The following is a 112,161-nucleotide window of genomic DNA, read 5'->3' as shown; positions in this document are numbered from 1 at the left end:
CACCGGCGCGGGGGCCGCCACCTCGGCGCGCGGGGCCGAGGCCGGCGCCGACAGCGCCGCGAATTCCGCGCCGGACACGATCGACACCTGCGCCACCTCGACGGGTTCGGGCCGGGGCCCGGAGAATACTCCGCCCAGCAACACCCACAGGATCAGGAGGCCGTGCCCGATGCCTGAGATATAGAGGCCCGTTTTCATGCCAGGCTGCCTTATCCGCCCTGCCCGTCCAGGCTGGGCCCGCCGGTCTCTGTCACCAGTCCGATATTGCGGAACCCGGCCGCGTTCAGCGCCCCCATCACCTGCATCACACGCTCATAGGGGATCGCCCCGTCGGCACGCAGGTAAATCCTGTCGCTCTCGCGCTCCGCCGCGATCGCCCGCAGCTTCGGAATCAACTGATCGGCCGGGGTTTCGGTGGTCTGCAATGTGATCTTGCCATCGGTCGACAGAGTGATGGTCAGCGGCTCTTCGGGCTCGGTCGGCAGTGCCTCGGCGGCGGTTTCCGGCAGTTCGACCGGCACACCCACCGTCAACAAGGGGGCCGCGACCATGAAGATGATCAGCAGCACCAGCATCACGTCGACCATCGGCGTGACGTTGATCTCCGACATCGCCGCCGACCGGCCGCGCGACCGACGCCGCCGGTTGCCGCCCTTGCGCTGAATGACCCCCGCCCCCATCGCTCAGGCGTCCAACTGGCGCGACAGGATGGTGGAAAACTCGTCGGCAAAGGCTTCGTACCCGCCGATGATCCGGTCACTGTCCGCCGACAGCTTGTTGTAGAACACCACCGCCGGAATCGCCGCCAGCAGACCCAGCGCCGTGGCCAGCAGCGCCTCGGAAATGCCGGGCGCCACGACGGCCAGATTGGTGTTTTGCTGAATCGCGATTTCCTCGAACGCATTCATGATGCCCCAGACCGTGCCGAACAGCCCGACGAACGGCGCGGTCGACCCGATCGTGGCCAGAAACGGCAACCCGCCATTCAGCCCTTCGGCCTCTTTCGCGATCGCCACATCCATCGAGCGGTCGATGCGCGGCGCGGCACCGGGGATCAGCCCGCCATCCTGCCGGTGGCTGCGGCGCCATTCCATCATGCCGGCCGCAAAGATCCGCTGCGATGCGCCCTCGGGCTCGGGGCCGATCTTGTCGAACAGCTCGTCCAGCGGCTCGCCCGACCAGAACGCCTGATCGAATTCATCGGACTGGCCGCGCGCCTTGCGAAAGGTGATGAGTTTCTGGATGATGATCGCCCAGCTCCAGAAAGAAGCGGCGATCAGAAGGATCATGACGATCTTGACGGCGAAAGTGGCGCGCGCAAAAAGGGCAAGCATGGAGAAGTCGATCTCCTGCGCCATTGCAAGGGTTTGGGGTTCCATCTGCCTGCTCGTTGTTGGGCCGTGTTTATCCGGCTCTGATTAGCCGCGACCTTACAATGTTTTAAGGGGAATTGCCAACACAACCGTGTCATCGCGGCTTTGTGCCTAAGGCTTGATCAGCAATCGGCGAATATCTGCCGGAAGCCGCACCGGCGCGCCGCTTGCGGACAGTGCAACCAGCGTCACACGGGCGGTAAACAGCACCTCTTCGCCGCGTAAAACCCGCTGCATCAGCACCATCCGGGCCCCGCCCATCGCCTCAAGGTCGGTCTCGACCTCCAGCAGATCGTCGAACCGCGCCGGGCGCAGATAATCGGCCTCGACCCGGCGGACGGCAAAGACGATCCCGCGCTCGGCCCGCAGCGCCCCCTGATCGATCCCCAGCCCGCGCACCCATTCGCTGCGCCCGCGCTCGATAAACTTCAGATAATTGGCGTAATAAACGATCCCGGCCAGATCGGTGTCTTCGTAATAGACGCGCAGCGCGAACCGGTGGCTCATTCCATCACCCCTACTCGCGCGGCCAGCCGCAGCGCGTGGCTGGCATCCGCCGCCGCCACCGGCATCACCGGATCATACGCCGCCCGGATCACGGCGGCGATATCGGGGCGCAGAACGGTCAGCCCCTCGGGCGTGTGCGCCAGCGGGCTGCGCGCGGCAAAGGCCGTGTCGGACCACAGCACAATGATCTGCACCATCTGTCCCAGCGCCAGCGTCTCGGCTGGCAGATCGGACAGGGCCGCATCCATGCGGATGAACACGAACGCCGCCTGAATCGCCCCCGAATCGTCGAATCGAAACAGCCGGTACTGATTGGCCCCGCCCGCCTGCAGCCGCGCCACCAGCGGCCCCAGCTCGGGTATCAGCCGGTCCAGATTGGGGGTCTGCAGCAACTCGTCCCAGTCGCGCAAAAAGAACACCATCAGATTGGCGCCCAGCTCGGGGTCGGTCTCGGCCATCTTGTGACCGGCCAGCGTGACCACCGCCTCGCAGGCGCCCTTGATCACGGCCAGCGTCTCCTCCGTCACGCCGAACACAACCGGCGCGATCGGCCGGCCCCAGCGGGCGAACAGATAGGCCCCGTCACCGCGCGTGAACAGCGCCTGAACCTCGTCCGCGGTCATGTCCCATCCCTTCTTCTTGGTCCAAATACTCCCGCCGGAGGCATAGAATCCCGGGCGCGCGCCCTCAACCCTCGAAAAGGTCGCTTTGTCCCGGTGCTTTCGGCGCGGGCAGGCCAAGATGCGCCCAGGCCTTCGCCGCCAGCACCCGGCCGCGCGGGGTGCGCTGGATCAGCCCCTGCTGCAGCAGATAGGGCTCGATCACATCCTCCAGCGCATCGCGGCTTTCCGACAGCGCGGCACACAGCGTTTCCACCCCTACCGGGCCACCGGCGTAATTCTCGGCGATCAGGCTCAGATAGCGCCGGTCGGCCCCGTCCAGCCCCAGATGATCCACCCCCAGCCGGGTCAGCGCATTGTCGGCAATCGCTTCAGTGATCCGGCCGTCGCCCTCGACCACCGCGAAATCCAGCACCCGGCGCAGCAGCCGCCCCGCGATGCGCGGCGTACCGCGGGCGCGTCTGGCAATCTCGCGCGCGCCGCCGGAATCGGCGGGCACCCCCAACATGCGCGCCCCGCGGGTGACGATCTCGTGCAACTCCTCGACCGTATAGAACTGCAGCCGCGTCGGAATGCCGAACCGGTCGCGCAGTGGCGTGGTCAGCAGACCCAGCCGCGTGGTGGCGCCGACCAGGGTGAACGGCTGCAGCTCGATCCGCACGGTGCGCGCGGCGGGGCCTTCACCGATCACCAGATCCAGTTCGTAATCCTCCAGCGCGGGATACAGCACCTCTTCGACAATCGGGCTGAGCCGGTGAATCTCATCGATGAACAGCACATCGCGCGCTTCCAGATTGGTCAGGATCGCCGCCAGATCGCCGGCCTTGGCCAGAACCGGGCCGCTGGTCATGCGGAAATTCACCCCCAGCTCGCGCGCCATGATCTGCGCCAGCGTCGTCTTGCCCAGTCCCGGGGGCCCGTGAAACAGCGCGTGATCCATCGCCTCGCCCCGCATCCTGGCGCTTTCGATAAAGATCTTGAGGTTGGCGCGCGCCTCGGCCTGGCCGATGAATTCGTCCAGTGTCTGCGGCCGCAGCGCGCGGTCGGCATCCTGCGGCTGGGCGTCAGGGCGCAAGGTGGGATCGGGCTGTGCCATTCACCCCCCCGCCTGAAAATTCTTCCCGAAGAATTTTCGTTCGTAAAAATTTTCGTGAAAATTTTTCATCCCCGTCACCCTTTCGGCGCCAGCAGCTTCAGCGCGGCGCGGATCAGTCCGGCCGTATCGGCCTGCGGGTCGGCGCCCGCGGCCTCGGCCACGGCGCGGGCGGCCTCCGACGGGGCGTAGCCCAGATTCCCCAGCGCCGACAAGGCCTCGGCCTGGGCCGATGCGGCGGGCGCCGATTGCGGTGCGAACACTGGTGCGGCGGCGGCCTCGTCAATCACGGCCATATCGGCGCTGGCGGGCACCGCCCCCATCGCCGCCGTCAGCCCGGCGCCCATCGCCATCACCGTGGGCGCCTTGTCCTTCAGCTCCATCGCGACGCGCTGCGCGATCTTGGGGCCGATGCCGGGGGCGGATTTCAGCGCGGCCCAGTCACCCAGCGCAATCGCCCGGCCGACGCCATCGGGGCCAAGCGCGCCCAGAATCGCCATCGCCGCTTTCGCACCGACGCCCTGGACACTCATCAACAGACGGTGCCATTCCTTTTCAGCCAAGGTCGGAAACCCGAAAAGCTGCAACAGATCCTCGCGCACCAAAAGCTCGGTAAACAGCGCCACAGCCTCGCCCACGCCCGGCAGCCCGGCCATGGTCCGGTCCGACACATGCACCACATACCCCACGCCGCGCACGTCGATCAGCACATGATCCGCGCCGCGATACTCCAGCCGTCCCGAAATTTTGCCGATCATGACGCCCGCCTGACCGCCGCCGCCAGCCGCCCGGCGCTTTGCGCGTGATGGGCATGACACAGCGCAATGGCCAGCGCATCCGCCGCATCCGGCCCGGCGATCTGCACCCCCGGCAGTTGCAGCCGCACCATATGATCGATCTGGCGCTTGTCGGCATGGCCTACGCCAACCACGGCCTTCTTGACCGCGTTGGGGGCGTATTCGCCCACCGTCAGCCCCGCCTGCGCCGGCACCAAAAGCGCGATCGCCCGCGCCTGGCCCAGCTTCAGCGTGGCCACACCATCCTTGTTGACGAAGGTCTGCTCGACTGCGGCCATGTCCGGTGCGAAGCGCGCGACCACCTCGGTCAGTTGCGTATGCAGCGACAGCAGCCGCTGCGCCAGATCGCCCGTCGCCGTGTGGCAAATGCCGTTGGCCACATGGGAAATGCGCGATCCGGTCGCCTCGATCACACCCCAGCCCATGTTGCGAAGCCCAGGGTCCACCCCCAAAACACGCATGCTCGCCCCGTTTCTTGTGTCATTGGGGACGAAGTAGCACGAAAAGCGAACATCGGCCAGAACGAATGCAGACCCGACGCCGCCCCCGCCCGGCGCGCGCAGTGGGAAAATCTGCGGAAACAAGCGGGCAGCGCCCCATACACGGCAAGAACGACGCGGGTTTTTACATTTTGTAACAGACTGTTGACAAATCACCCGACATGCAGCGGACGCATGCGAGCCATGCAAAAGTCGCGGCTTGTCCTTGGGTCATCAGGGCCTTAGATGCCCGAGTGGGAATAGTTTTCACTTTGCCCTTATTTTAATCAAACGAGACGAGTCCAATGGCTGCGAATGACACCACACGCCCCCTCGCCGGTGGCCGCCATGCTGCAGGCCCCCTGAACCGCATCTTCGTCGGGATCATCAGTTGGAACAACGCGCGCATTACCCGCAACGCGCTGGAAAAGCTGTCCGACCATGAACTGGACGATATCGGCCTGACCCGCGGCGATATCGACAGAATTGCCTGACCCCGACCGGCCCCGCAGACAAGTAAAACCCCGCCCGGCAGATGCCAGGGCGGGGTTTTACTTGCGCATCTGCCCCGGCACCCGCAGGCCGCCTTCAGCAGATATTCGTCTTACACAGGTTTTCTCAGCAACTCGCCCAGAACGTCCGCAAGCCACACAGTGACCTGATCGGGCTGCATCACATAGGCGCCGATCATTTCGACCCGCGTCCCGTCCTGCAGCCGTGCAATCCGGTCGCGGTAATCGCCTTCACCGATCTGCATCAGCAACACCGCTTTCAACAGCAGACCTGACACCAGCAGCAATACCAGCGGGCGCATAAGGCTCACCCGCTGGGGCTTGCCCCGGTAAAACGACCGGCCAAGCGTTCCGCTCGCCTCGAACCCACCGCCGCGACGGTGAATGCGCTCAATCCGGCGCAGGCGTCCTTGAAATTCCTGATAGCCCGGGTCGGTCATACCAATAACTCCTACCGGCCCCCACAAAGGCGAATATGCGGTAGAAACAAGGCAAAATTAGGGCGATCATATCAGGTTTTGCGAAGACAAAGCGTGGTCCAGTCGCCGATTTCTTCGCGGTTGTGAACGATAAAGCCGTTTTTGCCATAGGCGGCCGCGACCTCATCGGCCTGCGGGTTCAGGATACCCGACAGAACCGCATAGCCGCCGGGCGCCACGTTGCGCCCCATATCGGGGGCCAGCGCCACCAGCGGACCCTTGAGGATATTGGCGAAGACCAGATCGAACGGTGCCGCCGCGATCAGATCGGGATGGTCGAAACCCGCCGCCTCGACGCAGCGCACGCGGCCGGTCAGCCCGTTGCAGGCCACATTCGCCGCGGCCACGTCGACCGCGACCTGATCGATGTCGCTGGCCAGCACCGGTTCGGGCCAGATTTTCGCCGCCGCCATCGCCAGCACGGCGGTGCCGCAGCCAATGTCGGCCACGTTGCGGCCGGTGAACCCAGCAGCCGCCAGCCGGTCCAGCGCCCGCAGACAGCCCAGCGTGGTGCCGTGATGCCCGGTGCCGAAAGCCATCGCCGCCTCGATCAGCAGGGCCACGGCATCCGCCGGCACCTTGTCGGCGTCATGGCTGCCATAGACGAAAAAGCGCCCGGCCTCGACCGGGGCCAGTTCGCGCCGGACCTTGGCGACCCAATCGACCTCGGGCAGTTCCGAAATGGTGAAATCGCGGGCCCCGTGCATCGCCGCCAACAGCGCCAGCCCCGCGGCATCGGGGGTTTCGGTAAAATAGCCGCCCACTTCCCACAGGCCCGAGTCATCCTCGATCTCGAACACGCCGACGCCCGAGGGCTCGGGCGTCAGACGTTCAAGCGCTTCGCCCAGCGCTTCGGCTGCGGCTTTTCCGGCAAGGGTGGTCAGGGCGGTGAATGTGGGCATCTGGGGCGGCTCCGGCTGCGATATCTGCCCCTGCGCCTAGGCGTCCGTGCGGCAATGGTCAAGCGCGTCGATGGTCTGTCGCACCAGGGCATCGACCGGCTGGGCCGCATCCAGGCGGATGACGGGGCAGGTCAGCTCCTCCAGCCACAGATCATGAAGCCGCTGGCTGCGCCCGGTGAAATGCGGATCGTCATAGCGCATCGCCCAGTCCAGAAAACTGCGGAACGCCGTCGCCCGTGTGCCGCCCGGCCCGATCGCGGCACCGTAACGCTGCCGTTCACGCGCGCGCAGCCGGGCCAGCCGGATCCCGGACGGAAGCGTCAGAAACACCACATGGGTCAGCCGCGGGATCGCCGGATCGCCCCAACCGGCGAACGAACCCGACAGCACCCAATCGGTACGCGGCAGAAACAACTCTTCCATCATCATCAGCCGCTCGGCCACCGGGCGCTTTTCCCGGAACGGCGGATCAGTCGGTCGCCAATAGAAATCGTCGGTGTCAAACGCCTGACTGGCCAGAACCGAGGCCAGCGCACGCGCAAGTGTAGAGGTGCCGGAACCGCTGGCACCCAAAACGTGGATGCGCAGCCCCTGCCCCATCTACACCCCCGTTCCGATCGGGCAGGTCACGCCGGTGCCGCCCAGCCCGCAATAGCCGCCGGGGTTCTTGGCCAGATACTGCTGGTGCTCGGCCTCGGCGTAATAAAAATCCGCCGCCGGGGCGATCTCGGTGGTGATGGGGCCCAGCCCGGCACTGTCCAGCCGCTGCTGAAACACCTGCCGACTGTCCTGTGCGGCCTGCGCCTGCGCGGCGTCGAAGGTGAAGATGGCGGACCGGTATTGCGTGCCCATGTCGTTGCCCTGCCGCATCCCCTGGGTCGGGTCGTGCCCTTCCCAGAAGACGCGCAGCAGGCCGGTATAGCCGATCACCGCCGGGTCATAGATCACGCGCACGACCTCGGTATGACCGGTGCGGCCGGTGCAGGTTTCCGCATAGGTGGGGTTGGGGGTATAGCCCCCGGCGTAGCCGACCATAGTCAGCCACACGCCATCCAACTGCCAGAACAACCGCTCGACACCCCAGAAACAGCCCATGCCGAAAATCGCCTGTTCCATGCCCTGCGGCACCGGCGCCTTCAGCGGGCGGGCACTGAGGAAATGGGTTTCGGCGGTTGCGATCGGATCGGGCCGACCCGGCAAGGCCGCAGCCGAGGGCACCATTTCAGCCTTTTTGCGCACGAATCCGAACATTTGCTCCTCCGTTTCGCGAATCCTTAACAAATATATGCTGCCTGTGCAGAAAATCTACTCTGCCGGGGCCGGAACAAAGCGCGCGAAGATCGTCTCGTTGCCCGGTTCGGGGTGGCGCGGGATCATCAGCGCCAGCATCAGCGACAGCGCCGCCATCCCCGCCGCCAGCCCGAACACCGCACCGGGTGCCGCGATCCACAGATAGCCCAGCCCGGCGGGCAGGAACACCGCCGCAATATGGTTGATGGTAAAGGCCACGGCGGCGGTGGGGGCGATGTCGCCCGGATCGGCGATTTTCTGGAAATAGGTCTTCAGCGCGAAGGCCAGCGCGAAAAACAGATGGTCGATCACATAAAGCGTGGCGGCCAGCACCACGCCCCAGCCGAAATAATAGATCCCGCCATAGGCCAGGAACACCGCGATCAGCCCGATATATTCGAAGGCCAGCGCGCGGCGTTCGCCCCATTTCGCCACCGCGCGGCCCATCAGCGGCGCGAAGATCATGTTGGCCACGAAGTTGATCAGGAACAGCGCTGTGATCTCATCCACCTCGAACCCGAACCGCTCGACCATCATGAAGGCCGCGAACACCACAAAGATCTGGCGCCGCGCGCCGGCCATGAATTGCAGCGCGTAATACAGCCAGTAGCGGCGGCGCAGGATGAATTTCTTGACCTGCGGATGGGGGGATTCGAATTGCGGATAGGCCAGCAGGCAGAACACCGCCACCGCCACGGTAAAGCCGCCCGACACCAGATAGACGAAGTTATAGGACAGATCGAACGCCTTCCAGCCCACAACCAGCAGCCCGTAAGCCACCAGCGACGCCCCCGATCCCACCGCGACCAGCCAGCCCAGCACCTGCGGCGCCCGCGCGCGTTCGATCCACTGCAATTGCAGCGACTGGTTGACGGTCTCGTAATAATGAAACCCGATCGAGCTGAGCATGGTCACGGTCAGCAGCCCGGCGAAAGACGGAAACCACGCCGTCACCGCCGTGGCCGCCCCCAGCATCAGCAGCGCCACCAGCCCCAGCACCTGCTCGCGGATGAACATGATCAGCGCGATGACACCCACGGCCAGAAAGCCGGGAATTTCGCGTACCGAGTGCAGCCAGCCGATTTCGACCCCGGTGAAACCCGCGACCTCGATCACGAAATTGTTCAGCAGCGCCGACCAGGTGGCAAAGGCCACCGGCATCGCCATCGCCGTCAGCACAAGCAGAACCACCGGCCGCCGCCAGCGGGGCAGGGTCTGGGCATCTGCAAGGGAAATCGGACGCGACATAGGTCTGCGATAATCCGATCCGCAAGGCTTGGCGAGGGCAAAAGCGCGGGCGGCCCTGATCTGGATCAAGGAAATTTCACCCCGCCTGCGGCAGATATATTCGAATTTGAACATACCTGGGTAAGGCATGATGGATATCCTGAATCTGGTGGAATGGGTCGGCGAGGCCCGCACCGCCGCCCTTTTCGGCCTGATCACTGGCATCGTCTTTGGCGTGGCGGCGCAGCGATCCTCGTTCTGCCTGCGCGCTGCGACGGTGGAATTCGCCCGTGGCCGGCTGGGGCCGCGCATGTCGGTGTGGCTGCTGACCTTTTCCACCGCCGTGGTCTGGGTGCAGGGGGCGCAGATGCTGGGGCTGATGCGGGCCGAAGACGCGCGGATGATGGCGGTGACCGGGTCATGGTCGGGTGCGGTGATCGGCGGGCTGATCTTCGGCGTGGGCATGGTTCTGGCGCGCGGCTGTTCGGGGCGGCTTTTGGTGCTGGCGGCCACGGGCAACCTGCGCGCGGTCGTGTCGGGGCTGATCTTTGCGGTGGTGGCGCAGATGAGCCTGCATGGCTGGATGTCGCCCCTGCGCAACTGGCTGGCGGGGCTTTGGGTCACGCCGGGCGGGCGCAACGTCAACCTGCTGGAAGCCAGCAGGCTGCCCGACGGCAGCGGGCTGGTGCTGGGTTTGGTGCTGGCGCTGATGGCCTTGTGGTTTTCGCACCGCAATAAGATCGGCGTGCGCACCCTGGTCTTCGCCTCGGGCGTGGGTTTTGCCGTCGCGGTCGGCTGGGTGCTGACCTTCGGGCTGGCGCAGGTCAGCTTTGATCCGGTGCAGATCGAAAGCGCCACCTTCACCGGCCCCTCGGCCAATACGCTGATGTTCTTTCTGGTCAGCAACCCGGTGCTGGAATTCGACATCGGCCTGGTGCCCGGCGTGTTCATCGGCGCCTTCCTGGCCTCTGCCCTGGCGGGCGAGCTGAGGTTTCAGGGCTTTCAGGATGCCGACAACATGAAGCGCGCGATGCTGGGGGCGGCGTTCATGGGGTTCGGCGGGATGCTGGCGGGCGGCTGTGCGATCGGCGCGGGCGTCACGGGCGGGTCGATCTTCGCGGGCACCGCGTGGCTGGCGCTGTTTTGCATGTGGGTCGGCGCGGTCCTTACCGATTTCGTGGTCGATCAGCCCGGCCTGCGCGCGGCGGCCTGACCCCGCTGACGAAACCGTGATCCGAACTGCGGGATTATGCGCGCCGGTTTTGCGTCATTCAGGACAGGTGTTGCCGCAACGGCGCGCCCGAACCGACCCAACAATTCGGAGCCTGATCATGAAACCCACCCTTCTGGCGCTTGCCGCCGCCCTGTCGCTGTCGGCCACCGCCGCCCTGTCGGCCACCGCGATCCAGACCGGCGAAAGCGCCGCCGGCCCCGTCCTGACCGATGGCAACGGCATGACGCTGTACACCTTCGACAAGGACACCCCCGCCGTGTCGAACTGCTATGATGACTGCGCCGCCCTGTGGCCCCCGCTGGAAGCCGGCGCCAAGGCCCGCCCGCAGGGCGAATTCGGCATCGTCCTGCGCAGCGACGGCGCGCGGCAATGGGCCTTCAAGGGCCAGCCGCTGTATCTGTGGGTCAAGGACGGCGCGCCGGGCGACATCACCGGCGACGGCGTCAAGGGTGTGTGGCACCTGGCCAAGCCCTGAGCCCGCCATGCCCCTTCTGGACGAGATCGAGGCCAATATCCCCGCCCTGCGCCGCTATGCGCGCGGGCTGACCGGCGACCGGGACACGGCCGACGATCTGGTCCAGGACTGTCTGGAACGGGCCGTCGCCAAGCGCCATCTGTGGCGCCGCGACGGGCCGGTCCGAGCCTGGCTGTTCCGCATCCTGCTGAACCGCCACCGCGACACGCTGCGCCGCCGCCCCCGTCAACTGGTGGCGGTGGCGGATCTGGCCACCGAACCCGCCCGCCCCGGCGGGCAGGAGGCCCACATGGCCCTGAGCGAGGTGCAGACCGCCATCGCCACCCTGCCCGTCGACCAGCGCGAAGCCCTGTTGCTGGTGGCGCTGGAGGGCATGAGTTTCGACGAGGCCGCCAGGACCCTTGGCATTCCCACCGGCACGCTGATGTCGCGGCTGGGCCGGGCCCGTGAAAAACTGCGCGTCATGACTGGGCGCGAGCGCCCCGCGCGACCGACACCCGAAAGGCGAAATCCATGACCCCGATCCCCGAAGAGCAGCTGCTGGCCTATTTCGAAGGCGCCCTGCCGCCCGACGCGGCGCGGGCGCTGGCCGCCCGGCTGCCCGGCGATCCCGAGGCGCAGGCGCTGTTGAAAACATGGGCACGTCAGAACGCCGTTCTCGGTGCGCTTTACGCCCCGGTGGCCGACGAACCCGTGCCCGACCGCCTGCTGGCCGTTACCCGGTCGCGGCCCACACGGACCGGGGGCGCGCCGCCGCTGTTGCGCATCGCCGCGATGCTGGCTTTGCTGGCGGTGGGCGGTGCGGGTGGTTGGCTGGCCGCCGATCTGCGCCCCGCCGCGCCGCGCGCACTGGCCGATGCCGCCATCGCCGCGCATGAAACCTATGTGGTCGAGGTCGCCCACCCGATCGAGGTCGGCGCCGATCAGGCCACGCATCTGACCGGCTGGGTGTCCAAGCGTCTGGGCCACAGCATCGCGCCGCCCGATTTCGCGGCCCTTGGCTTTCGCCTGATGGGCGGGCGGGTGCTGCCCGGCGATACCGGCGCGGCGGCGCTGTTCATGTATGAGGATGACCAGGGCCGCCGGGTCACGCTGTATGTCGCGCCCGAAACCGGCGGCGCGCAAACCGCATTTCAGTTCGCCGACCAGGGCGGGGTGCAAAGCTTCTACTGGATGGACGGGGCGCTGAACTATGCCGTTGTCGGCGACATCCCGCGCGACGCGCTGCGCCGGATCGCGCTGGCCGCCTATGATCAGTTGATCTGAGCCCTAATAGAAACTCTGCGGATCGATATCGATCTGCAACCGGACATTCGCGGGCAGCTTGACCTGCGCCGCCCAGGCCCGCAGCGCCGCCTGCAACGGCGCGCCCTTGTCGGCCTTGATCAGCAGGCGCACCCGATGACGCCCCCTGATCCGGGCGATCGGCGCCGGGGCCGGGCCGAACAGCTGCGCCCCGATCCGGCGCAGGGGCGCATCCATCCGCGCCAGCGCGCCGCCCAGATCGAACACCTGCTGCGCGTCCGGCCCGCTTAGAATGATTCCCGCCATCCGGCCATAAGGCGGCACGCCGGCGGCGCGTCTCTCGTCCGCTTCGGCGCGCCAGAAGCCTTCCTCGTCGCCGCTCAGGATCGCGCGGATCACCGGGTGCTCGGGCTGAAAACTCTGCAGCAGGGCGACGCCCGGCCGCTCCGCCCGCCCCGCGCGCCCGGCCACCTGCCGCATCAGCTGAAACGTGCGCTCGGCCGCGCGCAGATCGGACCCCTGCAACCCCAGGTCCGCGTCGATCACACCAACCAGCGTCAGCAACGGAAAGTTATGCCCCTTGGCCACCAGTTGGGTACCGATGATGATATCCGCCGCCCCCGCCGCGATTGCCTCGATCTGCTCCTTCAGCGCGCGGGCCGAGGCATACAGATCGGACGACAGCACCGCCACGCGGGCCTGCGGAAACAGCGCCGCTACCTCTTCGGCCAGCCGCTCGACCCCCGGCCCGACGGGCGCCAGCCGGTCCTCGGCCCCGCAGGACGGGCAGGTCTGCGGGATCGGTTTGGTTTCGCCGCATTGATGGCAGACCAGCCGCTTTTGAAACCGGTGCTCGACCATCCGCGCGTCGCAATGATCACAGCCGATCTGATGGCCGCAGGCCCGGCAGATCGTCACCGGGGCATAGCCGCGCCGGTTGATGAACAAAAGCGCCTGCTCGCCCGCCGCCAACCGGGCCTGCACCGCGCGCGCCATGGCGGGGGACACCCACCGATCCCCCGGCAGATCCTCTTCGCGCATGTCGATCGCGCGCATTTCCGGCAGTTCGGCCGCGCCGAACCGGGCGGCCAGATCCAGCCGCCGGTATTTGCCCGCCTCGGCATTGGCCCAGCTTTCAAGCGATGGCGTGGCCGAGGCCAGCACCACCTGCGCCGAACACAGCGACGCGCGCAGCACCGCCATGTCGCGGGCGTTATACAACACGCCCTCCTCCTGTTTATAGGAAGTATCATGTTCCTCATCGACCACGATCAGCCCCAGATCGCGATAGGGCAGAAACAGCGCCGACCGTGCCCCCACGACCAGTTGCGCCCCGCCCTGCCCGGCCATCTTCCAGCAGCGCCGCCGCTCGGTCATCGTCACGCCGGAATGCCACTCGGCGGGTTTGGCGCCGAACCGCGCCTCGACCCGGGTCAGAAACCCGGCGGTCAGCGCAATCTCGGGCAGCAGCACCAACGCCTGCCGCCCCTGCGCCAGACATTCGGCCACCGCTTCCAGATAGACCTCGGTCTTGCCCGATCCGGTGACGCCTTTCAGCAGCGTGGTGCCATACGCGCCCGACGCCACCGCGCCACGCAGCACCTGTGCCGCCGCCGCCTGATCGCCGGTCAGCACATGCCCTGGCAAGGCGGGGTCGAGGCGCGGATAGGGCATATCGCGCGGCGCGTCCTCTTCGATCACCACACCCTGCTTGACCAACCCCTTGACCACGGAATGCGACACGCCCGCCGTTTCGGCCAACTCGCCCAGGGTAAAGGCCAGCCCGCCATAGGCGCCCAACGCCGCCAGAACCCGGCGCCGCGCGTCGGTTTCGCGGTCCGGGCTGCCCTGGCCCAGCCGGTACACCTTGCGCATCGCCGCGGCCCCGCCCAGCCCCGGCGCACGGGTGGCCAGCCGCAGCATGGCCGGCATCGGGGTCAGGGTATAATCGGCGGCGCGGGTCAGAAAGGCGCGCATGTCGGCGCGCATCGGTGCGGCATCCAGCACCCGGATCACCGCGCGCACCTTGGCCAGATCATAGCCGCCTTCGCCCGGTCCCCAGACCACGCCCAGCACCTTGCGCGGGCCCAGCGGCACCTCGACGAAAGCGCCGGTATGGCAGCCGCCTTCGGGCGCGCGGTAATCCAGCGCGCGGTCCAGCGGCTGCGCGGTCAGCACCGCCACCAGCGCGCCTTCGTCAAAGAACTGATCCGTCATACGCCCCGCCGCCATTCAATGGGTTTCAGCCTGCCCGCCCATCCTGTATCAGAGGCGCAAATCAGGGCACAAACCCGCAGGAGGAACCCCATGAAATTCTTTGTCGATACCGCCGATGTAGATGCAATCGCCGAACTTAACGAGCTGGGCATGGTCGATGGCGTGACCACCAACCCCTCGATCATCCTGAAATCCGGCCGTGACATCCTGGAGGTCACCAAGGAAATCTGCGATCTGGTCGACGGCCCGGTTTCGGCCGAGGTGGTCGCCACCGGCGCCGACGACATGATCGCCGAGGGCCGCAAGCTGGCCCAGATCGCCGAAAACATCTGCATCAAGGTGCCGCTCACCTGGGACGGGCTGAAGGCCTGCAAGGTGCTGTCGGACGAGGGCAACAAGCTGAACGTGACGCTGTGTTTCTCGGCCAACCAGGCGCTGCTGGCGGCCAAGGCGGGCGCGACGTTCATTTCGCCGTTTATCGGGCGTCTGGATGACATCAACCTCGATGGAATGGATCTGATCGCCGACATTCGCACGATCTATGACAATTACGATTTTCAGACCCAGATTTTGGCCGCCTCGATCCGCACGGTCAACCACATGAAGGACGCAGCCCTGATCGGCGCCGATGTGGCCACCGCGCCGCCCGCCGTGATCAAGGCCATGGCCAATCACGTGCTGACCGACAAGGGGCTGGAGACGTTCCTGAAGGATTGGGCAAAAACGGGGCAGAAAATCCTCTGACTTTCGTGTAAGGTCGGCGAAAAAGACGACATGAGGCAGATATGAGCGGCACAGCCCTGACCGAAAGCGACCTGCGTGACAAGATCATCGCGGATCCCGATGTGATCCTCGACGACCGCGATCTGATGCGCGCGCTGGTGGCGGCCAACGAAAAGGGGCTGGGCAGCAATATCATCGACCTGCGCGGCATCGCGATGGAACGTCTTGAGGCGCGGCTGGAACGGCTGGAAGATACCCACCGTTCCGTCATCGCCGCCGCCTATGACAACCTCGCGGGCACCAATCGGGTGCATCGCGCGATTCTGAAACTGCTCGACCCGACCGAGTTCGAGGGGTTCCTGCGCGTCCTGGGTGATGAGGTCGCCGATATCCTGCGCATCGATTGCATCCGGCTGGTGCTGGAAACGGCCCAAAGCGACAGCGACCCGGCGGTGAAACGGCTGGGCGACGTCCTGTGCGTGGCCGAGCCGGGCTATATCGACCGCTATCTGACCATGGGACGCGACACCAGCGCGCGGACCGTGACCCTGCGCCAGATGCAGCCGCAGGATGAACGCATCTATGGCGAGGCCGCGGGCTGGGTCCATTCCGAGGCGCTGCTGAAACTCAATTTCGGCGAAGGGCGGTTGCCCGGCCTGCTGGCGATGGGCGCCGAGGATCCGCATCAGTTCTCGCCCAGTCAGGGCACCGACCTGCTTGCCTTCTTCGCCGGGGTGTTCGAACGGGCAATGCGCCGCTGGCTGTCGTGATCTGCGCGCTCTCGCCCGCCGCAGCCGATGCGCTGGACCGCTGGCTGGAGCATGAAAAGGCGCTGAACGGCGCCGCTGCCAACACACTGAAGGCCTACCGCACCGACGTGATGGGCTTTCTGTCTTTTCTGAGCCTTCATTTCGGCGAGGCCCAGGGCCTGGCGCCGCTGGCCGGTGTCGGCATCCGCGACATGCGCGCCTGGATGGCGCATGAGCGCGGGCGCGGGGTTGCGGCGCGGTCGCTGGCGCGGGCGCTGTCGGCGGTCAAAAGCTTTTATCGCTGGCTGGCCGAACGGCAGGGTTTCGACCCCACCGCCGTTCTGTCGACCCGCGCGCCGAAGTTTCAGAAGAAACTGCCGCGTCCACTGGCCGAAGATGCCGCGCGCGCGATGATCGACACGGTCGAGCTGCAATCGCTCAAGGGCTGGGTCGGGGCGCGGGACGTGGCGGTGCTGACCCTGCTTTACGGCTGCGGCCTGCGGATATCAGAGGCGCTGGGGCTGACGGGCCGCGACGCGCCGCTGCCGCAGGTCCTGCGGATCCGGGGCAAGGGCGGCAAGGAGCGGCTGGTGCCGGTGCTGCCGGTCGCGCGCGATGCGGTCGAGGACTATCGCGCGCTGTGCCCGCATGATCTGACGCCAGACGCACCGTTGTTTCGCGGCGCCCGCGGCGGCGCGCTGAACCCGCGGCTGATTTCGGGCGCGATGGCGTCGGCGCGGATGCAGCTTGGCCTGCCCGCGACCGCCACGCCGCACGCGATGCGCCACAGCTTTGCCACCCACCTGCTAAGCGCGGGCGGCGATCTGCGCGCGATCCAGGAACTTCTGGGCCACAGTTCGCTGTCGACGACGCAGACCTATACCGCCGTCGATACCGCGCATCTGATGGAAGCCTATGAAAAGGCGCATCCCAAAACATAGCGGATTTGCGACGGATCAAGGCGGATCGCCCGCCGTTGCCCCAAGACTTTCCCGGCAGAAGCTAAGCGCGGGGAAGGCCATGCCGATTTCACGACGTGCACTGATCGGTGGGGGTGTGGTGCTGGCGGCAGGCGGGATCGCCTGGCGGGACTGGCGCCGGGGCCTGCACATCTATCACGCCACCGTCGCGCATCAGCGCGCGCGCCTGCCCGCCCCTGCCGGGCCGCACGACCTGATCCGCTATGCCACGCTGGCCGCCAGCGGTCACAACGCCCAGCCCTGGCGCTTTTCCGTCAACGGGGGGGATGGCTTAGATATCCGCCCTGATTTCTCGCGCCGCACAAGCGTGGTGGACCCTGATGACCACCACCTGTACGCCAGCCTTGGCTGCGCCGTGGAAAACCTCAGCCTCGCCGCGATGGCCTGCGGGAAATCCGGCGCGCATATCTTTGAAACCGTTGCGGACGGGGGATATATCAAGGTCAGCCTGCAAAAGGATGCCGCGCGCGCCGGTGCGCTGTTCGACGCGATCCCGCATCGCCAAAGCACCCGTACCGATTTCGATGGCGCGCCGATTGAGCCCGTGCTTGTGGACCGGATGAAAGCAGCGGCCGCGCATCATGGGGTCGAAGCGATCTATCTGTCAGAGCAGGCCGCAAAGGACGACCTGCTGGCGCTGATCGTTGCCGGAAACACCACCCAGATGACCGATCCTGCCTTCATGCGCGAGCTTCGCACCTGGATCCGGTTCAGCCCCCGCAATGCGGTGCAGCGCGGCGACGGCCTGTTCGCACGCTCCACCGGCAGCCCGGCCATTCCGGAATGGTTCGGCACGATGATTTTCGATCTGGCGGTCAGGGCAAAGAGCGAGAACGCGAAATACGTGCGCCAGATCCGCAGTTCCGCCGGTCTGTTCGTGCTTGTGGCACCCACCGACACCCCCGAAGGCTGGGTGAAGGCGGGGCAGGCCTGTCAGCGCCTGGCGCTTCAGGCCACGGCGGACGGGCTGAAACACGCCTTCCTCAATCAGGCGGTAGAGGTGCCGCAGATGCGGCGCGAATTACAGGGCCTGCTGGGGTTGGGCGACCGGCGCCCCAATCTGGTGATGCGCGTCGGACGCGGGCCCAGGATGCCCGCGTCCTTGCGCCGACCGATCGCGCAGGTGATCGCATAGCGCGGCTTTGTCCGCGCTCCGCCCCCGCCGCTTCAGCCCAGCGCGTCGTTGCAGCGCCCGCAAACGTCCGCATGCTTGTGCGTTCCCACACCCGGCAGGATTTTCCAACAGCGCTGACACTTCTCGCCATCGGCCTTTTCGAACACCACGCCCATGCCCTCGACCTCGGGCATCCGGAAGGCCTCGTTCGGGCTGGGATCGCCGGTCAGAACCACATCCGAGGTGATACAGATATCGGCGAAATCCACCGATTTCAGCGCCTTGAGCACATCCGCATCCGCCACATGCACCACCGGCGCGGCCTCCAGGCTGGCGCCGATCACCTTGTCCCGGCGCTGCACCTCCAGCGCCGCCGTCACCACCCGGCGCGCCTGTCGGATACCGGCCCATTTCGCGGCCAGCGTATCGTCCTGCCAATCGGCGGGCGTGTCGGGAAGATCGATCAGATGGACCGAGCTGTCATCGCCCGGGAAGCGTTCCAGCCAGACCTCTTCCATGGTGAACACCAGCACCGGCGCCAGCCATGTGGTCAGGCGGTGAAACAGGATATCCAGAACGGTCCGCGCTGAACGGCGTTCAAGACTGTCGTCGCCATCGCAATACAGCGCGTCCTTGCGGATGTCGAAATAGAAACTCGACAGCTCGACCGTGGCGAAGTTGAACAGCGCCTGGAACACACCCTGGAAATCATAGGCGGCATAGCCCGCGCGCACGCGCTGATCCAGTTCGGCCAGCCGGTGCAGCACCCAACGCTCCAGTTCCGGCATCTGCGCCGGGTCCACCCGTTCCGCTTCGGAAAAGCCCGCCAGATTGCCCAGCAGGAAGCGCATCGTGTTGCGCAGCCGGCGATAGCTGTCGGCCACGCCTTTCAGGATTTCCGGCCCGATCCGCTGATCGGCGGTATAGTCGGTCTGCGCCACCCAAAGCCGCAGGATATCGGCACCATATTGTTTGACCACTTCCTCCGGCACGATCGTGTTGCCGATGGATTTGGACATCTTGATGCCCTTCTCATCCAGCGTGAACCCGTGGGTCAGCACCCCGCGATACGGCGCGCGGCCCTTGGTGCCGCAGGCCTGAAGCATCGAGGAATGGAACCAGCCGCGATGCTGGTCGGTACCTTCGAGATAGAGATCGGCAATACCGTCTTCCGCGCCGTCGGGCCGGTCGCGCAGCACGAACGCATGGGTCGAGCCGGAGTCGAACCACACATCCAGAATGTCGGTCACCTGCTCATAGTCATCCGGGTTCACCGCATCGCCAAGGAACCGTTCCTTCGCGCCGTCCTTGTACCAGGCATCCGCGCCCTCGGCCTCGAACGCGGCGACGATGCGGGCGTTGACCGCCGGGTCGCGCAGCAGGAAATCGGCATCGGTCGGCAATGCGCCCTTCTTGACAAAACAGGTCAGCGGCACGCCCCAGGCGCGCTGACGCGACAGCACCCAGTCGGGCCGGTTCTCGATCATCGAGTAAAGCCGGTTGCGCCCGGTCTTCGGCGTCCAGGTCACCAACTGGTCGATCGAGGTCAGCGCGCGCTGCCGGATCGTGGTGCCATAGGTATCCTGCCCGTCGTCCACCGGCCGGTCGATGGCGGCGAACCATTGCGGCGTGTTGCGATAGATGACCGGGGCCTTGGAGCGCCAGCTGTGCGGATAGCTGTGCTTGATCTTGCCGCGCGCCAGCAGCCCGCCCACCTCGGCCAGCTTGTCGATCACCGCCTTGTTGGCGTCGCCCTCCTTGCCGTTGGACTTGAGGATGCGCTTGCCGCCGAAGAACGGCAGATCGGCGCGGAAAGAACCATCGTCCATCACGTTATAGGTGATGACCTGCGGCAGCATGCCCAGATCGCGGTAAAGCTCGTATTCCTCCATCCCGTGGCTGGGCGCGCAATGAACGAATCCGGTGCCTTCTTCGTCGGTCACGAAATCCGCGGCGCGGAAATCGCGCGGCTCGTCCCACTCGCCGTTCGAGCCTTCGGCGCCCGCCAGCGGGTGTCCCAGCGACAGGCCCGCCAGTTCCCGTGCCGGCACGTCGCGGACGCGGGTCCACATCTCGTCCGACAGACGCGCGCGGGTAAAGACATCGGCGGCCAGCTTGTCGGCCAGGATGAACCTGTCTCCCGGCTTGGCCCAGCATTCCTCGGGCGTGTCGGTAACCTCGTAAAGCCCGTAGGCATAGTCCGCGCCATAGACGACCGCCTTGTTGGACGGGATCGTCCAGGGCGTGGTGGTCCAGATCACGACGCTGGCGCCCACGAGGTCAGAGGTGTCGGCGACCGTAGCGGTGTTGGACGGGCCAGAGGCCACGCGGAACTTCACCCAAATCGTGAAGCTTTCCTTGTCGTGATATTCGACCTCCGCCTCGGCCAGCGCGGTCTCCTCGATGGGCGACCACATCACCGGCTTTGACCCCTGATACAGCGTCCCGTTCATCAGGAATTTCATGAACTCCTCGGCGATCACCGCCTCGGCGTGGAAATTCATGGTCAGATAGGGATCGGCCCAGTTGCCCGTTACACCCAGACGCTTGAACTCCTCGCGCTGGATATCCACCCAGCCCTCGGCGAACTTCCGGCATTCCTGACGGAAGTCGACCACCGGAACCGCATCCTTGTTGCGGCCCTTCTTGCGGTACTGTTCCTCGATCTTCCATTCGATCGGCAGCCCGTGGCAATCCCAGCCCGGCACATAGCGCACATCGCGACCCATCATCTGCTGGGACCGCACCACCATATCCTTGAGGATCTTGTTCAGCGCGTGGCCGATATGCAGGTGGCCGTTCGCATAGGGCGGGCCGTCATGCAGGATGAATGGCGTGCGGCCCTGCTTTTCGCGCAGGCGGTCGTAAACCCCGATCTCGGCCCAGCGGGCCAGCCATTCCGGCTCGCGCTTGGGCAGGCCCGCGCGCATCGGGAATTCGGTTTCGGGCAGGTTCAGCGTGTCTTTATAGTCAGGCGTGTCGGCACACATCGGTCGTGGTCCTTCAGGGAGTGTTCGAATGCAGGATTGGGGCGGCGCGAGGGCTCAAACGCCTTGTCCCGGCGGCTCATGTATCAGAGCGCCGGGCCGGTAATTCGAATGATGATGGTCAGCCAATGCATCATGGGCAGGCTTATAGGCCGCCCGGGATGGCCCGTAAAGGGAGCGCGCGACCGGATCAGCCGTCGCTGCCGAACAGCCCGGTCAGCGCCCGCTTCACCAGCGCCGTGACCGAAGGGCGCCTTGCCTGCACGAAGGGCAGCGGGCGGCACACCTCGATCGCGGCAACGCCAACGCGGGCGGTCAGCGCGCCGTTCACCACGCCCTCGCCGAACCGGCGCGAGATTTTGGACAGAACCCCACCGCCCGCAACGCTGCCCAGCATGTCGTCGCCCATCGCCACCGCCCCGGTGGCCACCAGATGGGTCATCACCGCCCGCAACAGCCGCCAACTGCCCAGCGTGCCCGCGCGGCCGCCGTAAATCTCGGCGATGCGCCGGATCATCCGTATATTCGCGGTCAGCGCCGCGAACAGATCGGCCAGCGCCAGCGGCACCAGCGCCGTCACCAGCGCCACCTGCCGCGCGGCGGCCTCGACCTCGCGCGTGGCGGCGATGTCCAGCGGCGCCAGCAGCTCGGCCTCGGCCAGGGCCAGCAGCCCGTCAGCATCGAACAGATCGCCCTTGCGCTCGTCCAGCCGCTGACGACCCCAGGCCAGATCGTCACGCCCGTCGTAAAGCGCCTCCAGCCGCGCGGTCACCTTCTGCGCGGCGGCCAGATCCTCGGTTGCGATCGCCGCCAGCGCCGCCTTATGCACCCCGTCCAGACGCTGCAGCCGGGCAAAGCCCGCCAGTTCGCGCAGCGCCACCAGCAACAGCGCCAGCCCGACCGCCACGATCAGGCCCAGCGCCACCGTGCCCAGCACCGTATTGCGGGTCAGCAGCCCGGTCACGAAATCCCAGGCCGTGACCGAGGCGATGAAACCGACCAGCGCCAGCAGCGCGCTCCAGAAAAACCGGCCCAGCCGCGACGCCGGGCGCGCGGCCAGAACCGCCATGGTCTGCATCGCGCGGCCGGTGGGCACATCCGGTGCGGGTTCGGGCACCGGCGGGGCGGTGGCCGGGGTCTCGGCGCGGCGGTCCGCGCCTTCCAGATCGATCAGCACGGGGCCCTGGGTCATCGCAAGCGGTCTCCGATCAGAAATTCCATCGCCTTGTCGAGCCGGATATGCGGCGGCCCCTCGCCCGGTTTCAAGGTCAGCTTCGCGGGCGCGAAGCGCATGATCCGATAATCGGCGTCCAGCCATTTGTCCTGCCCCGCGCGGGCGGGCGACAGGATGCGCGCCGGATCCTCGGGCAGCATGCCGGGATAGAACGCCGCCTGCTTGCCGCTGTCCAGCAGGGTCCCGCGCACGCAATCCAGCATCTTGCCGTCATGTTCCAGCGTTTCCTCGACCGTGGCGCGCAGCGCGGCGATCGACATGGCCGCCGTGCGGGCACCGGCGAAATCGGCGCGGTCCTTGGCGTCGCGCACCAGCGCCCCCATGATCGCGGTCAGGCGCGGGTGCTGGCTATGGTGCAGATGGTCGGCCTTGGTGGCGGCGAACAGGATCTTTTCCACCCGCCGGCCCAGCACGAGCTGTGACAGCCAGGCATTGCGGCCGGGCCGGAACGCGCCCAGAATATCGGCCATGGCGCGGCGCAGAACCTCGACCGCCTGCGGGCCCGCATGGATCGCGCCCAGCGCGTCCACCAACACGACCTGCCGGTCGATCCGGGCGAAATGGCTGCGAAAGAAGGGTTTGACCACCTCGCGCTTATAGGCCTCGTACCGGCGCTCCATCTCGCGCCAGAGCGAGCCGCGCGCGGCGTGGTCGGGTTTGGGCAGCGGCGCGAAGGTCAGCACGGGCGAGCCCGCCAATTCGCCGGGCAGCAGGAAGCGTCCCGGCGTGCAGTCGGAAAACCCGGCCTCGCGCGCGGCAAGCAGATAGGCGGTGAAATCGGCGGCCAGCGCCTTGGCCACGGGTTCCTGCAGCTTTTCGCCGCCTGTCGTGCAGCTTAGCGCCGCGCGGAAGGTGGCCGCCGCCGGGCGCGCAGCGGCACGCTCCAGCGTCTCGGCCGACCAGGTGGCATAGTCCTTGTCCAGCAGCCCCAGATCCAGCAGCCATTCGCCGGGGTAATCGACGATATCCAGATGCACCGTGCGCGGCCCCGACACCGCCCCCAGCAACCCGCCCGGCTGCACCTTCAGCGACAGCCGCAGTTCCGACACCGCGCGGGTGCTGTCGGGCCAGTGCGGCGCATCGCCGGTCAGCGCCGCCAGATGGGTTTCATAATCGAACCGCGGCACGGTGTCGTCGGGCTGCGGTTGCAGATAGGCGGTGCGGATCGCGCCGCTGGCCGCCGCCGCAAGCTGCGGCATCCGGCCCCGGTCCATCAGATTGGCCACCAGCGAGGTGATGAACACCGTCTTGCCCGCGCGCGACAGCCCGGTCACGCCGACGCGGATCACCGGCTCGAACAGGGCGCCGGTCACGGCATGGCCCACCCCCTCGACCCTGCGCGCGACGCCGTCTGCGATATTGCCTAAGCCCACTGCCGCCTCGTTCGTTGTTCACCCCAAGATAGGCATACCCGCGCGATTTCGCCAGCGGCGATGCGATTGCCAAGCCGCGCTTTGCACGCTAACCGGGGGCCATGCCCCGCTATGCGCTGAAAATCGAATATGACGGCGCGCCCTTCGCCGGGTGGCAGCGCCAGGCCGACCTGCCCACGGTGCAGGGTGCGGTCGAGGCCGCCCTGGCAAAGCTGGAGCCGGGGCCGCATACCATCGCCGCCGCCGGGCGGACGGATGCGGGGGTACATGCGCTGGGTCAGGTGGCCCATTGCGACATGGTCAAGGACTGGGACGCCTTTCGCCTGTCAGAGGCGCTGAACTATCACCTGAAACCACAGCCGGTGGCGATCCTGACCGCCGCACGGGTCAGCGATGAGTTTCACGCCCGCTTTTCCGCGCTGGAACGGCAATACCTGTTTCGCCTGATTTCACGGCGCGCGCCGGTCACGCATGAGCGCGGCAAGGTCTGGCAGGTGCAGCATCCGCTGGCGCTGGAACCGATGCAGCAGGCCGCGCGGCATCTGCTGGGCCGGCATGATTTCACCACCTTCCGCGCCGCGCTGTGTCAGGCGGCATCCCCCGTCAAGACGCTGGACGAATTGCGGATCGAGGCGTTCGACATCCCGCATGGGCGCGAGTTCCGGTTCCACGTCCGCGCCCGCAGTTTCCTGCACAACCAGGTCCGCAGCTTCGTCGGCACGCTGGAACGGGTCGGCGCCGGCGCCTGGGCGCCCGAGGATGTGGCCCACGCGCTGGCGGCCCGCGACCGCGCCGCCTGTGGCCCGGTCTGCCCGCCGCAGGGGCTCTATCTGGCACGGGTGGGCTATCCGGCCGATCCCTTCGCCTGAGCGCTGCCGCCTGTCGCGCTCAGCGCCTGGGCCAGGGCCGCCGCCGCCGCGACCCCGTCGATCACCCGCACCGGCAGTTGCGCCCGGGCCTGCGCCAGAAGGCCGACCATACCCGCACAGCCCAGAATGACCGCGCCGATATCGTCCTCGGCCACGGCGCGGCGCATCTCGGCCAGTACGGTGTCGCAGGCCGCGTCCGGGGCCTGTTCCAGCGCCAACACGGGCACCCCGCTGGCGCGCACCCGCACCAGACTGCCACCGCAGCCATAGCTGCGCAGATTGCGTTCCAGAATCGGCACCGATATCTCCAGCGTGGTCACGACCGAAAACCGCGGGCTGGCAAGAGCCGCCAAATGGCAGGCCGCCTGCCCGACCCCGATCACCGGACAGGCGGCGCGGGCGCGGGCCTGATCCAGACCGATATCGTCAAAGCACCCGATGATGATCGCCGTGGCCCCCTGCGCCGAAGCCTGGTCAACCAGGTCCAGCAGCGGCGGCACGGCGCGCGCGCCGTCTTCGGGGCCCTGAATGGCGGGTGGCCCGGCCTGCGATGTCCATCCCTCGAACCGGGCGCGCGGCACCGCCGCACGGGCGGCGGCCAGCATCGCCCCGGTCATCGCCGCGGTGCTGTTGGGGTTGATGATGACGATGGTCATGCGGGTCAGACCATGCCCTTGCCCGCGTCCGACCCGGCCCGCGCCCGACGCTTCGTGGCGATCAGCGCGGTCAGCAGAAACACCCCGATGATCAGCAGCGAAAACACCGTGGTCAAAGTGCCAAGCGCATACAGCACCGGCGAGGTCACATTGGTGGTCATGCCGTAAATTTCCAGCGGAAGGGTGTTATAGCTGCCCGCCGTCAGCAGGGTGCGGGCGAATTCGTCGTAAGACAGGGTAAACCCGAACAGCGCCACCCCGATCAGCGATGGCGCAATGATCGGCAGCACCACATGGCGCAGGGTCTGCCAGGCTGTCGCGCCCTGATCGCGGGCGGCTTCCTCATAGCTTTTGTCGAACCGGTTGAAGACCGCGAACATGATCAACAGGCCAAAGGGCAGCGTCCAGGTCAGCTGCGCGCCGAAGCCCGAGGTGGACCAGTGCACATTCAGCCCGAGCTGCGAAAAGATCAGCCCGACACCAAGCGAGATCAGGATCGACGGGATCACCAGCGCGGTGATGATCAGATAGAACACCACGTTCGACCCCGGAAAGCGTTTGCGAAACGCCAGCCCGCCCATCACCGACACCACTACCGTGGTCACCATCACCATCAGCCCCAGCACCAGGCTGCGCGCGAACGAGCCCCAGATATCGCCCACGGCCTGCTGCTCGAACAGGTCAAAGAACCAGTGCAGGGAGGTGCCGTTCATCGGAAAGGTCAGCCCGCCCTGCGGCCCCTGAAACGACAATATGGCGATGGTCAGGGTGGGGCCGTAGAGAAACAGCAAAAACAGCGCGAAAAAGGCGGCAAGCACGTAAAAGCTGCGGGGGCGCTTTTCCATCTCAAAGCTCCTTTCGGATATCGACGAAGCGCAGCAATATGCCGATCATGATCAGCACGGTCAGCAGCAGCACCACCGCCGTGGCCGCCGCCGAGGGGTATTGCAGCAGCGCGATGTCATTGGAAATCAGCCGCCCGACATTGGCCGACTGGCTGCCCGACATGAAACGCACGGTGATGAAATCGCCCATCACCAACGTCACGACGAAGATGGTGCCGATCATGATGCCCGGCTTGGACAGCGGGATGATGACGTTCCACAGGATCTGCGCGCCGGTGGCGCCCGCGTCGCGCGCGGCCTCGATCAGGGATTTGTCGATGCGCATCATCGTGTTGAAGATCGGCACCACCATGAACAGCGTGTAAAGATGCACGAAGGCCAGGATCACCGCGAAATCGGAATAAAGCAGCCAGTCCAGCGGCGCGTCGATCACCCCGGCCGAGATCAGCGCCGAATTGGCGATGCCGTTGCGCCCCAGAAACGGGATCCACGAAATCATGCGGATGATGTTCGAGGTCCAGAACGGGATCGTGCACAGCAGGAACAGCGCGATCTGCCAGGTCTGTGTGCGAACGTGGAACGCCAGAAAATACGCCACGGTAAACCCGATCAGCAGGGTGCAGACCCAGGTTATGGCCGCGTATTTGAACGTATTCAGGAACACCTTGTAGGTGACATGCGAGCCGAAGAGGAACTCGTAATTCTCGAAATCAAATGCCGGGACGATGGAAAACTCCGTCGCCTGCCAGAAGCTGACGATCACGATCATCACGATCGGCAGGATCAGAAACAGGCCCAGAACCAGCGTGAGCGGAGAGGCCATGAGCCATCCCGAAACGGCCGGACGCGACAGAAATCTTTGCATGGGATCATCCTGGGGGGGGATCGGGGGCGCCATGCGGGCGCCCCCGGTTGTGAGATCAGGCCGCGATGAACTCGTTCCATTTGCGGACCATATACTGGTTCTCGTCCATCACCGAGTTCCAGCAGGCCACGGCGCCCATCCGGTCATAGAACGAGCCGCCGTCGCGCACCGCGCCGGCCTTTTCCATCACCTGGCCGAACGGGTTGGTGATTTCGCCCTCGGCCGGCTTGCCCTCGAACCAGAAGCCCCACTCGTCGGCGGTCATGTAGTTCTTGGAGGTTTCAGGCACGGCCGAATAATAGCCCTGACGCATCAGGAAGCCGCCGACCCAGCCGTCGAGATACCAGTTGATGTATTCATAGGCCGCTTCCAGCTCGAGCCCGGTCAGGTTCTTCGACAGGCCGATGCCGCCGCCCCAGCTGCGATAGCCTTCCTTCAGCGGCTGATAGACACACGGGATGCCCTTGGATTTCACCGCCGTGATCGCGGGCGACCACATCGACTGGATCACCACCTCGCCCGATGCCATCAGGTTCACGCTTTCGTCGAAGCTTTTCCAGAAGGCGCGAAACTGGCCGGCCTTCTTGGCCTCGGTGAAGATCGCCATGGTCTTGTCGATCTCTTCGCGGGTCATGTTGCCCTTGTCGCCATAGGCGATCTCGCCCATCGCTTCGCAGACCATCGCGGCGTCCATGATCCCGATCGAGGAGATGTCGAGGATGCTGGCCTTGCCCTTGAATTCGGGGTTCAGCAGTTCGGTCCAGGATTCAATCGGGCGGCCGATCAGATCGGGGCGGATGCCCAGCGTGTCGGCGTTGTAGATCGTCGGGATCAGCGTCATCCAGCCGCTTTCCTCCTGCACGAAATCGGTGCCGTCCGGACCCGAGGTGAAGCCCACGGTATGCGGCGCGGTGCCTTGGGCGATCACGCTGTCGGGGGTCAGCTTGCCCGACCGGAAGGTGCCCACGATCTTGTCGTAATTCTTGATCTTGCTGGTATCCATCGCCTGCAGGTTGCCGGTCGGCCAGACCTTCTTGCAGATCCAGTATTCGATATCGGCGATGTCGAAGCTTTTGGGCTGGGTCGCGGCGCGCTGGGTCACGCTGTCGGAATCGAGCGCGGTCATTTCCAGCGTGAAGCCCAGGTCTTCCTTTACCTTGTTTGCCACCTCGTTGAGGTTGGACACCCCGGTGCCGAACTGGCGCAGCGTCACATCCTTGATGTTCTGCGCCCAGATCATCGGCGCGCCCAGCGTGCTGGCGCCCACCGCGGTTGCGGCCCCTTTCAGCAGGCTGCGGCGGCTTAGTGTCCCTGTTGTCTTTGTCATTGATCTCTCCTTGTTGAACTTGGTTGCTCGATCAGGCGCTCAGACGATGAAGCTGCCCTGTGTCCCAACGCAGACCGATCCGGTCGCCCGGCTGTCTGGGGGTTTCGAAAAACGCGGCGTCGGGCATCAGGGCGACGATGTCCTGATCCCCCGGCATCCGGGCGGTCAGGCTGACATGGGTGCCCTGATATTCGATGCTCATCACATCCGCATCGACCGCGCCCGCGCCCGGCAGGGTGACCTGCACCGCATCGGCGCGGATCGCGAAGGCCCCCTCGGGCAGGGTGACCACATTGTGGCCCCCCATGAACCGCGCCACGAATTCGGTCTTCGGCGCGTTATAGACCTCGCGCGCGGGGCCGGCCTGTTCGATCACCGCGTTGTTCATCACCACGATCTCGTCGGCCAGTGCCAGCGCCTCGTCCTGGCCATGGGTGACATGCAGAAAGCTGATCCCAAGCTCGCGCTGCAGCTTTTTCAACTCGCTGCGCATCCGAATCCGCAGGAACGGATCCAGCGCCGACAGCGGTTCATCCAACAGCAGAACCTGCGGCCGGGTGATCAGCGCGCGGGCCAGCGCCACACGCTGCTGCTGACCGCCCGACAGTTGATCGGGCAGCCGGTCGCCATAGGCGGCCATATCCACCAGTTCCAGCATCTCGCCGGCGCGGGTGCGCCGCTCGGCGGCCCCGATCCCCTTCATCTTCAGGCTGAACGCCACATTGTCGGCAACGCTGAGATGCGAAAACAGCGCATAGTTCTGAAACATCATCGCGGTGCCGCGCTTGGCCGGCGGCAGATGGGAAATGTCACGCCCGCCCAGCACGATCGAGCCGTCGCTGACCGCCTCGTGCCCCGCGATCATCCGCAAGGTAGAGGATTTGCCGCACCCCGACGGCCCCAGCAGACAGGCATAGGTGCCCGGCCGGAAATGGTGGTTGATCCGATCAACCGCCACGGTCGTGCCGTAGCGCTTGGTCAGGAAAACGAGTTCAAGATCGACGGCGGACTGGCCCATGCGCACCCCATTTTGCTGCTGCAACATGGGCGCAGATGGCGCGCGTCTGGCAATCGCGGGGTCGGACCCGGGGCATCACGCACCCAGACCTGCCCGAAAAATCAGCACAACCTGCCCGCGCTGCACAAAATCGCGCACAAAGTTGTATACAATCATTCGGAAGATGGAATTCGAACCGAATCGAACTTGTCGCCGGATCGGCGCTCTGGCACCTGTTCGGAACGGAGAACACCAACGTGAACAAACCCGAGCGTGACAGTGCCAAGTCCCTTGCCCGTACTGCGGCAAGCACCACCGTGTCAGACGGGCTGTCGCTGGCGATCCATGAACACCGGCTGGCCCCCGGCACCAAGCTGGGCGAGGACGAGATCGGTGAGATTTACGGCGTCTCGCGCACCGTGGTCCGGGCCGCGCTTCAGGCGCTGGCACATGAACAACTGGTCCAGATCGAACGCCATCGCGGCGCCTTCGTCGCCAGGCCCGACCTGCGCGAAGCGCGCGAGGTGTTCGAGGCCCGCGCCCTGCTGGAACCCCGCACCGCCCGATCCGCCGCCGAACGCGCCAACCCCGATGACGTGGCCATGCTGGAACGCCATATCCGCGATGAGCACGCCGCGCTGGCGGCGGGCGACGCGGGCCGGGCGCTGCGCCTGTCGGGGCTGTTTCACATCGAAATCTCGCGCATTGCCGATCAGGACACGATCGCCCGCTTCATCGAGACGCTGATCGCGCGCTCTTCGCTGATCATCGCGCTGTACTGGCGGCGCGAAAGCGCGCTGTGCGAAAGCACCGCGCATCACGCCCTGCTGCGCGCGCTGCGGGAAAATGACGGCCCCCGCGCCGAAGACCTGATGCGCAGCCATCTTGTCGATCTGCACTCGGCGCTTGATCTGCGCGCGCGCAAGGCCGCCCCCCGGTCGCTGCGGGAGGCCCTGCTTGGCGATGATTGAGCCCATGACCCTGCGGGATCTGGAACTGGTCCTCGACTGGGCCGCCGCCGAAGGCTGGAACCCCGGGCTGGACGATGCGGCCGCGTTTCTGGCGGCCGACCCGGACGGTTTCCTATTGAAACGGGTGGACGGGCGGCCCGCCGCAGCAATCGCAGTCGTCAATCATGCGCCGGATTTCGCTTTTCTGGGCCTATACATCTGCCACCCCGATTTCCGCGGCCAGGGCCATGGCATGGATGTCTGGCGCGCCGGGCTGGCCCATGCGGGCGGGCGCACCGTGGGGCTGGACGGCGTGCCCGCGCAGCAGGAAAACTATGCGCGCTCGGGCTTTGCCGGCACCGGCCGCACGATCCGCTATCAGGGCCGACTGCCGGCCCGCACCGCGCCTGAAATCCGCCCCGCCGCCGCCCGCGACCTGCCCGCCCTTCTGGCCCTGGACGCGGCCTGGACCGGAGTCGCGCGCGCGGCCTTCCTGACCGCCTGGTTCACCCCCGCCGCCACCCGCAGGACCCTATTGATCGGGCCGCCAGGCGCACCGCTGGCCCATGGCACAATCCGGGCCTGCCGCGACGGCGCCAAGATCGGCCCGTTCGCGGCCCCGACCCGCGCCACGGCGCTGACATTACTGGAAGGACTTGCCGCCACCGGCCCCTATGACACGATCTTCATCGACATTCCGCAAGCTGCGGGCAAAATGGCACAACTGGTTGAAGGTATTGGGTTTATACCTGTCTTTGAGACGGCGCGCATGTATCTGGGGCCGCCGCCCCGCCCCGCGCCCGCGCCATTTTACGGCGTGGCCACACTGGAACTTGGCTGATCGCTTAGGCGAATGTGGTTTTTCTGCCTGCCCCGGCACCGCTTTCACCCGAAAGCCCTTGACCCGACGGTAAGAACGGGATGACATGTCGCCGTGAAAAGAAATTGCAGGGGCGCAACGGATGGTTGGCCGTCCGAAGCAATTGCCCCCATCCTCCAACCATATTAATGGAGATACTATTGGCAGCAATTACGAAAACGGATGACGCAACCTCTGGAACCAGAGCACGCCTCTCCAATATCCGAACCATTGAAAAGGAATCGGGCCCGGCCGCGGCTGAACGTGCGACAATCGAATTTCTGCGCGAAGAGCCGAAATCGCATCTGGCCTTTGTCACGCTCGCCCGGCTATTGGCCAAGCAACAGCGCTATGACGACGCGATCAGAGCCGCCGAAAAAGCCAAGGCGCTGGCCCCGCTGGAGGTCGAGCCGCTGCTCGCCCTGGGGTTCGTTCATCTGCGCAAACAGCAGCATTCCGAAGCTGCCGTTGCATTTTCCGAGGCGATCACCCTCGACCCCGGTTCGGCGCGGGCGCACCTGGGCGCCGCCGCCGTCAAGATGATGGACGAGAACTACGAAGAAGCACTGATGCTGTGCGAGAAGGTTCTCGACATCGATCCGTCGCTTGAGCGGGCGCATGAGCTGATCGCGCGCATCAATGTGCGTCAGGGCCGCAAGGATCTGGCGGTGGAAGAGTTGAAGACCCTAGTCGCCAACAACCCCGACAACAAGCGCGTGCTGAAAGCCTATGTCCGGCTGATGAAATCCGAAGGTCGGTCCGACGAAGCGCTGGCCTTCCTTGAAAGCGACGTGGAAAACGAACCCAACGACCGGCGCCGTGTCTATCGCCTATCGCGCTATGCGGTCAGCGCCGGACGCCCGGATGTGGCCGTCGAGCATTACAAGCGTCTGGCCGAAGGCGAATCCGCCAAGCCAACCGACAAGATCCGCTATATCGTCGCATTGACCGAAAACGGCGATCTGGACGCGGCGGGTGCCATGGTTGACGGGCTGGGGGATCGGCGCATTTTCGTGCCGGTGGCCGCCAAGCTGCGCGGCGACATCGCGCTGAAGGCGGGCGAGACGGACAAAGCGCTGGCCAACTACAAGCAGGCCTGCGCAAAGGCCAAGGTCAGCCCGCCCACCGCATCGGCCGAGGCCGAAGCGAAAACGCCCGAAGACAAGGCCAAGCTGTGGAAGGCGCATACGCGCAAAACCATCATCGAAGCCGTGCGCGAATATCGCGCGGATCGCACCTGACTTTGACCGCCGGCGGCGTTGCATTTGCACCCATGCGCCGCCGGCGCTGAATTTTCATTAAACGAACGGCTCTTCGCCTCATGTCAACCAATCTTGTCTACATCATCATGGATAGCTGCCGTTTCGACAGCTATCAGCGCGCCCGTACCCCCAACATGGATCGGATCGCCGAAGGCGTTCAGCGCTACAGCTACGCCTCCTGGACCGCGCCGTCGCACCACAGCATCTTCATGGGGCAGGTCGCACATGCCAGCCCGACCAAGATCCTGGCGTCGGAGGTCTACAAGCAGGAATATGCCAAGTGGGTTGACCGTCTGGACACACCGGACCTGTCGTTCAAGAATTTCGTACCGGAACTGAGCCTGGCCAAGGTGCTGCAAAAGCTGGGCTACTGGACCACCGGGCGGGTGTCGATGCCGGTGCTCAACCCGATGACCGGGCTGAACCGCTATTTCGACGATTACAAGCTGATGCCCGACCATAACGACTTCAAGGGCATCGTCGAGGATATCGAATTCACCACCAGCCAGCCCAGCTATTACTTCTGCAATCTGGGCGAGACCCACTATCCCTATATGCTCAAGGACGAAGCCCTGCCGCGGATTTCGGGCGTGCACGGTGTCGTCAAGGGCATGGACGAAGCGATCGCCCGCACCGGCGATGTGCCCGACGAAGAGCCTGAATTCTTTTCGTCCGAGGATATGGTGGCGCTGCACGAGCAGCAGGTGCGCTGCGTCGAATATGTCGACGGGGTGCTGGGCGCGCTGCTCGACAAGGCGCCGGTCAACACGCATTTCATCATCGCGTCGGACCATGGCGAATGCTTTGGCGAGGGCGACTATTTCGGCCACGGCCCGGTGATGCATGAAAAAGTGTTTGAGGTGCCGTTCCTCGAAGGTCGCAAGACCTAGGACTTACGCTCCCGGCGGGCACACCGCCACAATGGCCGGATCGCCGGTTTCGCGGCCCGGCCAAAGCCCGCACACCACGCCGTTCAGATCGGCGACAGCCGTGATGTGGAAATCTGGCCCGACCCGGTAAATCCGGGCCGTGCCGCCGTCGCGTTGCAGCGCGGTCAGGAGCCCGTCGCCATCCGGCACCATCCGGGTGAAGCTGCCCACATCGCGCGCGGCGGGGTTACCGGCCCCCGCAAGCGGTGTTTTCAGGCCCGACTCGCTTGTCCGGGTCTCGCCACAGATCATGTGATAGGTTCCATCGGCACGCAGCAGCAGCAGCTCGCCCGCGATCGGCATGTTCAGCAGCCGCCGGCGCACATCCCGGCCCGGCCCCGCCGCCAGCGCGACAAACCCGCCCCAGGGCATCAGATCAAGGATCGCCGCGTTCAGCCCATGCCGCGTCGCGCCATTGCCGATCAGCTGCGCCCAGTCGCCGCCCGGCCCTTGCCGCCAAAGCTGAAACCCGACCCGGCGATTGTCGGCCACGGCCACCAGGCCCCCCTGATCGTCCTGCGCCAGACCGCTCAGGGTTGCCGGTTCGGCCAATACCGGCGCGTCAAAGCCCGGCCCCACCTTCAGCGCATCGCCACCGACCGTCAGCGGGACGATCCGCAGCGCCGCCCCGGCATCCGCCTCAAAGAGGCCATACGCCGTGCCCGCCGCGAAGAACAGCCGCACCGGCAGCGCGCCGTCGATCCGCAGCACATCGCAAACCGGCCCCCCGTCTTGCAGGGAAATCCGCAGCAGGGCCTGACCGGGGATCAGGCACAGCAGCCCCCCGGCGCCATCCGCGACCATATCCGGCGCGGGCGCGTCCGTTGCCCCTTCGTCCTGCCACAGGATGCTCGGCGTGGCGTCGGCCTGCGCGAACAGGCGTATCTGGCCATTCGCGACGACAACGCCGACGGGAATATCTGCCGGGCGCAGCAGCCCCATGCAGGCCACCGCCCCGAATTGCGGGTCAAGCGATATGGCGATGACAGTCAAAGGCCCCTGCCCCATCACTGATACCCAAGGGAATTGGCAAGTTGCAAAAGGTAATCCTGCCGCTTGGCGTCCAGATTCCGGCCCGCCCCGGTTTCGATATAATCCTGCATACTGCCCAGGCGCGGCTTGCCGGGGCGGAATTTCGGGCTGGAAATGAATTTCGGGTCGTTGCCGAAGGCGGCGTTCGGCGGCCCGAGCGACGCATAGGGCGAATCCTCGGGGCGCAGCATGGCCGCGATCGCCTCTTCGTCGGTGCGCACACCCAGCCATTCGGCCACCTGCGACATCACCGAATGCGCATCGCTCAGCACATCCTCGCCCCGGATCCGCAGATACTGCCCCGGCGCCAGCGACGAACAGAAATCCAGAATGTTGCGCTGGGTCACCGGCCAGGCGGTCATCGCGTTATCCAGCCGGGCCTGCTTTTCGTCATCCGACAGGCGCGGGTTGTTGAGGATGAATTCATCCATCGACTTTTTCAGATTCACCGGATGCCGCGTCACATGCACATAAAGTGCGTCCGGCCAGGCGCGGCGCACCCGTTCCAGCGCCAGCGGCAGAAACGAAAGCGTGGGCGTCTTTTCCAGGCAATAGGGTGTGCCGGCCACCTCTTCCGCGCGGTCCATGATGAAATTCATCACATCGCGCGATTTCCAGTCGGCCCGATCTTCCAGCCAGTTACAGGCCGTCATCACGTTTTCGGCGGTCTGGCCGCCATACATCAATTCCGCCATGGCGCGCAGCAATCCGGGCGGGCCCAGGAATTTCTCGCGCTTGCGTTCCCATTTCATGGTCTCGCCCAGTGTTTCGCGCACCATGACATGAAGCTCGGGAAAACCGTAAATCTCGGGGTGCTGCCCGATCATCGTGGACACGAGCGAGGAGAACGACCTCGGCGGGGACAGCATCATCAGGAGCCGGGCCATCGTCTATCCCTTCTCCTTGCCGGCACTGTCCTTGGGGGGCGCGGCCTTCTTGGCGTCGTCGAAGGCGGTCAACCGCTGTTCGAGCCGCTTGAGCTGATTGCCAATACCGGCATTCACCGCCTCGACCACCGCCTTGCGCGCCTCAAGCTCGCGCTTGAGCATCAGCAGTTCTTCGAGCCCGCTGTTGTCGATGATCTCGTGGCTTTCCTCGCGCAGGATGTCCCGCAACGAACGCCACACCGCCGCCGCCCCGCGGTTGCCGGATTCGGCGGGCTTTTCCATCAGATGCGGTGCGGCCAGAAGGTCGGCCCGCAGCTTGGCGTTCACCCGGTGGATGTCGCCCTGCTTTGCTTCGGCCTCGTGCAACCGGAAATCGACATAGTCAGCCGAGAACGGGTCGCGCGAGATATATTCCTCCTCGGTCTGCGGCAGGGCGGGGTCGGGAATATCCTCGCCCAGCAGCGCATCGCGGTCCGACGCGAACGAGGTCACGGCGGTCTCGGTCAGATCGGGCATCTGCATCGTGCGGAATGCCGATGCATCCGACGACGACTCGTCATCACTGCTGCCCGTGTCGGGCATTTTACGTGGGGATTTCTTGTCCGTCATTCCGGGATAGTGCCTGCTTTGCGTCCGACCAAGAGGGTTATCAGTGCTTTACCTCGGCCGTTTCCGGCAGACTTTCAAGGCTCAAGCGCATGATAATGTCCCTGTTCGAGTCTTCATAGGCACGGCGGCCGTGCATGACCCGGGTATTGTCGACAATCGCCAGTGTGCCCGGCTTCCAGGGCACATTGACCGTCAACGTTTCGGCGATTTCATTGATCTTGTAGAGCATTTCCTTCGGCAGCTCGGTCCCGTCCTCGAACCGCAGCTGGCTGTCCTTGATCCCGGCCAGATATTCGCGCGCGGCCCAGGTCAGAATGCTGTTGATGAAGGACCGGCCCGCCTTGTGATCGACGAACGCATCCGCCACATGCACGGTCTCGATCGAGCCGTCGGGGTGGCGGGTCAAGGTCACGCCGGTTTCTTCGCACAGCTTGGCGACACGCTCGATATCGTCGGTCTTGTAGACCTTGGTCCAGGCATCGTCGGTATAGATCCGGCGATAGACCAGACGCTTGTCGAGGAACAGGTTCCTGGCGTCCTCGGGCAGCGCGTCCCACAGGGCCACACCGTCGCAGATCGTCGTTTCGCCATTTTCCGCCGCCGGGCGCATACAGCAAAAGAACAGGGTCTGCGGCCGGGGTTCGGTATAGAACATCTCGCCATGCAGCGGGATCGCCTGCTTTTCGGTATTGCCGCCGGTCACGGTCAGCACCGTGCTGCTTTTTCCCAGCGCCGAGCCGCGGTCGTTATCGGCACCGCCGACATATTCCATGAAACTGTCGAGAAAACGTTCGGTAACGGCCACGAACCCCTCGCGGGTGATATCGGCGCCCTCGATCAGCACGGCACCGTAGGTGTGATAGGCATCCAGCACCGCCTGCACATCGATCTCGGCGGGATCAGACACGGCGGATGCGTCGATAATCGCGCCGGCCTTCAGCGGGGTGACCGGCATTTCGGCAATGGTTTCGGCGGCTTGGGTGGTCATGGGAGGTCTCCTCCTTGGCGGGGTCGGGTATATCCCGGAAATGAAGAAAAAAAACCGCAACTCTGCAGTCGTCAAAAACGCATCTCCAATGCGGTCACGCTAAGTCACCCTAAGAGGCAACGCAATATCCAAGTTCCTGGGCTAGGTCCAAAACCTCGGCCTGAAAAACGTCATTATCCCCGCGCCAGGGCAACGGCGCCAACGGGTTGATCGGATCGCCCGGAACCGCCTTGCCGACAAGCGCGCCAACCGTGGCACCGATCATGTCGAAATCCACCCCCATGGGCGCCTCGAACGGGCCGGCCTGCACATAATCGGGCGCCTCGCAGGACAGCATCGCCTGGATCATCGCGTCATCGCAGGCCACGTCCAGCGCCCCAAGAAGCCCCGCCAGCGTGGCCTTGGGATCGGCGACCAGATCTTCGGCATTCAGACGGATGCAGCGCTCGGGCGGCAATTCGGCGAACAGATCCACCGCCGCCTTTTGGGTGCGATACCAGGAAAACTGCGGGTCGAAGACCGGCGGCGTCACCGACCAGTCGACCAGATGATCGCCGATCTCGAACGCATCCATGCAGGGGTGGTTCAGCCCGCGTTCCGCCCAGTAGCCCAGATTGGCGTTGATCGTCTGCCAGACCGCGGGGCTGATCGCCTTGGCCTGCGCGACCGGGTTGCGCACCAGATGGATCAGTTTGGCCGTCGGCAGCGCGTCGGCCACGCGGCGCATGACCTCGATATTCTGGGCATAGAGCGGGCTGTAATCCACCAGCCGCCTGGGTGCGACCAGCGCCATCATCTCGGCGTATATCTCGCGCGAGCTGCGGGCCGCGCGCACGCCAAGCCAGCGGCGGGCGGTCTGGACCGACTGCACCGTCTGCTCGCCCGTCAGGCACTGGCCCAGAAACCGCAACAACCCGTGATAGTTGCTGTCGCGCGGCACATGGCAATAAAGATGCTGCTGCCACGCCTGCTCGAACGCGAGCACGTTCAGGTGCGGCGCGCCGTAAAGCTGCGGATGCCCGCCCAGAAGCGTGGCAAGCAGGCTGCCCTGCGCGCCACGCGAGGCCAGAATGATGACCGGAGCCGGTTCGATTACGGTCAAGCCTTCGTCCTCATGATCCGTTGAGCCGCAGAAAGATAACGGCCGAGTCCTTTTTCGACGGGGTCGTGATCGTCTTGCCCGCGATGTTCAGCTTCTGGCGGAAGCGGATCGCCTGGGCCAGATAATTGCCGTTGCGCGAAACCGACAGAACGTCGCCGAACGCCCCCCCGCCCGGCCCGTCGGGCGACGGCGTATAGATGAACCGCAACCCGCCATTGCGGTCGAACGCCGCGACATAGCTGGTCGGGCGGCCGGTGGGCGGTTCGACAACTGTCACCTTGTCCTTGTTGCGCCGGATCGTGACCGGGCCGTCCAGCATCGCGGACACCAGAACCCCGCGCGCATCGGTCGTAAGCTCGCCCCCGACGCTGGTGCCCGGCCCGCTCATGGTGACCAGCCACAGCAGCTTGCCCTCAGGTGACAGCCTGGCCAAGTAATCGTCGCCCTTGCGGCCCAGCTGCGGGATCGTGCGGTCGATCATCACCGCCTTGCCGCTGACCACGCCCGAGGCATAGACGCTGCCATCGGACCCGACGCCGATTCCGCGCACGTTATCGGTGCCCGCGCTGCCGACCGGCACCACCCAGGCGATTTCACCATCCGGCGTCAGCCGCGCCGCGGCGCCATCCCATTCGCCCTTGCTTTCCAGCTTGTGCGACCCGAAGCGCAGCGTGCCGTGATACTGAAACCCGACATAGACATCGCCGGTGGGGCCCATGCTCATGGCACGAATGCGTTCTGTGCCCGGCCCGTCGACATGGCGCACCCACAGCACCTTACCGTCCGCCGCCATCCGGATCACGAAAGCGTCGCGCTTGCCGCCACCGTATTTATAGGTCTTGCCGTCGACCGTGAAATCCCCCTCGGTGATGCCGCTGACCGCGATGTCGCCGCCCGGCAGGACCGAAATCTCGTTGCCGCCGTCGCCGCCCCGCCCGCCAAAGGACTTGGCCCAGACAGTCTTGCCCGACGGGGAAATCTTGGTCACGAACTGGTCGGTCTTGCCCGCGCTTTTCAGCGTGACGCCGCCGAAATCGACCTGCTGGGAATACCAGCCGCTGGCATAGATATTGCCCGACGCGTCGGTCGTCAGATCGAAGGTGTTGTCATCCCCCGGCCCGCCGATCTGGCGCACCCAGCGAAACTTGCCCTCGGGCGAGATGCTGGCCATGAAAATATCGCCCGCGCCGCGGCTGCGCATCTGCGTGCCGCCCAGCGTCAGCTTGTTGCGGAACACGCCCGAAATGATCGTGTTGCCCGATGGATCGACCGAAATGCCGTCGATCTCGTCCGGCTGGGCGTCTACCTCGCCAACCGGCATGGCCCAGGCCACGACGGGCCGGCCGCCAGATGAAAATGTTTTCATTTCCGATGCCGACGACGCGCCGCCCAGCGCTATCGTCGCGACCAGAACGGAAAGTCTTGCTACGATCCGGGAGAACCCAGCCATATCTCAGTACCTCCTCGAGGGTTATGACGATATTCCCAGCTGTCCCGCCCAGTGCGGAAAGCCGATCTCGGGCCGAATTGATTGGATGACCCGACATATACACCATGAGGCGTGGAAAGAATATTCCGCACACCGTGATTGTAAGGATTTTCGAAGCCACAGCGCGTGACCGGCACCCAGTTTTCGCCGTCCCGGGTACGCCACAGGTCATAGCCGCCATAGCATTCTACAAATTCATCAACATCCATGCCCCGCAACAACCGGGCCGCCGGGGAATCGAGCGCATCAAAATTGCGATACAGCAGGAAAACCAGCCAGTCCTGCGTTCCGGCATAAAGCCACCCGTCATGGGTATTCATTTTCCAGATACTGCCGCAAAACACGTTGTTCCAGCCCGGCAGCATCCCGCTGAGCGGTTCGCGGTCACGCCGCCGTTCGCCCATGATGATGTCATTGGTGCCGTCGGGGTTGACCCGGATCAGCTCTGGCCCGGCGGGGCCGATCTTGTTTTCCCGGTCGATCCCGCCCTTCTGGATGCCCGAGCCCACGAAGATGCAGCCATTGAGCGAGGCCAGGCTGACCACGCCCTGATTCAGCCGCCCGCGACCTGCGCCATCGACCAGGATCTGTTCCCACGCATAGGGCGGGTTGCCCTCGGCCTTGGTGCGCCACAGCTGATAGCCGCAGGCCAGATTGGCGGTGCCGGCATAAAGATAGTCTTCGGTCGCGATCAGTTCGAACACGCCGATATTGGTCTTGTCGCCGAAGCCGCGCACATTCGACTGCACCCACTGGCCCGAGGCCGGATCGCGGCTTTCATAGACGCTGGCGATGCCCGAGGCGTTCTGCCGCCCCGCGGTCGAGCCGGTGGGCGAGGTGAACAGCCGCCCCTTGAACGGCACCAGCGAGCGGGTGCTTGTCGCATCGAGCCCGCCCAGACCCGGCGGGCCCACCGGCGCAAACGTAGCGCCGTCCACGCTTCGCAGAATCTGCATCCCGTCCCCGCGCGAGCGCGACCAGGTCGAAACATACAGCGCCGGTTCGGGATCGGATTCGCCCTGAAACACCGCCATCGCCCGATAGCCCAGATCGCGGCTCATCCAGGTGCCGTCGCGACCATAGACCATCGGCGCCTGATGCATCCGCCGCCACACACCGGTGGCCGGGTTCAGGCGCCAGATCTCGGCGCGGGCCTGGCGGGTTTCGAATTCGGTGGTGAACACGCGGTGGGTAACTTCGACCGGCCAGACATCAAGCTGCACGTCTTTCATGCCGCCGCGGTCACCGCCGCCCAGCAGCGCCATCGTGGCGCGCGAGGTCCCTGCGAACACATGGCCTTTGTAATAGGCCATCGAATGCGCATAGGCGTTGTCGCCGTCGCCAAAACCGTTTTCGGAAACTTTTCGGAAATGCTCACGCGACAAGCCCCGACCGGCGACCGGGTGCGATTCCCTATAAAAATCCTTAAACTCAAGCACTGATGCCAAACCTTTAGTTTCTTCGCCGAAGGGCCCTGTCTCCCCCGCAGCGTTGCTGCCTGCTCAGGTTCCGCATGCCCTTGAGCCGTAGCATAATCCCCAAACTGATCCAACCCCCGGAGGGCGGAGCTTCGCTCATGGCAGCCACGACCACAGCTCGACCTGGAAGAAGCGGACGATCACGCGCGAGAAGGCTTCCCATACCGGGCGTTCTTCGGCCGAAACCTTGGCGAACCCGGTCATGTTGGAGGATAACTTTCCCTCTACATTCGGCACTTTGACCACCACCCGGATCACCCGCCCGAAATCGCGTTCTTCGGCCTTGGGCGCGACCCGGTAGACCGTGCCGGTCAGGCTGTCATTGGTGGAGCTCCAGAGTTTGAGCAGCACCTCGGCATCAATCGCAACCTCGTCAATCTCGGTTTCCGGCACCTCGATCTCCGCCAGAACCACGCGGTTGTTTTCCAGCTGGGCGAACAGCCCGCCCTCGGGCAGGAAGGCGCCGACGGGCACCGCATCCAGCGAACTGACGATCTGGCCCTCGCTGGCGGCCCGGATATGGGTCTGTTCCAGTTGCAGTCGGCTGAAGGCGAGGTCTTCCTCGTTGCGCGCGATATTGGCGCGCGCTGCGGCGATTTCGCTTTCGCGCGCCCCCGACCGGACCAGTTCCAGCGCGGCCAGGGCTTCCTGCCGTGCGGCGACCGCGATCTGGTGTTCGCTTTCGGCCGCATCCAGCGCCTGTTTGGTGATCGTGCCGCTGGCGAACAACTGCTTTTGCCGCTCCAGTTCGCGCGCGGCGATGGCGATCCGCAGGTCGGCGGATTCGACGCTCTGTTCGGCCACCGCGATCTCTTCGGGGCGGGCGCCGGAAATCAGGGTCTCCAGCTCGGCCTGAAGCTTGGCGATCTCGGCCTCGCGCACGGCGATGTCGCGTTTTTCGTCCCAGTTCGACAGAACCGCCAGAATCTGGCCCTTTTCGACCCAGTCGCCCTCGCTGACATAAACCTCGGTGATTTCGCCGTCGGTGCGCGCCCGCACCTGCGACAGTTCCAGCGGCTGGATCGTGAATTCGCCGCCGACCTCGAACGCATACGGCATCATCGCGACATAGATCAGCCCGATCAGCAACAGCGCCCAGATGATCCGCGCGCGCCATTTGTTGCGCGGCGGTCTGGCGGCGGCGCCGATGTTCAGCACCCGGTCCAGCTCTTCGGTCGAGGAGCGGGGCCGCGCCGGGGGCGGGCTTTTCCGTTTCGGGGCTGCCGGCGTGGTCGGTTTTGGCGGCGGAAGCTGGGCCGGCGCGCGCCGTGACGCCGGAACCGGCAGCGCGGCGGGCTGTGCGGCGGCCGTGTCCTGCGGCGGCGTTTCGGGTTCGGGCGCAGATGCGGACGGGGTGGCGGGCGCGTCCGGCGCCTTGGCCTCGACCTCTTCCCACGCATCGGCGGGCGCGTCTTCCGTCGGCTTTCCCGCCGGTGCGGCGGGGGTCGGTTCGTCTAACAGATCGAAATCCGGCAAGTCACCTTCCAGCTCGGCCGAAAGGATCGCCTCCAACTCGTCCATGATCGGGTCGTCATCCAGATCCGCATCGTCCTCGGGGTCGTCCGCGAACAGATCCTCCAGATCGGGATGCACCGGGGTAGCGTGTTGCGCGCGCGACCGCGCCGGGCGGGGGGCGGTGAAAGACGGGGAAATGACCTCGGCCTGCGCCTTGGGGTCGAGGTCCTCCTCTTCCTCCAGCGCGGCCGAAAGGATCTGTTCCAACTCGTCCATGATCGGGTCGTCATCCAGATCCGCGACATCGTCGGGGTCATCCGCGAACAAATCGTCCAGATCGGGGTCGGTGCCCCCCGCCGGGCGCGCGCCATCGAAAAACGCGTCGGGGTCGTCTTCCACCTCGCCGCCGGACCAGCGCGGCTGGCCCCAGCCCGGATCGTCGCCGAACACCTCACGCAGGGCGGCCTCGTCGGTGCCGGACGGCTGCTGTGCAGGCGCGGCCGCATCATCGGGCGCCTGCTTTGCCGCCAGACCGGCCTTGGCACCACGCTTGGGTTTTTCGCTCATCTTGTTCGGGGTCCCTGGCAAATCCGTTTCCTGCACTGGATCGTCCGCTTGGTGCGCGGAATAAACACGCGGCTCGGCAATCCGGGCCGCCATGACCTTCGTCCCCCCCGGGTCCCGCGCCGCGTTGCGGGGCTGTTTCACCGCTTTGCGCACGACGGGTCTGCTACTTTTCCTCGATCTCAGACTTATCAGAAAAAGGGTCACCATAGCCAGTATAATGCAGAAAATTACCACACCCGTCCCACGCAGCTGCGCCTCAAGTGCGAAAGCGATGCCGCGCAGAACCAGATAAATCAGAAAGGCCGTGAACCCGGCCGACAGAACCGCGTATCCGACCAGCGCCCAGGCCTCGCCCCGGCTCAACCCCGCCGGAATCCGTTTGCCGGTCAGGATCATCGCCGTCAGCCGCAAGGATTGCTGGCGCAGCGTGGGCCGCTTCAGAAACGCCGCCAGCCAGCGATACCCGTCCGCCGGCCACAGCGGGTTGAGCGTGAACAGAAAAGAGCCGAATCCACCCACCGCCACCGCCAGAAACATGTCGGCCGCACCCGACCCCGAGCGGCTGAGCATCAGCCACAGCAGCAGCCCGCCCGAGAACATCGAAAGCTTGGTCAGCAGCGGCGCGCTGTAGCAGGCCCGCTGCGCTTTGAAGCTCAGTTCCCGGATCGGGCCACGCTGAATGAAGAAACGGGGAATCACCCCGAACAGCAGCCGGATTCCGAACTGCGTCGAATCAGCGCGATAGAATGCCATGGTCGTGCCCAGCATAATTTTGCTGAAAAGGTTGGCAGTCAGCATTCCTATGAGCAAATTCTGAAAAAAACCGATCGACAGGAAAACCCGGTCGATATGGTCGCTCAGGTCGTACCAGTTGAAGGCTGCGGCAAATCCGGCCAGAATCGCACTGGGCCAGATCAGCCATGTGACAAAGCGCAGGGGGCTGAACACATCAGACATCCCCCGGAAAAACCCCGCCGGATTGCACAGCGTTACGCTGAACGGCACTTTTTTCTGCCGATCAGCCGGGCGCCCCGGCCCGTTTCGCTTGTTCATATAGGCGTCAGAGTTCATGATTTATTGGCACCATATGCTTGGTATCATAGATGGTAAAAGACTCGGGATGCGGCGCTTGCCGCAACGGAACTTAACTGCTAATTTGCACAAAAAATAACAATTCATTCAGAGTATAAAACTTAAAAGGTATTTACGGACATGGGACGCAATACGACAACTGATAGTGCTATTAAAGATGCGACTGCGCGTGCAGCCGTTGTTAAAGGAGTTGAAAACGGAATGGACGCAGCAGCTGCAAAGGGCCGCAAGGCCCGTATCGCCACACGTCTCGGCGAAGCCGGTTCTTCCAAACGGCAGACACGCAAGCAGATGGTCATGAAAATTTATGGCCTGCTGACCAAGACCCCCGCCGACGATTCCGGCATGGTCGCAGACACCCCGTTCAGCCAGACCGGCGTTGCCCGGTTGATGGAAACGCTGCAAAAGCGTGCCGAAAGCCCCGAAGCGCCCGGCGCCAAGGTTGCCGCAGGGATGCTGAAGTTCCTGTCGCCCGAGGACGGCTCTGCCGAAACCGTAAGCGGCGCGAGCGTCGAAAAGCTTCAGTGGGTTGCGAAGAAAGGCAGCCGGCTTTCCAAATAAGGCCCGCAGGCGGTCGCATATCTGCCATACGATCGCCTTAGCATTGTGCAGGCTGTTCAGAATTGAATCAGAAGGCCGTGGACATCTCGTATCCCGGTGTTTCTGATACGTTTTATAAACATAAGTTGTGATGTAGCCGTGCAAATGCCGAGATTTGAAACGAACCGCGCCCACCTGGCGGATTTCCATGTATGGGCGCTTGCCCCTCGCGGGCTGAAGTCGATCAGACTTCTGCGGGCGGCCGAAAAAGCAGGTGGTCTGGGCATTCATGCCCTGGCCGCCACCACCCCCCCAGAGATAGACGAAGAACTCTGCGCCCTGCCCGCAGCCGGGCTGGCGCGGTACGGCGTCGCGCTCGACACCTCCAAGCAGATGGGCGCCATCGCAAAAACCACCCCCGACGGGCTGTGTGTGCTGATCGCGCCCCAAGTCGCGTTCCAGGGCGCGAAAACCGCGATCTCGAAGCTTCGCAAACAGGGCGTTCAGGTCTTGTGCGAGGTCATTCGCTGGTCCGACGATCTGTCGGCGCTGGAAGACCAGATCGACGGCTACATCCTCAAGGGGCATGAATGCGGCGGTCTGGTCAGCGAACAGACCACCTTCATCCTGCTTCAGCAATTCCGCAGACAGACCGGCCTGCCGCTTTATGCGCGCGGCGGTATCACCCCGGAAACCGCCGCCGCCGCCCGCGTCGCCGGGGCCGCGGGCGTGGTGCTGGACGACCAGATCCTGCTGCTGGCGGAATCCCCGCTCGACGACGAAATGCTGCGCCGCCGAATCGCCGGTTTTTCGGGCAGCGAAACATTGCAGGTCGAGGCGCCCGAGGGCGGCCGCTATCTGCGCGGGCTGGACCGGCCCGGAAAATCGCTTGCCCCCGACTATGCCGCCCGGCTGCGCGACAGCGCGGAGCCGATGGAGGACATCGCCCAGGGCTTTTCCTGGGCCCCCGGCGCGGTGCCCCCTGCCGGACAGGGCCTGACGCTGGCCGCGCCGCTGGCGCAGCGCTATCACACGCTGGGACGGCTGGTTCAGGCCATCCTGCGGGCCGTAAACGACCTGCCCGCCCGGGCCGCCGAACGGCGCGCGTTGTCCGAAGGCGCGCCGCTGGCGCAAACCCTGGGCACGACCTATCCGATCATGCAGGGCCCGATGACCCGGGTCAGCGACGTGTCGGATTTCTTCCTCAAGGTGGCCGAAGGCGGCGCCCTGCCCTTTGCCGCGCTGGCGCTGCTGCGCGGCGACACCGTCGCCAAACTGCTGGACGAGACCAGCGCGCTGCTGGGCGACCGGCCCTGGGGCGTGGGTCTGCTGGGCTTTATCGACACCAAGGTCCTGAAACCCCAGATCGACGAGGTGTTCCGGGTCCGTCCGAAATTCGCGATCATCGCGGGCGGGCGGATCAATCAGGTGCTGGATTTCGAGGCGCAGGGGATTTCCACCTTCGTCCACGCCTCGACTGCCGGGCTGATCCGGAACTATCTGGACGAAGGCGCACGGCGTTTCGTCATCGAGGGCCGCGAATGCGGCGGCCATATCGGCCCGCTGTCCAGCTTCGTGCTGTGGAGCGCGATCATCGAGGCGATGCGCGACCACCCTGTGGTCAAGAAACAGGGCAAGAAGGTGCAGGTCGTCTTTGCCGGCGGCATCCATGATGCGCTGTCGGCGGCGATGGTGGCCACGCTGGCCGAACCGCTGGCCGCGCTGGGGGTTTCGGTCGGCGTGCTGATGGGCACCGGCTATCTGTTCACCAGGGAAATCGTGGACTCAGGCGCCATCGTGCCCGACTATCAGGATGTGGCGCTGACCTGCGGCGAGACGCAGTCGCTGTGGGAAGGGCCGGGGTTTGCCAGCCGCTGCGCCATCACCCCGATCACCGGGGAATTCCGCACCAAGAAGCTGGCGATGGAGGCCGAAGGCGCCTCGGTCAGCGAAGTGCGCGAAACCCTGGAAACCTATTCGCTGGGCCGGTTGCGGATGGCGACCAAGGGCATGGCGCGCATCGGCCCCGACAAGGCGCTGACCGCAATCGACGAGGATCAGCGCCGCAGCCAGGGCATGTACATGATCGGTCAGGTCGCCGCGATGAACGACAGCGTGCGCAGCATCGCCGGTCTGCATGACCAGGTGTCCGCCGGGTCGGTCGCCTATCTGGCGGATTTTGCCCAGGCCGACACCCCGCCGGCCAGCGCGATCACCCCGGCCCCGTCGGACATCGCCATTGTCGGCATGTCCACGCTGCTGCCCGGTTCGGACAGCCTGGCCGCCTATTGGCGCCGGATCCTGTCGGGCGAAAGCGCGATCCAGACCATCCCCGAAGACCGCTGGTCGGTCACCGGCAATTTCGATGAAGACCGCGCCGCCCGTGACAAGAGCTATTCGCGCTGGGGCGGCTTTCTGGACGATGTGGCCTTCGACCCGCTGGAATACGGCATCCCGCCCAGCACGGTGCAATCGGTCGATCCGATGCAGCTTCTGGCGCTGGAACTGGTGTCGGACGCGATGTCGGACGCCGCTAACGGTGCGACCGAAGAGCAGGACAAATCCCGCACCTCGGTGATCTTCGGCTTCAGCGGCGGATTGGGCGAGATGGGCGCGAAATACGCCACCCGCGCCGATCTGCCCCGCCTGCTGGGCACCCCATCCGAAACGGTGCTGGACAAGCTGCCGGAATGGACCGAGGACAGCTTTGCCGGGCTGCTGCCCAACGTGGCGGCGGGCCGGGTCGCCAATCGCTTCAACTTCGGCGGGACCAACCATGTGGTGGATGCGGCCTGCGCCTCGTCCCTGACCGCGATCTACACCGCAGTGATGGAACTGGAAAGCGGGCGCGCGGATACGGTCGTGGCGGGCGGCATCGACTCGTTGCAATCGCCGTTCGGCTATCTGTGTTTCTCCAAGACCCAGGCGCTGTCGCCGCGCGGCATCTGCAACACGTTCGACACCGATGCCGACGGGATCGTGATTTCCGAAGGTCTGGCCGCCGTGGTGCTGAAACGGCTGGCCGATGCGGAACGCGACGGCGACCGGATCTATGCGGTGATCAAGGGCGTCGGCGCATCCAGCGACGGGCGCGCCAAGGGCCTGACTGCGCCGCTGCCCGCCGGGCAGAAACGCGCGCTGGCCCGCGCCTATGCCCAGGCCGGGTTCGACCCGGCCAAGGTCGAGTTGTTCGAGGCCCATGGCACCGGCACCGTCGCCGGCGACAAGGCCGAACTTGAAACCGTCACCGGCGCACTGGTCGCCGCCGGGGCGAAGCCGCACAGCGCCGCGGTCGGATCGGTCAAGACGCTGATCGGCCACACCAAGGCCGCCGCCGGCGTGTCGGGGCTGATCAAGGTCGCGCTTGGCCTGCACCATCGGGTGCTGCCGCCACACGCCTTCGTGAAAACGCCCAACCCGGTGTTCGAGGATGACGAGACCCCGCTTTACCTGACGCAGGCGCCGCGCCCCTGGGTCACGACACCGGACCGGCCGCGCCGCGCGGGCGTCAGCTCGTTCGGCTTCGGCGGCACCAATTTCCATGTCGCGCTGGAGGAATACCGCGCCCCGGACGCGCCCGCGCCCAAGGCCGATATCGGCGCCGATCTGGCGGTGTTCGGCTTTGCCGGGGCGACGCGCGACGATCTGCACAAGCAACTGACCAAGCTGCAGTCCGCCTGCGCCACCGTGCCCAGCCTGCGCGCACTGGCGCTGAAGGCACTGGCACGCAGCGGAACCGGCGGTCTGCGCCTGGCCTTCACCGCCGCCTCGCTGGACGAGGCCGCGCAGAAGATTGACGCCGCGCTGGCCTTCCTGGCCGATACCGCGGCGACGGCGCCCAAGGGCCTGCATTTCGCGGATGCGCCGCGGCTGTTGGCCGGCGGCAAGCTGGCCTTCCTCTTTCCCGGTCAGGGCTCGCAATATCCAGACATGCAGCGCCAGACCTCGCTGCTGGATCCGGTGATGATCGACCGGCTGGATACGGCCGAAACCGTGCTGGCGGCAACGCCCACCTTCGGCGGTGCCGGGCGCAAGCTCAGCCGCCTGATCTATCCGGGCGACGCGTTCTCGCCCGCCGACCGCAAACGCCAGATGGCCGCGCTGACCGCGACCGAGATCGCCCAGCCCGCGCTTGGCGCGGTCGAGGCCGGCATGATGTCGGTGCTGGCCGGCCTGGGCGTGCGCCCCGACATGGTCGCCGGTCACAGCTATGGTGAATTCGTGGCGCTGCATGCCGGCGGGGCCATCGGCTATGACGATCTGATCCTGCTGTCCGAGGCGCGCGGCCGCGCCATGGTGGAAAACGGCGACCCGGACAAGCCCGGCGCGATGGCCGCCGTGGCCGCCGATGCCGACGCCACCCGCGCCGCCATCGCGGGGATGGCGGGCGTGGTTGTCGCCAACCTCAACAGCCCGAAACAGACAGTCATCGCCGGGCCGAAACAGGATATCGACAAGGCGATCGAGGCGATTGCCAAATCGGGGCTCGAGGTCACGCCGGTGCCGGTGTCGCAGGCGTTCCACTCGCCCTTGATGCATGCCGCGCGCGATCAGTTCGCCGGGGTGCTGGCGTCGGTCGCCTGGGCCCAACCCACCGTTCCGGTCTACAGCAACACCACCGGCATGCGCCACGATGACAACCCGGCCAAGCTGTGCGACATGATGGCCGCGCATCTGGTCAGCAGCGTCGATTTCGTCGCGATGGCCCGCGCCATGGTCGCCGATGGCGCCAGCGTGTTCGTCGAGGTCGGGCCGAAATCGGTGCTGTCGAACCGCCTGTCCGAAATCCTCGGGCCCGGCGCGGTCAAGGCGATCGCGCTGGACCGCAGCAAGGGCGATGCCGCCGCCTTCACCGACGGGCTGGCCCAGCTTTATGCCGAAGGCTATCCGGTCGATCTGCACAGGCTGGCCGATGCCATGGCCGAAGTCACGCCGCGCCAGGCGAAATCCGATACCCGCAACCTGTGGTATCTGAACGGCGCCTATGCCCGCCGCGCAGGCGACCCCAAGCGCGATGTCAGCATACCCGCCGCGCCGGTCGCCCCGCAAATTTCCGCCGCCGACGGCGCAATTTCGCCGTCCCAACCGCAAACAACCACCGAGGTGCTGGAGTTCATGGATATCACGAATGACAACCTGAACAGGCCCGTCTACCCGGCTTCAGGACAGCCGGACATGCTGGGCAATTATCACAACATGATGCGCGAATTCCTGCGCGTGCAGGAAAGCGTCATGCTGGCCTATATGGGGCAGGCCCCGGCCCAGCCCCAGGCCTTCGACATGCCGCTGCCGAGCTATAGCGCCCCGGCACCGGCGATGACCGCCCCCATGCCGGCCCCGACGCCCATGCCGGTTCCGACACCAGCACCGGCCCCCGTCGCCGCCGCCCCTGCGCCGGTTGCCGCGGCACCCGCAGCCCCGGCACCCGCACCAACCCCCACCCCTGCGCCCGCCGCAGCGGCGGCGCCAAAAGCGATCGACCTGCTGGGCAGCTTTACCGCGATCATCGCCGACAAGACCGGCTATCCCGAGGATGCGCTCGACCCCGATCAGGAGATGGAGGCCGACCTCGGCATCGACTCGATCAAGCGCATGGAAATTCTGGGCGCGCTGCGCAAAATCCTACCCGACGACGCCTCCGAGGCGATGCGCGCCGACATGGACTCGGTCGTCGAGCTGTCCACCATCCGCGAAATCGTCGATTTCGTCTCTGCCAAGGTCGCCGGTGGCGCCCCGGCCGGGAACGGGGGGGGCATCGCGGCCGAACCGCGCCCTTTTGAACTGACCGGGGAGGCAACAAAAACCGCTGCCGTGCTTCCCCGGTATATTCAGGTCCCGTTTCAGGAACCTGTCGATCACCTGACCGAAACCTTGCCCACGGGCATGCGCGTCGCGGTGACAGAGGCAGCGGACGATTTCCACACCCCCGTTCTGGCCGCGTTGAAACAGGCCGGGGCGCAGGGGGTCGTGCTGCCGCAATCGGTGCTGCAGGACGACACGCCCGGCGCGATCGGCGCCTGGCTGGCGGAACAGGGCGGCGATGCGCCGATGGGGCTGATCTATCTCGACAGCCGCGCCGCGCTGCCCGTGCTGAACGATCTGGACTATGCCGCCTGGCAGCAGATTCACAAGACCGGCACCAAGCGGTTCTTCGCGCTGCTGCAGGCCATGGCGCCGCGCCTGAAAGAGGGCGGGCGCCTGATCGCGGCGATGGAAACCGGCGGGCTGTTCGGCCGCACGTCGCAACCGATCCCGACCGGGGTGTCCGCCGCCGCGGGCGCACTGGGTATCGTCAAGGCGCTGTCGCTGGAATGGCCGACCTGCAGTTCCAAGGTGGTCGATCTGGACCGTGCCGAAGACGCCGCCACCCGCGCCGCCCATATCGTTGGCGAGCTGTCCTTCCTCAAGGGTCGGCGCGAGGTGGGCTATCCGGCGGGCAAGCGTACCATCCTGCGCACCGAGCCGGCCTCGCTCTCGCCGCCCGATGACGCCTCTTTCATGATCAACGCCGACTGGGTCGTGGTGGCCACCGGCGGCGCGCGCGGAATCACCGCCGAATGCCTGCGCACCCTGGCACCGCATGCGCCGACGCTGGTGCTGGTCGGGCGATCGCCCCTGCCCGTGCCCGAAGGCGACGACACCCGCATGCTGGACGCGGCCGGGCTGCGCACCCATTACCTGAACGCCGCCCGCGCCGCAGGCGAGAAAATCCGCCCCGCCGCGATTGAGGCGCAGGTCGGCCGCCATCTGGGCCGGCGCGACATGCGCCAGAACGTCGATGATTTCACCGCCTTCGGCGCCAAGGTGGATTACCGCATCGCCGATGTGGGCGATGCGGATGCGGTGAACGCGCTGTTCGCCGATCTTTACGACACATACGGCCGCATCGACATGCTGGTGCATGGCGCCGGGCTGATCGAGGACACGTTCCTTGAAAAGAAAACAGCCGAAAGCTTTGACCGGGTGTTCGACACCAAGGTCAACAGCGCCTTCCTGATGGCCAAGGCCCTGCGCCGCGACAGCCTGAAAGGCATCTGTTTCTTCACCTCGGTCGCGGGGCGATACGGCAATCGCGGACAGACAGACTATGCCGCCGCGAATGAAACGCTGAACCGCCTGGCCTGGGAGCTGAAGCGCGAATACGGCCCCGATGTCGCCGTCAAGGCGATCAACTGGGGCCCTTGGGCCGCCACCACCACCGGCGCCGGGATGGTCACCGACAATGTGCGTGAACAGTTTGAATCGCGCGGGATTTATATGGTCGAACCCGTTCCGGGCCGCGATCTGTTCTTCAAGGAAATGTTCTGGGGCGCGCCGGACGATGTTGAATCGATCGGCTGGGTCGCCGATGGCGAAACCATGGAACAAACCGTTTGCGGCCTGCCCGTGCCGCCGGGGACAGAGCCGCTGGGTGGCAAGCTGGTGCTGCTGCGCAACGGCTATCGCCGCGAAAACGGCAAGCGCGAGGTCATCCTGCGCTTCGATTTCGTGAACGCGCCCTATGTCGATCACCACCGCTTCGACGGGATCGGCGTGATGCCGGTCGCCGCCGTGATGCAGATGATGAGCGAAGTACCCGCCGCCTTCGGCATCGACCGCCCGGTGGTCGCGGTCGAGGATCTGCGCCTGTTCAAGGGGCTGACCCTGGCCGACGGCCCGACCGAGATTCGCCTGCAGTTGGAAGACGAGGCCCCCGATGGCCGGCTGCGGGTCAATATCCGGTCCTCCGCCGACCCCAAACGGGTGAATTACCGGGGCGACGTGCGGCTGGGCGATACCTTGCCGCAGTTGATGCTGGATCCGGCCGAGCGGCCGGCGACGCCCAGCTGGACCGGCCCGGATATCGGGATGATGTACCGCAGATGGCTGAGCCATGGACCGCGGTTCCAGACCCTGACCGGCATCCGCGCGATCGACGCGGCCGGGGTCTGGTCCGACGCGCACTGCACCCGGCCCTCGGATTTCGTGCCGGTCGGACCCGATCTGGACTGGAGCTTCGACCCGGGCCTGATCGACGGGCTTTTGCAAACCGTCTGGATCTGGAGCAAGGCAATGCAGGGCGCGTCCACCCTGCCGCTGTCGGTCAAGGCCGTGCGGCGCTTTTCAGGCAATCCGCAGAACGGGCCGCTGATCGCGGACACGCGCATCCTGTCGGCGCCCGAGGATACCGATGTTCTGACCCGGCTGCGGGTTTACGATGCACAGGGATTGCTGTGCTTTGAACTGGACAGCTTCAAGGGCCAGTCGTCGCAGCATCTGAACCGCCTGGCGGGCGGCTGGCAGGGCGGCGAACGGGATTATGGCGATGTAATGGGAAAAACCGAATGACGGCGCAGACGGACGATATCGCCATTGTCGGCATGGCCGGGCTTTACCCCGGCGCCGATGACATCGACGTGTTCTGGTCGAATATCCTGAACAAGACGGATGCGGTCACCACCTCCAGCGAGGACTGGCTGGGCGACGATTACATCCTCGACCCCGACTCCGACGACCCGCTGAAGATCTATACCCGCAAGGGTGGCTTTCTGGGCGATCTGTCGCGCTTCGACGCGATGGCGCATGGCACGGTGCCGCGCTCGGTCGAGGGGGGACAGCCCGATCAGTTTCTGGCGCTGAAACTGGCCTACGACGCGCTGCGCGACGCGGGCTATACGCCGGGCAAGTTCGATGGCCGCGCCACCGGGGTGATCCTGGGCCATTCGGTACATGCCCATCGCGGCAACAGCAACGGGATGCAGCAGGTCTGGTTCCACAACCAGACGCGCAGCCTGTTGAAATCCATCTTCCCCGACTTGGCCGAAAGCCGGATCGAGACCGCGATCGAGATGATGCAGGCCAAGATGCCGCATATCGCGACCGAAGCGGTGCCGGGGCTGGTGCCCAATATCCTGAGCGGGCGGATCGCCAACCGGCTCGATCTGATGGGGCCGAACTATATCATCGACGCGGCCTGTTCGTCGTCGATCATCGCCACCGATCTGGCCATCAATGAACTGCGCGCCGGGCGGGCCGACATGATGCTGGCGGGCGGAGTGAACACCACGACCTCGCCGCTGGTCTACAGCGTGTTCTGCAGCGTCAACGCCCTGTCGCGCGACGGGCTGATCCGCCCGTTCGACAAGCGCGCCAGCGGCACCGTCCTGGGCGAAGGCGCCGGCATGATCGTGATGAAACGCCTGGCCGACGCGCAAAAGGCCGGCGACCGGATCTATGCGGTGATCAAGGGCATCGGCCAGTCGTCGGACGGCAAAAGCTCGGGCCTGATGGCGCCGCGGCTGGAGGGCGAAATCCTGGCGATCGAGCGGGCCTATCACAATTGCGGCCTCGATCCCGCCAGCATCGGGTTGGTCGAGGCACATGGCACCGGCATCCCGCTGGGCGAACGTACCGAGTTGGAGGCGCTCAAAGCGGCCTTCGGCAGTCGCCACGGGCCGCTGCCCACGGTGCCCATCGGCTCGGTCAAATCGATGATCGGGCATTGCATCCCGGCCTCTGGCTCGGCAGCGATCATCAAGATGGCGTTGTCGCTGCAAAACAAGATCATTCCGCCCACCCTGTGCGAAGAGGTCAATGACGGGATCGGGCTGGAAGACACGCCGTTCTATGTCTCGACCGAGGCGCGGCCCTGGATTCACAGCGCCGACACGCCGCGCCGCGCCGCGATCAACGCCTTCGGCTTTGGCGGGATCAATGCGCATATGGTTCTGGAAGAAGCCCCCGGCGCCGGGTTTACCGACCCCACCGCCGCCTTCACCCGCCCGGCGATCGCCCCCGCCGCCACACCCGAGCATGTCTTCGCCTTTGCCGGGGCCGACCGGGCCCAGTTGCTGGCCACGCTGGAAAGTTTCGGTGCCGCGCTGCAGGCGGACGGCGCTGATTTCGCCAGCCTGGCGCAGTCCAGCTGGGAAACCGCCGCCAACCATGCCGGACCCGAGCGCCTGTCGATCGTCGCCTCTGCGGCGCCGGATTTCGCCAAGAAGCTGGCCACCGCGCAGGCCAAGCTGCAAAGCCCCGAAACCCGCTCGCTCCAGACCCGCAATGGCATTTATTTCGAGGCCGCGCCGGTCGACGGCAAGGTGGCCTTCCTGTTCCCCGGCGAGATGGCGCAGTATCCCGGCATGATGGCCGATGTGGCGATGGCCTATCCGATGGTGCGCGAATGGTTCGATTTCATCGGTCAGTTGACCGAGGGCCAGCGCTTTATCCGGCTGGGTCAGGTGGCGTTTCCGCCGCCCAGTCTGGTCGATGCCAAGGGACAGGCCCTGCTGGAAGAGCTGATCCACCGGGTCGATTACGGATCCGAGATGGTGTTTGCCGCCGATCAGGCGGTGCACGGGCTGCTGACCTCGCTCGGCATCCGCGCCGACGCGATGCTGGGCCATTCGACCGGCGAAAACGCGGCGCTGGTGGCCAGCGGGTTGCTGGATCTGGATCGCGGCGATATCGGCAACATGATCCGTCAGATGAACGTGATCTTCCGCGAGGTCGAGGAAAGCGGCTCGGTCCCGACCGGTGTTCTGCTGACCATCGCCGCGCTGGATGCAGCACAGCTGCACCCGCTGATTGCGGCCTATCCCGAAATCCATTTCACCATGGACAACTGCCCCAATCAGGCGATCCTGTTCGGCAGCAAAGACCAGATCGACGCGCTGGAGGCACAGGCCGTCGCCCTTGGCGCGGTCTGCACCCGGTTGCCGATTTCCTGGGGCTATCACACCGAGTATGTCGCGCCGATGGCCGAAAAATTCGGCAAGCTGTTCGAAGGGGTCACGCCGGTCGACAGCCCGGTGACGCTGTATTCCTGCGCCACGGCCACCCCCTTTCCCACCGACCGCGATGCGTTCCGCGAACGGGCAGTGGCGCAATATGTGTCGCGCGTGCGGTTCACCGAAGCGGTCAACCAGCTTTACGAAGACGGGCACCGCATCTTCATCGAATGCGGCCCGAACGCGAACCTGACCGCCTTCGTGCGCGATATTCTGGGCAACCGGCCGCATCTGGCAGACTCCGCCGACAATCGCCGCCGGGGGATGGTGTCGCAGTTGCGCCATCTGGTTGCGCGTCTGTTCACCGCCGGCCTGCCGCTGGAGGCCGACGCGTTTCTGGCGCCGCCGCAAAGCGCCGATCAGATCCGCCGCGCCGAGATGCGGACGAAATACCGCAAGGCGGCCGCGCTGCCCAGCCACCTGCCCTATGTCCGGCTGGATGAGGCCGAGGCCAGGGCGATCCGCGATCTGATCGCGCCGGAACCGGCCCCTGCTGCGCCCGCACCGCAGACCGCGGCCCCGTCCGCCCCCGCTTATACCCCGGTGGCGGCGCCACAGCCGCAATCGGCCCAGGCCGGGGTCAATGGCCATATCGACCTGATGACCGCCTTTCTGAAAGGTCAGGAACAGGTCGCGCGCGGCGCGCTTGGCGCACCCGCCCTGACACGGGCCGCCGCCCCTGCGGATCCCGACGCAAAGAAAATCCTCGTACTCGATCTGGCGCGCGACTTTCAGATGCCGTTCGATTTCCGGGCCTATCTGCTGCGCGGCGCGCCCAGCTTTGCCGGGATGCTGCCCTATCTTGGCGCCGGCGAACAGGACGAGGCCCGACAGGTCGCTGAAAAGGCGCGCTCGGGTCAGGCTTGGGCGGAATGGAGCCTCAGCCGCCTGGCGGTGAAACGCGCGGCGGGCGAACTGATGGCAAATGGCAGCGGCCAGCGCCCGCAGGACAGCCTGATCGAGGTGCGCAAACATGACGGCGGCGCGCCCTATCTGCAACTGGTTGCGGGGGCGGGCATCGCCCCCGCGATCTCGATCTCGCATGTGAACGCCCTGGGCATCGGTGCGGCGGCGGATCCGCGCTGGCGACTCGGGATCGACTATGAGCTGCCGGGCCGGGTCCGCGATCCGGGCGCGTTTCTGGACAGCATCCTCGGCACGGCCGAACGGCAGGTGATCCGCTTCGCGCCCACCGGGCAGACCGCCACCACGGTCTGGAGCATCAAGGAAGCCGCGGCAAAGGCGCTTGGCGTCGGCATTCAGGGCCGCCCGCAGGAGTTCAGCATCGTGGAGCTTGACCCCGCCCTTGGTACCGCGCATGTCGCCTATGGGGCGCACAATCTAGAGGCGAAAATCCGCCGGGTTGGCGACGGCATCTGTGCGGTCGCGTTCATTGCTGCAGCGCAGTAAAAAGGTACTATGCAAAGCAGCATCGGTTATGAAACACTGTCCGCAGAATACAAATCACGACTTTTTTTGCGGCAACGGCCGGTGGTCGGACAAATTAATTACAGGAGGCCCATGTTGCAATCGGTTCAAATTGAAGAGCGCCTGAAAACGACGCTCGCCGAATTCGTCGAAGATTGGGGCGTCAGCGTTGCGATCACCCCGGACACCACCCTTGTCGAGGATCTGGAATTCGACTCGATCGACGTGATCCAGTTCGTTGTCGCGGTGGAAAGCGCCTTTGGCACCCGGAACATGGGGTTTCAGGAACTGCTGATGCAGGACGGGCGCTATGTCGATGATCTGAAGGTCAGCGAAATAACCGCTTTCCTCGAAAGCCGTCTCCCGCAGATGCAGGCCTCCTGATCGGGCAGGCCAGACTAAAAATCGAGCGGCACCAAGGAATACATATTATGACAAGTACATTACTTATCGGTCTGGACGGCGCGACATTTACCGTTCTCAAGCCCCTGATTGACGGCACCGCCGAAGAAGGCGTGGTCATGCCCTTTCTGGCAGAGCTGATCAGCACCGGATATTCCGCGAACCTGCGGTCGACCAATCACCCGCTGACGCCGCCGGCCTGGACCTCGGTCGTCACCGGACGCACCCCCGGCCACCATGGCATCTATGATTTCGTGCGGTTCGAGGATCTGGGCGACGATTTCTATTTCACCCTGTATGACGCACGCGACATCCGCACCGAAACCCTGTGGCAAGTCGCCAGCCGCCAGAACAAAAGCGTCGTTTCGCTCAACTTTCCGATGATGGCCCCCCCGCCCGAGGTGAACGGCTCGCTCGTGCCCGGCTTCGTGTCGTGGAAGCACCTGCGCCGTAACATGTGGCCGCGTTCGCTGTTTCAGCGGATCGACAAGATCGAAGGTTTCGACCCCAAGGAACTGTCCTGGGATTTCGAGCGTGAAAGCCAGATCGGCGACGTCATGCCCGACGAAGAACTGTACAAATGGGTCGAAAACCACCTGCCGCGCGACAAGCAGTGGTTCAATATCGGCCTGCACCTGCTGACGGAAGACAAACCTGACCTGTTCGCGCTGATGATGGACGGCACCGACAAGATCCAGCACCAGGCCTGGCATGTGCTGGACCCCGCGCTGTGGACCGGCGATGCGAATGACGCGGCGAAGGCGGTGCGCAAGCTGGTCTTGCAATATTTCAACGAGCTGGACGGCTATGTGCGCGACCTGTACGAGGCCGCCGGCCCGGATGCCCAGATGGTCATCGTGTCCGACCACGGCTTTACCGGATCCGACAAGGTCGTGCGCATCAACCTGTATCTCGAAGAGCTGGGCGTGCTGACCTGGCGCGAAAGCGATGGCTCGGATGCCGCGCGCCGCCGCGATCTGGCCAATTTCGCCAATCTCGACTGGACCCAGACCAAGGCCTTCTGCCCCACGCCGTCGTCGAACGGCATCGTGATCCGGCAAAAGTCCGATAAATGCCCCAACGGCGTGGAACCCGCTGAGTATGAGGCGTTCCGCGATAAGCTGATCGCCGATCTGCTGGACATGACCGACCCTGAGACCGGCGAAAAGGTCATTGCCGACGTGCTGAAGCGCGAAGACGCCTTCCCCGGCGCGGCGATGGTCAATGCGCCCGACCTGACGCTGATCCTGGCCGATCACGGCTTCGTTTCTGTCCGCAACCGCGCGCCTGCCGTGGTGACCCGCCCCACGCCGCTGGGCACCCACCATCCCGACGGGATCTTTATCATGACCGGCCCCGGCGTGCGTCATCAGCGCGGCGCGGACATGTCGATCGTCGATACCACCGCGATCGTCGCGCACAGCATGGGCCTTGAGGTGCCGCGCGATTTCGAAGGCACGATCCCCGGCGATCTGTATGACGAAAGCTGGCTGTCCGATCATCCGGTCAAACTTGGGGCGGCCACCAAACCCCTGGCCGAGACCACCGGCGCGGCCACGCCCGGCGACAGCCCCGGCAGCGCCGAGGACAGTGAACAGAAGGAAGAGGTTCTCGCGCAGTTGCGGCTTCTGGGATATCTTGAAGACTAGGGCGCAAGACCGAACCGGCACCAGTCACATGGTAGCGTGAAAGATATGGCGAGGGTTGCGGCAAACGGGGTTACGCTGAACGTCACCGAAATCGAACCGCGCACGCGGGGCAGGTATTCGGCGGACGAGGTGCCCGTGATCTGTGTTCACGGCCTCGCCGCCTCTTCTGCCTTCTGGTACGGGGCGGGGGCGCCGTTCATGGCGCTGATCGGCCCGACCATGCTGTATGACCTGCGCGGCCATGGCAAAAGCGGCACCACCGATACCGGCTATAGCGTGACCAACATGGTCGCCGATCTGATCGCGCTGATGGATGCGCGCGGCATCCGCAAGGCGCATCTGATCGCCCATTCCTTCGGCGGCATGATCGTGCTGCTTTGCGCCCTCAAACATCCCGAGCGCGTGGCCAGCCTGACCCTGGCCGATGTCCGGGTGCGGCCGATCCAGACCAACCTGTCGATCCGCGCCAAGACGATCCCGCCGGCGCTGGAACGCCGGCTGGAGGAATACGGGATCGACCTGTCGGCGATTTCCCAAAGCGATGACGGGATCGGCTATCTGAATGCGGTCGCGAAAATTCAGGTGGCCGCCGGTGCCGAGGCGACCGAGCTTTTGATCGCACTTTATCGCCATCCCCGGTTGTTCAAATCGCTCAAGAACGCGCGGAAATGGATTCAGCTGACGGAAAATGCCAGCTTGGTCAAAGACCTGAAGGACGAAAGCGCCTTTGTCCCGGCCGATCTGAAAAAGATCAAACAACCGATCCTGATCCTTGTCGGACAGGAATCGCCCACGCTGACCTCGGCCAGAACGCTGGCGCGGCTGTGCTCTCACGCCATCCTGGAGGAAATCCCGAATGCCGGACATTTCTTTCCGGCGTCGCATCCTAAGCTGTTCCTGCGACCGACCTTGCGCTTTTTGCGGGCCGTCAACCGCGGCGATCCCAGGTTGCAGACCCACCGGGCGCAGTCCAGCGCCTGAACGGGCGGATCACCCCTTGGCTTTCAATCGCTCCAGCACCGGCTTGATCGCGCAATAATCGGGCAGCGCATCGGCGCCGCGCCCCTGCAAAGCCATCCATTCCATGCAGCGCCGCGACTTGCCGCAGCCGCAACAGGTCGCCACGGTCTGCGTGTAATCCGCCCGGTCCAGCCGCCCCGCCTTCAGCGCGCCGTTCAGATCCACGCCGATGCTGCGGGCCATCCCCTGTGTCAGCCAGAAATGCCGTGATAATCTGCCGTTATCTTCCATCTGGTCCACCCTCGGCTCAACGCGCCCGCATTGCCTCCAGCTCCGCTTTGTTGCGGCAAAAGGACGGGGTCTCGTCACTGCCGCTTTCGGCGTTGAGGGCCAGAAAATGCTGGCACTCCCCCGCCTCCAGGCAGCCCACGCAGCGCAGAACCGTGCTGCGGAACTGTTCGGGCGTCAGCCGCCCGGCCTGCATTTCCTCGGCCAGATCGACGCCCAGCACATCGGCCATGCGCTGCACCAGATCCGCATGCTCATCAAGCTTCGTTAAACCAAACATCTGCTTTCCTCTGCTGAACCAACTGACGTTGAGGAAAGCAGAGTCGGGACGCAGACGCCTTGATACGCATCAAAGACGCGGCAGGCGGATCACAGACCGGCGGCCACCTCGGCAACGACCCGCTGACGCTGGGCGTTGGGCGGGTGGGTCCCCAGAAAGCTGTTTCCGGGATCGGGGATGCGCGCAAAATACTGCGCGCCGATCAACGGATCATAGCCGGCGTGGGACGCGATCACGGTGCCCAGCGCGTCTGCCTCCAGCTCCATGTCCTGCGAAAACACGCGCGATCCAAGCGTGGCGCCGATCCGCTGCGCGGTATCCTTGCCCTGCTCGCCCACGCCCCCGACCGCGGCCACGGCGCCGAAGATCAGCGCCCCGGCCAGCGCGGTCTGCTGCTGTTTGGGAATGTGCGCCTCGATATGATGCGCGGATTCGTGCCCCATGATGAAGGCCAGTTCGTCAGGATTGCGCGCATCCTCGATCAGCGCGCGGGTGAAGGTGATCACCGGGCGGCCATTGGCATCAAGGCTTTGATAGGCATTGGCCGGCTGGCCGGGCCGGTCATCCACCGCGATCGTGAAGTTGCAGTTCTGCCCGCCGGTCCGGGCGACGCATTCGCGTTCGGCCACAGGCTCGACCCGGTTTACCACAGTGACAAAATTGCGCGCAGCCACATCGGGCGACAGCTGCGGCCCGGCCGGCTGCGACATGGTTACTGGCGGCGCGGTGGTGGTGGTTACGCATCCGGCAAGGGTCAACGAGGCGGCGGTCAGGCAAAGGGCAAGGCGCATGGGCGTCTCCGGTCACGATTTCGGGATGATAATAATCGCTTCGGCGGGAATGACCATTCACAACCTGTTGCCGCAGGCCAGACCTGACCGGTCCGCGCAATCGCTGTTTCCTTCGGCCGCGCGCCGCGCTAGCCTTGGGTCATGTTTACCATCGAACACGAATTCGACGCCACCATCGTGACCCTCGTTGACGAGGGGCCCGGCCATTTGCAGGAAGACATCACCATTCAGGCCTTCGAGGAATGCGTGACGGTCGAGCAATACGATACCCGCACCGATACGGTGCAGAAGGTCACCCTGTCGATGGCGCAGCTGCGCGAACTGGCCGCCGCGCTGGACCTGCCCGAAGGGGTCTATCGCCTTTCGCCGGAAAAAGGTGCGGTCTAGGGTCAACCGGCCACCCGGAATGTCTTGTCCCGCGCGGTCTGGCCGCGCAGCAGATCCAGTCGCGATTTCGGCACGCCCAGCGCCTTCGACAACAGCTTGATCACCGCCGCGTTCGCCTTGCCGCCCTCGGGCACCGCCGTGACATAGGCCCGCAGCGCGCCGTCCTCCAGCACCAGCGCATTGCGCGACGCCCTGGGTGTGACGCGCAGGGTGAATTCGGTGCCCGGTGCGCAAAGATGGGCGAAATCTGGGTCGGCCATGGGCTTCTCTCTTTGCGGGCCATGCCCTAACCTGCCCGAAAATGACGCGGAGCGGCGGCGATGACCACAGGGTTTTTCTGGGACGAGCGGTGCTTTTGGCATTCGGGCGGCAATTACGCCTTCATGCTGCCGGTGGGCGGGCTGGTGCAGCCGATGGCCACCGGCGGCCTGCCCGAAAGCCCCGAAACCAAGCGGCGGCTGAAGAACCTGATGGCGACCACCGGCCTGCTGGCCACGCTGGACGCGCGCGGCGCGCCCGCGGCCACATGGGACGATCTGCGCCGGGTTCACCCCGACACCTATCTGCGCGACTTCAAGGCGCTGTCGGATGCCGGTGGTGGCGAGTTGGGCCTGCGCACCCCGTTCGGCCCCGGCGGGTTCGAGCTGGCCGCGCTGTCGGCGGGGCTGGCGAAAGAGGCGCTGTTCGCGGTGCTTGAGGGGCGGATGGACAATGCCTATGTCCTGTCGCGCCCGCCCGGCCACCATTGCCTGCCCGAATTTCCTAACGGGTTCTGCCTGCTGGCCAATATCGCCATCGCGGTCGAGGCGGCGCTGGCCGAGGGGCTGGCCGGCCGCATCGCGGTGCTGGACTGGGACGTGCATCACGGCAACGGCACCGAGGCGATCTTTTACGACCGCCCCGAGGTGTTGACCATCAGCATCCATCAGGACCGCAACTATCCGCTGGACACCGGCGAAGCTGCCGATCGCGGCGCGGGCGCGGGGCTGGGCACCAACATGAACATCCCGCTGCCGCCCGGTGCGGGCCATGCCAGCTATCTGGAGGCGACAGAGCGGCTGGTGCTGCCCGCCCTGGCCGCGTTCGGGCCGGATGCCATCGTGGTCGCCAGCGGCTATGACGCCGCCGCCTTCGACCCCCTGGGCCGGATGCTGGCCACGGCCGACACGTTCCGCCAGATGACCCGTCTGACGATGGAAGCGGCGGCCGATCTGTGCGACGGCAAGCTGACACTGGTACACGAGGGCGGCTATTCCGAGCTGTACGTTCCCTTCTGCGGCCACGCGGTGCTGGAGGAGCTGTCGCACAGTACCATCACCGCGCCCGACCCGCTGGCCGAAACCCTGACCGTGCGCCAGCCCCCGGCCTGGCTGGATGCCCATGTCAGCACCTATCTGGGGGATCTGGCCGCCACCCTGTTGCGGCCCTAGGTTTCTTTTCCGGCCAAATATCCCCGCCGGAGGCAAGACAGTCCTGCACCGCCGCCACCCCTTGAACCCGCCCGGCATATGGCCGACATGAGTAGCGCAGACAGGAGAAACCCATGCCAAATCCCAATCCCGCCGTGATGGAATTCCTTCTCACCCGCCGCTCATGCCCGGCCAAGACCCTGACCGCGCCGGTGCCGGACCGCAACGCGCTGATGCCGATCCTGACCGCCGCCGCGCGCACGCCCGATCACGGCAAGCTGGAACCCTGGCGCTTTATCGTGCTGGAAAAGCCCGCGCTGCAGCGGCTGGCCGGTCTGGTGGCCGAACGCGGGGCCGCCCTGGAAATCGACCCCGAGAAGGTCGCCAAGATGCGCGCCAGTTTCGCCGATGCCGGGCTGGTGGTGGCGGTGGTGTCGTCGCCCAAAGCGTCCGAAAAGGTGCCGCATATCGAACAGCTCTATTCCGCCGGCGCGGTTTGCCTGGCGCTGGTCAACGCGGCGCTGGCCTCGGGCTGGGGGGCGAACTGGCTTAGCGGCTGGGCCTCTTTCGACGCCCCCTTCGTGCAACAGGGGCTGGGCCTGACCCCGGACGAGGGCATCGCCGGCTTTATCCATCTGGGCACCGAAACCGCGCGCCCGCCCGAACGCCCGCGCCCTGCGGTGAACGCAATCACCACCTGGGTGGGCGAATGATCTTTGCTGATTTCACCCGCGCGCTTGGCCAGTTGTCGGATCCGCGCTTTCGTCGGGTGCTGTGGCGCGGCATCGCGCTGACCGTCGCGCTTTTGATCGGGGTGACCGCGCTGTTCGCCCTTGGGGTCGGCTGGCTGATGCCCGCCAGCATTACCGTCTGGGGCATCGGCGAGGTCGACTGGCTGAACGAGGTTTTCTCGGTCGCCGCCGTTGTGGCGATGATCTATCTGTCCAGTTTCCTGATGGTGCCCGTGGCCTCGGCCTTCACCGGGTTTTTCCTGGATGACGTGGCCGCGGCGGTCGACGACCGCTATTACCCCGGCTTGCCCCCGGCACTTCAGATCGGGCTTTACGACACGATCCGCGACAGCATCAATTTCTTCGGCGTGCTGGTCGCGGTCAATATCGTGGCGCTGGCACTGTCCTTCTTCGTCGGCCCGTTCGCGCCGGTGCTGTTCTGGGTGGTGAACGGTTATCTTCTGGGCCGCGAATATTTCCAGATGGTCGCGATGCGGCGGCTGGGCCGCGCGGGCGCCTCGGCGCTGCGCCGCAAACATGCGGGCGAAATCTGGCTGGCGGGCACGCTGATGGCGATTCCGCTGTCAGTGCCGCTGCTGAACCTGCTGATCCCGGTGCTGGGCGTGGCGACCTTCACTCATCTGTACTACCGGCTTGCTCCATCGTCAGCCGGTTGAGCCCGCTCAGATCCCGGATCGACACCACGCCGGACAGGATCACCCCGGCCAGGATCGCCCACAGCACCACGGCAACCACCGTGACCCGCTTGGCGGTGCGCCTGGGGTCGAAATTGGCCGGCGCGCCCGCCTGGGTGCCCGGCACCACATCGCCCACATCGCCCTGCGTCTTCAGCCGCAGCGGCAGCGTGATGAACAGAACCATGAACCAGATCACGGCGAACAGGACGATGGCGGCGGTGATCGACATCAGACCTGCTCCAGTTCGACCAGGCAGCCGTTGAAATCCTTGGGGTGCAGGAACAGGACCGGCTTGCCATGGGCGCCGATCTTGGGCTCGCCGCTGCCCAGAACCCGCGCACCCGCCTCTTTCAGCCGGTCGCGGGCGGCCAGAATGTCATCGACCTCGTAACAGATGTGATGGATCCCGCCGGCGGGGTTCTTTGCCAGAAACCCGGCGATCGGGCTATCGTCACCCAGCGGGTACAGCAACTCGATCTTGGTGTTGGGCAGTTCGATGAACACCACGGTCACCCCGTGATCGGGTTCGTCCTGCGGCGCGCCGACCTTGGCGCCCAGCGTGTTGGCATATTGCGCCGAGGCCGCCGCAAGATCGGGGACGGCGATGGCGACATGGTTCAGACGGCCGATCATGGGCACACTCCTTCTTTCGCGGTTGCGCCGGTTATGCGGCGGCGGGCGCGGCCCCGCAAGGGGCGGCGCGGTTTATCGCGGCGGTTTTACCGAAGATTAAGCACTGCCGCGCTTTACTGACCCCGGGATATGGGAGAGCAATCATGACCGACGACCTGACGCCCCTTTCGCAATACCGCCCCGACCGCAGCGCCCGGCCATTGGTCGGACTGACCGTTCTTGTGGTCGAGGATAGCCGCTTCGCGTCCGAGGCGATGCGCCTTTTATGCCTGCGTTCGGGCGCGCGCATTCGGCGGGCCGATTGCCTGCGCTCGGCGCGCCGTCACCTGCGGGTCTATCGCCCGGCGGTGGCGATCATCGATCTGGGCCTGCCCGATGGCGCGGGCGACAGCCTGATCGCCGCGCTGGCACAGGCCCGTCCCCGGGTCGGCGCGATCCTGGCCACCAGCGGCGATGACGGGGCCGAGGCACGCGCGCTGGCCGCCGGCGCCGACGGTTTTCTGGCCAAGCCGGTGGCCAGTCTGGCCGCGTTTCAGCAGGCGGTCCTGTCGCGGCTGCCGCGCGACGGCCGCGCCACGGGCCCCCGCACCCTGACCGACGAGGTGATCCATCCCGACCCTTTCGCCTTTCGCGATGACATGGTCCACGCGGCCGAGATTCTGGCCGATGGCGCCGATACCGAAACCCTGACCTATCTGGCGCAATTTCTGGAAGGGGTGGCGCGCGCCGCGCGCGATCTGCCGCTGGAACAGGCGGCGGCCGGGCTGGCCCACCGACAGCGTCAGGGCCAGACCGCCGAGGACGCGCTGCTGCGCATCGCCAGCCTGGTCGATGCCCGGATCAGTGCCACGGGGCCGGTCTAGGCATGGGGCGCTCAGCCCGCCAGAACCGGGTCCGATCCCGCGCGCACCAGCGCGGTCAGATCCGACAACCGCTCGATCTGACGACCCTGCGCATCGAAATTCGACGGGGCCAGCCAGGCCTCATACGCCTCTTTCAGCGCTGGCCATTCGGCGTCGATCACCGCGAACCAGGCGGTGTCGCGGTTGCGCCCCTTGACCACGGTGGCCTGCCGGAACACCCCCTCATAGCTGAACCCCAGCCGCTGCGCCGCGCGACGCGAACCCCGGTTCAGCGCATCGCATTTCCATTCGTAACGGCGATACCCCGCGCCGAAGGCCCAGCCCATCATCAGATACATCGCCTCGGTCGCGGCGCGGCGTTGCTGCAGCTCGGGCGCGAAATTGATATGCCCGACCTCGATACTGCCCGCTTCGGGCGTAATCCGCAGGAAACTGGCGACACCGGAAAAATGCCCGCTTTCCAGATCCTTGATCGCATAGAACACCGGATCGGTGCCCGCTGTCACCTCGCGCATCCAGCGGTGGTACTGCGCGGCCGACGAAAACGGGCCATAGGGCAGGTAATCCCAGATCGCGTCATCGGCGGAATTGGCGCGGTGCAGATCGGCGGCGTGGGCATCGGGCGACAGCAACTCCAGCCGCGCGAACCGCCCTTGCAGCACCGGCGCATCGGGGCGTGGTGGCGGCGTCCAGCCCGGCACGGGCCGGCCCAGCGGTCTTTCGTCGGACATGGCGCTGATCCCTCTTTGCTGACACTGCGGCGATCTAGCCCCAAACCGCGACGCGAGGAAACCCCGAATACACGCGCCCTACAGGGTGATCCGGGCCACGCCACCCATATCAAGCCCCGGAAAAACCGCGCCTTCCAGCACCGACCGGTTCAACCCGAACAGCCCCTGCATGGCCGAGGCTGCATAGGCGCGCACATCCGCCGTCGGCATCAGGTCGCGCCCCTTGTAAAGTTCTGCCTCCCCCAGCCCCGGCCAGTCGCCATAAACCCGCCCGCCACGCACCGCGCCCCCGGCCAGAACCATCGCGCCGCCGGTGCCGTGATCGGTGCCGCCGGTGCCGTTCTCGCGCACGGTGCGGCCGAATTCGGTCATCGCGATCACGCTGGTCTGACCCCAGACCGGCCCCAAGCCCGCCTTCAGCGCCAGCAGCGTATCGGAAAGCGCCGCCAGCGGCCGTTTCAGCGCAGCGGTCTGTCGGTTATGCGTGTCCCAGCCGTTGATCGAAAACGCCGCGATCCGGGTGTCGCCGCGCAACCGGCTGGCCGCGAAAGCCGCCACCTTTTCATGATCCTTGGCGCCCTTGGCCTGCGCCATGCCGCCCGCCGCCTCGGCCTCCAGGCTTTCGACGATCGCGATTGCCTCGCTCACCGCGTCGCGGAACAGCGGATCGTGATGCGCGACCCGTTCCATCAATCCACGCGCCTGTGGCGTCAGATCCAGCCGCGCGTCGGGGGCCCAACTGGCCACGCCCGCCGCCCCCTTCAGCACCAAAAGATCGCCCTCGCCGATCGCATAGGCGGTTTCGGCACTCAGCCCCGGCACCGTCTGCAACATCCGGTTCAGCCAGCCGTCGCGCACCGAACTCGCGCCCAGATCGAAGCCGGTCCCGGCCTCGAGCAGATCCTGCCCGTCGAAATGGCTGCGCTTGTCGCGATACGGTGTCGAAACCGCGTGAACGAACCCCAGCTCACCCTGGTCCCACAGCGGCATCAGCGCAGACAGACCCGGATGCAGCGAAAAGAACCCGTCCAGATCATGCGCGCCGCCCGCTTCGCCGAACGCCAGCGTGGCCCGGTTGGCGGCAAGAACCGGATCGCCGTAGGGCTGCACCACGTCCAGCCCATCCATCGCGCCGCGCAGGATGATCACCACCAGCCGCTGATCCCAGGGCGCTGCGGCCAGGGTCACCGGCGTCAGCAGCGGCGCGGCGGCGGCCGAGCAGCCCAGCGCTAGGCTGCGCGTCAGAAACCCCCGGCGTGAAAGCGGCTTGCCCATGGTCATCTCCTTTGAAATTCGGGCGCGGTCAGCACCAGCGCCACACCCACGGCGCGGTTTTCCGCCGCCGCCGCCGCAAATCGCAGATCGCCCGACGCCACGCCCCCCAGCGCGGTTTCGACGAAGGCGCGCGGGTCGGGCAGATCGGGCATCAGGGCCGATGGCGCCTGCATTGCCCATTGAATACGCGCGGCCATGCCCTGGGGGGTGATCCAGGCCTCGGCCTCTTCGGGCCAGCCGTCGGGGCCGATCGGCTCTTCCCAGGGCTGGCCCATCGCCTGCAGCGGGCGGGTGAACAGCCGCAATGTGGTTTTCGCCTCCAGCGCGTCCAACACCGGGCCCGGCAGCGCCAGCGCCCGCAACGTGGCCCCCAGAAAATCGAAGGGCTGGCGCGCCTTTTGCAGCGTGGGCACCCAGGCGGCGGGGTGGTCCAGCAGCGCGGCATAGGTCGCCATCAGATCGCCGCCGCTGGCCGCAAAGGCCGCGGCCACGTGATCCACCAGCGCCGGGTCGGGCGCATCGGCCACGAAATGCACCGCCAGCTTGCCCGCGATATGGCGGGCCGTGGCCGGGTGCCGGGCCAGATCATCAAGTGCGGCATGGATATCGGCCAGTTCGGGCGCGCCGCCACCATAGCGGGTGCCCAGCACGGTCTCGGCCCCCGGCTCGGCCATGGCAGGGCGGAAGGTAAAGTCCTTGTCGGCGTCGACCGACAGCCCGGTGAACAGCGCCGCCAGTTGCTGCACATCCGCCTGCCCATAGCCCGCCCCGACACCCAGTGTGTGCAGCTCCAGCACCTCGCGGGCGAGGTTTTCGTTCAGCCCGCGCGCCTTGCCCTTGCCCGCCGCCGAGGCCGGCCCGACCGAGCGCGCCTGATCAAGGTAAAGCAGCATCATCGGGTGGGTCACCGCAGCCTTCAGCAGGCTGGCGAAAGAGCCGGTCATATGCGGGCGGATCGCCTCTTCGACATAGGTCGAAACCAGTTGACGCAGCAGCGCGCCCTTGCCCTTCACGGTGAAATGGTCGGCCCAGAACCGGGTCAGCCGCTCGCGCATCCCGTCTTCGGTCAGGGCCGCACGGCGCAAGGCGGCGGCCAGATAGGCCTGCTGTTCGGTGCGCGCGGATTTGCGCAGGACCCGGATCGCATCACGCGCGGGGCCGCCCATCGCGCCCTCTGTCTTGCGCTGGCGGGTCAGCGCGCGGTATTCGGCCAGCATCGGCAGACGGGCCGCGTATGGCGCGATCGGGTGGCGCGCGGCCATCACATCCGGCCCGCCCAGCCGCGCCAGCATTACCCCGGCATCGCCTGGCGCGGCAATCGCGGGGCACAGCCCGGTGCCGAAACGAATTTCGGCCAGCCTTGACTCAAAACTCAACGGGGTGCTCCATCTGCTGATCCGATGCGCCGACAGCGCCGTGTTCGTCCCTAAATAGCATCGCGGGCGGGGGATTTCACCGCCCCGTTTTCACATGATCCGCCGGGCGGCGGCAGGTCGCTCAGACGTTCAGACATTCAGTAATTGTAAAGAAGTTTTTGTTCCTGTAATGTTCCAGTTGGACAATGGGGGCGAATTGGTCAATATGTTGGACATGTCGGATACACCAGCACAAGACCTGCAAAACTTTCTGGGCAAGGACCGGTTTTCAACCGTTCTGGCCGATCCGCCCTGGCGGTTCACCAACCGTACCGGAAAGGTTGCACCGGAACATAAGCGGCTGTCGCGTTATCCGACCATGACGCTGGACGACATCTGCGCCCTGCCGGTGGCCGACCATCTGGAGGATCGGGCGCATTGCTATATGTGGGTGCCCAACGCGCTGCTGCCCGAAGGGTTGCAGGTGCTGTCGGCCTGGGGGTTCGAGTATAAGTCGAACATCATCTGGCACAAAATCCGCAAGGATGGCGGATCGGACGGGCGCGGCGTGGGTTTCTATTTCCGCAACGTGACCGAAATTTTGCTGTTCGGCACACGCGGCAGGAATGTGCGCACCCTGGCGCCGGGACGGCGTCAGGTGAACATGGTGCAAAGCCGCAAGCGCGAGCATTCGCGCAAACCGGACGAGCAGTATGAGCTGATCGAAAGCTGTTCCTGGGGCCCCTATCTGGAAATGTTCGGCCGCGGCGTGCGCGATGGCTGGACGGTCTGGGGCAATCAGGCCGATGCCGATTACAAGCCCGACTGGAAGACCTATTCCTACAATTCGTCGCTGGCGGCCGAGTAATCCGCCACCGCCGACACCGGCAGACCGATCAGCAACAGCGGGCACGGGTTGCCGACCCCGCGCGCGATCCGGTCGTTCAGTTTGGCCCAATGGGTCGTGGCCATGCCGAACTTGTCCTGCACGAACTGGCGCGCGAACGCCTCGGCGAAGCTCATGCCGCGCTGCATCGACCGCTCGACCGCCGCGCGTTGCCGCGCGGTGCGGTCCTTCATGCCGAAGGGCACCAGCCCGGCTTCGTCATCAATACCGTGCTCGGCGATGAACCCGGTCACCAGCGGCAGCAATTCGTCCTGCAGCCGCGCGCCCCGCGTCACCACCACGCCGACGCTGATCACCGATTGCGCGTGCAGACGCTGGAAATTCTCCAGATCGCGATCAAAGAACGGATCCTTGTTGTTCCATTCGATTTCCAGCGCGATTGTGCCGGCGGCGGCGCGGCGCACATGGTCGATCTCGTGGCTAGTGGCCTCTTTGGTCACGCCGTCGATCTTGGTCTCGACCACGAAATTATGCTTCAGCCAACCGCTGTTCGACAGCCGCCGCCGCAGCCGCCGGGTCGAGGCCGCCTCGCCCCCGCCGCTGCCGATCAGTTCGGCCGGCGAGATCGAGAAATCCAACAGCGCCTGAACCAGCTCGGCGGTTTCGGCCGGGAAATCGACGCCCAAGATGGCTTCGGCATGGTTGCGGACCATGACATCGAAACCGGCCTGGCGCAGCGCGTCGAACATCCCCTAGTCCTGCGGGATGACCCGCAGCGACAACTCGCGCAGCTGCTCGTTCAGCGGTTCGGACGGCGCGCCCATCATCAGATCCTCGGCCCGCTGGTTCATCGGGAACATGATGACCTCGCGGATATTCGCCTCATCGGCCAACAGCATCACGATGCGGTCGATGCCCGCGGCACAGCCACCGTGCGGCGGCGCGCCGAATTTGAACGCATTGACCATGCCGCCAAAGCGCTTGGTGACCTCATCCGCCGGATAGCCCGCCAGTTCGAACGCCTTGAACATGATTTCGGGCTTGTGGTTCCGAATCGCGCCCGAGATCAGCTCATACCCGTTGCAGGCCAGATCGTACTGATAGCCCAGCACGTCCAGCGGATCGCCGCCCAGCGCGTCGATCCCGCCTTGCGGCATGGAAAACGGGTTATGCGAAAAGTCGATCGCGCCGGTTTCGTCGTCTTTCTCGTACATCGGGAAATCGACGATCCAGGCAAAGGCGAAGCGGTCCTTTTCGGTCAGGCCCAGTTCGTTGCCGATCTCGACCCGCGCGCGACCGGCGACAGATTCGAACGCCTGCGGCTTGCCGCCCAGGAAGAAGGCCGCATCACCCTTGCCGAGCTTCAACTGCTGCCGGATCGCCTCGGTCCGTTCGGGGCCGATATTCTTGGCCAGCGGCCCGGCGGCCTCCATGCCATCCCCGCCCTCACGCCAGAAGATATAGCCCATACCGGGCAACCCTTCCTTCTGGGCAAAGGCGTTCATCCGGTCGCAGAACTTGCGCGACCCGCCATTCGGCGCGGGGATGGCGCGAATCTGGGTGCCGTCCTGTTCCAGCAGCTTGGCGAAGATGGCAAAACCCGAACCGCGGAAATGCTCGGACACGTCCTGCATCTTGATCGGGTTGCGCAGGTCGGGTTTGTCGGTGCCATACCACAGCGCCGCGTCCTTGTAGGAAATCTGCGGCCAGTGCTTGTCCACCTTGTGGCCGCCGCCGAATTCCTCGAACACACCTTCGATCACCGGCTGGATCGTGTCGAACACGTCCTGCTGCTCGACGAACGACATCTCCATGTCGAGTTGATAGAAATCGGTGGGGCTGCGGTCGGCGCGCGGGTCTTCGTCGCGGAAACACGGCGCGATCTGAAAGTATTTGTCGAAACCCGACACCATGATCAGCTGCTTGAACTGCTGCGGCGCCTGCGGCAGGGCGTAAAACTTGCCGGGATGCAGGCGCGACGGCACCAGAAAGTCGCGCGCGCCCTCGGGGCTGGACGCGGTGATGATCGGGGTCTGGAATTCGCGGAAACCACTGTTCCACATCCGCTTGCGGATGCTGGCCACCACGTCGCTGCGCAGTTTCATGTTATCCTGCATCGCCTCGCGCCGCAGGTCGAGGTAGCGATAGCGCAGGCGGGTTTCCTCGGGGTATTCCTGATCGCCGAACACCATCAGCGGCAGCTCGTCGGCGGCGCCCAGCACCTCCAGGTCGCGAACGAAAATCTCGATCTCGCCGGTGGGCAGCTTGGGGTTGATCAGGCTTTCGTCGCGGGCCTTCACCTCGCCATCGATGCGGATGCACCATTCGGACCGGACCTTTTCAACCGCGGCAAAGGCCGGGCTGTCGGGGTCGGCCAGCACCTGGGTGATGCCGTAATGGTCACGCAGGTCGATGAACAGGATGCCGCCATGGTCGCGCACGCGGTGCACCCAGCCCGACAGGCGAACGGTCTCTCCGACATTGGCTTTGGTCAGTTCGGCGCAGGTATGGCTGCGGAAGGCGTGCATGGGTCGTCCTCGGGATAAAAGCGGTGTCGCGCCGATACACCCGCCCCAGCCCCTAAAGTCAAGGGAGGGCTGCGCCGCCGCCCCGCCACAGGGCCTGAAAACAGGCTGAAACCGGGAAAAACGGGACGCCGGGCACCTTGGCGGGCATGGCAGCGGTGGCCCGGCCCACACCTGCCGCTAGGGAAATTGCACCAAAGGCTGGACATGGTCCCGAAGCTGTTCTTAAACTCTGCACCTGTAAGCAAAAAATCAGGCCACATGGCCAATGAGGGATGTTCGGGTAAGCAATTTCGCCAGGTGCCAGGTCGCCTGTAGGGGGTGCATATGTGGGATCGTTTGCTGGATATCACGCTGACCCGCCTGATACGGGTGGGCGGAATGAAGGTCGAACTGCCGGATGGACGCTGGCGCCGCTATGGCCCGGCCGATCCGCCCGACGTGACCGTGCATATACGCGACCCCGATCTGCCCCGCAAAATCCTGCTGCACCCCGATCTGGCGGTGGGCGAGTCCTATGTGGACGGCCGGCTGGAGATCGAGAATGACGATCTTTACGGCTTTCTCGGGCTGATCCTGCGCAATCGCGGCGACGGACAGACCAGTTTCGCGCTGGAGTTGAACCTGATGCTGCGGCGGCTGGCGCGGGGGGTGCAGCAATACAACCCGATCGGCAAGGCGCGGGCCAATGTCGCGCATCATTATGACCTGTCCGGCGCGCTGTATGATCTGTTTCTGGATGCGGACAAGCAATATTCCTGCGCCTATTTCCGCACGCCCGAGGATACGCTGGAACAGGCCCAGGCCCAGAAAAAGGCGCATATCGCGGGCAAGCTGTTGCTGAAACCGGGGATGCGGGTGCTGGATATCGGCTGTGGCTGGGGCGGCATGGCGCTGACGCTGGCGCGCGATTACGGCGCGCGCGTGGTCGGCGTGACCCTGAGCGAAGAGCAGCACAAGGTCGCCTGCCAGCGCGCCCGCGACGCGGGGCTGGCGGATCGGGTCGAGTTTCGCCTGACCGATTACCGCAATGTCACCGACCGTTTCGACCGGATCGTGTCGGTCGGCATGTTCGAGCATGTGGGCGTGCCGCATTACCGCGAATATTTCCGCCATGTGCATGACAAGCTGGCCGAGGACGGCGTGGCGCTGATTCATACGATCGGGCGCACCGATCCGCCCGGCTCGACCAGCCCGTGGATTTTGAAATACATCTTCCCCGGCGGCTATGTTCCGGCCATGTCCGAGGTAATGCGCGCGGTCGAGAAGGAAAAGCTGGGCACCACCGATGTCGAGGTCTGGCGCCTGCATTACGCCGAGACGCTGCGCCACTGGTATGACCGATTCATGGCCCGGATCGACGCGGCGCGCGCGCTGTATGACGACCGGTTCTGCCGGATGTGGCGCTATTATCTGGTGGGCAGCGAGCTGTCGTTCCGGCTGCATCATCAGGTGGTGTTCCAGTTTCAGTTGTCGCGCCGACAGGATGCGGTGCCCCTGACCCGCGACTATCTGTATGCCGAGCCCGCCGAGATGCACATGCCGCTGATCGCCATGGACGCCCCGGTTCAGAACGGCCGCACCACGTTGCCGGAATAGAAATAGACGCCCAGCCCAAGGGCGAAGATGATCCAGCCGCCGATGGAATGCAGCAGCACCGCCATCGCGAAGCTGCGCCGCATCTCATAGGCCCAGGCAAAGACCAGCCCGCCGAAGAACGTCATCCCGGCGACGATCCAGTTCCAGTACATCAGATGCGCCAGCGAAAACAGCGCCGCATTCAGCACGATCGCCAATTCGACCCGCGGCAGCAGCGGGCCGTAGCGGCGAAAGAACAGCGTGCGATAGACCACCTCCTGCGGCAGGGCCGACAGCACCGGATAGAGGATGAAGATCAGCGCCAGCAGTACGGGTTGCTGCCGGATCAGCACCAGGAACGCGCCGGGCCGGGTGCCCAGAACCACCGCCGCCACCACAAGCAGCGTGACCATCGTGAACAGCGCCACAAAGCGCCAGTCCATCGCCGCCCGGTTCCAGACCAGTTCGCGCAGGTGAAAGCCTTCGGTGACCTTCAGCAGCGCCAGCCCCACGGCGGTGATCGCGATCAGCATCGGCAGCATCCACTGTGCCGGCAGCACCATCGCCATGATCAGCGGCGCGGCCACATAGAATCCGACGAACTCGGCCCAAAGCCGGGTGCGACGGGTGAAGGGGCGTTGCGCCAGCAGATGGTCGGACATGGGCTTTCCTTTGCACACGGGCTTTCCCGATATAGGGTTTGCATGTGAAAATCACATGGGCGGGGCACGGGCGGGGCTTGCGCCTGTTGGGCGCTTGGCTATAACCCCCAAGATTTTGCCATTCCGGGGGACGGGTCATGCCGAAGAGAACCGATATCAGCTCCATCATGATTATCGGCGCGGGGCCCATCATCATCGGGCAGGCCTGCGAGTTCGATTATTCAGGCGCCCAGGCCTGCAAGGCCCTGCGCGAAGAAGGCTATCGGGTCATCCTGGTCAACTCCAACCCCGCCACGATCATGACCGACCCCGGCCTGGCCGACGCCACCTATATCGAGCCGATCACCCCCGAGGTCGTCGCCCGCATCATCGAGAAAGAGCGTCCCGACGCGCTGCTGCCGACGATGGGCGGCCAGACCGGGCTGAACACCAGCCTCGCGCTGGCCGACATGGGCGTACTGGAAAAATTCGGGGTCGAGTTGATCGGCGCCAACCGCGGTGCCATCGAGATGGCCGAGGACCGCAAACTGTTTCGCGAAGCGATGGACCGGCTGGGCATCGAAAACCCCAAGGCCACCATCGCCAACACGATGCAGGAATGCATGGACGCGATCGATTATGTCGGCCTGCCCGCGATCATCCGTCCCGCCTTTACCCTGGGCGGCACCGGCGGCGGCGTGGCCTATAACCGCGACGATTACGAACATTACTGCCGCACGGGGCTCGACGCCTCGCCCGTCAGCCAGATCCTGATCGATGAATCACTGCTGGGCTGGAAAGAATACGAGATGGAGGTGGTGCGCGACCGGGCCGATAACGCCATCATCGTCTGCGCCATCGAAAACGTCGATCCGATGGGGGTGCATACCGGCGATTCCATCACCGTGGCCCCCGCCCTGACCCTGACCGACAAGGAATACCAGGTCATGCGCAACGGCTCCATCGCCGTTCTGCGCGAAATCGGGGTCGAAACCGGCGGCTCGAACGTTCAATGGGCGGTGAACCCCGCCGACGGCCGCATGGTGGTGATCGAGATGAACCCGCGGGTGTCGCGTTCATCGGCGCTGGCGTCCAAGGCCACGGGCTTTCCCATCGCCAAGATCGCCGCGAAACTGGCCGTGGGCTATACCCTGGACGAGCTGGACAACGACATCACCAAGGTGACGCCGGCCAGTTTCGAACCCACGATCGACTATGTCGTGACCAAGATCCCGCGCTTTGCGTTCGAAAAATTCCCCGGCGCCAAACCGCATCTGACCACCGCAATGAAATCCGTGGGCGAAGCGATGGCGATCGGCCGCACGATCCACGAATCCCTGCAAAAGGCGCTGGCCAGTCTGGAAACCGGCCTGACCGGGTTCGACGAGGTCGCGATCCCCGGCGCCCCCGACAAGGCCGCCGTCATCGCCGCGCTGTCCACCGCCACGCCCGACCGGATGCGCACCATCGCCCAGGCAATGCGCCACGGGCTGTCGGACGACGACATTCACGCCGCCACCGCGTTCGATCCGTGGTTCCTGGCCCGCATCCGCGAAATCATAGAGGCCGAGGCCGAGATCGCCACCAAGGGCCTGCCGATGACCGAAGAGGGGCTGCGCAAGCTCAAGATGATGGGCTTCACCGATGCCCGTCTGGCCAGGCTGACCGGCCGGGACGAAGGCCAGGTCCGCCGCGCGCGGCGCAATCTGGGCGTCAACGCGGTGTTCAAGCGGATCGACACCTGCGCCGCCGAGTTCGAGGCGCAGACGCCCTATATGTATTCCACCTACGAATCCCCCGTGATGGGCGAGGTCGAATGCGAGGCCCGCCCCAGCGACCGCCAGAAAGTGGTGATCCTGGGCGGCGGCCCCAACCGGATCGGCCAGGGAATCGAGTTCGATTACTGCTGCTGTCACGCCTGTTACGCGCTGACCGACGCAGGCTATGAAACCATCATGATCAACTGCAACCCCGAAACCGTCAGCACCGATTACGACACCTCGGACCGGCTCTATTTCGAGCCGCTGACCTTCGAGCATGTGATGGAAATCCTGCGCGTCGAACAGGCCAACGGCACCCTGCACGGGGTGATCGTGCAGTTCGGCGGTCAGACGCCACTGAAACTGGCCGACGCGCTACAGGCCGAGGGCATCCCGATCCTGGGCACCAGCCCCGACGCCATCGACCTGGCCGAAGACCGCGAGCGGTTCCAGGATCTGGTGCAGAAGCTGGGGCTGAAACAGCCCCATAACGGCATCGCCAGCACCGATGCGCAGGCCCTGGCCATCGCCGAAGAGATCGGCTTTCCGCTGGTGATCCGGCCGTCCTATGTGCTGGGCGGCCGCGCGATGGAAATCGTGCGCGACATGGCGCATCTGGAACGCTACATCAACGAGGCCGTGGTGGTCTCGGGCGACAGCCCGGTGCTGCTCGACAGCTACCTGTCCGGCGCGACCGAGATCGACGTCGATGCGCTGTGCGACGGCGAACAGGTCCATGTGGCCGGCATCATGCAACATATCGAAGAGGCCGGCGTGCATTCGGGCGATTCGGCCTGCTCGCTGCCGCCCTATTCGCTGCCCCAGGACATCATCGACGAACTGAAAGCCCAGACCAGGGCGCTGGCACTGGCGCTGGGCGTGGTCGGCCTGATGAACATCCAGTTCGCGATCAAGAACGGCGAGATCTATCTGATCGAGGTCAACCCCCGCGCCAGCCGCACCGTCCCCTTCGTGGCCAAGGCCACCGACAGCGCGATCGCGTCGATCGCCGCACGGATCATGGCGGGCGAGAAACTGTCGGCCTTCCCGATGCGCCCGCCCTACCCCGCCGGCACCAGCCCCGACGACACGCTGCCGCTGGCCGACCAGATGTCGCTGGCCGACCCCAACATGCCGTGGTTTTCGGTCAAGGAGGCGGTGATGCCCTTCGCCCGCTTCCCCGGCGTCGATACGATCCTCGGCCCCGAAATGCGCTCGACCGGCGAGGTAATGGGCTGGGACCGCTCCTTCCCGCGCGCCTTCCTGAAGGCGCAGATGGGCGCGGGCGTGGTGCTGCCGCACGAAGGCGCGGTGTTCTTCTCGATCAAGGATGACGACAAGACCCCGCAACTGGTGGAAACCGCGCAACTTCTGGTCGATCTGGGCTTCTCCATCGTTGCGACCCGCGGCACCGCAGCGTTTCTGGAAGGCCAGGGGATTGCCTGCGAGGTGGTCAACAAGGTCTATGAGGGCCGCCCGAACATCGTCGACTTGATGAAGGACGGCAAGATCGCGCTGGTGATGAACACGACCGAAGGTGCCCGCGCGGTCGAGGACAGCCGCGAAATCCGCTCGGTCGCGCTTTATGACAAGATCCCTTATTACACCACGGCGGCGGCGGCCCATGCGACCGCACTGGCGATGAAATCGCGCGAAGAGGGCGAGGTCGGGGTGCGGGCGCTGCAGGGCTAAGGCACAGCCGGCAGGCTGATCAGGCGGCGCGCCTTCGGCGCAAGACATGCGTTTGATTGGGGCGCTGCCCCAAACCCCGGGATATTTCGCCCAAAGCAACATACGAGGGGATCCCCTTCCAATTGCTTTGGTGCAAATATCCCCGCCGGAGGCACAGCGGCCCGCAGGGCCGCAAATCATTGTCTTGCGCCGCAGGCGCGCCGTTGGATTAAACCCGGCCAATTTTCCCCTTCCCATCCTGCCTGTTCTGGCCTATACGCGCGGCTTCATCTGGGCATACACCCTTGGAGGATGCCCGCAATTTAGGAGAATTATCATGGCTGGTCAGATTCCTGATCTTCACGCCACGGTACGTTCGGGGACAGGCAAGGGGGCCGCCCGTCAAGCTCGTCGCGAGCAATTCGTACCCGGCATCGTATACGGCGGTGGCGAAGACCCCGTTTCCATCAACATCCCGTTCAACGTGTTGCTCAAGCGTCTGAAAGCGGGCCGTTTCCTGTCGACCCTGTTCAACCTCAAGGTTGAAGGTCAGGAAGACGTGCGCGTGATCTGCCGCAACGTGCAGCGCGACGTGGTCAAGGATCTTCCGATCCACCTCGACCTGATGCGCCTGCGCCGCACCTCGCGGATCAACCTCTTCATCCCCGTCGACTTCGTCGGCGAAGAGAACGCGCCGGGCCTCAAGAAAGGTGGCGTGCTGACCGCAGTCCGCCCCGAGGTCGAACTGAAGGTGACCGCCGGTGACATCCCCGAGAAAATCACCGTCGACATCAGCGGCATGGATATCGGCGACATCGTCCACATCTCGGACGTGACCCTGCCCGAGGGCAGCCGCCCGATGATCACCGATCGCGACTTCGTGATCGCCAACATCTCGGCCCCGTCGGGGCTGCGGTCCGCTGGCAGCGACGATGAAGGTGAAGAGGGCGAAGGCGAAACCGAAGAGTAAATCGCCCCTCTTTCTTGACGCTATTGAAAACGCGGGGCCCCGGGCCTCGCGTTTTTGTTTGCGGCAGGGGCGGGCGCGCCCTAGGTAGGGGCAAAGGCAAGCAACAGGGGGTGCAGCGATGCGGCTTTTCGTGGGTCTTGGCAATCCCGGCGCGAAATATGCGCGCAACCGGCACAATATCGGCTTTATGGCGCTGGACCGCATCGCCGGGGATCACGGCTTTGCCCCCTGGCGCGCCAAGTTTCAGGGTCAGGTGGCTGAGGGTCGGCTGGGGTCTGAAAAAGTGCTGCTGCTGAAGCCTGAAACCTTCATGAACCTGTCGGGCCAGTCGGTGGGCGAAGCGATGCGGTTCTACAAGCTGACCCCCGCAGACATCACCGTGTTCCATGACGAGTTGGATCTTGCACCGGGAAAATGCCGGGTCAAGCAGGGGGGCGGGCATGCAGGGCATAACGGGCTACGCTCGATCCATGGCCATATTGGCGACGCTTACGGGCGGGTGCGGCTGGGCATCGGCCATCCCGGTCACAAGGACCGGGTGGCGGGGTATGTGCTGAGCGATTTCGCCAAGGCGGATCAGGGCTGGCTGGACGATCTGCTGCGCGGGCTGTCCGACGGCGCCCCGGCCCTGGCCGAGGGCGACAGCGCGCGGTTCCTGAATGCAGTGGCCCTGCGCACGGCGCCGCCGCGATCGTCCAAATCCCCGGCACCCGCGGCGAAGCCCGAAACGCCGCCCGCGCCCGAGGAAGCGACCCCGCGCAGCGCGCTGCAAAAGCTTGCGGACCGGTTCCGGTGACGTTGCGCGCGGCCCTTTTGCATCAGGCCGACAGCTGCGCCGCACTCGGCTCGCCCTTCACCGCGCGGCTGCTGCGGCTGACAGCCGACCGACTGCGCCCGGGCATGCCCGTTGCCGACCGGATGCTGACCTGGCAGGGCGATCTTGGCCCCGGCGGCCAATCGGTGCCGTTGCGCTTTGCCGGGGCACTGCACGGGCTGGTGCTGTCGGGCGAGGCCCCCGACCTGGCCGCCGCCTATCCGCCGCACGATCCCACCGATGATGCGCTGTGGCAGGCGGTGAGCGGGGCGCTGACGGCGCAGGAAGACCGGCTGCAGCGCTGGCTGGACAGTGCGCCGCAAACCAACGAGGTGCGCCGCAGCGCGCCACTAATCGCCGCCGGGCATTGGCTGAGCGCGCGCTACGGCCTGCCGCTGATCGTGTCGGAAATCGGCGCCAGCGCCGGCCTGAACCTGATGTGGGATCGCTTCGCCCTGGCCCTGCCCGACGGGCGGCGCGGGCCGCGGGATGCGGCACTTGTGCTCGACCCTGACTGGCGCGGCGACCTGCCGCCGCTGGCCGCCCCCCGGATCGCAGACCGCCGCGGCGTCGATCTGAACCCGCTGGATCCCGCCAACCCAGCAGATGCCCTGCGCCTGCGCGCCTATATCTGGCCCGATCAGCCCGACCGGCTGGCCCGCACAGAGGCCGCCATCGCCGCGGCCCGCGCGCCGGTGGACCGGGCTGACGCGCTCGACTGGCTGGGGCCGCGTCTGGCCCGGCAATATCCCGGACACCTGCACCTGATCTATCACACCATCGCCTGGCAATACCTGCCCGCACAGGCGCAGGCCAAGGGCAACGCCATCATCGACGCCGCCGGCGCACGAGCCAGCGCCGAGGCCCCGCTGGCCCGTTTCGCGATGGAGGCAGACGGCATGACACCCGGCGCCGCCCTGACCCTGCAGCTGTGGCCCGAGGGTCAGGTGCTGTCGATGGGGCGCGTCGATTTCCATGGCCGCTGGGTCGACTGGCAAAGCGGCACGGCAGAAGGATCCGCATGATCATGCAGAAAGACCCCGCAACCAACGTCCTTGGCCTGACACTTGGCCCCTGCTCTACCCGTCCGCTGACCGGCTTTTTCCGCGACGGCCATTGCAACACCTGCGCCGAGGATCGGGGCAGCCACACGGTTTGCGCGGTAATGACGGCCGAGTTTCTGGCCTATTCGAAATATGTCGGAAATGACCTGTCCACTCCGCATCCCGAGTTCCATTTTCCCGGCCTGAAACCCGGCGATCGGTGGTGTCTGTGTGCGGGACGGTTCCTGCAGGCGCATGAAGAGGGGTGCGCGCCAAAGGTCCGCCTGTCGGCCACCCATGCCCGCGCGCTGGAGATCGTGCCGCTGAGCGTGCTGCAGGAAAACGCCGCCCCGGAATAACGCTCAGGCGCTGGCATTCAGCAGCGTGTCGTCCATCAGATCGTCGATGAACAGGCTCAGCAACTGGGGCCGGCCGCTGACGCCCGCCTTGCGGTAGATCGCGTTGGTCTGCGCCTTTACCGTGCCTTCCGAGGTCGCACGCAGCGCCGCGATTTCCTGCGTGGACAGGCCCTTTATGGCAAACAGCGCCACGTCTTTTTCGGCCGGGGTCAGGCCCCAGTCGTCGAACCGTTCCTGCATCAGTTCCATGAAGGCGCCCGATGCGGCGCGCAGTTTCTGTTGCACCTGCGCGTGCTGCTGCATGGTGCGGCGCAGCGCGAGCGCGCCAAGGATCAGCCCCAGGATCAGGCCCACGGCGGCGCCGATTTCCAGCAATTCGCGGGTTTGCCAGCTGATCGGCGCAGTGCGAACACCGATCACCGTCAAGACGATGTCGGACACGAAGAAGACCGCGCAAAATGCCTGAATCAGCAACACGGCTATCACAAAGGCCTTGCTTGTCACCGGCCGCCTGTCCCCGCCATGATGCTCCTCCTCGAACCCGCGTGCCGGAAATCAGCCCGGTCTTTGCGGCTGTTTCCCGTCAACGATCCCGACCGGATCCGTCTTCGCGGTCGTCGTCTTCGTCGTCATCTTCTTCGTCTTCGTCCGCGTCGTCATTCTGATCATCGCCGCCGCCGCCGTGATCGTCCCCCTCCTGATCATCGCCAGAGTCGTCATCGTCGCGATCACCGGCAGCGGAATTGCCGGCCCCGTCGCCGCCGTCGCCTTCCTTGTCGGGCGAAAACAGCCGGGGCGCATCGCCATCGGCCGCTTCCCAGAAATCGCGCAAAATCTCGCCCGTGCGCGGGTTGAAAATGATCTCGCGCTCGATCCCGTTGCCCGTGGCGGCCAGCCGGACACGCCCCAGCAGGGTGCGCGAGCGTTGAATGCGCGTGAACCCCTGGGCATGCAACTGCGACAGCAGCGCCTCTTCCAGGCTTTGCGCCCGGGCCGGGCTGCTCAGCGCCAGTGCCGCGATGGTACATGCAAGGAAGTCTCTGCGTTTCATTCTGCCTATCCGTTCCGCGCCAAACGGCGCCCGTGCCACAATCCGGGAACACGGGCGCCGAGGCAAGGGGCCGGCGGGCTTACAGCCCGCGGGCGCGATCAGTCGTCGTTGCTGTCATCGTCGTCGCCACCATCGTCATCGCTGCTGTCGTCATCGCTGCTGTCGTCGTCGTGATCATCGCCACTGTCGTGATCGTCGCCGTCGTCGCCGTGATCATCCCCATTGTCGTGACCGTCGCCGTCGTCACCATGATCGTCGTCTTTGCCGTGATCGTCGTCATAGCCGGCCTTGGCCGAACGATTGTCATTCTCATCGCCGCGCTCTTCGCGGACCATGTTGCCCTCGCGGTCATAGACGCGCTCGATCTCGCCGGCCTCGCCCTTGGCCTCGACGCGGATGCGGTTCCGGCTGCGCTTGACCTCCATATAGCTATACCCCTCGCGGGCCAACGCACCGGTGATCGTGTCGATCACCGCGTCGCCGGTGGATTGGGCCACAGCCGCCGTGGCCAACAGTGCCGCAGTGGCGGACACGAACGTGAATTTGCGAATGCTCATCGGTCTCTCCCGTGTATTTGTGGCGATGCGTGATGCGCCGCCCGATGAGCTGAAGAAAGCAGCTGCCCGCCCCGCCGCCCATTGCACGGGGGTTTAGCCGTACCGGGGTAAACAGATTACCGACGCGCCTAAACCAGGGTTTACGCGCATTCGCGCATGAAAAAGCCCCGCCGAACTTCGACGGGGCCCTTAAATTTCAATGTCTTGCGGGTCAGTCCCCGGTGTTCATGTCGAACCCGAGGTGTTTGGCGACGGTGAAGATGTCCTTGTCGCCGCGCCCGCACATATTCATCACGATGATATGGTCGGCGGGCAAATCGGGGGCGATCTTCATCACATGGGCCAGCGCGTGGCTGGGTTCGAGCGCCGGAATGATCCCTTCCTGCAAGCAGCACAGCTGGAACGCCTCCAGCGCCTCGGCATCGGTGATGGAAACATATTCGGCCCGGCCGGTATCGTGCAGCCAGGAATGCTCGGGCCCGATGCCGGGGTAATCCAGCCCGGCCGAAATCGAGAACCCTTCGAGGATCTGCCCGTCATCGTCCTGCAGCAGATAGGTGCGGTTGCCATGCAGTACGCCGGGGCGACCGCCGGTCAGCGATGCGCAATGCTCCATCTTGGCATTCACGCCCTTGCCGCCGGCCTCGACCCCGATGATGCGCACGTCCTTGTCATCCAGAAACGGAAAGAACAGCCCCATCGCGTTCGACCCGCCGCCGATGGCCGCGATCAGCGTATCGGGCAGGCGGCCCGCGCCTTCCTGCTCTTCCAGTTGCCAGCGCACTTCCTTGCCGATGATCGACTGGAAATCGCGCACCATCGCCGGATAGGGATGCGGCCCCGCCACCGTGCCGATGCAATAGAACGTATCGCGCACGTTGGTCACCCAATCGCGCAGCGCGTCGTTCATCGCATCCTTCAGGGTGCCGCGACCGGATGTCACCGGCACCACCTCGGCCCCCAGCAGACGCATCCGGAACACGTTGGGCGCCTGACGCTCCACATCATGCGCGCCCATATAGACCACGCATTTCAGCCCGAACTTGGCGCAAACCGTGGCCGTGGCCACCCCATGCTGGCCCGCGCCGGTTTCGGCGATGATCCGGGTCTTGCCCATGCGCATCGCCAGAATGATCTGGCCCAGCACGTTGTTGATCTTGTGCGCGCCGGTATGGTTCAATTCGTCGCGTTTCAGATAGATCTTGGCCCCGCCCAGATGCTTGGAAAGGCGGTCGGCATGGTAGAGCGGGCTGGGGCGGCCGACGTAGTTCTTCCACAGATCGTCCATCTGCGCCCAGAACGTGGGGTCGGTCTTGGCGCGCTCATACTCTTGCTCAAGGCTCAGGATCAGCGGCATCAGCGTTTCCGACACGAACCGCCCGCCAAAGGTGCCGAACCGGCCGTTTTCGTCCGGGCCGGTCATGAAGCTGTTGATAAGGTCTTCGGCCATGGTCCGTCTCCCGTTCAATCCAGTTCGCGTTTAAAGCCAATATGCGACGCGGTAAAGCCGAGCCGCTGGTAAAACGCCTGCGCGCGGTTGCGGCTTTTGTTGGTGGTCAGCTGAATCAGGCGGCAGCCGGCGGCGCGGGCACGGGCCTCGGCATCGGCCATCATCGCGGCCCCCAGCCCCTGCCCCCGCAGATCACCGGCCACCCGCACGCTTTCGACCTGTGCCCGACGCGCCGCTTTCAGCGACAGGCCCGAAATCAGGGTCAGCTGATAGGTGGCGACGATCCGGCCGCCCGCATCCTCGCCCACGATCAACAGGTTGCCGCCCTCGGCCTGCATCGTGTCGAAAGCAGCCAGATAGGGCGCAAGGCCCGCCCCTTCGCGCGCGGCACCCAGCGCGTCGTCAGCCAACAGCGCGACCACTGCGGCCACGTCATCGCGGCGGGCTTCGCGGAACCGCGGGCTCATGCCAGCGCCGCCTTGATAAAGGCCGTGATCAGCCCGGCATCCTTGACCCCCGGCGCGCGTTCCACGCCCGTGGACACATCGACCTGCCGCACCCCGGTCATCTGAATGGCCAGCGCCACGTTTTCAGGCGTCAGCCCCCCGGCCAGCATCCACGGCACCGGCCAGCGCCGCCCGGCGATCAGCCGCCAGTCGAAAGCCAGCCCATTGCCACCGGGCAGCGCGGCCCCCCTTGGCGGCTTGGCATCGACCAAAAGCTGATCGGCAACCCGGCCATAGTCGACCAGCGCCGGCAGATCGCCCGCATCGGCCACGCCCACGGCCTTCATCACCGGCAGGCCATAGCGCGCGCGCACCGCCTGCACCCGTTCGACACTTTCCGCACCGTGAAGCTGCAGCATGTCCAGCGGCACCGCCCCCACGATCCGGTCCAGCGTGGCGTCATCGGCATTGACCGTCAGCGCCACCTTGGCCACGCCCGGCGGCACGTCGACGGCAAGGGCCGCGCCCTGTTCGATGCTGACATTGCGCGGCGATTTCGGGAAAAATACGAATCCCACATAAGAGGCGCCCGCCGCCACCGCCGCGCGCACATGGGCAGCCTCGGACAGGCCGCAAATTTTCACTCTGATATCGCCGGGTGTCATGGCCGACAGGTTTACCCTGCCTTGCCGCCATCCTCAAGCAGCGCCAGCACATCGTCCTGATGTTCGGGGGCGGCCTTGCGCTTCAGCCGCTTCACTTCGCGTTCCAGATGCTTGGCATCGCGCTTGGCGCGGGTCGCCTCGGCCCGGTGGCGCGCCTCGCGCATCCATTCCCAGACGAAACCGATCAGCAGCCCGGCGACGATCCCGCCGAACACCACCAAAAACAGCGGCAGGCGAATTTCCCAGGTGATCCCGGCAAAATGCGCCAGCTCTTCGGGCAGCAGGCGCAGCAGAACCACGTCCCGGTTGGCCAGGGCCACCGTCACAAGGCACAAGCCCAGAAGGACCAGAAACAGATAACGCAGGTAGCGCAGATAACGCAGCATGGGACAGGTCCGTTACTTTTCGTTCAGCCGATCACGCAATAACTTACCCGTCTTAAAGAACGGAACGAACTTTTCTTCAACCTCGACGGATTCGCCGGTGCGCGGGTTCCGGCCGGTGCGGGCGTCACGCTTCTTGACCGAAAACGCGCCGAAGCCGCGCAGCTCGACCCGGTCGCCATTCGACATGGCGGCGATGATTTCTTCGAAGATGGTATTCACGATGCGCTCGACATCGCGCTGATAAAGATGCGGGTTTTCGTCTGCAATCTTTTGGATCAATTCCGACCGGATCATGGAATTCAGTCCCCCCGTCTGGCGCGTTTCCTGCACGCTTGTCTTCGCTGCAAGCTATCTGACTATATGCAGATTTTTCGATCTAAGAAACAGAAACCATTGGAAAAACAGAAGAAACACAGGCCAACGGCGCGATCTGCAGCACAAAGCGCCGACCTTCTGCGGCGCGGCACGGCGAAAGTCGCGCCTTGGCCGGACCGCGCCTGCGCGCCGTGCGGCTTGATTCGCCCCCGGCACATGAAAACGGCCCCGCACCAGGCGGGGCCGTTCATTAGCCGATACCGACGGGTCGGATCAGTCGTCGCCGCCCTTCAGCGCGGCGCCCAGGATATCACCCAGCGACGCACCGGAGGCGGACGAGCCGTACTGCTCCACCGCTTCTTTTTCTTCCGCGATCTCGCGGGCCTTGATCGACAGGCCCAGACGGCGGGTACGGCTGTCCACGTTGGTCACGCGCACATCGACCTTGTCGCCAACCTGGAAACGCTCGGGGCGCTGCTCGGCCCGGTCGCGCGACAGATCGGAACGGCGGATGAAGGATTTCATGCCTTCGTATTCCACCTCGACGCCGCCATCCTCGATCGCGGTCACCTCGACGGTGATGATCGAGCCGCGCTTGACGCCGTCAACCGCATCGACGAACGGATCGCCGCCCAGCTGTTTGACCGACAGGCTGATGCGTTCCTTGTCCACATCCACCTCGGTGACGACGGCCTTGACGATGTCGCCCTTGCGGTAGTTCTGGATGGCTTCTTCGCCGCGCTGATCCCAGCTCAGATCCGACAGGTGCACCATGCCGTCGATGTCGTTGTCCAGGCCGATGAACAGACCGAATTCGGTGATGTTCTTGACCTCGCCCTCGACCTCGGTCCCGACCGGATGGGTTTCGGCGAACACGTCCCACGGGTTGCGCATGGTCTGTTTCAGACCAAGGCTGACGCGGCGCTTGGCGGGGTCGATTTCCAGCACCATGACTTCCACTTCCTGCGAGGTGGAGACGATCTTGCCGGGATGCACGTTCTTCTTGGTCCAGGACATTTCCGAGACGTGAACCAGACCTTCGACGCCGGGCTCCAGCTCGACGAACGCACCATAGTCGGTGATGTTCGTGACGCGGCCGGTATGCACCGTTTCCAGCGGGTACTTGGCTTCCACCGAATCCCACGGATCGGCCTGAAGCTGCTTCATGCCCAGGCTGATGCGGTGGGTTTCCTTGTTGATCTTGATGACCTGAACCTTGACGGTCTCGCCGATCGACAGGATTTCGGACGGGTGGTTCACACGGCGCCACGCCATGTCGGTGACATGCAGCAGGCCGTCGACACCGCCCAGATCCACGAAGGCACCATATTCGGTGATGTTCTTGACGACACCGTCCACGGCCTGACCCTCGGTCAGGTTGCCGATGACCTCGGCGCGCTGTTCGGCACGCGATTCTTCCAGAATGGCGCGGCGCGACACAACGATGTTACCACGGCGGCGATCCATTTTCAGAACCTGGAACGGCTGCTTCAGCCCCATCAGCGGGCCGGCGTCGCGCACCGGGCGCACGTCAACCTGCGAACCGGGCAGGAACGCAACAGCGCCCCCCAGATCGACGGTAAAGCCACCTTTGACGCGGCCAAAGATTGCGCCCTCGACGCGCTCTTCTTTCTCGTAGGCTTTTTCCAGACGGTCCCAGGCTTCTTCGCGGCGGGCCTTGTCGCGGCTGATGACAGCTTCGCCACGGGCGTTCTCGACACGGTCAAGGAACACCTCGACCTCGTCGCCGACTGCGATTTCAGGGGCTTCGCCGGGATTTGCGAATTCTTTCAGATCAACGCGGCCTTCCATCTTGTAGCCGACGTCGATGATGGCCTGACCTGCTTCAATAGCGATCACACGGCCTTTAACAACAGAACCCTCGGAGGGCGTGTCAATCTCGAAGCTTTCTTGCAGGAGGGCTTCGAATTCCTCCATCGATACGTTTTGAGCCATCTGGTCTCGGTTTCCTTTACAATGTTTTTCTGGCCGCGCGGTTGTCTCCGCCGGTCTTGGGGTTGGTCCTGACGTACCACAAAACAAAAAGGGCCGGAGGTTCGTTCCGACCCTGCTCGTCTTTTGTTCTATGGCGTTGATCGCCTTGTCGACGCGCGGGATATAATGCGATTTCGCCTTTCGCGCAAGGGGCTGCTGTGCATCGCCGGACTGCGGGCGGGCGTAGAAGGCCCCGCTGGCGGCCCGATCAGCCGCGCCGCTGCGCGACCACCGCAATCGCCCGTGCCACCGCTTCTTCGATCGTCATCTCCGACGTATCCAGCACCACCGCGTCCCTGGCCGCCACCAGCGGCGCCGCGGCACGCGCGCTGTCGCGGGCGTCGCGTTCGCGCAGATCGGCCAGCACACCCGCGCGCGTGACGTCATCCCCCTTGCCCGCCAGTTCCAGATAGCGCCGCTCGGCCCGCACCGCGTCGGATGCGGTGACATACAGCTTCACCTCGGCCTCGGGGCAGATCACCGTGCCGATATCGCGCCCATCCAGAACGGCCCCGCCCGCACGCGCCGCAAAGGCACGCTGAAAATCGACCAGTGCCGCGCGCACCTGCGGGATCGCGGCCACCTTGCTGGCCGCCTGCGCCACCTCGGCGCCACGCAAATCATCGCGCGCCAGCTCGGCGGCAACCAGCGCGCGTGCCGCCGCAACCGGATCCAGCCCGTCCAGCATCCGCGCCCCCACCGCCCGGTACAAAAGCCCGGTATCCAGATGGGCAAAGCCGAAATGCGCGGCGACCGCCTTGGAAATCGTCCCCTTCCCCGATGCGGCGGGACCATCAATCGCGATGGTGAAGCTCAATGATTCGCCCGCCCCAGATGCGCACCCAGCCCTTCCATCAGCGGCTCGAACACCGGGAAAGACGTGGAAATCGGCGCCGCGTCATCAATGCTGACCGACTGCTGCGCCGCCATCCCGGCAATCAGGAACGACATCGCGATCCGGTGGTCCAGATGGGTGGCGCAAACCGCCCCGCCCGGCATCCCGCCCGGCCCCATGCCCTGCACGATCAGCGTGTCCTCATCCTCTTCGACAGTCACGCCGCAGGCCGCCAGCCCCCGCGCCATCGCGTCGATCCGGTCGCTTTCCTTCACCCGCAGTTCTTTCACACCCTTCATCACGGTCCGCCCCGTGGCAAAGGCCGCAACCACCGACAGGATCGGGTATTCGTCGATCATCGATGGCGCCCGTTCCGGCGGCACGTCGATCCCGCGCATCGCGGTGGAATAGCGCGCGCGCAGATCGGCCACTGGCTCGCCGCCCTCCTCGCGCATATTCTCGAATGTCAGATCGGCCCCCATCTCCTGCAAGGTGGTGAACAGCCCGGCACGGGTCGGGTTCAGCCCGATCCCAGGCACCAGCACGTCCGACCCCTCGACGATCAGCGCCGCACACACCGGAAACGCGGCCGAACTCGGGTCGCGCGGCACGGTGATGTTCTGCGGCCGCAACTCGGGCTGGCCGGTCAGGGTGATCACCCGACCCTCGGCGCTCTGCTCCACCGAAACCTGCGCGCCAAAGCCCACCAGCATCCGCTCGGTATGATCGCGCGTGGCCTCTTTCTCGATCACCACGGTCTGGCCCGGCGCATTCAGCCCCGCCAGCAGAACCGCCGATTTCACCTGCGCCGAGGGAACCGGCACCGCATAGCGCACCGGCACCGGATCCGCCGCACCGACAACGGTCATCGGCAACCGCCCGCCCGCACGCCCGTAAGATGCCGTGCCGAACAGCGCCAGCGGATCGGTCACCCGCCCCATCGGCCGCCCGCGCAGACTGGCATCGCCGGTAAATGTCGCACTGATCGGCGAGGTTGCCATCGCCCCCATGATCAGCCGCACCCCAGTGCCCGAATTGCCGCAATCGATCACATCCCCGGGCTCGGCAAAGCCACCCACGCCGACGCCCGATACAGCCCATTCGCCATGGCCCAGATGCGTCACCTCGGCACCAAAGGCGCGCATCGCCCGGGCGGTGTCCAGTACATCCTGCCCCTCCAGCAACCCGCTGATCCGGGTCTCGCCCACCGCCAGCGCGCCCAGGATCAACGCGCGATGCGAAATCGACTTGTCGCCCGGCACCTCGGCCACACCTTTCAGCGGGCCCAGTTTGCGGGCGGTCATCGGGATCGGGTCACCATGGCCGGACATTTGCATTCGCCTCATTCGTTGCTCGCCTGCCTGATACCCCAGCCCACCCCAAGCGTCCATGCGCGATGCACCGGGGGTCTTCTTCTCGGCGCAAATACTCCCGCCGGAGGCACCCTGAGGCCCCATAGGGGCCGAGGCAAAAACAATGGCCCGGCACGGGCCGCACTGCGGTCCGCTCAGGCCCGGCGGAAGGTCAGATAATGCGGAACCCGCCCCGCGCGCAGCGCCTTTTGCTCATAACGGGTCGGGATCCAGTCCTCCCAGGGCGCGCGCCAATCCTCCGGGCCCTCGGCCAGCCATTCGAACCCATGGCGCGGCACCTGCTCCAGCGTTTGACGCACGTAATCGGGAATATCGGTCGCCACCCGAAAGATCGCGCCGGGCTTCAGCACCCGCGCCAGCGGCGCCAGATGATCGGGCGTCACGAAACGGCGGCGGTGGTGGCGCTTTTTCGGCCAGGGGTCCGGGTAAAGCAGAAACGCCCGCGCGATCGAGGCCTCGGGCAGCACATCGAACAGATCGCGCACATCGCCCGGATGCACGGACACATTGCGCACCCCCGCCGCGCGGATCTTGCCCAGCAGCATCGCCACCCCGTTGATGAAGGGTTCGCAGCCGATGATTCCCACATCGGGGTTCGCGGCGGCCTGATGCACCATATGCTCGCCGCCACCGAACCCCACCTCCAGCCAGACATCGCGGTCGTCGCCAAACAGCGCGGCCGGGTCGATCGGGGTCCGCGCGGGGTTTTCGTCCCAGCTGACACCGGCGGGCATCAGCCCGGCCAGATCTTCGTCCAGATAGTCCATCTGGCTGTCGCGCAGGGTCTTGCCCTTGAACCGGCCATAGAAATTGCGCCACGGGGCGCCGGAAGGATGGGTCTTTTCGGTCATGGTTTCAGGGCCCCAGGGCTGCCGGTGAACAAAGCGGCGCCCTTGTCGCGGCCCCCGCGCGGCGGGTCAAGCCCCGGCGGCGGCCGGAGATATCGGTTTTCACCATTGCCCCGCCTTCCCTTCAGACCGCTTTCTTCAGCGCCCCGACCAGATCGGTCCTCTCCCAGCTGAACCCGCCATCGGCGTCCGGTGCGCGGCCGAAATGGCCATAGGCAGCGGTGCGCTGATAGATCGGCCGGTTCAGCGACAGATGCTCGCGGATGCCGCGCGGGGTCAGGTCCATGACCTGGGCCACGGCCTTTTCGATCTCGGTCTCGTGCACTTCGCCGGTGCCGTGGGTATCGGCATAGATCGACAGCGGCCTGGCCACGCCAATCGCATAGGACAGCTGAATCGTACAGCGTTTCGCCAGCCCCGCCGCCACCACGTTTTTAGCCAGATAGCGCGCGGCATAAGCGGCCGAGCGGTCCACCTTGGTCGGATCCTTGCCCGAAAACGCGCCGCCGCCATGCGGGGCCGCGCCGCCATAGGTATCGACGATGATCTTGCGCCCGGTCAGGCCCGCGTCGCCATCGGGGCCGCCGATCACGAATTTTCCGGTCGGGTTCACCCACCATTCGGTCTGCGGCGTGATCCAGCCCTCGGGCAGCACCTCGCGGATATAGGGCGTGACGATCTCGCGCACCTGATCCTGGGTCAGATCCTCTGACCTGTGCTGCGTCGACAGCACGATCGAGGCCACGCCGACCGGGCGGCCGTTTTCATAGCGCACGGTCAGCTGCGATTTGGCGTCGGGTTCCAGCTCGGGCTCGGCGCCGGATTTGCGCACCTCGGCCAGGCGGCGCAGGATCGCGTGGGCATAGTGGATCGGCGCCGGCATCAGCTGTTCGGTCTCGTCCACGGCATAGCCGAACATGATGCCCTGATCGCCCGCGCCTTCGTCCTTGTCGCCCGAGGCATCGACGCCCTGGGCGATATGGGCGGATTGCTCGTGGATATAATTCTCGATGATCAGGTTCTTCCAGTGGAAGCCATTCTGCGCATAGCCGATATCGCGCACGCAATCGCGGGTGATCTGTTCCACCCGGTCCAGCACCGAATGCGGGCCGCGCACCTCGCCGCCGATCACGACGCGGTTGGTGGTGGCGAAGGTTTCACAGGCAACGCGCGAATACGGATCCTCGGTCAGGAATGCGTCAAGAACCGCGTCCGAGATACGGTCGCAGACCTTATCGGGGTGCCCCTCCGACACGGATTCGGAGGTGAAGATATAGTTCAGCCGGGTCATGGGAAGTGCTCCAATATATGTATCCCTGCCACGCCAGGAAGCCGTTGTGGCAGTTCGATCCGCCCCGGATACGCCCCCCGCCCGGAGGGGTCAATCGGATTCTGCGGCGCGGCGGCGTGCCAACCCGGCCAGGGCCAGGACGATCAGCACCAGCGCCGGCCAGTCGCCCAGCCGCGCATAGGGCGTGGGCGGCAGCGCGGGCGGCAACGGCACGGTCAACTGCCCGGCCGTGTTCAGCGGCAACTGCCCCAGCACCCGGCCCATCGGTCCGATCGCCGCCGACACGCCGGTATTGGCCGCGCGCAGCACCGGCAGCCCCTGCTCGACCGCGCGCAGACGGGCCTGGGCCAGATGTTGATAGGGGCCCGAAAACGTGCCGAACCAGGCATCGTTGGTGATCTGCAACACCCAGTCGGCCCGGCGCGGGGCCGCGCGCAGATCCTGGGGAAAGATCGCCTCGTAGCAGATCAGCGGCAGAACGTCGCCCAGCGCGCCCAGGTCCCAGACCCGCGCGCCGGGCCCGCTGGCATAGCCAAAGCTGTCGCCGGCGGCCAGGCCGAACACCCCGATCCGGGCAAACAGCGCGGCCAGCGGCATGTATTCGCCGAACGGCACCAGATGGTGCTTGTCGTAAAGCTGGCTGACCTGCCCCAGCGCGTCGATCGCGATCGCGGAATTATAGACCCCGCCCGCATCGCGCCGCTGAATGCCCAGCACCACAGGCACCCCGCCCGCGGCACCGGCGATCTGCGCCAGTACCGGGCCGGCACTGTGCAGGGTATAGGGTATGGCGGTTTCGGGCCAGACGATCAGATCGGGCATCGGATCGGACGGGGTGGCGGTCAGCCCAAGCTGACGGCGCAGGAAAACCCGCATCATGTCGTCGCGCCATTTCAGGCTTTGCGCCGCGTTGGGCTGGATCAGCCGGATCACCGGCGCATCGGCGGCCGGGATCACCGGCTGCGCCAGCCGCAACGCGCCAAAGGCAAAAACCCCCGCCACCAGCGCCACCGCCGCCGCCAGCCCGCGCAGACCAAAGCCCAGCGGCAGCAGTACCGCCAGCAGTGCCAGCACCGTCAGCCCGTGCGCGCCCGTGACCGCGGCCAGTTGCAGCGCCGGGCTGTCGATCCACATATGGCCGATCAGCGCCCAGGGGAACCCGGTCAGGACATAGGATCGCGCCAGTTCCGCCGCAGTCAGTGTGGCGACCAGCGCCAGCGCCCGGCCCGGCCGCCCGGCCCGCAGCCAGGCCGCCGCATAGCCCGCAGCCCCCCAGAACAGCGCCAGCCCGAACCCCATCAGCGCCAGCGCGAATGGCGCCATCCAACCGTCGCGCGCCACATCGACCAGAAAGGGCTGCACGATCCAGATCAGCGCCGCGCCGAAATAGCCCGCCCCGCCCAGCCAGGCCAGACGTGTCGCGCCCCACGGGCTGCGCGCCGGCAGGATCAACGCAAAAAGCCCGGCAAAGCCCAGCAGCGCCACCGGCCAAAGCCCGAACGGCGCCTGCCCGGCCGACGCGACACCCCCGAACCCAAATGCGGCCAGCAACGCGGGGCCGCGCGCCGCGCCGTCAGACACAAAGGCCGGCCAGCCGCGCATCGGGCTCAGCCGTCCTGCATTTCGGCCTCGGGCAGACGCACGCGCAGCCGCTTGATGCGGCGCGGGTCGGCATCGACCACTTCGAACTCGGCGCCGCTGTCATGCGGGATGACCTCGCCCCGGGTCGGCACCCGGCCGGTCATCATGAAGACCAGACCGCCCAGCGTGTCGATCTCTTCCTCGTCCTCTTCGTCCACCAGACGCAGACCGATCTCGGCCTCGAACTCGTCCAGCGGGGTGCGGGCCTGCGCCAGATAGCAGCCAGGCTTTTCCATCAGCCAGAACAGGCCCTCGGCCACATCGTGTTCATCCTCGATTTCACCGATCACCTGTTCGATCAGATCCTCGATCGTCAACAGACCGTCCACGCCGCCGTATTCGTCGATCACCAGCGCCATATGCATCCGGTCGGTCTGCATCTTCTGCAACAGCACCCCGATCGGCATCGACGGCGGCGCGAACAACAGCGGCCGCAGCAGCGGCTTGAGCGAAAACGCCGCCGCCTTGCCGTTGAACCCGTATTCCAGCGCGAAATCCTTGAGGTGGACCAGCCCCACCGGCGTGTCCAGCGTCCCGTCGAAGACCGGCAGCCGGGTCATACCGCTTTCGCGGAACACCTGGACCAGCTCATCCTTGGAAATATCCAGCGGGACGGCCACGATCTCGACCTTGGGCAGGGCCACATCCTCGACCCGCATCCGGTGCAGGTTCAGCGTGCCCAGCGGCATCGACATCGGGGCCGCGTTCAGCGACGCGGCACCGGCGGATGGCCCGGAGTTTTCATCAGGCGTGGTCGGGGCGCGGAAAGCCCCGGTGAGAGCCCCGGTGAGACGGGCCCAAAGGCCGCGTTTTGTGTTTGCTTCACTATCTGGCGCGCCTTGCGCTGCGATAGAGGACCCGTCGGTCGCGTCGCCCATCATTCCTTACCATTTATTCCGGGCGCGCGGGCCCGTGGTCACCCATATGGGTCAGCAAGACCCAGTGATGCAAGTATTTCCACCTCCTGCCCCTCCATCAGGGCCGCATCTTGCGGGCGGATGTGGTCGAATCCCAACAGATGCAGGCAGCCATGCACCAGAAGGTGGGTCACATGGTCGCGGAACGGCTTGTCCTGTTCATCCGCCTCGCGCATGCAGGTCTCATAGGCGATGGCGATATCGCCCAACTCGGCCGGCATTCCGACCAGCCCAGGTTCGGGCGCCGCCGGGCGGGCGCCGTCATCGGACGCGGCCAGGTCGGCGGCGGGCCAGGACAACACGTTGGTGGGCGCGGGCTTGCCCCGGAAATCGGCGTTCAGAACGGCGATGCGGGCATCGTCGCACCCCAGCAGGCTGATTTCGAAATCGCCCGTCAGCCCCAGATGCGCCAGCGTTGCGCCGCAGGCGACATCGGCCAGTTCTGCCAGCCCGGCCGCATCCCAGCGATCATCCTCGATCAGCGTCTCGACAAGGTCAGACATCGGCCTTGTCGTAAGCCTCGATGATTTTGGCGACCAGCGGATGGCGCACCACGTCCTTGGCCGTGAAATAGTTGAACGAAATCTTTTCGATCCCACTCAGCAGCCGCTCGGCATCGGCCAGACCGGACGCCACCCCGCGCGGCAGGTCGACCTGGGTGCGGTCCCCGGTGATCACCATGCGCGAACCTTCGCCCAGACGGGTCAGGAACATCTTCATCTGCATCGTGGTGGCGTTCTGCGCCTCGTCCAGCACCACAAAGGCATTGGCCAGCGTGCGCCCGCGCATGAAGGCCAGCGGCGCGATCTCGATCCGCTTTTCCTCGATCAGCTTGGCGACCTGCTTGCCGGGCAGAAAATCGTTCAGCGCATCGTAAAGTGGCTGCATGTAGGGGTCGACTTTTTCCTTCATGTCGCCGGGCAGAAAGCCCAGCCGCTCGCCCGCCTCGACCGCCGGGCGCGACAGGATGATGCGATCGACATGGCCGCCGATGAACATGTTCACCGCCGCCGCCACCGCCAGATAGGTCTTGCCGGTGCCCGCCGGGCCGATCCCAAAGGCCAGTTCGTTCGCGAAGAGCGAGCGCACATAGGTTTTCTGTGCCTCGGTGCGCGGCTCGACCAGTTTCTTGCGGGTCTTGATCTCGACATGCTCGCCGTGGAACATTTCCAGTTGGTCGCCGTCGCGCGTGCCGGTGCCCTCGGCGGAATCGCCCAGACGAATGATGCCGTCTATATCGCCCGCATCCACCGTCTTGCCTGCTTCCAGCCGCTCGTAAAGCTGTTGCAGCACCGTGGCGGCCTGACCGCGCGCATCGCCGTCGCCGACGATGGCCAACAGATTGCCGCGCCGCAGGATATTCACCCCCAGCTTATGCTCGATCTGTGCAAGGTTGCGGTCGAACTCGCCGCAAAGATCGATGAGAAGACGATTGTCGGGAAACTCCAGAAGCGTCTCGTGGACGTCTTCGGCATTTGGCGGGGGGGTCAGAGCGCTGATGCCCAATAATGACTCCGTTGGTTAAAGCCTGTGCAGATATGGTGGCAAGCATCGCCCTGTAACGCAAGCGCTGGGATCGCGGTTTCCTGTAAATGAGCAAAAAAAGACCGCGCTGCCAGGCAACGCGGTCTTTTCATTGTCTTTTTCCAGCGGTCAGATCGGGTCGGAAATTACGCCACTTGTCTTATATGGGCCGATCGCCGTGGTCGGCGGCGCCACACCGGAGCAGACCGGCTTGCCGTATTTGTCGAGTCGCGCCGACAGATAGCCCTCGGCGCCATCATCGATGATCCACTGATCGCAACCGGTCGGATCGACCCAGATACCGGCCCGCAACTGGCTGAGGTCCCTGCGACCGCCGATATAGGTGTCCACGGTCTTGTCGGTGGCAGTCCTGTCGCATGCCGCCACAACGCTGCCCGCGACCAGAAACGCAAGTAATTTGACTACTTTCATATCCGTGCTCCTCAGCGAATGCAGATGATTTCGACGCGGCGGTTCTTGGCCATGCCGGCGGCGGTGCCGTTGGTGGCGACCGGCACCCGCTCGCCATAGGCGCGCACATCGATGACGTTCGCGCCCGTGCTGCGGGCCACCTTGGCCACGGCATTCGCCCGGCGCTGCGACAGCCCCATGTTATAAGCGTCCGAGGCGCGCGAATCCGTATGCCCCGCGATCACGAAGGCCGACGCCTTGGCACCCTTGAAGAATCCCTGCAGCCGCGCCACGCCGGCTGGGCTGATATAGGACTTGTCGGTGGCGAACAGCTGATCCGAAGCGATCACGCCGCAGGTATTGCCGCGGCGGCACACCGGGATCCCGTCGCGGGTAACATGCGGGGTCATGTAGCCTTCGAGCCCGTCATCCATCACCCAATGCTCACACCCGTCCGGATCGACCCAGACCGTGGGGATATAGCGTTCGCCCTTGATCACCTTCTGCTCGGCCTGCGCGGCGGCGCCTGTCAGGGCCAGAGCAAGGGCCAACGCCAGAATGCCCCCGATGCCCGTTCGCAATACGTTGATAAATCTTTTCAACACAATTCTCGTCCTCTGCCGTTACACCCGCGAATGGCAAATGTCCGTGCGCCAAGCAGCCGCCACCGCATCATCCCGCTACACTCTTAGCAAATTCCATTTGATTATGAAGTAGAATCTACCACATGTTGTGTCCATCTGTGAAACAGAAACACACATTTTGCCAGATTACGCATCAATTTGACCCCACCTCCCCCGAAAGCAACTCTCCGGCCAGGGAATTCGACGACGATCCAGTGATTCTGACCCGCGCGACCTGACCCAGCAGATCGGCGGGCGCGGACACATGCACCGCGTGCAGATACTCGGACTTGCCCACCATCTGCCCGGCCAGGCGGCCCGGCTTTTCGAACAGCACGCTCACCGTGCGACCGACCATTGCATCCTGAATCTCGGCCTGCTGACGCGACAACAGCGCCTGAAGCCGCTGCAGCCGCTCGGATTTCACATCCTCGTCCAACTGCGCGCGCTCGGCGGCCGGGGTGCCTGGGCGGGTCGAATACTTGAACGAATAGCACTGGCCGTAGCGTACCTGTTCGACCAGCGCGAGGGTGGCCTGGAAATCCTCTTCGCTCTCTTCCGGAAAGCCCACGATGAAATCGCCCGACAGCAGGATATCGGGCCGGGCCGCGCGGATCCGCTCGATCAGGCGCAGATATTGCGCGGCGGTATGGCTGCGGTTCATCCGTTTCAGAATGCGGTCGGACCCCGACTGCACCGGCAGATGCAGATAGGGCATCAGTTTTTCGCAGTCGCCATGGGCGGCGATCAGGTCTTCTTCCATGTCGTTGGGATGCGAGGTGGTATAACGGATCCGCGCCAGACCGTCGATTTCGGCCAGTTCGCGGATCAACCGCGCCAGCCCCCAGTCACGGTCATCCGCGCCTTCGCCGTGATAGGCGTTGACGTTCTGGCCCAGCAGCGTGATCTCGCGCACACCGCGGTCGACCAGATCGCGCGCCTCAGCCAGCACGCGGTCCACCGGGCGGCTGACCTCTGCGCCGCGGGTATAGGGCACCACGCAAAAGGCGCAGAACTTGTCGCAGCCTTCCTGCACGGTCAGAAACGCGGTCGGACCGCGCTGCGCCTTGGGGCGGGCGGCCAGATGCGCGAACTTGTCTTCCTCGGGGAAATCGGTGTCGAGCGCCTTTTGCCCCTGCCCGACGCGGGCCTCCATCGCGGGCAGCCGGTGATAGCTTTGCGGCCCCACCACCAGATCGACCATCGGCTGGCGGCGCATGATCTCGGCCCCTTCGGCCTGGGCCACGCAGCCGGCCACGCCGATCTTCAGGTCCGGTTTCGCAGCCTTCAGCCCCTTGAAGCGGCCCAGCTCGGAATAGATCTTTTCGGCCGCCTTTTCGCGGATGTGACAGGTGTTGAGCAGGATCATGTCGGCATTGTCGGGCGTGTCGGTCGCGACATAGCCCGCCCCGCCCAGCGCCTCGGCCATGCGCTCGCTGTCATAGACGTTCATCTGACAGCCGTAGGTCTTGATGAAAAGCTTCTTTTGCTCGGCCATGATCCGCGCCCCCTGATCTCAAGGCGTCCTCCTACACCAAAGCGGCCCTTGCCCGCAACGCTTGCAATAGGGCCCGATATGCAGGAGTTTCGCGCAAACCCCTTCCAACGGGGCAGTGGGATACGGGCATGAACTATAGCGGTCTGAGCGATTTTCTGAGCACCGGCGCACAGGCGCTGGCCAAGGGGCCGATCGCCCTGATCCTGGCCGAGGATCTGGTCGAGGTCGACACCACCATCCGCCACCACCTGAATCTGGGTTTCAAATCCCTGATCCTGTTCGCCCCCGACGAGTTGGACCTGCCCGCCGATATCGGTGAAAAAATTCACCGCGTCCGGCTGGATGTGCACCGCGAAGGCGCGCTGTTTCACGCGATCAACCGGGTGATCGAGGCGGCCAGCGGTCAGTGGCTGTATTACTGCTATAACGCCGAATATCTGTTCTTTCCGTTCTGCGAGACCCGCAGCATCGGCGAAATGCTGGCCTTCCATACCGAGGAACGGCGCGATGCGATGCTGGCCTATGTGATCGACCTGTATGCGGGCGATCTGGACCGGTTTCCCAACGCGGTCTCGCTGGAAACCGCGCTGCTGGACAAATCCGGCTATTACGCGCTGGCCCGCCCCGACCCCGTCAACAAGGGCCACCCGAAAGAGCGGCAGCTCGATTTCTTCGGCGGGCTGCGCTGGCGGTTCGAGGAACACGTCCCCGAAACCCGGCGCAAGATCGACCGCATCGCGCTGTTCCGGGCGAAACCGGGGCTGGTCATGCGCCCCGATCACACGTTCAGCGATGAAGAATACAACACCTATGCCTGCCCCTGGCACCATAACCTGACGGTTGCGATCTGTTCGTTCCGCACCGCCAAGGCGCTGAAATCCAACGCCGGATCCACATTCGACATCCACAACTTTCAGTGGCACAACTCGACCGAATTCAAATGGACCTCACAGCAACTGCTCGATCTTGGTCTGATGGAGCCGGGACAGTGGTTCTGACCCGCCGCCGCCCGCGTGAAAACAGGAACGAAAGGCAATGCCGATGAACGTGCGCAAACAAGAAATGGCGGTATTCTGGTTCACCCTCGCCTATGTCGCGGTGTTTTCGGCATGGTTCTTCGCGATCGGGAACTACGAATTCATCTGGTATGTGGTGACGATGGTCGCCCTGATCGCGCTGGTCAGCGTCAACCTGCGCAAGGCCGAATTCCCTGCCCCGCTGCTGTTTTCGCTCAGCCTGTGGGGTCTGGCGCATATGGCCGGCGGCGGCGTGCCGGTGGGCGACAGCGTGCTTTATTCCGCCGTGCTGGTGCCGCTGTCGCTGAATGGCGAGATGACGATCCTGAAATACGACCAGATCGTTCATGCCTATGGGTTCGGCGTCACCGCCTGGCTGTTGTGGCACCTGATGGCCCGGCATTTCCCCCAGACCAAAGGCACCGCCACGATCTATGTCTATCCGGCGATCGGCGCGATGGGGCTGGGATCGGTCAATGAAATCATCGAATTCATCGCGGTTCTGGGCATCCCCGAAACGAATGTGGGCGGCTATTACAACACCGCGCTTGATCTGGTGTTCAACGCCGCCGGGGCCTGTATCGCGGTGGTTTTGATCGCGCTGCAACAGAAAATAGCGGCGGCACGGGCCTGACGGGTCAGGTGCGGCGCAGCCGGATCACCACATCGACCTTCACCACCTCGGCCCCTTCGGGCGCGTCGGGCAGGCAGATGATCTTCAGCTTGTCAGAGGGCGCGTCGGTCAGCATACCGTCATCTTCCCAGAAGAAATGCGGATGATCCGAGACGTTGGTGTCGAAATAGCTTTTGCTGCCATCCACCATCACCTCCTGCATCAGCCCCGCGTCGCAGAACGCCTTGAGGGTGTTGTAGACCGTCGCGAGAGAGACTTTTTCGCCCGAGCCGACAGAGGCCGCATAAAGGCTTTCGGCGGTCACATGCCGGTCGTGCCCGTCGCCGATCAGCAGCGCCGCCAGCGACACGCGCTGGCGCGTCGGGCGCAGGCCGGCCTGTGCCAGCCAGTCGGTTCCACGTTCAATTGCCTTGGGCGTCATCTTCGGTATCCAGCTTGACTTTCGGATCCTGTATAATCCGTGCGATCCGGTGATTCAATTGAATTTCCCGGCCTGCCGCGTCGGCCCGGCCTATTGCATGGCCGCGAAGGGCGATGATAGAGGGGGATGGATCAAGACCAGGGAAGAGAAAAAGGGGCAGGGCTGGATGGCCGATTTTCCGAATAGCTTCGACAAGGACGACCTCCTGAAATGCGCGCGGGGCGAATTGTTCGGGCCCGGCAATGCCCAGTTGCCGCTTCCGCCGATGCTGATGATGGACCGCATCACCGACATCAGCGCCGATGGCGGCGCGCACGGCAAAGGCCATGTCGTGGCCGAATTCGACATCACCCCCGATCTGTGGTTCTTCGAATGCCACTTTCCCGGCAACCCGGTGATGCCCGGATGCCTGGGTCTGGACGGGCTGTGGCAGTTGACCGGTTTCAACCTGGGCTGGCGCGGCTGGCAGGGTCAGGGCTTTGCCCTGGGCGTGGGCGAGGTCAAGCTGAGCGGCATGGTGCGCCCCGACCGCACGATGATCACCTATTTCGTCGACTTCACCCGTGTGATCGACCGCAGGTTGAAGATGGGTGTGGCCGATGGCCGTGTTGAGGCGGACGGCGAAGTGATCTATCAGGTCAAGGACATGAAGGTCGGGCTGGCCGCAGCCGAGGCCTGAGCCACCACCAGGAAGGAGCACGCCATGCGCCGTGTCGTCGTCACAGGTCTGGGGGTCGTCTCCTCGATCGGGAATACTGCCACCGAAGTGCTGGCCGCACTGAAGGCCGGCACATCGGGGATCACCGCCAACGCCGCGATGATCGAGCACGGGTTTCGCAGCCAGGTCGCGGGTGATCTGACGATCGACGTGACCGAGCATGTGGAAAAACGCACCCTGCGCTTCATGGGGCCGGGTGCCGCCTATGCCCATATCGCGATGAGCCAGGCGATTGCCGATTCCGGGCTGGAAGAGGCCGATATCGTCAACCCGCGTACCGGGCTTGTGGCCGGGTCCGGCGGGCCGTCGACCTCGGCCATGCTGGCGGCGCATCAGACCGTGCTGGAAAAGGGCAGCCCCAAGCGGATCGGCCCCTTTGCGGTGCCCAAATGCATGTCCTCGACGATTTCGGCCAACCTGTCGACGGCGTTCAAGATCAAGGGCATCAACTATTCCATCACCTCGGCCTGCTCGACCAGCCTGCATTGCATCGGCAACGCGGCCGAGCAGATCATGATGGGCAAGCAGGACGTGATGTTCGCCGGTGGCGGCGAAGAGCTGGACTGGACCCTGTCCTGCCTGTTCGACGCGATGGGCGCGATGAGCAGCAAGTTCAACGACACGCCGGAAAAAGCCTCGCGCGCGTTCGACGCCAACCGCGACGGGTTCGTGATTTCGGGCGGCGGCGGCATCGTGGTCCTGGAAGAACTGAACCACGCGCTGGCTCGCGGCGCCAAGATCTATGCCGAAGTCACCGGCTATGCCGCCACATCCGACGGGCATGACATGGTCGCGCCTTCGGGCGAAGGCGGCGAGCGGGCGATGCGGCTGGCGCTTCAGTCGCTCAGCCCCGATCGCAAGGTCGGCTATATCAACGCCCACGGCACCTCGACCCCGGTCGGCGATGTGGGCGAGGTCGAGGCCGTGCGCCGCGTCTTCGGCCAGGGCAGCACTCCGCCGATCAGCTCCACCAAGTCGATGACCGGCCATAGCCAGGGCGCCACCGGCGCGCAGGAGGCGATCTATTGCCTGCTGATGCTGGAGCATGATTTCATCGCGCCCTCGATCAATGTCGAAACGCTGGATCCGGCGCTGGACCCGGCCGAAATCGCCACCACCCGCGTGGATGCCGCCGGGCTGGACACGGTGATGACCAACAGTTTCGGCTTTGGCGGCACCAACGGGTCAATGCTGCTGAGCAAATATCACGGATGAATGCAGATGCCTGAACTGATGAACGGTAAACGCGGCCTGATCATGGGCGTCGCCAACGAACGCTCGATCGCGTGGGGCATCGCCAGGGCGCTGCACGCAGAGGGCGCGGAACTTGCCTTCAGCTATCAGGGCGAGGCGTTCGGAAAACGCGTGGCGCCGCTGGCCGAAAGCCTGGGCTCCGACATTCTGGTCGATGTCGACGTGACCGACGACGCATCGCTGGACGCCGCCTTTGCCGAGTTGCAGAACCGCTGGGGCAAGCTGGACTTCGTGGTTCACGCCATCGCCTATTCCGACAAGCACGAACTGACCGGCCGGTTCATCAACACCAGTCGCGAGAATTTCAAGACCTCGCTGGTGATCTCGTGCTATTCGCTGATCGACGTGGCCCGCCGCGCCGCCCCGCTGATGGCCGAGGGCGGCAGCATCATCACCCTGACCTATCAGGGCAGCAACCGGGTAACGCCCTATTACAACGTGATGGGCGTGGCCAAGGCGGCGCTGGAATCGGCGGTGCGCTATCTGGCCAACGATCTGGGTCCCGACGGCATCCGCGTGAACGCGATCTCGCCCGGCCCGATGAAAACGCTGGCCGGCGCGGCCATCGGCGGCGCGCGCAAGACCTTCCGCTATACCGCCGCCAACGCGCCCCTGCGCGACAACGCCACGCTGGAGGCGATCGGCGGCACCGCGGTTTATCTGGCCTCGGATCAGGGCGCCTGCACCACGGGCGAGATCATCACCGTGGATGGCGGCGTGCACGTTCTGGGAATGCCGCAGCCGGAAAACCTGTAATCACGGCTCGGGCGGGCCCGCCTTGCCGGTCTGCTGCTGGACATGCGCCTGAAACGCTGCGGCATCGCCGTAGTCGGTGAAACCATCATATCTGGCGTGGGTGCTGGCCAGACGGCGGGCGTGCTTGATCGGGCACCAGCGCTGTTCGGTCCGGCCTGCCACTTCGCGCACGAACTCGATCAGCCCGTTGCAATAACCGCAATAGATGCAGTTCACCTTTTGCAGCCCGTTCAGATAGGCCAGATGCTGCCGGTCGATGGCGATGTAATCGCGCCGCCGGACCTTTTCGATACCGTAGACCGGAAAGCAGATCGCCTGATAGACGGTCACGAAAAGGTCGAGCAGCACAAAGGGAATGATCAGCGCATAGATCGCGGGCGCAGTCACGATGACCAGAAACTGGGCCCGGCTGAGGAAACTGCGCAGGCTTTCACGTTCGGCGCGGTGGGCGCGGCGGGCCTCCTCGTCGAAGATCACCCGCCGCCGGATCACGCGATAGCGGAACCGTTCGCGCCGGGCGTCGAACTCGTCCTGAAGCGCGTCCTGCATCTCGCGGATACGGGCGCGCAGCTTGTCGATCTGGGTTTCCATGGCCCCGGCCCTTTCGCGAATACGGCGTCAGGTCATAACAGCATACAAGCGGTGCCGGGGCCATGGCGAACCGTCAGGCGATTTCGAGCAATTCGATCGCGAAGGTCAGATCCTGCCCCGCCAGCGGGTGGTTGGCGTCCAGCACGACCTCGGCCTCGGTCACTTCGGCCACCACCACGGGCATCACCTGACCCTGCGGGGTCTGCAATTGCAACTGTGTGCCGATCTCCAGCGGGATGTCGGCGGGCACCTGGGCGCGCGGCACCGCCTGCGTGGCTTCGGGGTTGTGATCGCCGTAAGCTTCGGCGCAGGGGATTTCGACGGTCTTCTTGTCGCCCGCCACCATGCCGGGGATCGCCTTGTCGAGGCCGGGGATGATTTCGCCCGAACCGACGGTAAATTCCAGCGGGTCGCGCCCTGTGGAACTGTCGAAGGTGGTGCCATCGGCCAGGGTGCCGGTGTAGTGAATGCGAACCTTGTCGCCCGCTTTTACCTGGGTCATCGCGTCTCTCTCTGATGTCGTGGGATGGGTTTGCAGAGGCCGTACCGGGGTGGCGCGGGTGCTCTGGGCGTGGGCCGAGTCTAAAAGACCTGCCCGCGATGTAAACCCTGCCCCTTTTCGTCCCGTGGCCGCTGTGCCACTCTCCGGGTTCAGAGGGGACCGCATGACCATCACCACCTGCATTTTCGACGCTTACGGCACGCTTTTTGACGTGACCGCCGCCGCGCGGCAGGCGGCGGATGAGCCGGGAAACGAGGCGCTGGCCACGATCTGGCCCAAGCTGGCCGAGGATTGGCGCCTCAAACAACTGCAATATACCTGGCTGCGCGCGGTCACTGGCGCACATGCGGATTTCTGGACCGTGACCCAGGACGGGCTTGATTGGGCGCTGGAAGCCGCGGGGCTGGACGACCCCGCGCTGCGCGCGCGCCTGCTGGCGCTCTACTGGCAGCTTTCCGCCTATCCCGAGGTGCCCGAAATGCTGGCGCGCCTGAAACAGGCCGGACTGAACACCGCCATCCTGTCGAACGGATCGCCCGCCATGCTGGACGGCGCGGTGCAGTCGGCGGACATCGGCGATCTGCTGGACGATGTTCTGTCGGTCGAAAGCGTGGGTATCTTCAAGCCGCACGCCTCGGTCTATGATCTGGTCGGCAAACGCTTCGGCTGTGCGGCGGGCGCGGTTCTGTTCGTGTCGTCCAACGGCTGGGACGCGGCGGCGGCCACCGGCTATGGTTTCACCACCGCCTGGGTCAACCGCGCCGGCGCGCCGATGGACCGGCTGCCGTGGACGCCCGCGCATGTGCTGCGCGACCTGACCGAAATCCCCGACCTTGCACGGAGGCTTTGATGCAATATTTCACCGCCGATGACGGCGCAAAAATCGCCTATCGCGACGATGGCGGCGACGGTATCGCGCTGTTGTGCCTGTCGGGCCTGACCCGTAATGCGGGCGATTTCGACTATCTGGCGCCGCATCTGCCGGGCGTGCGGATGGTCCGCATGGATTATCGCGGGCGCGGACAGTCGGACTGGACCGGCCCCGCCACCTATACCGTCGGGCGCGAGGCCCTGGACGCGGTCGGGTTGCTGAACCATCTGGGGCTGGGCGCAGTGCCGATCCTGGGCACTTCGCGCGGCGGGCTGATCGGGATGCTGATGGCCGCCACCGTGCCCGACCGGGTGGCCGGGCTGTGCCTGAACGACGTCGGCCCGGTGATCGAACGATCGGGGCTGGAAAAGATCTTTGACTATGTCGGGCGCAACCCCGCCGCCAAGACCTATGCGCAGGCCGCCGCCGCCATGCCACGGGTGATGCAGGGGTTCGCCAATGTCCCCGACAGCCGCTGGCTGGAAGAGGTGCGCAAGCATTACGTCGAAACCCCCGACGGGCTGAAGATCAACTACGACCCGACCCTGCGCCAGGCGTTTCTGGATGCGTTTCAGGGCGAGGATCCGGATCTGTGGCCGCTTTACGACGCGCTGGCGGGCAAGCCCGTGGCGCTGATCCGGGGCGCCAATTCCGATCTGCTGTCGCCCGGCGTGGCGGCCGAAATGGCCCGCCGCCGCCCCGACCTGATCTTCGCCGAAGTGCCGGACCGCGCGCATATTCCCTTCCTCGACGAACCCGAGGCACTGGCCGCGATCCACGGCTTTCTGGAGAAGTTCCGTTGAATATCGACATGATTGACGCCGCCGCCGCGCGGCTGACGGGCCACGCCCGCCGCACCCCGCTGCTGGGCTCGCCGTTTCTGGATGACATCGCCGGACGCCGCGTGCTGGTGAAACCCGAATGCCTGCAACATACCGGGTCATTCAAGTTTCGCGGCGGCTGGTCGGCGGTGTCGGCCCTGACACCGGCCGAGCGGCGCAATGGTGTGATCGCGTTTTCATCTGGCAACCATGCCCAGGGCGTGGCGCGGGCGGCGCAGCTGCACGGGATCGCGGCAGTGATCCTGATGCCCGCCGACGCGCCCCGCCTGAAGATCGCGAACACCCGCGCCATGGGGGCCGAGGTGATCCATTTCGACCGCGCCACCGACGACCGCGACGCCATCGGCGCCAAGCTGGCCGAAGAGCGCGGCCTGACCCTGATCAAACCCTTTGACGAACCGCAGGTGATCGCCGGCCAGGGCACCGTCGGGCTGGAGATCGCCGCGCAGGCCGCCGGGATGGGCGTGGACAAGGCCGATGTGCTGGTGCCTTGCGGCGGCGGCGGTCTGACGGCGGGGATCGCGCTGGCGCTGGCGGCACGCGCCCCCGGCCTGACCGCCCGCCCGGTCGAGCCAGAAGGCTTTGACGATACCGCGCGGTCGCTGCTGTCGGGCCGGATCGAACGTAACGCGCGCACCAACGGCTCGCTGTGCGATGCGATCATCACGCCGCAGCCGGGCAACATCACCTTTCCGATCCTGCAACGCCTGTGCGGCCCGGGGCTGGTCGTGACCGAAGAACAGGCGCTGCGCGCCATGGCCGCCGCCTTCACGCGGCTGAAGATCGTACTTGAACCCGGCGGGGCCGTGGCGCTGGCCGCCGCGCTGTATCACCGCGACCGGATCGACGGCGACACGGTGATCGTCGTGGGCTCGGGTGGGAATGTGGATGCCGGGCTGTTTTGCCAGGCGCTGACCGATTACGGGGACGGATCATGACCGAATTCACCATCGCCAGCTTCAACGTCAAGAACCTGATCGGGGCGGAACAGGAATATTACCGTTTTGAGGAATACACGCCCGAGGAATTCGCCTGGAAGCAGGACTGGCTGGCCGATCAGTTGATGACGATGAACGCCGATATCGTCGGCTTTCAGGAGATATTCGAAGAAGAACCGCTGCGCGCCCTGATCGCCGAAACCGACGCGCGCGGCCTTGCCTCGAACGCGGCCAGCCTGCCCAACCGCACCAAGCGCTATGCCAAAAAGGCGATTTTTCGCAAGCTGGCCTATGACCCTTACGGCACCGCCGCGCTGGCCTTTGCCCCCAACCTTTCGGACAGCGGGCCGGGCGCGCGCCGGCCCGGCACCGCGATTCTGTCGCGCTTCGGGTTCACCGAACCGCCCCAGGTCATTCAGCAGCTCGACCCGCCGCTGGAGATCCCGTTTCACCATCTGGGCGGCGGCGATGCGGGCAGCTATCGGGTCGAGCGCCTGTCACGACCGGTGGTCCGCGCGCGGGTGCCGGTGGGCAACCGCGTGATCACCGTGTTCAACTGCCATCTGAAATCGAAGCTGGGCGAATTCATCCGCCCGCATGGCGCGCGCTATTCGCCCGAAGTCGATCTGCTGGCCTATGACGCGCCGGGGCGGGCGATGGGCTTTTTGCGCGCCGGGCTGCGGCGCATGGCCGAGGCCTGGGTGCTGCGCAAGCTGATCCTGGACGAGTTGGACAAGGGCCATCCGGTGATGGTTCTGGGCGATTTCAACGACGGCGAACATGCGGTCTCGGCCGAAATCATCAGTGGCGAGCTGCCGTTCCACAACTATGCCTGGATGCGGCGCCACGACGCCGAACGCGCCACCGACCGCTACAGCAACGAAGAGGCCGCGCAGATTCTGGAAAGCGTCGAGCGGGTGCGCCTGCATTCCGCCGAAAAGCTGTTCGTGCGCAAATCGCTGCGCGACATGGTTTATACGACGGCCTTTGGCGGGGTGTTTGAATCCCTTGACCGGATCCTGATGTCGCGGCATTTCCACCCGGATTTTCCGGGGCGGATCGCCGAGATGGACTATTTCAGCGTATTCAACGACCACCTGACCGACGGATCGCACCCCGAAGCACCCTATAACAAGCTGGCGTCGGATCACGGGCAGATCATGGCCCATATACGGCTGACGGATCAGGAATAACACAGCAGACTTGTTGAGCCTGCTAAGCAAATGCGGCATGAGGGCGGAAAGCGCGCCCGAACCGGGCCAGTTGACGGAGGAGACAGACATGAACATCGCCGACCTTGGCAACGTACAGCTTCACTACCGCGAAGATGGCGACCCGAACGGCGCGCCGGTGGTCTTTGCCAATTCGCTGGGCACCGACATGCGGCTGTGGGACGACCTGCTGCCGCTACTGCCCGCCGGGTTGCGGCTGATCCGTTATGACAAGCGCGGGCATGGGCTGTCGTCCTGCCCCGCCGGCCCCTATTCCATGGGGGCGCTGGTGACCGATGCGGAAAAGCTGCTGGATTATCTGAAGGTCAGGGATTGCGTCTTTGTCGGCCTGTCGATCGGCGGGCTGATCGCGCAGGGGCTGGCGGTGAAGCGGCTGGATCAGATCCGCGGGCTGGTTCTGTCCAACACCGCCGCCAAGGTCGGTACAAAGGAAATGTGGCAAGACCGGATCGACGGCATCCGCGCGGGCGGGATCGAGTCGATCGCCGACGGTACGATGGAACGCTGGTTTGGCAAACCGTTCCGCGCCACGCCCGCGATGCAGTTGTGGCGCAACATGCTGACCCGCCAGCCGGTCGAAGGCTATACCGGCTGCTGCGCCGCCATCGGCGGGGCCGATTTCTATACCACCACCGCCGGGCTGACCCTGCCCACGCTGGGTATCGTCGGCAGCGAAGACGGCGCAACCCCCCCCGATCTGGTGCGCGAAACCATCGACCTGATCAAGGGCGCCTATTTCCACATCATCCGGGGCACCGGCCATCTGCCTTGCGTCGAAAATCCCAAGGACTACGCCACCGCGCTGACCAAGTTCCTGACCGAGATCGGCCATGTCTGACCGCGCGGGGCGCCTCTGATGGCTGAATTCCTGCTGATCCACGGGTCGTGCCACGGGGCATGGTGCTGGCGCGATGTGCTGCCACTGCTGAACCGCGGTGGCCACAGCGCCCGCGCCATCGACCTGCCCTCGCATGACGCGGAGGACACGCCCATCGCGGATGTGACGCTGGATTTATACGCCGATGCGATCCTTGCGGCGATCGAGCGGCCGGTGATCCTGGTCGGTCATTCGATGGCGGGTTATCCGATCTCGGCCGCCGCCGAAAAAGCGCCCGACAAGATCGCGAAACTGGTCTATGTCTGCGCCTATGCGCCGGTTTCGGGCAAGTCGCTGACCGACATGCGCCGCGACGGCCCGCGCCAGCCGCTGCTGGACGCGATCACCAAGTCCGCCGATGGGCTGGCCTTCAGCTTCCTGCCTGAAAAAACCGAAGAAAAACTGTACCACGACTGCCCGCCCGGCACGGTGGAATTCGCCAATGCCCGCCTGTGCCCGCAGGCGATCAAGCCGCAGGCCACGCCGATCACCCTGACCGGCCGCTATGCCAGCGTCCCCAAACATTATATCCGCTGCACCGAGGATCAGGCCATTCCGCCCGAGTATCAGCGCAGCATGACCGAAGGCTGGCCCGCCGGAACGGTCGAAGACCTGCCCTGCGCACACTCGCCCTTCTTCGCCTGTCCCGACACCTTGGCGCAGCGCCTTCTGGCGCTGGCAGCGGCCTGTTCCCCATCCTAGGCGGAACAGGTACCGCGCTGCGGTAAAAAGACCCGGACGAAGTGCTTGCCTCGTGTCCCGGAGCGGCCTACGCTGTGAACAGCGTTCCGCAAGGAGGCGATCATGGCCAAAAATCCCAGCCCAAAACAAGACGCCCTGCGCGCCCGGCTTCTGGATGTCGCCGAGGCGGAAATCGCCAGAGGCGGCATCGTTGCGCTACGCGCCCGCGATCTGGCCGCCGAGGCGGGCTGTGCGCTGGGGGCGATCTATACGGTGTTCGGCGACCTGGGCGAAATCGCCGTCGCCATCAACCGCCGCACCATGACACAGATGACAGAACGCATGGCCAGCGCCATAGAGGGGCTGGACGAAGAGGCCCCCGCCGATCTGCTGATCACCCTGGCACAGGCCTATCTGGGTTATGCCGAAACCGAAAATCAGCGCTGGCGCACGCTGTTTTCCATCGGTTTGCCCGACTCTGGCAGCGAACCCGGCTTTCACGATGCGCTGACCCCGCTGACCGAGTTGTTCATCCCGGCGCTGGCCCGCCTGGCCCCCGCCAATACCACCCGTAACAACGCCCGCAACGCGCGCGCCCTGTTCGCATCGGTGCATGGGATGATCGCGCTGGGGCTAGAACCCCGGCTGGCCGCGCTGGACCGGCGCGATCTGGACCGTATGATCGCGCGCGTCGTCGCCACCCTGAGCGACCGGCAAGAGCATCTTTAGATGATCTAGGGCCGCACAGGCGACGCCATCTGGCCCCCGCGAGGCTGCACCCGCCTATTAGCGGCGACGAGCTGCCGGAACCACTGGATATTGTCGAAAACTCTTGTGAGGCATCGCGCCAGCGATCAATATGCCGCAACCAAAAGTTGATGCGCGCAAAGGAAGCTGCATGCCTCAGACGACCGAAACGCACAATATACAGGCATCGCGCAGAGCCTATCCCTTTCTGCTCGGGTTTGTGCTGCTGACTGCGGTTTGTGCGCTGGCAGGATGGACCGGAACGCTGATCGCGGTTCCGCCCAACTATGACATCCTCATCTGGCCGAACGCGGGCGTCGCCTTTGCCACGCTGCTGCTGTTCGGACGCCGCTATTGGCCGGGCGTGTTCCTCGCATCCTTACTCGTCAGCCTTTGGATCGGCGGCACTGTCACCGATTTTCCCTTCACGACCAATCTTCTGCTCAGCTCGGGCATCGCGCTGGCAGAGACGCTTCAGGCGGTCGTGGCGACGATGCTTGCGCAGGCATTCTTCGGCAAGCCGGTCAGGCTCACGTCCTGGCGCGCGGCGCTTGGCTTTGCGATCATTGTCGGGCCCATAGCATCGATGGTGACCCCGACCATCGGGGGCGCCGTACTGTATCTTGTCGGGTTCTTCGATGGGCTGTCCTTCCCCTCGTTCTGGCTGAACTGGTGGCGGGGCAGCACGTTCGGCGCGTTCGTCTTCGCCCCGATCATATTGTTCGGCCCCTGGCGCGGCCGGAACGAGATATACTGGCAAGAGTTGCCGGTCCCGCGCATGAACACGATGGCCCTGACCTGCGTTCTTCTGTCGCTCGGCGCGAGCTTCTATTCCTGGGTCACGGTCAGCACCCTGAGCTATGACAGGAACATGACGACCTTTGGCACCCTGGCCGAGGAAAACGCGCGATCGCTGCAAAGCCAGCTTCAGTCCTATCGCCGCAGCCTGGATGCCGGCGCCGCGGTGGTCAGCGCCTCGCAGGAGGTGAC

At 65.2% G+C, this 112,161-nt stretch carries 110 protein-coding genes and 1 riboswitch (2 of these 111 running past the window's edge); of the genes, 45 read left to right on the top strand and 65 right to left on the bottom strand.

All coding sequences use genetic code 11. The annotated features are described in order from the left end of the window. The 8 genes from ACSR1C_RS07745 to ruvC form a co-directional block, all read right to left on the bottom strand. Positions 1-198, bottom strand: partial view of an energy transducer TonB gene (locus ACSR1C_RS07745; RefSeq protein ID WP_460258744.1) — the start only. 969 nt of this gene lie to the left of the window's left edge; only the first 198 of its 1,167 coding nucleotides appear in the window; its start codon is at positions 196-198; its stop codon lies off the left edge, out of view. An 11-nt stretch (positions 199-209) separates the two neighbouring features. Next, complete coding sequence (gene tolR / locus ACSR1C_RS07740; protein WP_460258745.1) at positions 210-680, bottom strand: protein TolR; 471 nt, start codon at positions 678-680, stop codon at positions 210-212. Between the two features lie 3 nt (positions 681-683). Continuing rightward, positions 684-1,379, bottom strand: a complete 696-nt coding sequence (gene tolQ / locus ACSR1C_RS07735) for a protein TolQ (protein ID WP_460258746.1) — start codon at positions 1,377-1,379, stop codon at positions 684-686. Positions 1,380-1,484: 105 nt separating this feature from the next. Further along, positions 1,485-1,880: a tol-pal system-associated acyl-CoA thioesterase gene (ybgC, locus tag ACSR1C_RS07730; protein WP_460258747.1), complete on the bottom strand. Its 396-nt coding sequence runs from the start codon at positions 1,878-1,880 to the stop codon at positions 1,485-1,487. Next, entirely contained in the window at positions 1,877-2,503 is a 627-nt protein-coding gene (locus ACSR1C_RS07725; RefSeq protein WP_460258748.1) for a hypothetical protein, read from the bottom strand. The genes ybgC and ACSR1C_RS07725 overlap by 4 nt, the downstream gene beginning before the upstream one ends. A 64-nt stretch (positions 2,504-2,567) precedes the next feature. Then, positions 2,568-3,596 carry a Holliday junction branch migration DNA helicase RuvB gene (ruvB, locus tag ACSR1C_RS07720; RefSeq protein WP_460258749.1) on the bottom strand — a complete coding sequence of 343 codons (1,029 nt, stop codon included), beginning with the start codon at positions 3,594-3,596 and terminating at the stop codon, positions 2,568-2,570. A gap of 74 nt (positions 3,597-3,670) precedes the next feature. Further along, on the bottom strand, positions 3,671-4,351 hold the full coding sequence (gene ruvA, locus ACSR1C_RS07715; protein ID WP_460258750.1) for a Holliday junction branch migration protein RuvA: 681 nt from the start codon (positions 4,349-4,351) through the stop codon (positions 3,671-3,673). Further along, positions 4,348-4,851 (bottom strand): crossover junction endodeoxyribonuclease RuvC, encoded by a 504-nt coding sequence (gene ruvC / locus ACSR1C_RS07710; RefSeq protein WP_460258751.1) that lies wholly within the window; start codon positions 4,849-4,851, stop codon positions 4,348-4,350. The genes ruvA and ruvC overlap by 4 nt, the downstream gene beginning before the upstream one ends. Positions 4,852-5,174: 323 nt before the next feature. Between ruvC and ACSR1C_RS07705 the strand changes: the two genes are divergently transcribed. Next, the gene (locus tag ACSR1C_RS07705) at positions 5,175-5,363 is read left to right on the top strand and encodes a DUF1127 domain-containing protein (protein WP_460258752.1); all 189 of its coding nucleotides are present in this window, start codon (positions 5,175-5,177) and stop codon (positions 5,361-5,363) included. Positions 5,364-5,473: 110 nt separating this feature from the next. Here the strand turns inward: ACSR1C_RS07705 and ACSR1C_RS07700 are convergent, their stop codons facing one another. From ACSR1C_RS07700 to ACSR1C_RS07680, 5 genes are all read right to left on the bottom strand, one after another. Then, positions 5,474-5,821 carry a hypothetical protein gene (locus ACSR1C_RS07700; protein ID WP_460258753.1) on the bottom strand — a complete coding sequence of 116 codons (348 nt, stop codon included), beginning with the start codon at positions 5,819-5,821 and terminating at the stop codon, positions 5,474-5,476. Between the two features lie 71 nt (positions 5,822-5,892). Then, positions 5,893-6,762, bottom strand: coding sequence for a 50S ribosomal protein L11 methyltransferase (locus ACSR1C_RS07695; protein ID WP_460258754.1), 870 nt, complete (start codon positions 6,760-6,762; stop codon positions 5,893-5,895). A 36-nt stretch (positions 6,763-6,798) separates the two neighbouring features. Next, on the bottom strand, positions 6,799-7,362 hold the full coding sequence (locus ACSR1C_RS07690) for an AAA family ATPase (protein ID WP_460258755.1): 564 nt from the start codon (positions 7,360-7,362) through the stop codon (positions 6,799-6,801). After that, on the bottom strand, positions 7,363-8,013 hold the full coding sequence (gene msrA, locus ACSR1C_RS07685) for a peptide-methionine (S)-S-oxide reductase MsrA (protein WP_460258756.1): 651 nt from the start codon (positions 8,011-8,013) through the stop codon (positions 7,363-7,365). Between the two features lie 54 nt (positions 8,014-8,067). Then, positions 8,068-9,300 (bottom strand): MFS transporter, encoded by a 1,233-nt coding sequence (locus tag ACSR1C_RS07680; protein ID WP_460258757.1) that lies wholly within the window; start codon positions 9,298-9,300, stop codon positions 8,068-8,070. 130 nt (positions 9,301-9,430) lie between these two features. Here ACSR1C_RS07680 and ACSR1C_RS07675 point away from each other — a divergent pair, with 130 nt between their 5' ends. The 4 genes from ACSR1C_RS07675 to ACSR1C_RS07660 all read left to right on the top strand — a co-directional run bounded on the left by ACSR1C_RS07675 (position 9,431) and on the right by ACSR1C_RS07660 (position 12,254). Beyond that, positions 9,431-10,492: a YeeE/YedE family protein gene (locus tag ACSR1C_RS07675; RefSeq protein ID WP_460258949.1), complete on the top strand. Its 1,062-nt coding sequence runs from the start codon at positions 9,431-9,433 to the stop codon at positions 10,490-10,492. Positions 10,493-10,610: 118 nt separating this feature from the next. After that, positions 10,611-10,988 carry a COG4315 family predicted lipoprotein gene (locus tag ACSR1C_RS07670; protein WP_460258758.1) on the top strand — a complete coding sequence of 126 codons (378 nt, stop codon included), beginning with the start codon at positions 10,611-10,613 and terminating at the stop codon, positions 10,986-10,988. Positions 10,989-10,995: 7 nt separating this feature from the next. Continuing rightward, the gene (locus ACSR1C_RS07665; protein ID WP_460258759.1) at positions 10,996-11,505 is read left to right on the top strand and encodes a sigma-70 family RNA polymerase sigma factor; all 510 of its coding nucleotides are present in this window, start codon (positions 10,996-10,998) and stop codon (positions 11,503-11,505) included. Beyond that, positions 11,502-12,254, top strand: coding sequence for an anti-sigma factor family protein (locus ACSR1C_RS07660; RefSeq protein WP_460258760.1), 753 nt, complete (start codon positions 11,502-11,504; stop codon positions 12,252-12,254). Before ACSR1C_RS07665 ends, ACSR1C_RS07660 begins: the two co-directional genes overlap by 4 nt. A 3-nt stretch (positions 12,255-12,257) precedes the next feature. Here the strand turns inward: ACSR1C_RS07660 and ACSR1C_RS07655 are convergent, their stop codons facing one another. Then, positions 12,258-14,450: a primosomal protein N' gene (locus ACSR1C_RS07655; RefSeq protein WP_460258761.1), complete on the bottom strand. Its 2,193-nt coding sequence runs from the start codon at positions 14,448-14,450 to the stop codon at positions 12,258-12,260. A 90-nt stretch (positions 14,451-14,540) separates the two neighbouring features. Here ACSR1C_RS07655 and fsa point away from each other — a divergent pair, with 90 nt between their 5' ends. From fsa to ACSR1C_RS07635, 4 genes are all read left to right on the top strand, one after another. Next, positions 14,541-15,194, top strand: coding sequence for a fructose-6-phosphate aldolase (gene fsa, locus ACSR1C_RS07650; protein WP_460258762.1), 654 nt, complete (start codon positions 14,541-14,543; stop codon positions 15,192-15,194). A 41-nt stretch (positions 15,195-15,235) separates the two neighbouring features. Continuing rightward, positions 15,236-15,943, top strand: coding sequence for a DUF484 family protein (locus ACSR1C_RS07645; protein WP_460258763.1), 708 nt, complete (start codon positions 15,236-15,238; stop codon positions 15,941-15,943). Then, the gene (locus ACSR1C_RS07640; protein WP_460258950.1) at positions 15,943-16,863 is read left to right on the top strand and encodes a tyrosine recombinase XerC; all 921 of its coding nucleotides are present in this window, start codon (positions 15,943-15,945) and stop codon (positions 16,861-16,863) included. Before ACSR1C_RS07645 ends, ACSR1C_RS07640 begins: the two co-directional genes overlap by 1 nt. Before the next feature lie 79 nt (positions 16,864-16,942). Further along, positions 16,943-18,037 (top strand): Acg family FMN-binding oxidoreductase, encoded by a 1,095-nt coding sequence (locus ACSR1C_RS07635; protein ID WP_460258764.1) that lies wholly within the window; start codon positions 16,943-16,945, stop codon positions 18,035-18,037. 32 nt (positions 18,038-18,069) lie between these two features. Here the strand turns inward: ACSR1C_RS07635 and ileS are convergent, their stop codons facing one another. The 3 genes from ileS to ACSR1C_RS07620 all read right to left on the bottom strand — a co-directional run bounded on the left by ileS (position 18,070) and on the right by ACSR1C_RS07620 (position 23,610). Beyond that, positions 18,070-21,006 carry an isoleucine--tRNA ligase gene (ileS, locus tag ACSR1C_RS07630; protein WP_460258765.1) on the bottom strand — a complete coding sequence of 979 codons (2,937 nt, stop codon included), beginning with the start codon at positions 21,004-21,006 and terminating at the stop codon, positions 18,070-18,072. Between the two features lie 187 nt (positions 21,007-21,193). Continuing rightward, positions 21,194-22,195 carry a YcjF family protein gene (locus tag ACSR1C_RS07625; protein ID WP_460258766.1) on the bottom strand — a complete coding sequence of 334 codons (1,002 nt, stop codon included), beginning with the start codon at positions 22,193-22,195 and terminating at the stop codon, positions 21,194-21,196. Continuing rightward, positions 22,192-23,610, bottom strand: a complete 1,419-nt coding sequence (locus tag ACSR1C_RS07620; RefSeq protein WP_460258767.1) for a YcjX family GTP-binding protein — start codon at positions 23,608-23,610, stop codon at positions 22,192-22,194. Before ACSR1C_RS07620 ends, ACSR1C_RS07625 begins: the two co-directional genes overlap by 4 nt. 101 nt (positions 23,611-23,711) lie before the next feature. Here ACSR1C_RS07620 and truA point away from each other — a divergent pair, with 101 nt between their 5' ends. Then, positions 23,712-24,479 carry a tRNA pseudouridine(38-40) synthase TruA gene (gene truA / locus ACSR1C_RS07615; RefSeq protein WP_460258768.1) on the top strand — a complete coding sequence of 256 codons (768 nt, stop codon included), beginning with the start codon at positions 23,712-23,714 and terminating at the stop codon, positions 24,477-24,479. On the opposite strand, the gene ACSR1C_RS07610 is transcribed toward truA, so the two are convergent. From ACSR1C_RS07610 to ACSR1C_RS07590, 5 genes are read right to left on the bottom strand one after another with little or no spacing between them, the layout of a single operon-like run. Further along, positions 24,455-25,135 carry an aspartate/glutamate racemase family protein gene (locus ACSR1C_RS07610; protein WP_460258769.1) on the bottom strand — a complete coding sequence of 227 codons (681 nt, stop codon included), beginning with the start codon at positions 25,133-25,135 and terminating at the stop codon, positions 24,455-24,457. The two genes, truA and ACSR1C_RS07610, sit on opposite strands and share 25 nt — an antisense overlap. 5 nt (positions 25,136-25,140) lie before the next feature. After that, positions 25,141-25,980, bottom strand: coding sequence for an ABC transporter permease (locus ACSR1C_RS07605; protein WP_460258770.1), 840 nt, complete (start codon positions 25,978-25,980; stop codon positions 25,141-25,143). 1 nt (position 25,981) lies between these two features. Next, positions 25,982-26,845, bottom strand: a complete 864-nt coding sequence (locus ACSR1C_RS07600; protein WP_460258771.1) for an ABC transporter permease — start codon at positions 26,843-26,845, stop codon at positions 25,982-25,984. A gap of 55 nt (positions 26,846-26,900) precedes the next feature. After that, positions 26,901-28,172 carry an ABC transporter substrate-binding protein gene (locus tag ACSR1C_RS07595; protein ID WP_460258772.1) on the bottom strand — a complete coding sequence of 424 codons (1,272 nt, stop codon included), beginning with the start codon at positions 28,170-28,172 and terminating at the stop codon, positions 26,901-26,903. Positions 28,173-28,203: 31 nt separating this feature from the next. Beyond that, positions 28,204-29,190, bottom strand: a complete 987-nt coding sequence (locus ACSR1C_RS07590; protein WP_460258773.1) for an ABC transporter ATP-binding protein — start codon at positions 29,188-29,190, stop codon at positions 28,204-28,206. Positions 29,191-29,426: 236 nt separating this feature from the next. Here ACSR1C_RS07590 and ACSR1C_RS07585 point away from each other — a divergent pair, with 236 nt between their 5' ends. The 4 genes from ACSR1C_RS07585 to ACSR1C_RS07570 all read left to right on the top strand — a co-directional run bounded on the left by ACSR1C_RS07585 (position 29,427) and on the right by ACSR1C_RS07570 (position 33,130). Next, entirely contained in the window at positions 29,427-30,140 is a 714-nt protein-coding gene (locus ACSR1C_RS07585) for a GntR family transcriptional regulator (protein ID WP_460258774.1), read from the top strand. Next, positions 30,133-30,960, top strand: coding sequence for a GNAT family N-acetyltransferase (locus ACSR1C_RS07580; RefSeq protein ID WP_462596920.1), 828 nt, complete (start codon positions 30,133-30,135; stop codon positions 30,958-30,960). Before ACSR1C_RS07585 ends, ACSR1C_RS07580 begins: the two co-directional genes overlap by 8 nt. Before the next feature lie 179 nt (positions 30,961-31,139). Next, positions 31,140-32,219 carry a tetratricopeptide repeat protein gene (locus ACSR1C_RS07575; protein ID WP_460258776.1) on the top strand — a complete coding sequence of 360 codons (1,080 nt, stop codon included), beginning with the start codon at positions 31,140-31,142 and terminating at the stop codon, positions 32,217-32,219. Between the two features lie 80 nt (positions 32,220-32,299). Continuing rightward, positions 32,300-33,130 (top strand): sulfatase-like hydrolase/transferase, encoded by an 831-nt coding sequence (locus ACSR1C_RS07570; protein ID WP_460258777.1) that lies wholly within the window; start codon positions 32,300-32,302, stop codon positions 33,128-33,130. Between the two features lie 3 nt (positions 33,131-33,133). Here ACSR1C_RS07570 and ACSR1C_RS07565 read toward each other — a convergent pair whose 3' ends face one another. From ACSR1C_RS07565 to ACSR1C_RS07530, 8 genes are all read right to left on the bottom strand, one after another. After that, positions 33,134-34,162, bottom strand: coding sequence for a hypothetical protein (locus tag ACSR1C_RS07565; RefSeq protein WP_460258778.1), 1,029 nt, complete (start codon positions 34,160-34,162; stop codon positions 33,134-33,136). A gap of 14 nt (positions 34,163-34,176) precedes the next feature. Then, positions 34,177-35,088, bottom strand: coding sequence for a sulfotransferase family protein (locus ACSR1C_RS07560; RefSeq protein WP_460258779.1), 912 nt, complete (start codon positions 35,086-35,088; stop codon positions 34,177-34,179). Positions 35,089-35,091: 3 nt separating this feature from the next. Then, positions 35,092-35,697, bottom strand: coding sequence for a hypothetical protein (locus ACSR1C_RS07555; RefSeq protein ID WP_460258780.1), 606 nt, complete (start codon positions 35,695-35,697; stop codon positions 35,092-35,094). Positions 35,698-35,737: 40 nt separating this feature from the next. After that, positions 35,738-36,685 carry a TauD/TfdA family dioxygenase gene (locus tag ACSR1C_RS07550; RefSeq protein ID WP_460258781.1) on the bottom strand — a complete coding sequence of 316 codons (948 nt, stop codon included), beginning with the start codon at positions 36,683-36,685 and terminating at the stop codon, positions 35,738-35,740. A gap of 109 nt (positions 36,686-36,794) precedes the next feature. Further along, on the bottom strand, positions 36,795-37,787 hold the full coding sequence (locus ACSR1C_RS07545; protein WP_460258782.1) for a sulfotransferase family protein: 993 nt from the start codon (positions 37,785-37,787) through the stop codon (positions 36,795-36,797). Positions 37,788-37,797: 10 nt separating this feature from the next. Then, positions 37,798-39,237: an SBBP repeat-containing protein gene (locus ACSR1C_RS07540; protein WP_460258783.1), complete on the bottom strand. Its 1,440-nt coding sequence runs from the start codon at positions 39,235-39,237 to the stop codon at positions 37,798-37,800. Beyond that, the gene (locus tag ACSR1C_RS07535) at positions 39,213-40,589 is read right to left on the bottom strand and encodes a hypothetical protein (RefSeq protein WP_460258784.1); all 1,377 of its coding nucleotides are present in this window, start codon (positions 40,587-40,589) and stop codon (positions 39,213-39,215) included. Before ACSR1C_RS07535 ends, ACSR1C_RS07540 begins: the two co-directional genes overlap by 25 nt. Positions 40,590-40,850: 261 nt before the next feature. After that, positions 40,851-43,724 (bottom strand): HlyD family secretion protein, encoded by a 2,874-nt coding sequence (locus tag ACSR1C_RS07530; protein ID WP_460258785.1) that lies wholly within the window; start codon positions 43,722-43,724, stop codon positions 40,851-40,853. A 264-nt stretch (positions 43,725-43,988) separates the two neighbouring features. Between ACSR1C_RS07530 and ACSR1C_RS07525 the strand changes: the two genes are divergently transcribed. The 6 genes from ACSR1C_RS07525 to ACSR1C_RS07500 all read left to right on the top strand — a co-directional run bounded on the left by ACSR1C_RS07525 (position 43,989) and on the right by ACSR1C_RS07500 (position 59,637). Further along, the gene (locus ACSR1C_RS07525) at positions 43,989-44,429 is read left to right on the top strand and encodes a hypothetical protein (RefSeq protein ID WP_460258786.1); all 441 of its coding nucleotides are present in this window, start codon (positions 43,989-43,991) and stop codon (positions 44,427-44,429) included. A 144-nt stretch (positions 44,430-44,573) separates the two neighbouring features. After that, positions 44,574-52,736 (top strand): SDR family NAD(P)-dependent oxidoreductase, encoded by an 8,163-nt coding sequence (locus ACSR1C_RS07520; protein ID WP_460258787.1) that lies wholly within the window; start codon positions 44,574-44,576, stop codon positions 52,734-52,736. Further along, on the top strand, positions 52,733-56,587 hold the full coding sequence (locus ACSR1C_RS07515; RefSeq protein ID WP_460258788.1) for a type I polyketide synthase: 3,855 nt from the start codon (positions 52,733-52,735) through the stop codon (positions 56,585-56,587). The genes ACSR1C_RS07520 and ACSR1C_RS07515 overlap by 4 nt, the downstream gene beginning before the upstream one ends. Positions 56,588-56,701: 114 nt before the next feature. Continuing rightward, entirely contained in the window at positions 56,702-56,989 is a 288-nt protein-coding gene (locus ACSR1C_RS07510; protein WP_460258789.1) for an acyl carrier protein, read from the top strand. A 47-nt stretch (positions 56,990-57,036) separates the two neighbouring features. Beyond that, positions 57,037-58,656 (top strand): alkaline phosphatase family protein, encoded by a 1,620-nt coding sequence (locus tag ACSR1C_RS07505; RefSeq protein WP_460258790.1) that lies wholly within the window; start codon positions 57,037-57,039, stop codon positions 58,654-58,656. 45 nt (positions 58,657-58,701) lie between these two features. Beyond that, the gene (locus tag ACSR1C_RS07500; protein WP_460258791.1) at positions 58,702-59,637 is read left to right on the top strand and encodes an alpha/beta fold hydrolase; all 936 of its coding nucleotides are present in this window, start codon (positions 58,702-58,704) and stop codon (positions 59,635-59,637) included. Between the two features lie 9 nt (positions 59,638-59,646). Here the strand turns inward: ACSR1C_RS07500 and ACSR1C_RS07495 are convergent, their stop codons facing one another. The 3 genes from ACSR1C_RS07495 to ACSR1C_RS07485 all read right to left on the bottom strand — a co-directional run bounded on the left by ACSR1C_RS07495 (position 59,647) and on the right by ACSR1C_RS07485 (position 60,975). Further along, complete coding sequence (locus ACSR1C_RS07495) at positions 59,647-59,907, bottom strand: DUF6455 family protein (protein WP_460258792.1); 261 nt, start codon at positions 59,905-59,907, stop codon at positions 59,647-59,649. A gap of 16 nt (positions 59,908-59,923) precedes the next feature. Beyond that, on the bottom strand, positions 59,924-60,184 hold the full coding sequence (locus tag ACSR1C_RS07490; protein ID WP_460258793.1) for a DUF6455 family protein: 261 nt from the start codon (positions 60,182-60,184) through the stop codon (positions 59,924-59,926). Positions 60,185-60,273: 89 nt separating this feature from the next. Beyond that, positions 60,274-60,975 carry a M48 family metalloprotease gene (locus ACSR1C_RS07485; protein ID WP_460258794.1) on the bottom strand — a complete coding sequence of 234 codons (702 nt, stop codon included), beginning with the start codon at positions 60,973-60,975 and terminating at the stop codon, positions 60,274-60,276. 141 nt (positions 60,976-61,116) lie between these two features. On the opposite strand from ACSR1C_RS07485, the gene ACSR1C_RS07480 reads away from it, so the two are divergent. After that, entirely contained in the window at positions 61,117-61,362 is a 246-nt protein-coding gene (locus tag ACSR1C_RS07480; RefSeq protein WP_460258795.1) for a hypothetical protein, read from the top strand. Between the two features lie 2 nt (positions 61,363-61,364). Here the strand turns inward: ACSR1C_RS07480 and ACSR1C_RS07475 are convergent, their stop codons facing one another. Beyond that, positions 61,365-61,622: a DUF167 domain-containing protein gene (locus ACSR1C_RS07475; RefSeq protein ID WP_460258796.1), complete on the bottom strand. Its 258-nt coding sequence runs from the start codon at positions 61,620-61,622 to the stop codon at positions 61,365-61,367. 60 nt (positions 61,623-61,682) lie between these two features. On the opposite strand from ACSR1C_RS07475, the gene ACSR1C_RS07470 reads away from it, so the two are divergent. From ACSR1C_RS07470 to ACSR1C_RS07460, 3 genes are all read left to right on the top strand, one after another. Next, positions 61,683-62,792, top strand: coding sequence for a class II histone deacetylase (locus ACSR1C_RS07470; RefSeq protein ID WP_460258797.1), 1,110 nt, complete (start codon positions 61,683-61,685; stop codon positions 62,790-62,792). A gap of 113 nt (positions 62,793-62,905) precedes the next feature. Continuing rightward, on the top strand, positions 62,906-63,484 hold the full coding sequence (locus ACSR1C_RS07465; protein ID WP_460258798.1) for a nitroreductase family protein: 579 nt from the start codon (positions 62,906-62,908) through the stop codon (positions 63,482-63,484). Next, positions 63,481-64,179: an EI24 domain-containing protein gene (locus ACSR1C_RS07460; protein WP_460258799.1), complete on the top strand. Its 699-nt coding sequence runs from the start codon at positions 63,481-63,483 to the stop codon at positions 64,177-64,179. Before ACSR1C_RS07465 ends, ACSR1C_RS07460 begins: the two co-directional genes overlap by 4 nt. On the opposite strand, the gene ACSR1C_RS07455 is transcribed toward ACSR1C_RS07460, so the two are convergent. Both ACSR1C_RS07455 and mce read right to left on the bottom strand, forming a co-directional pair. Further along, a complete protein-coding gene (locus tag ACSR1C_RS07455; RefSeq protein WP_460258800.1) occupies positions 64,136-64,429 on the bottom strand; it encodes a DUF1467 family protein in 294 nt (97 codons plus the stop codon). The genes ACSR1C_RS07460 and ACSR1C_RS07455 overlap by 44 nt on opposite strands. After that, positions 64,429-64,833 carry a methylmalonyl-CoA epimerase gene (mce, locus tag ACSR1C_RS07450; RefSeq protein ID WP_460258801.1) on the bottom strand — a complete coding sequence of 135 codons (405 nt, stop codon included), beginning with the start codon at positions 64,831-64,833 and terminating at the stop codon, positions 64,429-64,431. The genes ACSR1C_RS07455 and mce overlap by 1 nt, the downstream gene beginning before the upstream one ends. A gap of 143 nt (positions 64,834-64,976) precedes the next feature. On the opposite strand from mce, the gene ACSR1C_RS07445 reads away from it, so the two are divergent. Next, positions 64,977-65,696 carry a response regulator gene (locus tag ACSR1C_RS07445; RefSeq protein WP_460258802.1) on the top strand — a complete coding sequence of 240 codons (720 nt, stop codon included), beginning with the start codon at positions 64,977-64,979 and terminating at the stop codon, positions 65,694-65,696. A gap of 11 nt (positions 65,697-65,707) precedes the next feature. On the opposite strand, the gene ACSR1C_RS07440 is transcribed toward ACSR1C_RS07445, so the two are convergent. The 3 genes from ACSR1C_RS07440 to ACSR1C_RS07430 all read right to left on the bottom strand — a co-directional run bounded on the left by ACSR1C_RS07440 (position 65,708) and on the right by ACSR1C_RS07430 (position 69,078). Further along, positions 65,708-66,427, bottom strand: coding sequence for a GNAT family N-acetyltransferase (locus ACSR1C_RS07440; RefSeq protein ID WP_460258803.1), 720 nt, complete (start codon positions 66,425-66,427; stop codon positions 65,708-65,710). Between the two features lie 78 nt (positions 66,428-66,505). After that, a complete protein-coding gene (locus ACSR1C_RS07435) occupies positions 66,506-67,702 on the bottom strand; it encodes a DUF1501 domain-containing protein (protein ID WP_460258804.1) in 1,197 nt (398 codons plus the stop codon). 2 nt (positions 67,703-67,704) lie between these two features. Further along, positions 67,705-69,078, bottom strand: a complete 1,374-nt coding sequence (locus ACSR1C_RS07430) for a DUF1800 domain-containing protein (protein ID WP_460258805.1) — start codon at positions 69,076-69,078, stop codon at positions 67,705-67,707. Between the two features lie 214 nt (positions 69,079-69,292). Between ACSR1C_RS07430 and ACSR1C_RS07425 the strand changes: the two genes are divergently transcribed. After that, on the top strand, positions 69,293-69,925 hold the full coding sequence (locus ACSR1C_RS07425; RefSeq protein ID WP_460258806.1) for an MT-A70 family methyltransferase: 633 nt from the start codon (positions 69,293-69,295) through the stop codon (positions 69,923-69,925). Here the strand turns inward: ACSR1C_RS07425 and ACSR1C_RS07420 are convergent. Further along, complete coding sequence (locus ACSR1C_RS07420) at positions 69,898-70,653, bottom strand: BglII/BstYI family type II restriction endonuclease (protein ID WP_460258807.1); 756 nt, start codon at positions 70,651-70,653, stop codon at positions 69,898-69,900. The two genes, ACSR1C_RS07425 and ACSR1C_RS07420, sit on opposite strands and share 28 nt — an antisense overlap. A 3-nt stretch (positions 70,654-70,656) precedes the next feature. Next, on the bottom strand, positions 70,657-72,432 hold the full coding sequence (aspS, locus tag ACSR1C_RS07415) for an aspartate--tRNA ligase (protein WP_460258808.1): 1,776 nt from the start codon (positions 72,430-72,432) through the stop codon (positions 70,657-70,659). A gap of 324 nt (positions 72,433-72,756) precedes the next feature. Between aspS and ACSR1C_RS07410 the strand changes: the two genes are divergently transcribed. Continuing rightward, positions 72,757-74,028 (top strand): class I SAM-dependent methyltransferase, encoded by a 1,272-nt coding sequence (locus ACSR1C_RS07410; RefSeq protein WP_460258809.1) that lies wholly within the window; start codon positions 72,757-72,759, stop codon positions 74,026-74,028. Here the strand turns inward: ACSR1C_RS07410 and ACSR1C_RS07405 are convergent. Further along, entirely contained in the window at positions 73,998-74,669 is a 672-nt protein-coding gene (locus ACSR1C_RS07405) for a lysostaphin resistance A-like protein (protein ID WP_460258810.1), read from the bottom strand. The two genes, ACSR1C_RS07410 and ACSR1C_RS07405, sit on opposite strands and share 31 nt — an antisense overlap. Before the next feature lie 137 nt (positions 74,670-74,806). On the opposite strand from ACSR1C_RS07405, the gene carB reads away from it, so the two are divergent. The 5 genes from carB (at position 74,807) to ACSR1C_RS07380 (ending at position 81,265) form a co-directional block, all read left to right on the top strand. Beyond that, a complete protein-coding gene (gene carB / locus ACSR1C_RS07400) occupies positions 74,807-78,100 on the top strand; it encodes a carbamoyl-phosphate synthase large subunit (protein ID WP_460258811.1) in 3,294 nt (1,097 codons plus the stop codon). A 316-nt stretch (positions 78,101-78,416) separates the two neighbouring features. Next, positions 78,417-79,049: a 50S ribosomal protein L25/general stress protein Ctc gene (locus ACSR1C_RS07395; protein ID WP_460258812.1), complete on the top strand. Its 633-nt coding sequence runs from the start codon at positions 78,417-78,419 to the stop codon at positions 79,047-79,049. A 118-nt stretch (positions 79,050-79,167) separates the two neighbouring features. Further along, the gene (gene pth, locus ACSR1C_RS07390; protein WP_460258813.1) at positions 79,168-79,845 is read left to right on the top strand and encodes an aminoacyl-tRNA hydrolase; all 678 of its coding nucleotides are present in this window, start codon (positions 79,168-79,170) and stop codon (positions 79,843-79,845) included. Beyond that, on the top strand, positions 79,842-80,888 hold the full coding sequence (locus tag ACSR1C_RS07385) for a DUF2332 domain-containing protein (RefSeq protein WP_460258814.1): 1,047 nt from the start codon (positions 79,842-79,844) through the stop codon (positions 80,886-80,888). The genes pth and ACSR1C_RS07385 overlap by 4 nt, the downstream gene beginning before the upstream one ends. Before the next feature lie 2 nt (positions 80,889-80,890). Further along, entirely contained in the window at positions 80,891-81,265 is a 375-nt protein-coding gene (locus tag ACSR1C_RS07380) for a DUF2237 family protein (RefSeq protein ID WP_460258951.1), read from the top strand. 3 nt (positions 81,266-81,268) lie between these two features. Here the strand turns inward: ACSR1C_RS07380 and ACSR1C_RS07375 are convergent, their stop codons facing one another. The 20 genes from ACSR1C_RS07375 to miaB form a co-directional block, all read right to left on the bottom strand. After that, a complete protein-coding gene (locus tag ACSR1C_RS07375) occupies positions 81,269-81,769 on the bottom strand; it encodes a helix-turn-helix transcriptional regulator (protein ID WP_460258815.1) in 501 nt (166 codons plus the stop codon). 79 nt (positions 81,770-81,848) lie between these two features. Next, complete coding sequence (locus ACSR1C_RS07370; protein WP_460258816.1) at positions 81,849-82,316, bottom strand: hypothetical protein; 468 nt, start codon at positions 82,314-82,316, stop codon at positions 81,849-81,851. A gap of 98 nt (positions 82,317-82,414) precedes the next feature. Continuing rightward, positions 82,415-82,873, bottom strand: coding sequence for a hypothetical protein (locus ACSR1C_RS07365; protein WP_460258817.1), 459 nt, complete (start codon positions 82,871-82,873; stop codon positions 82,415-82,417). A 211-nt stretch (positions 82,874-83,084) separates the two neighbouring features. Further along, the gene (gene trpB / locus ACSR1C_RS07360) at positions 83,085-84,323 is read right to left on the bottom strand and encodes a tryptophan synthase subunit beta (protein WP_460258818.1); all 1,239 of its coding nucleotides are present in this window, start codon (positions 84,321-84,323) and stop codon (positions 83,085-83,087) included. 14 nt (positions 84,324-84,337) lie between these two features. Continuing rightward, positions 84,338-84,790, bottom strand: a complete 453-nt coding sequence (locus tag ACSR1C_RS07355) for a GNAT family N-acetyltransferase (protein WP_460258819.1) — start codon at positions 84,788-84,790, stop codon at positions 84,338-84,340. After that, positions 84,787-85,434: a phosphoribosylanthranilate isomerase gene (locus tag ACSR1C_RS07350; RefSeq protein ID WP_460258820.1), complete on the bottom strand. Its 648-nt coding sequence runs from the start codon at positions 85,432-85,434 to the stop codon at positions 84,787-84,789. Before ACSR1C_RS07350 ends, ACSR1C_RS07355 begins: the two co-directional genes overlap by 4 nt. Positions 85,435-85,445: 11 nt before the next feature. Then, positions 85,446-85,820, bottom strand: a complete 375-nt coding sequence (locus tag ACSR1C_RS07345; protein ID WP_460258821.1) for a lipopolysaccharide assembly protein LapA domain-containing protein — start codon at positions 85,818-85,820, stop codon at positions 85,446-85,448. Positions 85,821-85,832: 12 nt separating this feature from the next. After that, positions 85,833-86,114, bottom strand: coding sequence for an integration host factor subunit beta (gene ihfB / locus ACSR1C_RS07340; protein ID WP_460258822.1), 282 nt, complete (start codon positions 86,112-86,114; stop codon positions 85,833-85,835). A 294-nt stretch (positions 86,115-86,408) separates the two neighbouring features. Next, positions 86,409-88,178, bottom strand: a complete 1,770-nt coding sequence (gene rpsA / locus ACSR1C_RS07335; RefSeq protein ID WP_462573471.1) for a 30S ribosomal protein S1 — start codon at positions 88,176-88,178, stop codon at positions 86,409-86,411. 160 nt (positions 88,179-88,338) lie between these two features. Continuing rightward, entirely contained in the window at positions 88,339-88,947 is a 609-nt protein-coding gene (locus ACSR1C_RS07330; protein ID WP_460258824.1) for a (d)CMP kinase, read from the bottom strand. Then, positions 88,944-90,296: a 3-phosphoshikimate 1-carboxyvinyltransferase gene (gene aroA / locus ACSR1C_RS07325; protein WP_460258952.1), complete on the bottom strand. Its 1,353-nt coding sequence runs from the start codon at positions 90,294-90,296 to the stop codon at positions 88,944-88,946. Before aroA ends, ACSR1C_RS07330 begins: the two co-directional genes overlap by 4 nt. Positions 90,297-90,472: 176 nt before the next feature. Further along, positions 90,473-91,189: a tRNA (guanine(46)-N(7))-methyltransferase TrmB gene (trmB, locus tag ACSR1C_RS07320; protein WP_460258825.1), complete on the bottom strand. Its 717-nt coding sequence runs from the start codon at positions 91,187-91,189 to the stop codon at positions 90,473-90,475. A 121-nt stretch (positions 91,190-91,310) separates the two neighbouring features. After that, positions 91,311-92,477, bottom strand: coding sequence for a methionine adenosyltransferase (metK, locus tag ACSR1C_RS07315; protein WP_460258826.1), 1,167 nt, complete (start codon positions 92,475-92,477; stop codon positions 91,311-91,313). Between the two features lie 6 nt (positions 92,478-92,483). Next, positions 92,484-92,533, bottom strand: a riboswitch (SAM-SAH riboswitch). A 34-nt stretch (positions 92,534-92,567) separates the two neighbouring features. Further along, positions 92,568-94,079, bottom strand: a complete 1,512-nt coding sequence (lnt, locus tag ACSR1C_RS07310; protein ID WP_460258827.1) for an apolipoprotein N-acyltransferase — start codon at positions 94,077-94,079, stop codon at positions 92,568-92,570. Between the two features lie 5 nt (positions 94,080-94,084). Next, positions 94,085-94,996: a transporter associated domain-containing protein gene (locus tag ACSR1C_RS07305; protein WP_460258828.1), complete on the bottom strand. Its 912-nt coding sequence runs from the start codon at positions 94,994-94,996 to the stop codon at positions 94,085-94,087. A 38-nt stretch (positions 94,997-95,034) separates the two neighbouring features. Further along, positions 95,035-95,538, bottom strand: coding sequence for an rRNA maturation RNase YbeY (gene ybeY, locus ACSR1C_RS07300; RefSeq protein WP_460258829.1), 504 nt, complete (start codon positions 95,536-95,538; stop codon positions 95,035-95,037). Further along, positions 95,531-96,541: a PhoH family protein gene (locus ACSR1C_RS07295; protein ID WP_460258830.1), complete on the bottom strand. Its 1,011-nt coding sequence runs from the start codon at positions 96,539-96,541 to the stop codon at positions 95,531-95,533. The genes ybeY and ACSR1C_RS07295 overlap by 8 nt, the downstream gene beginning before the upstream one ends. Positions 96,542-96,688: 147 nt before the next feature. Further along, complete coding sequence (locus tag ACSR1C_RS07290) at positions 96,689-96,991, bottom strand: hypothetical protein (RefSeq protein ID WP_460258831.1); 303 nt, start codon at positions 96,989-96,991, stop codon at positions 96,689-96,691. A gap of 11 nt (positions 96,992-97,002) precedes the next feature. Then, the gene (locus ACSR1C_RS07285) at positions 97,003-97,575 is read right to left on the bottom strand and encodes an OmpA family protein (protein ID WP_460258832.1); all 573 of its coding nucleotides are present in this window, start codon (positions 97,573-97,575) and stop codon (positions 97,003-97,005) included. 172 nt (positions 97,576-97,747) lie between these two features. Continuing rightward, complete coding sequence (gene miaB, locus ACSR1C_RS07280; protein WP_460258833.1) at positions 97,748-99,091, bottom strand: tRNA (N6-isopentenyl adenosine(37)-C2)-methylthiotransferase MiaB; 1,344 nt, start codon at positions 99,089-99,091, stop codon at positions 97,748-97,750. A 128-nt stretch (positions 99,092-99,219) separates the two neighbouring features. On the opposite strand from miaB, the gene ACSR1C_RS07275 reads away from it, so the two are divergent. Together ACSR1C_RS07275 and ACSR1C_RS07270 are read left to right on the top strand one after the other, a co-directional pair. Next, complete coding sequence (locus ACSR1C_RS07275) at positions 99,220-100,089, top strand: glycosyltransferase family 2 protein (RefSeq protein WP_460258834.1); 870 nt, start codon at positions 99,220-99,222, stop codon at positions 100,087-100,089. 43 nt (positions 100,090-100,132) lie between these two features. Beyond that, positions 100,133-100,741: a hypothetical protein gene (locus ACSR1C_RS07270; protein WP_460258835.1), complete on the top strand. Its 609-nt coding sequence runs from the start codon at positions 100,133-100,135 to the stop codon at positions 100,739-100,741. Positions 100,742-100,745: 4 nt separating this feature from the next. On the opposite strand, the gene irrA is transcribed toward ACSR1C_RS07270, so the two are convergent. After that, positions 100,746-101,162: an iron response transcriptional regulator IrrA gene (gene irrA, locus ACSR1C_RS07265; RefSeq protein ID WP_460258836.1), complete on the bottom strand. Its 417-nt coding sequence runs from the start codon at positions 101,160-101,162 to the stop codon at positions 100,746-100,748. Between the two features lie 166 nt (positions 101,163-101,328). On the opposite strand from irrA, the gene fabA reads away from it, so the two are divergent. The 3 genes from fabA to ACSR1C_RS07250 are packed head-to-tail and all read left to right on the top strand — an operon-like array spanning position 101,329 to position 103,890. After that, a complete protein-coding gene (fabA, locus tag ACSR1C_RS07260; protein WP_460258837.1) occupies positions 101,329-101,841 on the top strand; it encodes a bifunctional 3-hydroxydecanoyl-ACP dehydratase/trans-2-decenoyl-ACP isomerase in 513 nt (170 codons plus the stop codon). A 24-nt stretch (positions 101,842-101,865) separates the two neighbouring features. Next, the gene (fabB, locus tag ACSR1C_RS07255; RefSeq protein WP_460258838.1) at positions 101,866-103,095 is read left to right on the top strand and encodes a beta-ketoacyl-ACP synthase I; all 1,230 of its coding nucleotides are present in this window, start codon (positions 101,866-101,868) and stop codon (positions 103,093-103,095) included. Positions 103,096-103,101: 6 nt separating this feature from the next. After that, the gene (locus tag ACSR1C_RS07250; protein ID WP_460258839.1) at positions 103,102-103,890 is read left to right on the top strand and encodes an enoyl-ACP reductase FabI; all 789 of its coding nucleotides are present in this window, start codon (positions 103,102-103,104) and stop codon (positions 103,888-103,890) included. Here ACSR1C_RS07250 and ACSR1C_RS07245 read toward each other — a convergent pair whose 3' ends face one another. Together ACSR1C_RS07245 and ACSR1C_RS07240 are read right to left on the bottom strand one after the other, a co-directional pair. Then, a complete protein-coding gene (locus ACSR1C_RS07245; RefSeq protein ID WP_460258840.1) occupies positions 103,891-104,481 on the bottom strand; it encodes a hypothetical protein in 591 nt (196 codons plus the stop codon). 73 nt (positions 104,482-104,554) lie between these two features. Beyond that, a complete protein-coding gene (locus ACSR1C_RS07240; RefSeq protein ID WP_460258841.1) occupies positions 104,555-104,983 on the bottom strand; it encodes an FKBP-type peptidyl-prolyl cis-trans isomerase in 429 nt (142 codons plus the stop codon). A gap of 163 nt (positions 104,984-105,146) precedes the next feature. Between ACSR1C_RS07240 and ACSR1C_RS07235 the strand changes: the two genes are divergently transcribed. The 8 genes from ACSR1C_RS07235 to ACSR1C_RS07200 form a co-directional block, all read left to right on the top strand. After that, positions 105,147-105,833 (top strand): haloacid dehalogenase type II, encoded by a 687-nt coding sequence (locus tag ACSR1C_RS07235; protein WP_460258842.1) that lies wholly within the window; start codon positions 105,147-105,149, stop codon positions 105,831-105,833. Continuing rightward, the gene (locus ACSR1C_RS07230; protein ID WP_460258843.1) at positions 105,830-106,657 is read left to right on the top strand and encodes an alpha/beta fold hydrolase; all 828 of its coding nucleotides are present in this window, start codon (positions 105,830-105,832) and stop codon (positions 106,655-106,657) included. The genes ACSR1C_RS07235 and ACSR1C_RS07230 overlap by 4 nt, the downstream gene beginning before the upstream one ends. Before the next feature lie 8 nt (positions 106,658-106,665). Further along, on the top strand, positions 106,666-107,634 hold the full coding sequence (locus ACSR1C_RS07225) for a threonine ammonia-lyase (RefSeq protein ID WP_460258953.1): 969 nt from the start codon (positions 106,666-106,668) through the stop codon (positions 107,632-107,634). After that, positions 107,631-108,827: an endonuclease/exonuclease/phosphatase family protein gene (locus tag ACSR1C_RS07220; protein WP_460258844.1), complete on the top strand. Its 1,197-nt coding sequence runs from the start codon at positions 107,631-107,633 to the stop codon at positions 108,825-108,827. Before ACSR1C_RS07225 ends, ACSR1C_RS07220 begins: the two co-directional genes overlap by 4 nt. A gap of 88 nt (positions 108,828-108,915) precedes the next feature. Beyond that, a complete protein-coding gene (gene pcaD, locus ACSR1C_RS07215) occupies positions 108,916-109,704 on the top strand; it encodes a 3-oxoadipate enol-lactonase (protein WP_460258845.1) in 789 nt (262 codons plus the stop codon). A gap of 18 nt (positions 109,705-109,722) precedes the next feature. Beyond that, the gene (locus tag ACSR1C_RS07210; RefSeq protein ID WP_460258846.1) at positions 109,723-110,445 is read left to right on the top strand and encodes an alpha/beta fold hydrolase; all 723 of its coding nucleotides are present in this window, start codon (positions 109,723-109,725) and stop codon (positions 110,443-110,445) included. Positions 110,446-110,547: 102 nt separating this feature from the next. Next, positions 110,548-111,153: a TetR/AcrR family transcriptional regulator gene (locus tag ACSR1C_RS07205; protein ID WP_460258847.1), complete on the top strand. Its 606-nt coding sequence runs from the start codon at positions 110,548-110,550 to the stop codon at positions 111,151-111,153. Between the two features lie 169 nt (positions 111,154-111,322). Then, positions 111,323-112,161, top strand: partial view of a PAS domain S-box protein gene (locus ACSR1C_RS07200; protein ID WP_460258848.1) — the beginning only. 3,028 nt of this gene lie beyond the right edge of the window; only the first 839 of its 3,867 coding nucleotides appear in the window; its start codon is at positions 111,323-111,325; its stop codon lies beyond the right edge, outside the window.

The sequence above is a fragment of the Actibacterium sp. D185-2 genome (assembly GCF_054954595.1).
This window is presented reverse-complemented; position numbering and strand designations above follow the sequence as displayed.

Excerpts from the sequence above, each read along its gene's own strand:
- tolR (WP_460258745.1), bottom strand. The coding sequence starts at position 680 with ATGGGGGCGGGGGTCATTCAGCGCAAGGGCGGCAACCGGCGGCGTCGG.
- tolQ (WP_460258746.1), bottom strand. The coding sequence starts at position 1,379 with ATGGAACCCCAAACCCTTGCAATGGCGCAGGAGATCGACTTCTCCATG.
- ybgC (WP_460258747.1), bottom strand. The coding sequence starts at position 1,880 with ATGAGCCACCGGTTCGCGCTGCGCGTCTATTACGAAGACACCGATCTG.
- ACSR1C_RS07725 (WP_460258748.1), bottom strand. The coding sequence starts at position 2,503 with ATGACCGCGGACGAGGTTCAGGCGCTGTTCACGCGCGGTGACGGGGCC.
- ruvB (WP_460258749.1), bottom strand. The coding sequence starts at position 3,596 with ATGGCACAGCCCGATCCCACCTTGCGCCCTGACGCCCAGCCGCAGGAT.
- ruvA (WP_460258750.1), bottom strand. The coding sequence starts at position 4,351 with ATGATCGGCAAAATTTCGGGACGGCTGGAGTATCGCGGCGCGGATCAT.
- ruvC (WP_460258751.1), bottom strand. The coding sequence starts at position 4,851 with ATGCGTGTTTTGGGGGTGGACCCTGGGCTTCGCAACATGGGCTGGGGT.
- ACSR1C_RS07705 (WP_460258752.1), top strand. The coding sequence starts at position 5,175 with ATGGCTGCGAATGACACCACACGCCCCCTCGCCGGTGGCCGCCATGCT.
- ACSR1C_RS07700 (WP_460258753.1), bottom strand. The coding sequence starts at position 5,821 with ATGACCGACCCGGGCTATCAGGAATTTCAAGGACGCCTGCGCCGGATT.
- ACSR1C_RS07695 (WP_460258754.1), bottom strand. The coding sequence starts at position 6,762 with ATGCCCACATTCACCGCCCTGACCACCCTTGCCGGAAAAGCCGCAGCC.
- ACSR1C_RS07690 (WP_460258755.1), bottom strand. The coding sequence starts at position 7,362 with ATGGGGCAGGGGCTGCGCATCCACGTTTTGGGTGCCAGCGGTTCCGGC.
- msrA (WP_460258756.1), bottom strand. The coding sequence starts at position 8,013 with ATGTTCGGATTCGTGCGCAAAAAGGCTGAAATGGTGCCCTCGGCTGCG.
- ACSR1C_RS07680 (WP_460258757.1), bottom strand. The coding sequence starts at position 9,300 with ATGTCGCGTCCGATTTCCCTTGCAGATGCCCAGACCCTGCCCCGCTGG.
- ACSR1C_RS07675 (WP_460258949.1), top strand. The coding sequence starts at position 9,431 with ATGGATATCCTGAATCTGGTGGAATGGGTCGGCGAGGCCCGCACCGCC.
- ACSR1C_RS07670 (WP_460258758.1), top strand. The coding sequence starts at position 10,611 with ATGAAACCCACCCTTCTGGCGCTTGCCGCCGCCCTGTCGCTGTCGGCC.
- ACSR1C_RS07665 (WP_460258759.1), top strand. The coding sequence starts at position 10,996 with ATGCCCCTTCTGGACGAGATCGAGGCCAATATCCCCGCCCTGCGCCGC.
- ACSR1C_RS07660 (WP_460258760.1), top strand. The coding sequence starts at position 11,502 with ATGACCCCGATCCCCGAAGAGCAGCTGCTGGCCTATTTCGAAGGCGCC.
- ACSR1C_RS07655 (WP_460258761.1), bottom strand. The coding sequence starts at position 14,450 with ATGACGGATCAGTTCTTTGACGAAGGCGCGCTGGTGGCGGTGCTGACC.
- fsa (WP_460258762.1), top strand. The coding sequence starts at position 14,541 with ATGAAATTCTTTGTCGATACCGCCGATGTAGATGCAATCGCCGAACTT.
- ACSR1C_RS07645 (WP_460258763.1), top strand. The coding sequence starts at position 15,236 with ATGAGCGGCACAGCCCTGACCGAAAGCGACCTGCGTGACAAGATCATC.
- ACSR1C_RS07635 (WP_460258764.1), top strand. The coding sequence starts at position 16,943 with ATGCCGATTTCACGACGTGCACTGATCGGTGGGGGTGTGGTGCTGGCG.
- ileS (WP_460258765.1), bottom strand. The coding sequence starts at position 21,006 with ATGTGTGCCGACACGCCTGACTATAAAGACACGCTGAACCTGCCCGAA.
- ACSR1C_RS07625 (WP_460258766.1), bottom strand. The coding sequence starts at position 22,195 with ATGACCCAGGGCCCCGTGCTGATCGATCTGGAAGGCGCGGACCGCCGC.
- truA (WP_460258768.1), top strand. The coding sequence starts at position 23,712 with ATGCCCCGCTATGCGCTGAAAATCGAATATGACGGCGCGCCCTTCGCC.
- ACSR1C_RS07610 (WP_460258769.1), bottom strand. The coding sequence starts at position 25,135 with ATGACCATCGTCATCATCAACCCCAACAGCACCGCGGCGATGACCGGG.
- ACSR1C_RS07605 (WP_460258770.1), bottom strand. The coding sequence starts at position 25,980 with ATGGAAAAGCGCCCCCGCAGCTTTTACGTGCTTGCCGCCTTTTTCGCG.
- ACSR1C_RS07600 (WP_460258771.1), bottom strand. The coding sequence starts at position 26,845 with ATGCAAAGATTTCTGTCGCGTCCGGCCGTTTCGGGATGGCTCATGGCC.
- ACSR1C_RS07595 (WP_460258772.1), bottom strand. The coding sequence starts at position 28,172 with ATGACAAAGACAACAGGGACACTAAGCCGCCGCAGCCTGCTGAAAGGG.
- ACSR1C_RS07590 (WP_460258773.1), bottom strand. The coding sequence starts at position 29,190 with ATGGGCCAGTCCGCCGTCGATCTTGAACTCGTTTTCCTGACCAAGCGC.
- ACSR1C_RS07580 (WP_462596920.1), top strand. The coding sequence starts at position 30,133 with ATGATTGAGCCCATGACCCTGCGGGATCTGGAACTGGTCCTCGACTGG.
- ACSR1C_RS07570 (WP_460258777.1), top strand. The coding sequence starts at position 32,300 with ATGTCAACCAATCTTGTCTACATCATCATGGATAGCTGCCGTTTCGAC.
- ACSR1C_RS07560 (WP_460258779.1), bottom strand. The coding sequence starts at position 35,088 with ATGGCCCGGCTCCTGATGATGCTGTCCCCGCCGAGGTCGTTCTCCTCG.
- ACSR1C_RS07555 (WP_460258780.1), bottom strand. The coding sequence starts at position 35,697 with ATGACGGACAAGAAATCCCCACGTAAAATGCCCGACACGGGCAGCAGT.
- ACSR1C_RS07550 (WP_460258781.1), bottom strand. The coding sequence starts at position 36,685 with ATGACCACCCAAGCCGCCGAAACCATTGCCGAAATGCCGGTCACCCCG.
- ACSR1C_RS07540 (WP_460258783.1), bottom strand. The coding sequence starts at position 39,237 with ATGGCTGGGTTCTCCCGGATCGTAGCAAGACTTTCCGTTCTGGTCGCG.
- ACSR1C_RS07535 (WP_460258784.1), bottom strand. The coding sequence starts at position 40,589 with ATGGCCTATTACAAAGGCCATGTGTTCGCAGGGACCTCGCGCGCCACG.
- ACSR1C_RS07525 (WP_460258786.1), top strand. The coding sequence starts at position 43,989 with ATGGGACGCAATACGACAACTGATAGTGCTATTAAAGATGCGACTGCG.
- ACSR1C_RS07520 (WP_460258787.1), top strand. The coding sequence starts at position 44,574 with ATGCCGAGATTTGAAACGAACCGCGCCCACCTGGCGGATTTCCATGTA.
- ACSR1C_RS07515 (WP_460258788.1), top strand. The coding sequence starts at position 52,733 with ATGACGGCGCAGACGGACGATATCGCCATTGTCGGCATGGCCGGGCTT.
- ACSR1C_RS07505 (WP_460258790.1), top strand. The coding sequence starts at position 57,037 with ATGACAAGTACATTACTTATCGGTCTGGACGGCGCGACATTTACCGTT.
- ACSR1C_RS07500 (WP_460258791.1), top strand. The coding sequence starts at position 58,702 with ATGGCGAGGGTTGCGGCAAACGGGGTTACGCTGAACGTCACCGAAATC.
- ACSR1C_RS07495 (WP_460258792.1), bottom strand. The coding sequence starts at position 59,907 with ATGGAAGATAACGGCAGATTATCACGGCATTTCTGGCTGACACAGGGG.
- ACSR1C_RS07490 (WP_460258793.1), bottom strand. The coding sequence starts at position 60,184 with ATGTTTGGTTTAACGAAGCTTGATGAGCATGCGGATCTGGTGCAGCGC.
- ACSR1C_RS07485 (WP_460258794.1), bottom strand. The coding sequence starts at position 60,975 with ATGCGCCTTGCCCTTTGCCTGACCGCCGCCTCGTTGACCCTTGCCGGA.
- ACSR1C_RS07480 (WP_460258795.1), top strand. The coding sequence starts at position 61,117 with ATGTTTACCATCGAACACGAATTCGACGCCACCATCGTGACCCTCGTT.
- ACSR1C_RS07475 (WP_460258796.1), bottom strand. The coding sequence starts at position 61,622 with ATGGCCGACCCAGATTTCGCCCATCTTTGCGCACCGGGCACCGAATTC.
- ACSR1C_RS07470 (WP_460258797.1), top strand. The coding sequence starts at position 61,683 with ATGACCACAGGGTTTTTCTGGGACGAGCGGTGCTTTTGGCATTCGGGC.
- ACSR1C_RS07465 (WP_460258798.1), top strand. The coding sequence starts at position 62,906 with ATGCCAAATCCCAATCCCGCCGTGATGGAATTCCTTCTCACCCGCCGC.
- ACSR1C_RS07460 (WP_460258799.1), top strand. The coding sequence starts at position 63,481 with ATGATCTTTGCTGATTTCACCCGCGCGCTTGGCCAGTTGTCGGATCCG.
- ACSR1C_RS07455 (WP_460258800.1), bottom strand. The coding sequence starts at position 64,429 with ATGTCGATCACCGCCGCCATCGTCCTGTTCGCCGTGATCTGGTTCATG.
- mce (WP_460258801.1), bottom strand. The coding sequence starts at position 64,833 with ATGATCGGCCGTCTGAACCATGTCGCCATCGCCGTCCCCGATCTTGCG.
- ACSR1C_RS07445 (WP_460258802.1), top strand. The coding sequence starts at position 64,977 with ATGACCGACGACCTGACGCCCCTTTCGCAATACCGCCCCGACCGCAGC.
- ACSR1C_RS07440 (WP_460258803.1), bottom strand. The coding sequence starts at position 66,427 with ATGTCCGACGAAAGACCGCTGGGCCGGCCCGTGCCGGGCTGGACGCCG.
- ACSR1C_RS07435 (WP_460258804.1), bottom strand. The coding sequence starts at position 67,702 with ATGGGCAAGCCGCTTTCACGCCGGGGGTTTCTGACGCGCAGCCTAGCG.
- ACSR1C_RS07425 (WP_460258806.1), top strand. The coding sequence starts at position 69,293 with ATGTCGGATACACCAGCACAAGACCTGCAAAACTTTCTGGGCAAGGAC.
- ACSR1C_RS07420 (WP_460258807.1), bottom strand. The coding sequence starts at position 70,653 with ATGTTCGACGCGCTGCGCCAGGCCGGTTTCGATGTCATGGTCCGCAAC.
- aspS (WP_460258808.1), bottom strand. The coding sequence starts at position 72,432 with ATGCACGCCTTCCGCAGCCATACCTGCGCCGAACTGACCAAAGCCAAT.
- ACSR1C_RS07410 (WP_460258809.1), top strand. The coding sequence starts at position 72,757 with ATGTGGGATCGTTTGCTGGATATCACGCTGACCCGCCTGATACGGGTG.
- ACSR1C_RS07405 (WP_460258810.1), bottom strand. The coding sequence starts at position 74,669 with ATGTCCGACCATCTGCTGGCGCAACGCCCCTTCACCCGTCGCACCCGG.
- carB (WP_460258811.1), top strand. The coding sequence starts at position 74,807 with ATGCCGAAGAGAACCGATATCAGCTCCATCATGATTATCGGCGCGGGG.
- ACSR1C_RS07395 (WP_460258812.1), top strand. The coding sequence starts at position 78,417 with ATGGCTGGTCAGATTCCTGATCTTCACGCCACGGTACGTTCGGGGACA.
- pth (WP_460258813.1), top strand. The coding sequence starts at position 79,168 with ATGCGGCTTTTCGTGGGTCTTGGCAATCCCGGCGCGAAATATGCGCGC.
- ACSR1C_RS07380 (WP_460258951.1), top strand. The coding sequence starts at position 80,891 with ATGCAGAAAGACCCCGCAACCAACGTCCTTGGCCTGACACTTGGCCCC.
- ACSR1C_RS07370 (WP_460258816.1), bottom strand. The coding sequence starts at position 82,316 with ATGAAACGCAGAGACTTCCTTGCATGTACCATCGCGGCACTGGCGCTG.
- ACSR1C_RS07365 (WP_460258817.1), bottom strand. The coding sequence starts at position 82,873 with ATGAGCATTCGCAAATTCACGTTCGTGTCCGCCACTGCGGCACTGTTG.
- trpB (WP_460258818.1), bottom strand. The coding sequence starts at position 84,323 with ATGGCCGAAGACCTTATCAACAGCTTCATGACCGGCCCGGACGAAAAC.
- ACSR1C_RS07355 (WP_460258819.1), bottom strand. The coding sequence starts at position 84,790 with ATGAGCCCGCGGTTCCGCGAAGCCCGCCGCGATGACGTGGCCGCAGTG.
- ACSR1C_RS07350 (WP_460258820.1), bottom strand. The coding sequence starts at position 85,434 with ATGACACCCGGCGATATCAGAGTGAAAATTTGCGGCCTGTCCGAGGCT.
- ACSR1C_RS07345 (WP_460258821.1), bottom strand. The coding sequence starts at position 85,820 with ATGCTGCGTTATCTGCGCTACCTGCGTTATCTGTTTCTGGTCCTTCTG.
- ihfB (WP_460258822.1), bottom strand. The coding sequence starts at position 86,114 with ATGATCCGGTCGGAATTGATCCAAAAGATTGCAGACGAAAACCCGCAT.
- aroA (WP_460258952.1), bottom strand. The coding sequence starts at position 90,296 with ATGTCCGGCCATGGTGACCCGATCCCGATGACCGCCCGCAAACTGGGC.
- trmB (WP_460258825.1), bottom strand. The coding sequence starts at position 91,189 with ATGACCGAAAAGACCCATCCTTCCGGCGCCCCGTGGCGCAATTTCTAT.
- metK (WP_460258826.1), bottom strand. The coding sequence starts at position 92,477 with ATGACCCGGCTGAACTATATCTTCACCTCCGAATCCGTGTCGGAGGGG.
- lnt (WP_460258827.1), bottom strand. The coding sequence starts at position 94,079 with ATGCGCGGCTGGCCGGCCTTTGTGTCTGACGGCGCGGCGCGCGGCCCC.
- ACSR1C_RS07305 (WP_460258828.1), bottom strand. The coding sequence starts at position 94,996 with ATGGGCGACGCGACCGACGGGTCCTCTATCGCAGCGCAAGGCGCGCCA.
- ybeY (WP_460258829.1), bottom strand. The coding sequence starts at position 95,538 with ATGTCTGACCTTGTCGAGACGCTGATCGAGGATGATCGCTGGGATGCG.
- ACSR1C_RS07290 (WP_460258831.1), bottom strand. The coding sequence starts at position 96,991 with ATGAAAGTAGTCAAATTACTTGCGTTTCTGGTCGCGGGCAGCGTTGTG.
- miaB (WP_460258833.1), bottom strand. The coding sequence starts at position 99,091 with ATGGCCGAGCAAAAGAAGCTTTTCATCAAGACCTACGGCTGTCAGATG.
- ACSR1C_RS07275 (WP_460258834.1), top strand. The coding sequence starts at position 99,220 with ATGAACTATAGCGGTCTGAGCGATTTTCTGAGCACCGGCGCACAGGCG.
- ACSR1C_RS07270 (WP_460258835.1), top strand. The coding sequence starts at position 100,133 with ATGAACGTGCGCAAACAAGAAATGGCGGTATTCTGGTTCACCCTCGCC.
- irrA (WP_460258836.1), bottom strand. The coding sequence starts at position 101,162 with ATGACGCCCAAGGCAATTGAACGTGGAACCGACTGGCTGGCACAGGCC.
- fabA (WP_460258837.1), top strand. The coding sequence starts at position 101,329 with ATGGCCGATTTTCCGAATAGCTTCGACAAGGACGACCTCCTGAAATGC.
- fabB (WP_460258838.1), top strand. The coding sequence starts at position 101,866 with ATGCGCCGTGTCGTCGTCACAGGTCTGGGGGTCGTCTCCTCGATCGGG.
- ACSR1C_RS07250 (WP_460258839.1), top strand. The coding sequence starts at position 103,102 with ATGCCTGAACTGATGAACGGTAAACGCGGCCTGATCATGGGCGTCGCC.
- ACSR1C_RS07245 (WP_460258840.1), bottom strand. The coding sequence starts at position 104,481 with ATGGAAACCCAGATCGACAAGCTGCGCGCCCGTATCCGCGAGATGCAG.
- ACSR1C_RS07240 (WP_460258841.1), bottom strand. The coding sequence starts at position 104,983 with ATGACCCAGGTAAAAGCGGGCGACAAGGTTCGCATTCACTACACCGGC.
- ACSR1C_RS07235 (WP_460258842.1), top strand. The coding sequence starts at position 105,147 with ATGACCATCACCACCTGCATTTTCGACGCTTACGGCACGCTTTTTGAC.
- ACSR1C_RS07225 (WP_460258953.1), top strand. The coding sequence starts at position 106,666 with ATGATTGACGCCGCCGCCGCGCGGCTGACGGGCCACGCCCGCCGCACC.
- ACSR1C_RS07220 (WP_460258844.1), top strand. The coding sequence starts at position 107,631 with ATGACCGAATTCACCATCGCCAGCTTCAACGTCAAGAACCTGATCGGG.
- pcaD (WP_460258845.1), top strand. The coding sequence starts at position 108,916 with ATGAACATCGCCGACCTTGGCAACGTACAGCTTCACTACCGCGAAGAT.
- ACSR1C_RS07210 (WP_460258846.1), top strand. The coding sequence starts at position 109,723 with ATGGCTGAATTCCTGCTGATCCACGGGTCGTGCCACGGGGCATGGTGC.
- ACSR1C_RS07205 (WP_460258847.1), top strand. The coding sequence starts at position 110,548 with ATGGCCAAAAATCCCAGCCCAAAACAAGACGCCCTGCGCGCCCGGCTT.